Here is a 115,343-nt window from a genome sequence, read left to right on the forward strand (position 1 = left end):
GATTCGCCGGCAGGCGCTCTGTACGGTAGCTGTCATAGTAAGCCAATGCGCTGGCAAAACCAGGAACAGGAATACCTTGAGTTACGGCAGCGGAGATGACTTTACGCCATGCATCCTGGTACGAGCCCATAATATCCTTAAAGAACGGATCAAGCAGCAGGTTTTTCAGCTCTGGATTGTTCTCGTATGCATCTGTGATGTTTTGAAGGAAGCGGGAACGGATAATGCAGCCGCCGCGCCAGATTTTGGCCAGACTGCCGTATTTCAGATCCCAGCCATATTCATCGGAAGCCACGCGCAGTTGTGCGAAGCCTTGGGCGTAAGATACGATTTTGCTTGCGAAAAGCGCCTTGCGGACATTCTCGATAAATTCCGCCTTATCGCCTTGGAACGGCTCAGTTGCAGGTCCGCTCAACACTTTGCTGGCTTCCACACGCTCTTCCTTCATCGCGGACAGGAAGCGGGAGAATACGGATTCTGTAATCATCGACAATGGAACGCCCAGATCAAGCGAGCTTTGGCTGGTCCATTTGCCTGTACCTTTTTGGCCGGCTGAATCCAAAATAACATCAACCATCGGCTTGCCGGTTTCTTCGTCATACTGTGCGAAGATATCCGTAGTGATCTCGATCAGGTAGCTGTCAAGCTCGCCGCTGTTCCACTCTTTGAAGATGCTGTGCAGCTCTTTGGCATCCAGACCAAGCACGTCCTTCAGCAAGTGATACGCTTCGCAGATTAGCTGCATGTCACCGTATTCGATACCGTTATGCACCATTTTCACATAGTGTCCGGCACCGTCCGGTCCGATATATGTACAGCAAGGCTCTCCGTCCACTTTGGCCGAAATCGCCGTAAGAATCGGTTCTACCAGCTTATACGCGCTTTCTTGACCGCCAGGCATAATGGAAGGCCCTTTAAGAGCTCCTTCTTCGCCGCCGGAAACACCCGTGCCGATGAAACGAAAACCCTGTTCTTCCAGTTCTTTGCTGCGGCGTACCGTATCAGGGAAATAAGCGTTGCCGCCATCGATAATGATATCGCCCTGGTCGAGAAAAGGAATCAGCTGCTCAATTGTAGCGTCGGTTGCTTTACCGGCTTGTACCATGATCAGAATTTTACGCGGCGTTTCCAGCGATTGTACGAATTCCTCGATTGAGAAAGCACCTGTCAGGTTTTTGCCTTGCGCTTCGTTCAGGAGATCATGTGTCTTCTCCGGGGAGCGGTTGAATACCGATACCGAAAATCCTCTGCTCTCGATGTTCAGAGCCAAATTTTTGCCCATTACCGCCAGGCCAATAACGCCGATTTGTTGTTTTGCCATCTGGTCCTCCACCCTTTGCATCCTGTATTTTTGTGTGATCCATCTCTCGCAAGAATACCATCCTTTAAAAGAAACAGCAAAGCTTGTCCTGCTCTAAGAGATCAATTTCATTGACAAAGCCCTCATGTAAGGAAATTGAATCCACAATGTAATCATTTTAACGTTTTTATCGACAGAAGTGAACCCCCGGGTGCAAGTTCACGCAAAAATTAAGACACCCCGATAGCGGGATGCCTTAGCCCGGTCACCTGTTACTATGTCCACCATTCGAGTTTTCTCAGTTCTTTGGCCAAAAATGCAAGCTTCTGCTTGCAATGTTCCGCCTCAAGGACATTCTCCGACTGCAGAGCTTCGTTTAACCGGTCCAGTTGCTCATCAATTTCAATTCTGCGCTGAAGGATACGTTCTTCCCCTTCGGTCGAATAGTAGAGCTTGGAAAGCTCCTGGTCCGAGAGCAGCGGGCCTTTCTGGAACAGCACACGCTGCTGATAGCCGGATATCTCCACAAGCCGGATAACTTCGCCGAACATGATATTCTCAATAATAATCTGACGATCACGAAATCTTTTGACGATGGCGTGTCCGCGCATATCACCAATCAGCTTTTCCATCCACTCCGCCAGACGGGCATCACGGATCATATAATCCCCCACCAGCTTATATCCATCCTTAATCCGTTGAAAACGCAGCTTCACCAGCTTACGGCCCGTGCGTACCGAGATCACAAAAATAGACTCATTCTCGCTCCAGTACAGGGAATAGCCGTCCTGGATCAAATCTTTAATCAAGTCCTGAATATGCTGGCGATCGAACCGGAGCTCCAGATTGCAGTATTCCACCTCATCATTTTTGTTCACGGCACTCCCCCCTCAAAGCTTTGCACCCTGCAAAGCGGCTTGGTAAGCATCTGCTTCATTTTACGGAGTCTTGCGGGCTGCCGGACCTCCACTTGTGCCGACTTGCTTTTTTGCGTTCATTCTACTCTTATTTTATACTTCAGTTTATGTAGCGGTAACTTGGTTTATTGACTATTTTTACCCGCAGCGGTTCTTCTCCAAACGTTTTCTTAAAAATTACCCATAGTTTGGTAAAAATGAAGAGTACCGATCAAACGATAAGGTGGCGCCCCATGACATTTACCGGTTTTACGAAAGATGACTTTGAACTATTCCACATTCCCGGCCTGGAGCCGCGTATGGATGCCCTTATTTCACGGGTACGTCCTAAGCTGACTGAGCTCGGCTCTGAGCTTGCTCCGATGCTTTCCGCAATTTGCGGGGAGGAGATGTTCCCTCATGTTGCCAAGCATGCAAGGCGCACCGTCCATCCACCGAATGATACCTGGGTGGCCTGGGGTCCGAACAAACGCGGCTATAAGGCTCTGCCCCATTTTCAGGTAGGCATGTTCCATAGTCATTTATTTATCGTTTTTGCCATTATTTACGAGAGCGCGAACAAAGTTGTTTTTGCAGAGGCTCTATCCGGCCACATCCCGGATATCCGCAAACAGCTTCCCGGCAGCTTTTTCTGGTCAACAGACCATCTGGACCCCCGGGGCATTCAACAAGCAGACATAACCGACGGGCAGTTCGCCGAGTTGTCCCGCAAGCTGAAGGAAGTTAAAAAAGCAGAGGTTACCTGCGGTTTGCGCATAGACAAGGATGATCCGCTTCTTCAGAACGGAGAGGCTTTATTAAACGTTATTCAAGAGACCTTCGAAACACTGCTTCCTCTGTACCGGATGTCCTTTTAAGAGTTCAGCATGAGGGTTCTAGTACCTTGACCGCATCAAATTTCAGGGTATAAATGTTTCAATTTGCCTCTGGCCTGCTGAGTGGTAAAGTGCCACTCCACGGACTTTTGTGCCTGGTTGCGATCGACTTCCCATGCCGTGATTTCGCGTTGCAATTGTTCGATAGAGCCGATGCGCCGATCCAGACATTGGATCGTCATAGAACTCAGTTCAATTTCGGCCATGTTTAGCCAGCTTCCATGCTTGGGAGTGTAGTGGATTTCCAATCGTTTCGCTAAAGATAAGGCCTGTTCTGGCGGAAAGGTTTCATATAACGAAGAGATTGTGTGCGTGTTCAAATTGTCCATGACGAGCCGAACCCGTTTCGCATCGGGATAGTGAACGTCCAGTAATTCCTGGATTTGAAGTGCCCAATCTGCTTTGGTTCGTCTTTCGCTTGCCTGTACGTGACGCCATCCAGCTAACGGTTCCGTAAACAAAAACACACTGCAGCTTCCCTTTCGTACGTATTCGTAATCTTCACGCCGCACTTGCCCAGGTTTCATCGGTTCGGATGGACGAGAATCCTCCAGAAGCTGAATCGGCTGTTCGTCCATACAAATTAGTGGGATTTCAGGATCGTAAGGCAGGGCATACGTCTCCAAAACATCCTCCATTCGGGCGACAAATTCGGCGCTGGACTTGGCGGGAATACACCATTGTTTCTTTAAGTGAGGCTTAAGTTTCGTTTTTTTAACGTGGCTCGAATCGTCTCTCGTCCCACCGATTCTATAATATTCAGTTCGATGACCCGGCGCGTCAATAGACGAATGGTCCAGCGAGCATAGCCCACCGGCGGCTCGGAACAGGCCAGTGCAATGATCCGGGCCTCCAGTTCTCCCGTAATCACAGAGGGATGCCCCGGCTCCGACCGTTTTCGATACTGCAATGTGGCCTCTAAGCCGCGGGTACAGTAACTCTTCACGGTATGATGAATCGTGACGTCACTAACACCAACTCGCTGGACAATCTCCATCTGCTTGGGAATGGCTCCTTGACTTTCATCTACCAGCATGAGGATGAGGCAGCGATTTCGAATTCCCCGTGAAGTCTCCTTCGCATGAAGAAGTTGCTGAAGCCGTTCGCGTTCTTCGTCTTTCAGTTCAACCACGTATTTTTTGTTCATTGGTAAGCCCTCCCATTTGACTCTATATGGAGAGCTTAAAGGTAATATTATTCACGGTCAAGGTACTAGTTTGTCCCGGCTTTCAGCTTCGTCCGGTGAACGATCATCAGATGCAGAACAAACAGCATCAGCATGACGACTGCGCTGAGCAGGAAAGGAACACCATGTCCAACCGTATCCCAAAGCTTGCCGGATAAGACAGGTCCCGCTACCATACCGGAGCCCTGCAAAGTCAGGAAAAGCCCCCACACCGTCCCTCTTTCACCCTTGGGAATCTGTTTGGCCAAAAAGGCATTCCAGGACGGTAAAATTAGCGCATAGCTGATCCCTACAAGCGCCACGGCTACAAACACAAGGGGCAGCCACCGCACCAGCGAGAAGAAAGCGAGTGCACCGGCCGCAAGCAGAAAGCCGGCATTCAGGAATGCCGTTGTGCCCATGCGATCCACCAATTTCCCTGCTGGAATCAAAGCCAGGACGGTAATCCCCCCTCCTGCGATTAGCAGCAGGCTGAATTGGTTGGGTGTGACATGCAGCTCGGTCCGCGCGAACAAGGTAACCACCGGGGTCATAAGTCCGATCGCAAACGCCTGCAAAAACAGTGCAGGATATAGAAGCCGGCTCACTTTAAGCGTAGTTTTGACCTGATGCAGCGTTCTTAGAAGACTCTCCCAGGGCTTCAGCAGTTTACGGCCCCCAGTCACCCCGCCCCCTTGTCCGTGGGGAGCAGGATGGGAAGCATGGCCAATTCGTGCAGGAAGCAGCAGCGCTACTGCTACGATGGCTACCGCGCAGCCAAGCAGAATCAGGAAGGCTGTCCGATAACTCTGGCCGCCATGATCCATCATAAAATTAAGCGTAATGGGGCCAATGCCGGTTCCGGCAAGGGAAGCCATTTCCACAGCACCCATCGCCGCACCGCTGCTTCCGCTCTTGGTAGATCCGGCGAGATCTGTCACACCGGTCATTACACACGGCCAAAGCGGCGATGTCCCTATGCCAAGGATAAGGCAGGCAACGGAAAGCCATACTGCATCCGTAGCATAAATAATCATGGTTACTGCCAGCACGATCAGCAGCAAAGCTCCCGTCATCGTAAAGCGATACCCGATTCGTTCCATGATCCATCCCGACGGACTGCGGAACAGATTGTCCCCCAGGTACTGCAGTGCAAAGGCCAAGCCCACCACAGTCACTGACAGCCCAAGAATATTCTCCATATAAACCGGGAGCAGTGCAACGAGCAGTGATCCCTTCACAAACTCAACTAAAAAAATGATTACCCACATTTTGATAATAAACGGTGACGCCAGATTAATATGTGTACGCTGCTCTGTATTGCCCGGCATTTCATCACATCCTAGTATTATGGTGATTGTTTTGTTATACTGATGCTTGCCCTAAAAATTTACTCTTTGCGAAAGGTTGTGACAGCATTAAATGAATCAACACCGTACTCCCCTCTTCACTGCTCTCAGAAAGCATGCCGCCGGTAATCCCGTTCAATTTCATATTCCCGGGCATAAGAAGGGGCTAGGAACCGATGCCGAATTTCGTGAGTTTATCGGCGATAACGCGCTATCCATAGATCTGATCAATATCTCGCCACTTGACGATCTTCATCAGCCTACCGGAGTTATTCAGGAAGCACAGAAACTGGCAGCAAAGGCTTTTGGCGCTGACTATACGTACTTCAGCGTACAGGGTACGAGCAATGCCATCATGACCATGATTCTTTCTGTGTGTTCGCCTGGAGACAAAATTATCGTACCGCGCAACATTCACAAGTCAGTCATGTCAGCGATCATTTTCTCTGGAGCCAAGCCTGTTTTTGTCTCTCCTGTACAGGATGTGAATCTTGGGATAGATCACGGTATAACCACAAGCTCGCTGGAACGCGCAATCAAGCGCCATCCGGATGCCAAAGGCGTCCTCGTAATTAACCCTACTTACTTTGGCGTATGTGCCGACCTTCGTTCCATTGTGGATCTGGCCCATAGCTACGGTATTCCCGTATTGGTGGACGAGGCACACGGAGTACTGATTCATTTTCATGAGGATTTACCGGTATCGGCCATGCAGGCCGGTGCGGATTTGGCTGCAACCAGTGTGCATAAGCTGGGCGGCTCCATGACGCAGAGCTCGGTATTGAATCTGAACGCCAAGACCGGTCTTGTGAACCCGCAGCGGGTGCAGACCATTCTCAGCATGCTGACCACAACCTCAACCTCTTATATTTTGCTGGCATCCCTGGATACATCCAGACGCAATCTTGCCTTGAACGGCCATGAGATGGCGGAAAGAACCATCAAATTGTCCAACTATGCCCGTGAAGCCATTAACAGCATAGAAGGCCTGTACAGCTTTGGTAAAGAAATTCTCGGTACAGAAGCAACCTTTGACCATGATCCAACCAAGCTGAACATTCACGTACGCCATCTCGGCATCACCGGATATGAGACGGAGAACTGGCTGCGTCAGAAATACAACATTGAAGTTGAACTTAGCGACATGTATAACATTCTTTGCCTTATTACCCCTGGTGATACCCAAGAATCAGTAGATAAGTTACTTGCTGCCTTACGGGTATTGTCTGCCATCCATTACAGCAAAGGTGAAATATATGAACTGAAGGTTCAGGTTCCAGAAATTCCGCAGCTTGCCCTTATCCCCAGAGACGCATTTTATGCCGATACTGAGCTGGTTCCGTTCCGGGAATCCGCGGGTTACATCATCGCGGAATTCATCTATGTATATCCGCCGGGAATCCCGATTCTTCTCCCGGGCGAGATCATCACCCAGGATAATATCGACTATATCATCGACCATGTAGAAATCGGGCTTCCCGTTAAAGGCCCCGAGGACCGCAGTATAACAAATATCAAGGTAATTGTGGAGGCTAATCCAATTTCTTAACTCCTTTTACCCTAAAAACTATAGCAGCCATGCAAAAACCCGATACCATACGAGGCATCGGGTTTTTGCATTGTAATATCCGCTGTCGCCGTCAGCAGCAACAGTCTGTTATTGTCACCTAAATCTATTCTTGCTGGGCTAGCAGCTCGTTGTAGGCTTCTTCAACAGCTTTCCATTCAGCTTCGTCTTCGATATTGTACAGCACCATTTCTTCATTCTCTTCTTCCATACGCAGAATGATACCATCCGCCTCAGGGTTTTCGCGTTCCAGCAGCAATGCGTATAACTTCTCAGCTACGTCGAACGTTTCTACCAGTACCATCTCCACGTCTTCGCCCTGCTCGTTCGTCAAGGTCAGCACAAACTCCTCGTGCTCATGGTCGTGATCATGTCCGCAACCGCATGCTTCACCATGTTCATGGCCATGCTCATGTTTGTGATCGCTCATTGAAATACCTCACTTTAAATTGGAATTATCTTACGCACAGTATCGTACCACGTAAGACAAGATCAGGTCAATTTGTGGGGGGAGGGTATATGCTTAATTGAGCGCAGTGATTACCTTTTCCGACACAAGTACGTAATCCCCGTTCTTCTCCCCTTTGATATAGAAGCCGACCCGGTATTTGCCGCTCTCCTTGAAATCATAAGTGAATTCAGAGGTTGGGAACCAGAAATTATCCTTGCGCGATCCTTCCAGCTCCTGGGATTGAATGTCCTTAACGTTCCCCGACGGGTCTGTAATCGCAACCTTGACTGCTGCAATCTCATCCGTCAGACTGTCTACCTGACTGAATACCTTGAATTTAAGCTTGCCTACATTAACGTTGCCAAAAACGGTATCACCCTTGAATAAAAAGATATGCACATTGGGTTTAAGAATCTTCACTTTGCCGGAACCATCCCAGGTTACAACACCACCGGCTTCCCGCACGGGTATATACGTTTTACCGTCAATTAAATAACCGCCGTCTGCCATTTCTTTACCGTTGCTCCACACCCGAATCTTCTGGGTAACGGCATCGGCGAACAACAGCGAGCTTCCCATCAGGGAAAACACCATCACGCACAGCGCAACTTTTCTCCATCTCATAATAAGGAACCCTCCAAACAATTCATGCTGTTAATATATACTTCGATCCCTTGGGCAAGTTGCGCTGGACGAAGGCAAAATTTTCATTTCAGAGTAAAATGTATGAGCCCAGTTTATTCAGAGAAAATTAAATCAGGTTATAATTGCTTCATCACCTAAAATAGGAGGGTTTTTCCGAGATGAGTGTAAGCCTGCAAATGCTTGGGACGGGCAATGCTTTTGCTAAAAATTATTTCAACAATAACGGGCTGCTGCTGGATGAGGACTACACGCTTCTGATTGACTGCGGCCTAACGGCACCGCTGGCTATGCATGAGCTGGGGATATCCATGAAAGATATAAACGCCACTCTGATTACACACATTCACGCTGACCACGTCGGCGGACTGGAAGAGCTCGCACTTACGCTGAAATCCAAATACGGATATAAAATGACACTGCTGGTGCCCGAGCTTCTGCTTGAGCCGCTGTGGGATCACACGCTCCAGGGTGGACTTTACCAGAAGGAGACCGTGACCTCACTTAAGGATCTATTCAATGTTATTGCCCTGAAGCCTGGGGTCGCGTACAAGCTGTCTTCCTCCTTGACGCTGGAGCTGATCCCCACACTGCATATTCCCGGCAAGGACAGCTACTCTCTTCTATTAAACAGTGAAGTGTTTTACAGTGCGGATATGATTTTTCAGCCCGGCCTTCTCCTCTCCCTTGTAAAGGAGCGCGGCGTCCGCAAGATTCTGCATGACTGTCAGCTGACCGGGACGGGGCATGTCCATACTACGCTTGAAGAGCTGTTGTCCCTGCCGGAGGAAGTACGAAGTATGATCCAATTGATGCATTACAGTGATGAAAAGCCGGATTTCGTGGGCCGTACAGGCGAAATGGAGTTTCTGGAGCAGCATGTGATCTATGAGCTGTGACTTTGCGGCTGGAATTCTTTTGCCTATAAAAAACCGGCCGGATCAACGTCTGTTGACGCATGTCCGGCCGGTTATATGTTAAAACATAGGAAGCTGATCCAGATTATTTGTAGGATCGCCATCCGCATCTCCGCGAATATAAATCTCGCCATCCTTACCCTTGAAAACATTGACTCCGCCAATGTTCCCATCCTGTACCTCTTTCAGCGCTTGCTGATACTCCAGTACACGTCCTGAAGAGGTTTGGAAACTCGTCAAGTCTCCATCGCCGTTTTTTTGCACAGCTGCGAAACGTTCCCGTTGATCGCTCATTCGCTATTCCCAACTCCTTACCCTTAGATTTGCCAGCACAGGGCATATCATAGGTTACCCTAGAAGCTAGAGGAGTATGCGATATTAAAGAGCCTTTTGCATCCGAACATGCAGAATGCCCGCGTCATAGAACGGCTCGGTAGAAATCACTTCGTAGCCGAGCTTGGTATAGAATGGTTCAGCCTGACACTGACCATCCAGGATGGCCGATTTCAAGCCAAGCTCCCGCGCCATCTCTTCCAGCGCCAGCAGCAGCACACGACCATATCCCTTGGAACGGTATTCCTTCAATATGGCAATACGCTGCATTTTAGCTGTATCCGCTTTATAATAAATCATTCTCCCCGTCGCTACGGGTACACCTTCATCCATTAAAAGAACGTGGTGTACATTCCCGGAGATCACATCATACTCATCAATTTCCTCTTCAGCCGGTACCTTCTGCTCCTCAACAAATACCTTTGTGCGGATGTCCAGCCCCTTTTGAAGCTGCTCCTCCGTAGTAACACATACAATTTCCGCTGCCATGACTTAAAATGCTCCTCTCTATGTATCAAACGATAGTTGACCCATTATACAGAAAATTCGTTTTTCTGTATAGCTGTATCCCCGACCGGTTCAGAGAGAAGCAGGCTAGCCCAACCTGTATCAAAGCTTCTATTCGGTGGAGTAGACATCCTCGGGAATGGAGCGGTCGTATACATCCTGAATGACCGGGGACAGCGGCTCGTACCGGGCATCCCTTGGCAAAGCTCTGTCCAGTGAAGGCAGCTCTGTTAATCGTGAATAGACCGGAGCCTGTTTCTCTATCGAGCACCCTGCCAGCACTGGCAGCAGTAATGCCAAAGCACCCAGCAACCATCCACATTTTTTCAACATTAAGTCAAACCCCTCTCCTCATCAACTGCCGGTTAGTATCCCTAACAGCTTTGACGATTCCGGGTCATTTTAAAACATTCCGAGCATCCAATCAGATGTTTCCTACCATATGCACCAGATACATCATTACTGACAAAAAGCATGCTAACAGAAAATAACTGATCCCATATTTCCAGCGTGAGCTAACGGGCACATCGTAATACTTATCATTGTTGAAGACAGAGAATTGTACCTCGCAGTGCATTTTGAGATGCAGCCCATTTTCCAAAATCACCCGTTCCAGACGTGTAACTTTCACTTTGTCTATCACACACTGCTGTGGAAGAGGTATTGTGCCTTCAAATTTCAGACCCTCCCACTGGAAAGTAACGTATTGCTGCTGGTTCAAATCGCTGTACGTGCTGAATGGTAAATCTCTTCTATGCTCGGGACCGGGGATCAAATAGCCCTCATCCTGCAATGGCTCCACAGGAATGAGGAACCCCCTCGATATCGAATGTACTACATTCTTTTTACGCCGACGGATGTACTTATCAAACAAATCATAGGCAAAAAGCGCCCATATGATAAAGAACAAAATAGAACGCAAATAGATGATGACGGCCAGACCACCCACCAGTCCAACCAGCCATAACCAGCGGGTAACCGCAGTAGCAATCCGGCCACCGTCCAGCGGGTGGATCGGGAGCAGATTGATTAGATTCAGCAAAAAGCCTACATAAGCAAGAGAGTATAGAAGGGGACTATCCAGGTAATAAGCCGCTGCAAAAACAGCCACCGATCCAATCGTCCCGAGCAGCGGACCGCCGAACGCGATATAAGCCTCCGTCTTAGCGTCGAGCGGCTGCCTTTTCATGGCAATCAGCGCACCCAGAAAGGGAATGAAGAGCGGAGCGCTGACCGGGAGCCCTTTCTGCTTCGCGGCGATCACATGGCCCAGCTCGTGGACAAGCAGCAGCAGTACAAAGCCAATCGAAAACCCCCAGGGATAAATCAGCGCATAAGCCCAAATCGAAATCATCATGGAGATTAGCGGACCGGCAATTTTACTGACTTTAAGTATGGATAAGATCGCCTTCCCTTTAACTAAAAGAAAAGCAGCTCCGCCACCGAGCCATTTCAGAAGCGTGGAGTTATTTTTTTTCTGCTTATTTTGCGGCAAGATCTCAAGCTCCTTCGTTTTTATAATTTATTGATGAAATCTCAGTAAGAATAACATCTTCAGAATCATTCTCCACCATTGGTATTATCCGCTACCACAGCTATCCCTCCCGTTTGAGATACCGTATATTCATCTATTTTAACATAACAGCCTGGGTAGTTCTTCTATGCAGGAGGTGAACAAGCCGTACCAGTAATACGGAAATACTTTTAGAAGGGTTTCAGCGTCAGAGATTGACTATATCCAATAAAAATAGCCGATGGAACGTATATCCAACGTTCACATCGGCTGTTTTTATTAGGGATATGATCAGACATATTCCTTGCGTTATTTGATCGTGTATCCGCCGTCTACAAGGATGCCTGCGCCGGTGATGGCACTGGCTTCGTCGGAGACGAGAAACAAAGCGGTATTCGCAATTTCCACGGGCTGGATCGTTCGGCCGATGGGGTGGATATCATGAATACTTTTCAGAATCTCATCGCGACCCCCGAACAGATCGGCATGACTGTCATTAAAGGTGGTGTCTACCCAGCCTGGACAAATGCAGTTCACACGGATACCGTCTGCTGCGAAGTCAAGCGCCATCGCTTTGGACAGCATCAGAATTGCTCCCTTTGACGATACATACGCAGTCAGGCGGGGCTCGGCAACGTAACTGTTGGCGGAGCCCATATTGACAATCGCGCCTCCCCCGCTGCGCTGCATTATCGGCACCACCGCGCGTGACAGCAGAAACATGGATTTTACATTTACCTGATACGTACGGTCCCAGACCTCTTCCGAAAGCTCAAGTATGGAGCCTGGAATGTTGATTGCTGCATTGTTGACGAGGATATTGACGTCACCGAATAATTGCACGGCTGTCTCTACAAGATTCAGCACAGAATCATTTGATGATACGTCCGTCCGGCAGAAGGATACATCAAGCCCGGTGCTGCGAAGCTTCTGCGCAGATTCCGCACCATTGTCGTCGATATCAGCCATAATAACTGCGGCTCCTTCTTCAGCGAACCGCCGTGCGACCTCAAAGCCGATACCGCGTGCCGCGCCGGTGACAATTGCTTTCTTATCTTTTAGCCTCATACGTTTATCGCCTCCCTGATTTATTGATTAAATTCTTATTGTTGATTTTAAAGTAATGAAAATAGCCGCTGTAAACCAGCGGCCGATTATATTTATTAGACTTAAAACAACTTTGGTTCTGCGAATACTAAGTCTATATGATTATTATAATCCTCAGCTGCTTCAAAATACACTTGAAGCTTTAGAACCCCTGTTATATCTACGCTAATTTCTGTAGCCACATCCCCTCCACGTATACCATCTTTTCTAAATAGTTCCTGTCCATCACCCTTAATTACTATAGTACCGGTGTTATCAGAATCTTTAGTATAGTCATCGACTCCAATATACCCTGTAAGTTTTTTATATTTCCCATTTAAGTTATAATCCACTGAGTTAATATTATCGCCTGAAGAATAGGACTGACTTAAAATTGATCCAATCCCATGAAAATATTGTTGTCCCGCAATCTTAAACTTAAGGCCAGAAGGATTTGTCCAATTTTTGAAATTAATAGTATTTTTTCTGATACCATCTATTCTTGCGTAACTAATATCATCTAAATAAACGAAGGAACCCTCTTTTCTACCTATCCAAGCTGTCTTGGTTTTTCCATCGTATGTAAAATTTTCGCCCAACCCATTGGCTATGTTTTTAACCGGGGCATAAAGCTGGCCGTTGTATACAATAGACTGCGATGTTTGTTTTTGGACTCCATTGAACATATACTTTACATTTTCTAATACAACGCTCAATTTAGTATTCGTACCAGCAAACACTGTAGATCCTGTTAGCATCGTACCTATGACTACTCCTAAAATTAAACCTTTAGATTTATCCTTCATAAGCCCACTCCCCATATATGTGTTAGGAAAATACTCCTATTCCTAGTATTCGACAAATTATCTTCTTTTCCCTTCCCTTGGCCTATATTTTACAATTTACCATTAGATAGACATACTCCTATAACCTAACAAACCCCGCAGGCAGCGTGCCGGCGGGGTCATAATTATGAATTTTATTCACTCTACCAACTAAGCATCACCCACTACGACTCCACCATCTCTCCCCCGCCGACATGAAGAATTTGCCCTGAGACATAGGCAGAATCATCTGACGCCAGGTACACATAGGCCGGAGCCAGCTCAAAAGGCTGCCCTGCCCGTTTCATTGGCACCTGCGTTCCGAAGGTCTTAACTCGATCCGCCGGGAAGGTTGCCGGGATGAGGGGCGTCCAAATGGGTCCGGGAGCGACGCCTGCCTTCATATGGGGCAATACTGCTTTAGTCATATGGAAAAAGGACAGGATATTCGTTCGGAACGTCATCTCCAATTGTGAGCTGGTAATATTGAGAATACTTTGCTGCGGAAACTGGACCGCATGATTATTCACGAGTACATCAATACATCCGAAAGCTCCACCGCTTTCATGACAACGAATTTGCAGTTTTCCTCTTCTTTTAAATCCGTGGCAATCGTAAAGCATCGTCTGCCAAGCTGCTCTATTCGCAGTTTCGTCTCTGCGGCATCCTGGTGCTCATCGTAATACACAATAACTACATCCGCCCCCTCCTTGGCGAAGGCGATAGCGGCAGCCCGCCCGATCCCGCTGTCCCCGCCTGTGATGAGGGCGGTTTTGTTATTGAGTTTTCCGCTTCCTATATAACCGGGATTTTCTGCGATGGGTCGAGGCACCATCAAATATTCAAAACCCGGCTGTCTCCTCTGTTCCTGCGGGGGAAATGTTATCGGAACATTCTTGCATTGAACCTCCGAACTATAATACGGGTAAGACGGATACATAAGCCGCTCTCTCCTTTAAAATCAGTTAGGGATTCATATGCGGCATTGTATGGCCATTATGTAACAATTAAGGACACACCGGGAATAGGCAAAAAATCCGTTTGCGTGACAGCAGCCTGCCGCGCAAACGGATTTAATCCAAAGACTCTATTTTGCCCAGTAATCCGTGACCCAACCCTAATCCTCAGACCCGGTTTTTAAGAACAAGGCTTGATCTATTCCGGCGGGTTGATCGCTAAATCTTTCGAGCTCGTTATAGGCAGGAATGCCATGCATGGCCATGTCCAGACCCTCTTCTTCTTCAGCATCATTGACCCGAAGACCAACGGTTTTTTGGATCAGCTTGGCCGCACCGTAGCTCATCACAAATCCCCACACCATAACTACGATCACCCCAAGCAGCTGAACACCGAGCAGGTGAAACTGTCCTGTAGTAAACAGCCCTTCTTTTTGATCAAAAAGTCCTACAGCCAAGGTTCCGAAAGCGCCGTTAACCCCGTGAACAGCGACAGCTCCTACAGGATCATCCACCTGCAGCTTGTCGATGGCGAGCGTTCCCCAAATCACCAGGATGCCTGCAACCAGACCAATTAGAATAGCGGATGTGGAAGTTACAAACGCACAGCCAGCAGTTATAGCAACGAGGCCGGCCAGCGCTCCGTTCATAGTCATACTCGGATCCGCTTTTCCAAAACGGAACATGGTGTAGATCATAGCGGAAGTCCCTCCCGCAGCTGCTGCCAGCATCGTATTCAGAGCAATAACCGACAGGTTAATATCGGCTGCGTTCAAGGTACTTCCTGCATTAAATCCAAACCAACCGAACCACAATATAAAAGTACCTGCGGATGCCAGCGGAATATTACTTGGAGCAAACACATTCACACTTCCATCGTTGTTGAATCTGCCGCGGCGGGGGCCCAGAACTTTGGCAAAAGCAAATGCGGCCGCTCCCCCCAGAGCATGAATGGCAGCAGAGCCGGCAAAGTCCTTCATTCCCAGCTGTGCAAGCCACCCGTCAGCATTCCACACCCAGTGACCTGAAACCGGATATAAAACCGCTGCTACAAAAATAGCAATCAGGATATACGCTTTAAAAGACATCCGTTCGGCAACAGCACCGGATATGATCGAGATCGCCGCGATGGCAAAACCGATTTGAAACAGCACATATGCGGATAACGGAAGATTCAAATCCATATTTAAAGATTGGGAAGCTCCCCAAAAATCGAAACTAATGATTCCGGCAAAATCTTTTCCGAACATAATTCCAAAACCAATCAAGAAAAAAGCTAAAACTCCGACGGTGAGATCCACAAATATTTTCATCGTTACATTCACTGCATTTTTCGTACGAACAAAACCTGCTTCGAGTAAGCTAAAGCCGCCCTCCATAAAGATAACCATTGCAGCAGCAATTACTACCCAAACCGTATTCAAAGCCACATCCGTTCCGGCGTTCATGATGTTACCCTCCCTGATACTTTTTATAACATAGTAATAATATAAGCAGAGAGGTAAAATTGTCAACATCAAATGTAATGTAAGCTTACATGAAAAAGGAACAAAGTATGTCTTTGTCCCTTTTCGTCCCTGAATGTGATTTATCTCATTTTATTTCAAATCATCTATCGTTTCGTCGGTTTGGCCTGTTCTAATATTGTACATTTCCAGGAGAGGAAGAACGAATATTTTGCCATCTCCCATTTCTCCGGTTTGTGCAGTATTAATGATCGTCTGTATGGTTTCTTGCACTTTATTGTCAGAAACGACAATTTCAAGTTTTATTTTATGGTGCAAATTAACCGTATAAGATTTCCCTCTATAAACTCCCGTTGTATTTTTCTGCTGGCCGCGCCCCTGTGCCTGTGTGACCGTGAAACCGGTTACCTGAATCATTCGGAGTGCTTCAATAACTTCTCTAAGCTTCTCTGGGCGAATAATAGCTTCTACTTTTTTCATATGTATCCTCCAAAATTAGTGTAGCTGCAATTAAATTGTACCATAATAATCGTGCTTCGAGAGGAAAAATAGCGGGATTTCATTGCTCCTCCATCTTAATAGGCAACCCCAATCGGGCTTATCAAGCGAAAAAAAATAATTGCCATTCCACCGCCTCGTATGTTATTATAAATTTCGTTGCAGGACGGTAGCTCAGCGGGAGAGCACTATCTTGACAGGGTAGGGGTCATGGGTTCGAACCCCATCCGTCCTATATGATACACATCTGGAAAGCCTTGCTGAGCAAGGCTTTTTACATTGCTACAGAACGCATGAATTGTATGATACAGTGGGGCAATCCCCCCATTGATGTTAATTTGATGTGAAACTATTGAGAAACCGCGTAGAATAAGGCTTTTTTTGCGTGATTTATGCTGTGTTCCCGGCTATTGTTGCGGTTTAACATCAGTTTTCACATCAGATTCACATCACTGTGCAACGGCCAGTTTTCCAACTGACCGACTTATATTTTTTTCTGGGCCGATTACACGTAGGGCTTGCTGCAACACTAAAGTATTTTTGCACTTATAATTATTTTTACTTTAATAATCATACGTGGTATAGTTGGGGTAGAAAAGACGTACAATGCGAAGAGAGCCGTGCGCTAACACGACTCCCAATGCAATAGCCGCTTTTAAGGGCGGCGACTTTAACAGGTTCTACCCATTGAAATAGGTCGCGATCCTGGACAGAGGGCGGCCTATTTCTTTTTGTGGAAAGAAAGTATTAACACAACCAAAGTCGCAAATGAAATCATTAGCGTCAACGCTTGGTACACTTCCACAGGCATCACCTCCCTTCCGGGAGATTAGCCGAACGCCCTTGCAAGCCTTCTATTGCTCAGTCATTATATCATGGCGGTAAGCCCCCTGGATAGATGTATTATATAGCGCATTTGAGCCCGCTCCGCCCCTTCTCTTTGATGTTAATCTGAAGTGAATCTGATGTGAAAAAAGATGTGAATCCTTAATGAATCGTGGTAATTGAACATACGAGAAATCAATAAACCCTTATTTCACACGATTTATCGGCACTATAACAGAAACCCAGATAAGTGCCCAATGACTTTGACAGGGTAGGGGTCATGGGTTCGAACCCCATCCGTCTATATGTGAAGCCTTGATAATCAAGGCTTTTTTGCTTCGGCAGTTCCAGGAAATGAACCTCAATATCATCAATCTAGGATAATCCCGACCTGTCCTCCCGCAGATGAAATACGTTATGATATTGATCATTCTTCAGAAACGAATAGTTTAGAATGTTGATCGTCACGCATTTCTTCAACTCTGGATATTTGTCACCCTCGCTGAGTTGACTCGCATACCGTTTGCTACAATAAAAGAGCGTTCGTTTCTCAATATCGTACTTATTAAAAAGCTGCATCTCAATATCAATCAGCTTACCTTCGATGTCTTGGCGTAAACATCAAAGATGGACTGTTTGTCGAGCGGATCATCTTTGTCCGTATAGGGATTCATCAGAATGATTTCGGTCAAGCGGCGGCTCGCCAGCTTCTGTAAAAATGCGGTTAAGAAATTCCAGTAGCACATCCTTATTGTTCTCGCTGCCAAATATCCGTTTGAATATAAAATCCACACGCGGGTCTAATAAATCCATCGGCATTAGCTCTATTCGTTATTATTATTATATCATTTTTCCGTTCATCTGAACCTTACAAAGATGCGTAGAACCGCACTGATTAAAGCAGGCGATCATTTTGCTCCTCTCGAATTTGGGCTTATGATACCCTCCGGATACATTTCGATTTCTTTTCTATCAGATCACCCACACCTCTATATAAAATTCGGAATATTTTAAAGTACCAAGGAGGTGGTCCAAGGTGCTTAAAAAACACAAAAAATTGCTCGTTGTTGTACTCAAACCTGGTCAAAAATTATTAGTTGTTGCCAAGCGTCATCATCACCATAAAAAATAGCTTAATTCTATGAATCATTTGAGAAGGTAGGTTTTACGGCCTTCTCTTTTTTTTCGTTTATCTCTCCTTATGGGCTATGCCCGATTGATTAATATCCACAAATGATTGCTTCTTCCGCTGGCTGAACGCCGAGCAACTTCCTAGCCTTGGCCCAAAGGGTCGCCGCAACCCCTCTCAATAGCTCCGGTAGGAAGCAAACGAATTGCTGACCGCTTGGGATGATCCAGTGTCAAAATGATTGATCGCTACGCTCACGTGATGCTGGATATGCAGCAAGATACAGCAGACCTCTTTGGAAGCGTATTTTATTAAACTGGTGCCATTAATGGTGCCGCGAAAGAGGTAAATTGAGGATTCTAGCGGAGGAATTCCCCTATTAATAAATAAAATCAGTTATTCTATTAATCATCTAATACCACCAGCCGAAGCCAGTGGGCAAAAAAAGAGACCCCACCAACATATGGCAAGGTCAAGTGTTCATGAACGTCTAAGTACATAAAATCTGGGGATATATTTAATTTAACACCTGATTGTTAATAGAGTGTGTGGGGCGATGTATATTTTCTTAAACTACTTGTCCCCTGCGTTAGCATTCTTAAATGCCAGCCCATAGCCGCAGCGTCAAAAAGTTCCCTTTGTCTCTCTTCACGCTATGTTTCCTTGCCAGCTATTTGTTTTATGTCAAGTAAAAGAGCAGATGGAACACCTTTTTGAATAGTATAAATATCTATAAATAAATGGGTGCTCCATTAACAGGGTAGGGGTCATGCCAAGCTGTTAGGCTGTTTCTTTCTGCATACTGGGTACCATCCCAATAGTATCCGCTTTGTCGGCATTACTCCGATTACGAGGCATTCGCTGCCTTCCCCCTGTCCTGTCTCTGTATACATAAGAGTGCGGCATAGTTTTAACGTCCCTATGCCGCACTCCATCAAGCCACGTTCAATTAATTTACAGTAATATGGAAGTCCGTACCTTCCCAACGGTCGATGCTGGTCTCACGCACACCATTATTGTTATCGTCCCACAGGTAAGTGAAATCTACGGTTGTTCCCGCCGCGAAGGGCCCTGCGGATATTTCGTAGTCATGATCCTGGTCTCCGGTGCCATTGGGCATCATTTGAGGGTCCTGGACATTTTGCCAGTTGTTCGTTCCCACATGCAGCCAACCCGAGGCTCCGGTACGGAATGTAATCCGTTTGCCGGCGGGAACCGAAGTGATTTTCCGGTCAAACTGCCAGACATAGGTTTTATCCAAATCCAGATGATCCAGATTGATAGCGCCAGTATTGCTGATGCGGTCCCATAAGGTCACGGTATGAATTCCTTGTCTCATCGACACAGTAAGTTCGCCTGTCCCCCATGTATCCCAGCTGCCAGTAGCCTTGAAAGTTATGGTCCCTGCAAACACACCATCCACAAAAACATCCCGCGATGCATCGGTGCCTCCATTGGCGTAACGGAATCGGAGCGCATAATCCTCGCTGCTGGTCGCATTAACAGGGAACGTAACGCCGTCGTTAACGTCGGCAAACGAATCCACAAAGCCTGTGCCGGTGTATCCGGCATGATTCGTACCCACTCCGACATTTACCTTGATCGCATTTTCTGCTTCATAAATATCATTGGCCGGTGTAGCAAATCCTCGCTTCATATAGATCATATCCCAGTACTGCAGGGATGGCAGAGTGAAAGAGATATATTTACCCTTGCTGTCTGTTCCGGTCGTATAGGCAAGCGACTGTGTCTCCCCCATATTAATATCCGGCGAGGCCAGATATACACCCGAAATGTTCTCGTCGTTACCCACATATACCTTTGTGGACAGATTGGTCAAGGTGCTCGGAGTACTCGCGGAATTTCTCCAGTTTGTATCGTTATTTTTTAGATTGATGAGGTGAACAATATCGTAATTGTTGCTGCGTTTGACCATCTGCCAGATTTTGTCCGCCTCACCCTGGCCGCTGACGCTTTGACCGGCGATCTCAACAAATTGGTTGCCGGAATCACTATTGAATACATCCGCATCGTACAGCAGATTCTCATAACCGGTAATGAAGTTATAGTAATCCTTTGTCGCTTCCTTTAAGCCGCTGCGCATTTGCTTGCTGCGGTTAGGGAAATAGGGATGTCCCAGCATCTGATCACCTTCGCCCATTTCGATATGGAATGCACCGCTGGCTGCGAGGGCCGCTTCAGTAAGACGCACAGACGGTTCATCCAGCGTTCCCAAAGTCAAGCTGTCCAGATTAAGGAATCCGGTATCGCTTGAATCCATTTGCAGTTTGACGGTATGCGTGCCCGGCTGCAAATCCACTTCGGCGTACTCATCGAATTTCCAGGTATCCCAGTTTTCTTGATCCAGGAAATACTTCAGCTGCTTCACGAAGCTGCCGTCCACATACAAGCTTCTGGAATTGTTGGTTCCCGTATCGTTGGCATAATTGAAGACCAAAGCATAATGTCCCGACTCGGGAACGTTGATCGTAAATTGCACATAATCGCCTGCATCCCCAAACCCTTCCACAAATCCACTGCCCGTATAACCCGGGTGATTGGTGTTGACTGTAACGCCGTTCAGAGCGGCCGATTCGGCTTCATACCGTGTTCCTGTATTTTCTTCGTAATTCATGTAAGCTGCCAGAACCATTGCCTTTTGGCCATTGTTCTTCTTCGCCGTATTCACAAGGTCCTTCAGATCAATATAATTCGGCGCGGCTCCCCAAATTTCAGCGTAACTGAAATCGGTATTCGCATTTTTGGTTACATCATTAAAAGCCCAGCCATTCGAAGCTCCGTCCACATTATTGAAAGTGACTGCCTTATTGGATAATCCGTTGCTGTTCAGATTGGTCCGCAAATTGTTGACGAATCCGGAGAAGCTGTTATCCAAATCAATCTTGTTTCCGTTATAGTCATAAGGGTCCGGGCGCTCTCCCATTTGATCCAGATGAATCCCGTCAAATTGTGCGGTATTTATCATGTCCCGATACTGCCCGAAGATATGATTCTGCCAATCCGTGTTGGCCGGATTGAACAGCCACATGTCAGTATTCGGATTGTTATCGACAAAATCGAATCCCAGCTGCGACTGATGGTTGGAATCGTTATACATTCCCCAGGTCGGGCTTACGCCGGAAATATTCTGATAATCCTGAAGCGCCGCATACGTCATCGTGTAAGGCATCGCCGCTCCATTGTAATTATGAATGGAAGAAATCATATTCTGGATGGTAGCCCAGGACATGGTGAGTTTCCCGCTCCAATCATTCCATGTACTGTCCACAACCCCATTCGTCCGTTTCAGGTAGTTCTCATGCCGCCACATCCAGTCATAAAGCTGGAACGCATTCGTATGATAATCCTGGACGGTCTGTTTCACCCGGGCATCCGTAGCAGCGGCGGATTCGCCTGGAGTATATTCCGTCATAAATCCATAGCGCGGATATTTAGTCCAGGTGCTGGATACATCAATGGCAGTCATTCCCGTAGAACCGCCGGCGGTAACCTTCACCATGTAGCCCTTAAAATCCTCGCCTGGCACCGTCCAGTTGAATGTGACGGTTGTGGAAGCGTTTACCGCCAAGTTCACAGCTTTGCTTGTTGAATACGTCTGTGTTTCCAGCTGGGTTATGTTCAAATTTACATTCCCGCTAAACGCGGAGCCGGTATCATTCTTCATTTCTACCGAAATCGTTGCGGTACTGCCTGCCGTATACCGCGCTTTATCGGTGTAGACTCGCTTGATCATTCCGTTGGAAGCGGCAAGAGCGGTGTTATGCGGGAAATAGGATAAAATCAGCATTAACGCCAGCATCATCGCTAAACCAGATTTCATTTTTACACGAGACATGCCATTACTCCTTTCAATTTGGGAGTGTTCTTTGATACGTTTAATGCTCTATAACCAGCATGCTCCATTGATACACGGTTGGTACCGTGACGGAAAGCGTATATCCCCGCTCCCCTTCTTCCAGGGAATATTCCAAATCCCGGGGTCTGCCCATGTCGATATCGGGGCTTGCCGTAAATACGGAACGGATCTTCTCATTGACCTGTATATGCACAGTCAAGTTCTCCACCACCGTCGGCCGGTTCTTGCCTTCATTCCAGTAATCTTCGGCATTATTCGAAAGATTGACAAAGTTAATCAGCTTATACTTTTCGTTCTCCCTGACAATGGTCCATACCTTGTCCGGTTCCCCATACGTGGAATAAGACGCACCGCTGAATACATATTCCAGATTATCTCCCTCAACATGAGTCATGGAGACGTCGCGCAAGGACGGATCATGAAGCACGTGAACGTAACGGACCATAAAGTCGTAATAATTCCGGATTTCACGCATAAAGGCCTCGCTTGCCACAGAATAATCCACGTAATACCCCTGGGTAAGCACCCCGTTGTTCTCCCCTAGCAGAAGATGATAGGCACCATGCGAGAAAATCACCGCTGACAGCAGCAGCGCAGCGGCATTTGCCTTGTCAATGTTTTCCGGGGATTCCAGCCGGAAGGGCTTCAAGTAGGCAGCAAGAATAACGGGCTTGCCATGACCGAATTGTTTAGCCCAGGCAATAATTTGCTGAATGTGGTGATATCTTTCGTAAGGATTCCATACCTCGATGTACACAGCATCCTGAGCTGCCGCTCCCACCGTATTTACAGGCCAGTTGCCTACATTATTGAAGATCAGGCCAACATCCTCTTTGCTCCGGCTCAGCTCCTTGCGGGTATTCTCGATCAGAACCGGGAATTGCTCCTCCAGACGCTCTACCTTTTCCACGCCGCCGAGTCTTGAAATTCCAGTCTTCGGATAGCCATAGGTATCCATATGGATACCGTCGAAATCGACCAGCTCGATCGTCTTTTTGTATTCTCCAATAATGTGCTGATGCCAGGGCGATTCCTCGCTAATGTTCATGATGGAAAAAATATTAATGAAATCAATAACTTTTCCGTTGCTGTAATACAGCGCCCACTCCGGATGCTGCTCATAAAACGCCTTGCTTGAGGCATAAATCGCACCATAAGCCATGGTCTTCATTCCGTAGGTGTGGCACAGAGCGATTTTCTCCTTAACCACCTTCAGGCTGAGTTCTCTGCCCATCAGATCCGTAAACACATCTTCGGGAGGGACCAGATCATCATGCCGGTACATCCAGTCGTAGAACTGAACCAGATTGATATGCAGTTTATTGAGGTTCGCCACGTCCTTGGCGTCCCCCTCCTCACGTGAATGAAAATCACTTAAAAAACCGTATCTGGGGGATTGCCTCCAGTTCGAAACTACATCAAAAGCCGTTGAGAAGTGTTCGGGCTCCGCTCCAGCCTGCGTAGTAAGAAGCAAATCCACACCGTATCCCTGAAAAGCTTCATGAAGCGGGCCAAACTCCATCCTGTGAATCAAAGTGGCATTACGATCGATCACCACTTCCTGGGACTGTTTTTCCAGCACGCGATTCATATTCATAAGCTCAGTTGTCAGGAGAACCCGAACTTCATGCTGCAGCGGATTGTTCAGTTCAACCTCAATGCGTACCGGTTCACCGGTAACATACTGAGCCTTATTCGGATAAGCATCCTTAATCTTCGGAACCATTCTGTTCACCCTTTAACTGCGCCGGCAGTTATTCCTTTAACGAAATATTTTTGAAAAACCAGAAATGCAATGACAGCAGGTCCAAGACCTATGACAGCGGCAGCCGCCATCAGATTCCACTGCGCACCGTATTGTTGAAAGAACATGGAGACGGCAAGCGGAATCGTTCTCATGGATTGATTTTGCAGGAAAAACACAGCTTGGCCGTAATTGTTCCATATCGCCAGCCCTTGCAGAATAACGACCGCAGCCGTTACCGGACGGAGAAAATGAAACGTAACTCTCCAAAAAGCCGTAAACGGCGTACATCCGTCTATTATTGCGGATTCTTCAATTTCCCGGGGAAGCACTTTAATGAAGCCGGCATACAGGAATATGGAAAACGGAATGCCGTTGGATGCCATCAATAAAACCATGGCCCAATGGGTATTGATACCGCCGATTGATTTCATAAGCGTATAAAGAGGTACTGTAATAATGATCGCCGGAATCATCATGCAGATCAGCAGCACATTAAAGACGGACTGATGAAATTTGTTGCTGTACCTTACGATGGCATAACCCGCGGAGCTTGCCACGAGAATAATGAGAACTGCGCCTCCCATGGTAATAATCAGAGAGTTAAGTGTAGCGAGCCCCATCTTTGACGTTTCCCACGCTTCCGAGAAATTGGAAAAGTCAAAATCGGGCAGCAGTGACAATCCATTAAACAAGGTGCGGGAGGGCTTATTCAGCGCCAGGTACAGCAAGATATAAAAGGGAATTAAGGACAGCAGCGACATGCCTGTTACCAGCGCATATTTACCTATTCTTCTAGTATTATTCATATCGGCGGCCCTCACATTTCGAACTCTTTCTTATTGATATATCTCATAAAAATGAACACAGGAATAATAATCATTGCAAACAGAACCATCGCTACTGCCGTCGAATACCCGGTAAAGCTTCCATACAGCATGCGGAGAATATAAATACTAAGTGATTCCGTGCTGTAGCCCGGCCCGCCGTCAGTCAGTGCAATAATGACTTCAAAGACGGACAGTGACCCGATGATATTGGTGACCACATTGATTTTGATCGACTGCACGACCATCGGAATCGTAATGTACCAGAGCGATTTCGCATACCCAGCCCCGTCGATTTCAGAGGCTTCATACAGCTCTTTTGGGATGGATTGCAAGCCTGCCAAATAAATAATCATCGTCATTCCTACAAACTGCCAGACATTGATGAATACCAATACCATCAGCGCCGAATTCGCATTGCCCAGCCAATCGCCGCTTGACCCAAGGTGCAGGCTGGCCAGCAAATGGTCGAGAAATCCTCGATCGGGCTGAAGAATGAAATACCAGATATACCCCATAATTAACGGGCTAATGACCGCCGGCAAATACACGACTGCCCGCACAAAGCCTTTTCCCTTAAAGGGGCGATCCAGAATCAGCGCGTATAAGAAGCCGAATATATTAAGAAGGGGGGCGCTTCCGATTGCAAAGAAAACCGTATTATAGACATCTCTTTTCGCCCGGGCATCATGGAAAAAGTCGACAAAATTCTGCAGGCCGATAAAACTCGGAGCCGATATGCCATTGGAATCCGTCAGGCTGATCCCGATCCCCTGCATTAGCGGATAGATAAAAAACAGTCCGAACAACAGAATAGCCGGCAATGCCATAAAATAATGCAGGTTATTCCATAACTTACGAATTACAACCATGTCATCTCTCTCCAATCCAGTACCGTGACCCGGCTGTGTCCTCCGTCTTCACTTCGGCCGGGTCCCGGCATTCAAGTCTCTTTATTTGTGGGTTGCTTTCCAGGCCTTATCCCAAGCGTCTTTATAGGCTTTGGCAAAATCCAGAGAATTGGAGTATTGGCCTGCGAGCAGTTCCTGCACCATTCTGCCGGCGTCATCACCGGAGAAGCCCGATGGTGTATCCGTGAATGGAATGTTTACCCCTGTTTGAAGCGCCTGATTGGCCTGGTCTTTAAGCGGTCCCCAGTCTGCTGTCACATCTGTAAATGCTGGAGGCGACTTCAGGAACTCGCTGTAGGTTTTAAGATTTTCCGGCTGCAATAAGAAATCAAGGAATTTCTTGGCTTCCTCCGGATACTTGGACTCGGAAGTAATCGCATATCTGGAATCGTCAGCAGAAAGGACGACAGGCTTCGTTCCATCCTGGATGGACGGGTACGGGCTGAACCCGATATCATTCTGGAAGTCAGGGTTGATCTTGAGCAGATCTCCCAGTACCCACATGCCTTGGCTGATCATCCCTGCTTTCCCTGTAGCAAAAGCTTCCTTCTGGTTGTCATACGTCGCCGTCAAAGCATCTTTGTTGATCAGACCGCCGTCATTCAGCTCCAGCAGCCGCTTGGCGAAAGTATCAATAGGGCCGTTTTCCTGGTCGAACTTCAATTTATCGGATTCATTGTTAATGAAGGCTTCACGGGAGCCGTTCACTCCAAGAGTTTGCTTAATGATTCCGTGAGGAAGGAATTCGATCAAGTGTCCAAGCGTCCATGACTCTCTTCCGGCAATAAACATCGGAGTGACGTCCGGCTTCTTGTCCTTGATGACCTGCAAATTACTTTTAAATTCATCCCAGGTTAAGGCTTCTTTCAAACCCAGCTCAGTAAATAGTTTTTTGTTGTAAAATATACCCGCCATTGTGACGTTCGTCGCTACCCGGTACTGCTTGCCTGTCTTCACATCAGTCGAGAGCTCTTTGATGGCCGGAAGCACTCTGGACCAGAACGCTTCACCCGAAAGATCCAGGTATTTGCCCTGATCGATGTAATCCTGCTCAACCACTGTCGTAATGTCGGGAATATCGCCGGAAGCGAACTTTACTTTAATGACATTGCTTGCGTCCTTTTGATACTCCTGTTCAACCTCGATCCCCGGGTTCTCCGAATTGAACTTTTGAATCAAGGTGTTCATTAAATCAACCGTTTCCACTTTTCCGGTGAAAAACTTCAGCTTCACCGTTTCTTTTGGAGCCTGGCTGGCTTCCTGCGTCGTACCGGAATTGTTCGTCTTCGTGTTCGTGTTCGATGATTCTGCGTTATTGCCACCGCATCCGGCCAGCAAGCCGAACATCATTACGCTGCTGAGCAGCAAACCGAGTTTCTTTCTTTTCATAAGTGAATCCTCCCTTTTTGGCCCCTCGTAGTGTTCTTCGTTACAATCTCATCATAAGACCGAATGCCCGGATGCAAAACACCGTATTTTTACACAAGGGTACGATTTTTGCAGATTAACGAAAAACAAATTGTAGACGCTTCCCGAAACCTATACACTGGATTTGGGGGGAATAGATATGTATAAATGGAAAAGCTACCGCTACTGGAGCATCAAGAAAAAGCTTCTCTTCTTTTCAGTTCTGTTTATTCTGGGATCGGTCTATCTGAATTCCATTCTATCTTATTCGAAATATACCATGGATTTTGAAAAGCAGTCTTCTGACCAGGTGCAGCAAATTATCGCCCAGGTTTCCTATAATCTCGACACGTACCTGGACGACCTGTTTCGTCTCACTCTATCGCCCTATATGAATGACGGTGTCATGCAGACTCTGGAAGAGGATACACAAAGCTCCCCATTGGCCCAGCTCAAAAAACGCCGCTATATCGACAGTTATCTGGAAGAGATGATGATCTATCCGCGGAAGGATATCAATCGGGTGTTTATTTTGACGGATGAAATTTATACGGTCGGACGCATGCCTATAGGTGTCGATTACGACAGCCGTTTCCAGGAATTCGATTGGTATAAGAAGGCGATGACTACGCAGGATTCCATCTTCGTGCCTACACATACGCAGCAAATGGTCAAAAATGAAGGCCCCAAAGTCTTCTCCATCGTGAAACAGCTTCGGAGCACGCGGGATACGCAGCAAAAATTAGGGGTCATTAAGGTGGATGCCAACTATAACGGAATTGCTGACATTTGCAGTAAAGTGGACATGGGACCGGACGGAGGATTATTTATTGTAGATGAAAATCACAATGTAATTTACAGAAGCACCAGCCGGTTAAACGCCGAGTTTTTCTTCGATAAAGTAAAAGCAAGCGGTAAACAAACCGTAACGATTAAAGAAGACGGAACCTCTTATCAGCTCAATTCGACCGTTCTCCCGCGTTCCAATTGGACGATTGTGGCCGTCAGTTCTATTAAAGTATTGAATCAAAAGGCTGCGGAAACGAGAAACTTCGGTTATATTATTGCGCTGGCCTGTTCTCTGCTCGCTTTTATCCTGATGTATTTCTTTATCCGCCGTTTTCTGTCTCCTCTGCTGAATATCGTGAAATTAATGAAAGAGTTCGAGCAAGGGAATCTGTCGGTCTCTTTTCCGGCACACAGAAACGATGAGATGGGATATCTCGGCACCTCCTTTAATGGTCTTGTCTCGAGAGTTAACGAAATGCTGGATGAAAATACACAGCTGGTCAAGCAAGTATACGAAACGGAGCTGCTGCAGAAAGAAGCCCAGGTACAGGCCCTGTACAATCAGATCCGGCCCCATTTTCTGTTCAATACGCTGAATATGATCTCCATGCAGATGCAGACAGGCAAGCAGGATAAAGCCATCGACCATCTGCACAAATTGAGCAGTATGCTGAGAAGCATGACCCTCATGGACAAAGACATCCCGCTCCAGAAGGAAATCGAGCTTCTTAAAGCTTACTTGAGCATTCAAAGCAGCCGCTACGAAGGCAGACTGGAGTTCGACCTGAACATCGATCCTGCCTTGCAGAGGATGTCCATACCCGCGCTGCTGATTCAGCCAATCGTCGAGAACGCGGTCATTCACGGCTGCGAAGCCAAGCGGGAAAAAACAAACATTCTTATTTCTGCAGAGAATACAGCCCGCAATGAGGTTCTGATTACCATCCGGGATAGCGGCCTGGGGATGAATATGGAAACCTTGCAGAAGCTCCGGGATAAGCTGGAACAGAACGATTTGGAGAACCAGATCAGCAGAGAGCAGGAGTCGGGCAACAATCTCACAGGAACCGGCATCGGTCTGCTTAACGTGAATAAACGGATTAAATTAAAATATGGCCCGGAGTTTGGGATTAAGGTAGACAGTATTCAAGGGCAAGGAACCACCGTATATATTCATTTACCCGGAACCGGACTTTGAGAGGAGCGAGAAGGATGTATAAAGTACTGATCGTTGATGACGAACCGCTGGTCCGCGAATATTTGAAATTGCATATCACTTCAAATCATCCGGATTGGGAGGTTGCGGGGGAGGCTATGGACGGGCAGGAGGCCTGGGAAATGCTTCAGGAAATACGGGTTCATCTAGTCATTACCGATATTAAAATGCCTGTCGTTGACGGTCTGGAACTGTGCAGACGCCTGTCCCAAGCGAAGAATCCTCCCATTATCCTGATCTTGTCCGGCTTTGATGAATTCTCTCTTGCCCAGGAAGCCATTCGCTTTGGGGTGCAAAGCTATTTGCTGAAGCCAGTGATCTTCGATGAATTGGTCGAGGCCTTGACACAGGTGACCGCCCAATTGGACCGCAAATTTCATGAGGAGCTCGCTTTTCTGGCGATGGGTAAGGTCTCTAAAGAAAGCCAGGCCCAGGTGGTCAAACAATTCCTGAAGTCCCTGGTTAGCGAGAACAGCGTAGAAATCAAGGCGCTTTATCCGCTGGTCTTTCGTCTGAAAGTGCAGCTGATCGAAACCGAGGGCCTCATTATGGTGCTTGATCTGGATGAAGACAAGCTTGCCAGGAAAGGAATACCTTACAGCGACATCCCTATCTTCCGTTTTATCCTGAATCAGATGGTGGATGAGCTGTCCCAGGAGAACGAATCGGAATTTGTATTCCTGGATGAAGACCAGAACACCTGCGTCCTGGTCACGGGCGAAGACAAAAACCATATTGAGCTTAAATGCCGTTCACTCTATGACAAAGTCTCCTCGGCCATGCTTTCGAGTACAGGGATTACCGTCTCCGGTGCTCTGGGAACCTTTGAATCCGAGCTGTTTCATCTGCAAGGCTCTCATGCCAAAGCAACCCGGAATCTTAACCATCGCCTTTTCTCGGAGGAGCCCGCCCTCTTCCGGCACTGTAATGAGGAGATCCAGCTTCAGCGCCTTGCCATTCTCGATCAGACGTTCACCTCCATCCAATTTGCCATTCTGGATCAGAATGAGGTTGCCTTTTTGATGGCGGTTAAGCACTATTTTGAAAATATTCGGGATCTCAGCGCCCTTCATGTTATGAAGTTCGGCTTCTATCTGGTCCGTAAGCTTTCGAATGGATCGTTGGAACGCAAGAGTGAATTTCTGAATAACGCCTATCATCATCTCCAGCTGGCATACCGGAATCCCCCCGAGTCTTCCACCGAGGCCATAATGGCCCTGTTTCGGGAACTGTTCGATTGCTTGACCAAAGGCGGCCGGGAGGAACCTGTACCGGAAAATGAGCAGGACATCGTCAGCAGAGTCAAGGCTTATATCTATTCCCATTACGCGGAGCCGTTAAGCTTGGCCCTGCTCGCCGAAAAGATGGGGATTACCCCGGGCTATTTGAGCAATATTTTTCACAAAAGTATGCAGGAATCATATATTAAATTTTTGACCCGTGTACGGATGGAGCAGGCCGCAAAGCTGCTGAAGGTGCATCCTCCCGTTAAAGTGTACGATGTCTCGGAAAGAGTCGGTTATGTCAGCGTAAAGCATTTTTCACATGTGTTTAAGCAATTTTATAATACCCCTCCGGGCGAGTATCAGGAAAAGCACCTTGCTTACGACAGCAAACAAGTGTAGGCATCAGCATGTAAAAAGGGCGGCCATGGGCCGCCCCTCAATCATAGATTCACCGGCCGGTCACGCCCTGCTGCTCCTGCTCAAGACGGAGATTTCCATAGCTGAAATCGCAGAACGAAACGGTTTTGAAAGTACCCCCTACTTCTCCCGGCGTTTTGCCCATAAAATCGGAATTTCTCCGCTGCGCTTCCGCAAACGGTCTCCAGAAGTTTTGGTAAAGGGCAATTTTTTCCGAGGGTCCGCATAATTATAAGACATGCCTTAATGTGGAGATGTTGAATATGCGAGCATGGCCTAAATACGCTGTTATTTTTGTGGGGAGTTTACTGATTGCGGCAGGGACCAATTTTTATCTTGTCCCTTACAAGATTCTGGATGGGGGGATCATCGGGATTGCCCTTATCATCAATTATTTGTCCGGTGCCAAAATCGGTCTGATGATCCTTCTCTGCAGCATTCCGGTGTTCCTGTTAGCCTGGTTGAAGGACCGGGATATCATGTACAACAGCGTGCTGGGTTTGTTATGTTCGTCGTTTTTAATCGAACTTCTGGGGCCGTTGCAGTACTATTTTTTGTATTATTTCGAGCTCGGTTCCATCTCCAGCGCCATTATTGGCGGCTTTCTGCTGGGAAGCGGTCTGGGGATCATGCTGCGCTTCAAAGCCAGTACAGGAGGAACAGATCTTCTCGCTCAATTTATAAAGAGGTACATTCCTGTCAATGTCGGGGTTCTCATTTTTTTGACGGACGCCATCATTATTAGCGCCGGGGGTTTACTGATTTCAAAGGAAACTTTCCTGCATTCGATCCTCACCATTGCCTCCGGCGGAGTGGCAACAGGCCTGTGCACCCTCGAAACCTGAGATGAAATTACCCGGATAAAAAACATCAAATCCTACTGTTAATGTAGGGTTTGATGTTTTTTCTGTTGCCTGGCTATTTTGATTCTTAAAAACCCTTATATTGGGGTTCTTCATTCTCTAACTGCTGTACGCGACTCTCCACTTGCTGAAGGATTTGTTGGGTTTGCTGGGCTGCATTCGTAAAGAGTGTTTTAGCTTCTTGATTTTGTGTTTCCAAAGCAAATTGTTCCATACTTGCTTGGGCGCTTTTCAAAGAAGCTACGCAGGTTTTGACTTGAGAAGCTACTGTCACAGGGTGCACCTCCTTTAAAAGGGGATAGGTTTGCTTACTCTCAATACCGAAATATAATGTTTCCGTATACCGCCTAAAACATGCACTTAAGCCTTCAATAACATAAAACTAAAACTTATACACAGGAAATTCCCGCTTGGCGATGCATGAATATTATGGAAACAGGGCATCTTTATATTTGTCGATTAATGGAACTCAGAAAGAAGGAAGGAAGCAGTCATGCCGGAATGGATAGAAGTTGCCTTACGCACGTTGTTAGCTGTTGCGGTTCTTTTTGTGATGACGAAGCTTTTGGGAAAAAGGCAGGTATCCCAGCTTTCTATGTTTGAGTACATCACTGGCATCACAATTGGCAGTCTTACCGCCTATGTATCGTTAGATTTGCAATCCACATGGTATCTAGGCCTCGTTTCGATGATAGTTTGGGTAGGTGTTTCCCTGGGGATGGAATTCTTGCAGCTCAAAAGCAAAACCGCAAGGAACATCCTGGACAGTAATGCAACAGTGCTCATTAAGGATGGCAAGATATTGGAGGATAATTTAAAGAAGGAAAGGCTGACCACGGACGAGCTGATGGAGCAGCTGCGGACAAAAGATGTGTTTAGAGTGGCCGACGTCGAATTTGCCCTCATAGAGCCAAGCGGCAACGTCAATGTTCTGTTAACCAAAGAGAACCAGCCGTTAACCCCCAAGCATCTGGGTATTAAAGTCGCTCCAGAGCAAGAGCCTCAAACTGTAATCATGGATGGAGAAATTATGGATGAGCCGCTAGCCACTATAGGTTTAAGCCGGCAATGGCTGAATACGGAACTGGAGAAATTGGGCGTTGCCATTGAGAACGTATTTCTGGGTCAGGTCGATTCTTATGGCCAGTTATATGTTGATTTATTTGACGATCAGATCAAAGTGCCTCAGCCCCAAAAGAAAGCCGCGCTGCTGGCGACATTGAAAAAATGTGAAGCCGATCTTGAAATGTTTGGCCTGTCGACGAAAGAACAAAAAACGAAGCAGATGTACAAACAATGCTCGGTAGCCTTAGAAAAGGTTATTAATGAAGTCAAGCCGTTACTGATACGTTAAAGGAGGATGTTCATGGCCAATAGTAAAAAGAAAAAGTTAACGCCGGTGCAGCAGGAATATAAAGAGCTAGCCGATAGTGTGGAACCCCCGAGACCGCTTTTGAAAAACTTCTTTCGTGCGTTTATAGCCGGGGGATCTATTTGTTTGGTCGGACAAGCAATTCAGGAAATGTTCGTTCATTGGGTCGGCTTTGATGAGAAAAAAGCAGGAGATCCTACGGTGGCGGTTTTGATTCTTATTTCCGTCATCCTGACCTGTCTAGGGGTGTACGATAAATTTGCCCAGTGGGCCGGTGCGGGTTCAGCAGTACCTGTGACCGGATTTGCGAATTCCATGGCCTCAGCGGCGATAGAACATCAAAGTGAGGGCATGGTGTTAGGCGTTGGCGGCAAGATGTTTAAACTGGCTGGACCGGTCATTGTATTCGGAACCGTTGCTGCTTTTATCGTTGGGATCGTGCATCTACTGATTAAAGGCGGAGGGGGATCCTGATATGTTGAAAGGTCACCAGAGCTGGATATTTGAAAATAAACCGGTCATTCGCTCAACGGCAACGGTTGTAGGTCCCTTTGAAGGCCGGGGACCACTTGCCAATGATTTTGACATTATCCACGGAGACTCCATGCTGCAAGAAGAAAGCTGGGAGAAAGCGGAGAATGTATTGATCGAAGAAGCTGCAAAGCTGGCTATTGAAAATGCGGGATTAACGAAAGAACAAGTCCAGTTTTATATCGGCGGCGATTTAATGAATCAGATTATTAGCAGCAGCTTTGCCGCGCGAACCTTAACAATCCCTTACATAGGTGTATTTGGTGCCTGCTCAACATCGATGGAAAGTCTGGCGTTAGCGGCTAATCTTGTGAATTCCGGTTCGGCCAAATTTGTGTTGGCAGGGACATGCAGCCACGATTCCAGTGTGGAGAAACAGTTCCGCTATCCGACCGAGTATGGCTCGCAAAAACCGCCAACCGCCCAATTTACGGTAACCGGAGCCGGAGCTGCCGTAGTTTCCACGGACGGTGATGGGCCCGTCGTCACTTCAGCAACAATTGGCCGTGTAATCGACATGGGTATTAAAGATCCGTTTAATATGGGGGCGGCGATGGCTCCCGCAGCGGTGGATACGATCCAGGCCCATTTTCGCGACCTGGAAATTGAACCTGGATATTACGATTTGATCGTAACCGGTGACCTCGCTAAAATCGGTTATGAGATCGCTTGTAAACTGTTTAAGAAGCATAACTTCCCCATTGATCAAACCGAATATTCCGATTGCGGAATGATGATTTACGATTATGAAACTCAAAAGGTTCAGGCTGGTGCAAGCGGCTGTGGGTGTTCGGCAGTTGTTACCTATGGACATTTGCTGAAACGTATCCGAAAGGGCGAATTGAAACGAATCCTCGTTGTTGCCACGGGTGCGCTTCTCTCCCCGATCTCCTTCCAGCAAGGGGAAAGCATCCCCTGTATTGCTCATGCCGTATCGATAGAAGCCGGGAGGAGTTTGTGATGATATTTTTATGGGCATTTCTGGTTGGCGGTGCAATCTGTGTCTTCGGCCAAATTTGTTTCGATGTATTTAAACTCACACCGGCCCACACGATGACCTTGCTCGTTGTGCTCGGGGCGATTGTCGACGGACTTGGATGGTACGAGCCATTAATTGAATTTGCCGGCGCAGGAGCTTCAGTGCCGATTACGAGCTTTGGCAACGCGCTCGTTCATGGTGCGCTTCAGGAACTAGAGAGCAACGGTTGGATCGGGATTATTACCGGAATTTTCGAGGTAACCAGTGCCGGGATTTCTGCGGCGATTATTTTTTCATTTTTAGCTGCATTGTTTGTGAAGCCTAAAGGATAATAACACCATAAATTCGACCGTACGATTATCCTGCGAAAGCAGGATTTTTTATTTGGATGGATTGGAAATAAGTATGCATATACACGATCATATGTTCGTATTATAATCATACATATGCTTTCAAAAAGCCCACTGTGCTGCTGGGAGGCTGATTGTATGACACAAGCGCCCTTGGAGACTGAGGGAGACCTCCAATTGGTCAAGGAATACATCTTACTCCCTATTCTTCTTGATGTTTTGGAAAGAGATATTAAAACATTGGGGACAGTGAAGTTAAAGATGGACGTTATTTATGTAAAAGTCTTAAGGTCCGCACAAGACCTCATTACTTCTGACGTTACAATGATTCGAAAAAAAATGCGTAGCAGAGGAATAAAAGTGTATGAGCAGCAGCGTACCGAGTTATGCATTGAGGCCCATTATTTGTGCAGGGGCTATCATCACAGGTTCTCTATGCTTTGGGGGCTGGTGAAAGCGGAGCTTCATAAGTATTTAAGTAAATATCTAAATACCGATTTAAGGAGCAGCCTATGAAAGGGGATAACAAAAGTCGAATTGTGATGTTAGCTGATTGTCAGTCGTTTTACGCGAGCGTTGAGAAAGTAGCCCACCCTGAATATGCTGATAAACCTGTTGTTGTTGCAGGGGACCCAGCACGCAGATCCGGAATTATTCTTGCTGCGTGTCCCCTTGCTAAAAAATTCGGTGTTACTACTGCAGAACGGCTTGGAGAAGCACTTGCAAAGTGCCCTGATCTAGTGGTCATTCGTCCACGCATGGAACAATACATCCAAGTATCCTTGCAAATTACCGAAATTTATCAATCCTACACTGACTTGGTAGAACCGTACAGCATCGATGAACAGCATTTGGACGTCACAGGGAGTTTGCGACTTTTGGGTGAGCCCAATCAAATTGCCAAAAGTATTCAGGATAAAGTCATGAAGGAAACGGGAGTTCGTATACGAATTGGGATCAGCGAAAATAAAGTGCTATCCAAAATGGCTTGTGATAATTTTGCAAAACGCAATCCTTCGGGTATTTTCCACTTACCTGCGGAAGAACTGCAAGAGGTGCTTTGGCCGCTACCGATTGATCAAATGTTCATGGTGGGGTCACGGATGCACCGGCATTTAACGAACATGGGGATTTATACAATTGGTCAGTTAGCCCAAACTCCCTTGGCAAAATTAAGATCCAAGTGGGGAGTTAATGGTGAAGTACTATGGCTTATTGCCAACGGTAAGGACAACTCTCCGGTAACCCCAGCTACACATGATCTGCAAAAAGCAATCGGCCATCAGATGACCCTGCCGTTTGATTATCGGGAGTTTGACGACATTACAGTTCCCCTGTTAGAACTCTCCGAGTTAATTGGTCAGCGAACCCGAACGAAAAGCTATATGGGCTCGGTGGTCTCGGTAGGCTGTCAGGGAGCCGATTTTGATCACCCTTCGGGCTTTCACAGACAAATGAAATTGCCTGATCCAACGAATCTCACCGATGATATTTTCAATGCTGCGAAACAACTATTTAAACGGCACTGGGATGGGTTGCCCATCCGGAAAATTGGGGTCACACTAAGTCAACTTGTAAGCGATCAGGAATATCAACTAACTTTATTTAATGACCGCGAGGCAAAGTTAGCATTAGAAAGAACCACTGATCGAATCAAAGAGAAATATGGAAATACCGCGATTATGAGGGCCTCTTCTTTAAAAGTCTCAGGCCAAGCGCGGGATCGAGCGCAAAAAATTGGAGGGCATTATAAATGAGGCCAAGTCATTGGTAATTGTGGCAGCCAAAGCGCATGTGGAAGCACAAATTCATTTATCTAGGCATATACTCATAATGGAGGTAAGCCGACTTCGGGGTACTTCCATTCAAGAGGCACAGACCACATTAAATATTTTTAAGCCAAACTTGGGTATATAGAAAGGAATTGTTTATATGGGTTTTGCTTACAAAAAGAATTTTTTTAATAGTAAAACGGCAATATTACTTGCGGCTATGAGCTATCAGACATATCCATTTTTCTTAGAGGGAAAGCTTATCTTGCCAAGAGGATTTAAGCTTCGATATACCATTCATGCATTTGCTGACGTAGAGGATCCTACGGAATTAGTATTCGGTTTTATTGCCGAGTCACAAGATCAAATCATTATAGCGTTTAGAGGATACGCTGCATATCCTAAGGATCTTTTAGCATCCTATGACATATTTCAGGTACGGTATCCTTTTGTTAGAAATGGGGGGAAAACCTCGCGTGGTTTTACATGTCTTTATCGATCAACAAGAAACCAATTCATCAGAGAATTAAATAAGCTGCCTGCAACAAAAAGGCTGTTTATTACCGGTCACAACTACGGCGGAGCTTTGGCCACGTTAGCGGCTTTAGATATTGCAGTAAACACCAAGTTTAAGAATCCCTTCGTTTATACTTACGGCAGTCCGCGTGTTGGAGACCCAGACTTTGCTTTCCGATTCAACAAAGAGGTCAACAATAGTGTTCGAATTGTTAATATTCATGACTCTTTTCCTACTTTCCCGGCTCAAAAGTATCCACCTCCGTTTACAAAGAAAGGATTAACCTATCAGCATGTAAGATCAAAGGTTCCGATCTCTTTTCAACTGAATAATACGCCGCGTAATGATGGGATTGCCTGCTACTTTAAAACCCTCAGCAAAAAGAATCTTCTTTTTGCCAAAGCGTTATGCGATGAAAATCCAGGTTTTTGTCCCAATACCGAAATGTGCGTTCCTTTTCAAGGATGTCTGCCTTGAATGCAAGAATTACTATACGAGGAGCTGCATCTATGAAAATCTCAAGCGTTTTTAACACTGAAGATGCAATATTGCTTGCGGCCATGATCTTTCAGTCATATCAACTTTTTGAACAGAGACCGCTGATCTTGCCAAAAGGCTTTAACCTTCGATTTACCATTCATGCTCTTGCCGGTGTTGAGGAGCCGGAAGAGGAAGTATTTGGTTTTATTGCAGAGTCACAAGATAAAATCATTGTAGTTTTTAGAGGAACCCGAACATTTAAGGACAATGAGTCAGACCAAGACTTATATCAGGTTACTTATCCATATGTCAGAAATGCAGGAATGACCCATCGCGGATTTACATGTATTTATCAATCGGCAAGAAATGAATTGATCAGAGAATTAAACGAGCTTTCTACAACAAAAAGACTATTGGTTGCAGGCCACAGTTTAGGAGGGGCTTTAGCCGTATTAGCTGCATTGGATGTTGCAGTTAACACCCCGTTTAAGAATCCTGTCGTGTATACATATGGCAGTCCACGTGTCGCAGACCCTGTCTTTGCTTCCCGGTTCAACCAAGCAGTAAAGAACAGTTTTCGTATTTCCAATGTCCATGACATTATTCCGACTTTACCGGCTCAAGCGTATCCGCCTCCGTTTACAAAGAAAGGATTATTCTATCGGCATGTAGACACGAAAGTTCCGCTCTCTTTCCAGCTGAATAGTTTACCTGTTCGCAATCATGAGATTGTCTGCTATTTTAAATACCTCAGCCAACAGAATCCTGATTTCACCAAAGCATTATGTGATGAAAACCCAGGATTTTGTCCCGATACGGGATTATGTGTTCCGTTTATAGGAATATGCAGAGCGGAGGAAGAAGACGAAGAATAAGCTACCATCAGATGGATGATCCTAACGTTGACCGGGTGGGTTACTCTGAAACGATGGAGGTATAACTGACGATTCAACATTGACATATGCTAGGCATGGTGAATGAAGAAGGTCTAGAGAGAACCCTTCTAGGCCTTCTAACAGGTTGAACGATGTATCATTCAAACAGCTCGGGATACATGTTGACAATATCGGCATTTAGGGCACGATCCCGTGCTTTTGACAGCCACCTCCAGATACTGTTTCATAAGAGACTCCATTTCGTGTTCGAGCTTTTTTATTTATTAATTAACGGGATAAGGGTTGATATTTTCAGGCAATGAGGCGACAATCGAAAGATATAACATTCCAGGGGAGGATCGAAAGAAGTTGGACAGCACCGGCTACAACAGCAATACTTCTACACTTGAAATTATCGACCTATGCCTGCTGGCCGGCAAAATCATGCTGCAAAGCGGCGCGGAAACCTATCGTGTGGAGGATACGATGACGCGGATGGCTGCCTCTCTCGGATTCCCGGGAGCGCATAGCTACGTAACACCAACCGTCATTATGTTCACCACCAGCAGAACCGAACCGGCCAAGCTGTTCCGGATCGCCGAGCGGACGACGGATTTGCAGAAGGTATCGGAGGTCAACGATATCTCCCGCCGCCTCAGTGAACGCCAAATAACGGCGGCTGAAGCCCGCGAGCGTCTGGGCGTGGTGGATGATGCTGCGCATGCCTATCCGGAGTGGATGCAAATTGTCGCGGCTGCCCTGACAGGTGCCTGCTTCACGGTAATGTTTAAAGGAAGCTTGTGGGATTCCCTCCCGGCGCTGCTTATTTCCGGGCTCGGGTATGCAGCTGTGATCTATCTGCATCGTCTCGTCCAAATCCGGTTCTTCGCGGAATTCACCGCCTCCTTCCTGATTGGACTTCTCGCCTTTTTTTCCGTTAAGTATGGCATAGGACAGGAAATGGATAAAATCATTATCGGCTCTGTAATGCCGCTGGTGCCGGGACTGCTGATCACCAATGCGGTCCGTGATTTAATGGCCGGCCATCTGGTCTCCGGCCTATCCAAGGGGGCTGACGCTTTTCTGACTGCGTTTGCGATTGGAACAGGCATCGGGCTTGTACTGTCACTTTTTTAATCACCTATGTGAAAGAGGTTAGTAGTTCATGATTTTGCAACTTGTAACCAGTTTTATCGCCGCTGCCACGTTCTGTATCCTGTTCAATGCGCCCAAGCGTGTATTGCTGCAATGTGGAATTGCCGGCATGGTGGGCTGGATGGTATATCTGCAGCTTGATCGGGAATGGGAGACTGTGATCGCTACCTTCGGGGCCACGGTAGTAGTGGGTGTCATCAGCCAGATTTTTGCCCGTTCCTTCAAGATGCCTGTTATTATTTTCAGTGTTGGCGGTATTATTCCGCTTGTCCCGGGTGGTCTGGCTTATGATGCCATGCGGAAGTTCGTAGAGAATGACTATATTGAGGCTGTACAGATCGGCACACAGGCTTTATTGCTCTCCGGCGCTATCGCTACAGGACTTGTGCTGAGTGAAGTGCTGGGTCAAATGTTTCGCCGGAAAAACAAATAAAGACTTCCCCAAGAGAAGTCTTGTACAAAAAATGTCCGCCGTCTAAGGATTTACAGATCCTTGACGGGCGGACATTTTTAACTAGGCGAGTATGCTGTTTATAGGGTTGTTCTTGATCCAGGCCAACGCCAACGTGCCTTCCCCCGCATGGATACCTGCTACAGGTACGAAGGTCATAATCTCAGTCCGTAAGGCAGGAGCCATGTCTTTGATTTCCCCTTCCAGCTTCAGGGCTTCTTCCATATTGTTGGCATGCATAATGCACACTTCTTTGATCAGCTCCAGATCCTTCTTCAGAATATCCAGCAGCTTCTGCTTGGTCTTCTTAAAGGTACGGATTTTCTCATCCACAATGACCTTGCCTTCGTCAAAACGCAGCAGCAGATGTATACGCAGCAGTTGGCTCAGAACCAGCTGAGAGCCGGATAACCGTCCACCGCGGTGAAGATGTGCCAGGCTGCCAGGAATTAAGTAAAAGGACATATTCTGAATGATATTCTCAATCTTCTCTTTGATCTCACGTACAGAAAAGCCCATATTCTGCCAATGAATTCCCCGCATAATCATTTCCCGAATCGGATACGCGCCGACCTTGGAGTCAATTCCAACGACATTGGCCTCGGCGATATCAGCAGCCTGCAAGGAGGTGCTGAACGTACCGCTAAGCTCTGACGAGCAGTGCACGGCGATAATTTCCTCGTATTGCCCCTTCAGCTGTTCGTACAATTCGATAAACTCGCCAATGGGCGGCTGTGAGCTGCTCACATTCTCATGCTGACGCATTTTATCATAGAATTGCTCCGGCGTAATTTCTATATTTTCTTTATAGCTCTCGTCGTTGACAATGAGTCGGAGAGGCACAATGTACACATGGTTATTTTTAGCAAATTCGGGATCTAGTGTACTGGTGCTGTCCGTTACCCAAGCGATTGGTTTCATAAAGGTCACTTCTCTCTTTCGTGAGGAAAAATAGTTGAATGAGTGGAGAGACCAACCGTCTTCATTAGGCTTCCACATTCTCATAAAGTATACCTGAAAAACAGCGCCAATACACGGAAAACGGGGCTTTCTTGCGAATTTTTTCCGACATTTCAACGCATTCTATATGACAAATATACCTATGAAACAGGGGCCGTTTTATGTTATGACAGTCCAGTATTCCCAATGATTTTTTGATAGCTGGCGATGTCCAGCCTTCTGCCGAACTTGCTGCCAATTTCCTTGAAATAGGCACTCTGTTCATATCCGTTCCTCTGAAAAAGCTGACGGCTGCGCTCATTCTCCGAGCATACGGTAGCCACAAGCACATGAAACTCCAGCTCAGCAGCCCTCTTTTCAATAAAACTCAGCGCTCTCTCCCCTATTCCTTTACCCGTGCAGCCCGGTTTCAAATACACTGTGATCTCTCCGGAGGTATCGTAGGCCTGCTTGTTCTTATGTCTGGCAATCAGCACATAGCCCTGCATCTCACCGCCTTGCAGTATAACATAAGATTTAAACCTTTCATCCCCGTTCAGAACGGATTGTCGCATGTCCGAAAGGGATAAGGGCTCCGTATGAAAGGAAACCGTAGTATTCAGCACGTAGTAATTATATATGTCCAGCACTTCCACCAAATGTTCTTCCCCGACTTCGGTAAATAACAAACCGCTTGCAATTACATTGCTCATCCTTAATTCCTCCACTATAATTATGTATTGACAAAAATATTTATTTGTGTTATAATATAATATTTTAGAGTTGCGCAATCCTATCAATTTAAGTATGATATGCATTAGTCTCACGGAATCGCTCTTATTACACAATAACGGAGGGATACAATGCATATTGCCAAAGGAATAGAAATGCTGGAGATTTCCGTACAGGTTATGGGCGGAAGCGAAACCATTTACCCTACCCTGCTATGGGATGAGGAAACGGCTGTATTGGTAGATACCGGATATCCCGGCCTGCTGCCTACATTTAAGGATGCTCTGCAGGAAGCCGCCGTTCCCTGGTCCAAGCTGCACACTATTATTATAACCCATCAGGACCTGGATCACATCGGGAGCCTGCCCTCCTTCCTGACAGAAGGGGATTCAAAGCTTACCGTTCTGGCCCATGAAATCGAGAAGCCTTATATTCAAGGGGAAAAAATGCTGCTTAAGCATACACCGGACGCATTAGCTGCAGCCGAAGCTATGATCCCGGCCCATGTGCCGGAGGAATGGCGGCGGGCTTTTCTGCATGTGCTGGCCCATCCTCCAAAAGGAAGAGTCGATCATACGATTGCAGACGGGGACATGCTTCCTTTTGCCGGGGGAATTACGGTTATTCACACGCCCGGTCATAGCCCGGGACATCTAAGTCTGTATCATCATGAGAGCCGGACCCTCATAGCCGCGGATGCGCTAACCGTCCTGAATGGTGAACTGCAAGGACCCGACAGTACGGCAACGCCCGATATGAACACAGCACTCCGCTCACTCACCAAGTTCATTGATTATAAAATCGATAATGTCATTTGCTATCACGGGGGGCTGTACCGCGGAGACGCCAACCGCCGTATTATTGAATTGGCTAACGGCTAGTTTCGTCAATTGCTTTCTACCCTAACTATGTTAGGTTATATAACACAAAATCGCATAAAAACGCTTTATAATTAATAATAATCATTTATTTTAAATTTTTACGTTATGTTTATTGACACAAATTCAAAAGCTATTTATAGTAACAGATAAGATTCATTGGCTCAACGACACAATGATGTGTCCTCACTGAGCAATATGCATCTTTATGCACAACTAGGCTTAATGATTTTTAATACCAAACTTAAAAAAGTCAGTCACGAGGGCGTGGCTGCAAATGGCAATGGGGCCGATTTACTTAATCCGTATGAAAATGCGGGTTCTGTTAGTCGGCCTTTTTTATCCAAATTTAGAGAAGAAATGGAGGGTTTACGGAGAAATCGGAATGCAATTGCGAAAAAAAATCATGCGGTTCAACTATTAAAGGGGGATTTTTAAAATGGAAGCAAAAGGATTTCGTAAATCAGGTCACTTTCCAAGTTTGTTGTCAGCTTTTCTGTATTTTGATGTGAGCTTTATGATTTGGGTGTTTTGCGGAGCTTTATCCCTCTACATTACCAAAGATTTCGGTTTGTCCGATACTCAGAAAGCTACTATGGTAGCAATCCCCATTCTGGGCGGTTCCTTTTTCCGTATACCCATGGGGATATTGGCGGACCGTATAGGCTGTAAAAAAGCAGGCCTTATCGGGATGTCGCTTAGCGTTATTCCTCTTCTCTGGGGTTGGCTCGGCGGGACCAGCTTGCTTCAAGTTCAATCGATCGGATTCTTGCTCGGTTTTGCTGGCGCGAGCTTTGCTGTATCGCTTTCCTTGGCCAGCCGCTGGTATCCTCCAGAATATCAAGGTCTGGCGATGGGAATTGCCGGAGCAGGGAACAGCGGTACTGCGCTAGCTACATTTTTCGGACCTCAGTTAGCGCAAGCTTATGGATGGCACAATGTGTTTGGAATCGCGATTATACCTTTGGTCATTGTCATTATTATTTATGCGATTTTAGTCAAGGATGCCCCGAATGCGCCTGCTCCTAAAACCATGAAGGATTATCTCAGTGTATTCAAATTTGCTGATACATGGTGGTTCTCCATTTTCTACGCGATTACATTTGGCGGTTTTGTCGGATTTGCCAGCTACTTCAGCATTTTCTTCTATGATGTGTATGGCGATGCTGCCAACCCAGGCGGTATTACCAAAGTACAAGTAGGATACCTGGTTACTATTACAGTCATCGCTGGCAGTTTCTTTAGACCTGTCGGAGGGTGGATTGCTGATAAGATTGGCGGAATGCGATTCCTGGGTATTTTGTACAGTGTGATTACAATATGTGCGTTTGCAATAGCTACAATGCCCGGCTCCTTCCTGGTTATGCTTCTGTATACAAGTGTTATGATGGCCTGCCTGGGTATGGGAAATGGCTCGGTATTCCAAATCGTACCTCAACGTTTCTCAAAGGAAATCGGTGTAATTACTGGCATTGTCGGTGCTGCAGGCGGTTTGGGAGGATATTTACTACCTAAATATATACTGGGTCCTTTAAAAGAATCGACAGGCTCTCATGTTACCGGATTTCTTGTGGTGGGTTCCATCGTTTTAGTAACGACACTCATTTTCTACGCGGTAACACGCTCCTGGAGAAAGTCTTGGGCTAAAGCGGAATCCGGAGTTAATTTCTAGAAAAAAACTTAATCTGTGCTTAAGCACTTCCAAGGCGGTGAACAACATGACAACAAAAAAAGTGAAAAGTGTCTGCCCTTATTGTGGTGTTGGCTGCGGAATTGTGCTTGAAGTGTCCGGTAACCGCGTGGTCAAAGTCACAGGGGATAAAGAGCACCCTGCCAATTTCGGCAGATTGTGCACCAAAGGAAACACTTGCGCTGAAGCCATCACAGAATCCGGGCGAATGGAATATGCGTACAGCCGTCCCTCTCGAAGGGACCAACCGGTTAGAATGGGCATGGATGAAACCATCTCCGAGACCGCCAAAAGACTGCGCGCCATCCTTGATAAGCATGGCCCAGATGCCCTGTCCTTTTACGTGTCGGGTCAAATGTCATTGGAGGCGCAGTACCTAATCAACAAGCTAGCTAAAGGCTTTATCCGTACGAACAATATTGAATCCAATTCACGCTTGTGTATGGCGAGTGCCGGCAGCGGCTACAAGCTTTCGCTTGGATCCGATGGCCCCCCTGGTTCTTATCAGGATATAGATCAGACGAATCTATTTTTTGTCATCGGCGCCAATATGGCTGATTGTCATCCGATTCTGTTCCTGCGGGTTATGGATCGGGTCAAAGCGGGAGCCAAGCTGATTGTCGTGGACCCGCGCCGCAACACTACCGCAGATAAAGCCACACTCTATTTGCAAATCAAGCCCGGTACCGATCTCGCCCTGCTGAATGGAATTTTACATTTATTAGTCAAAAACGGCTGCACAGACCCGGACTTTATCGCTGAATTCACTTCCGGTTGGGAGCACATGGCTGCCTTTCTGGAGGATTATCCTCCAGATAAGGTGGCCGAAATCACAGGGATCGCCGAAGCAGATATTCGCCAAGCCGCACTTTGGATCGGCGAATCGCCAGAGTGGATGTCCTGCTGGACCATGGGTCTCAATCAAAGCACGCACGGCACTTGGCATACCAATGCCCTCTGCAATCTGCATTTAGCCACTGGCACCATATGCCGCCCCGGCAGCGGCCCCTTCTCGCTCACCGGTCAACCCAATGCCATGGGCGGACGGGAAATGGGTTATATGGGGCCCGGCTTACCCGGACAGCGTTCCGTATTCGTCGAAGCCGATCGCATGTTTATCGAGGACCTATGGAACCTGCCTCCAGGCACGCTGCGGACTGACGTAGGAACTGGCACAATATCCATGTTCGAGAGTATGCAAAGCGGAGATATTAAAGCATGCTGGATCATTTGCACCAACCCGGTTGCTTCCGTTCCCAATCGTAAAAATGTTATCACAGGCTTACAAAAAGCCGAATTGATCATTACACAGGATGCATTTTTCGATACGGAGACGAACCGATATGCGGATATCATGTTACCCGGAGCTCTATGGTCAGAAAGCGAAGGGATTATGATTAACTCCGAACGCAACCTGACATTGATGCAGAAAGCCGTTGATGCCCCTGGAGAAGCGCTGCCCGATTGGCAGATCATCGCCCGAGTTGCTTGCGAGATGGGCTTCTCCGCTGCTTTTTCCTACGGAACCTCGTCGGAAGTCTACCGGGAAATCCAGCAGGCCTGGAATCCTAAAAGCGGTTATGACATTCGTGGGGCTTCCTACGAGCGCTTGCGCGAAACGCCTATTCAATGGCCCTGCGCTCCAGGGAGTGAGGTGCGCAATCCCATCCGCTATTTGAATAATGGTATTAGCCAGACGCTTATAGTGGATGCAGAGGGCAGCAGCCCGCGGATTGTATTCCCGACAGAAAGCGGAAAGGCCATGTTCCTGGCACGTCCGTATCTGCCCCCTGAAGAAATGCCCGACAGCGAATATCCTTTGGTACTGAACACCGGCCGTTTACAGCATCAATGGCATACGATGACCAAGACAGGGAAAATTTCAAAGCTAAATAAGCTAAATCCAGGTCCTTTCATCGAAATTCATGCCGAAGATGCCGCCAGGCTTGGCCTACAAGACCAAGATCCGGTTGAGGTGCGATCGCGGCGAGGCCTGGCTATTCTGCCAGCGCTGGTCACCGACAGGGTGCGTCCCGGCAATTGCTTCACCCCCTTTCACTGGAATGATGTTTTTGGTGAAAATCTTGCGATTAACGACGTCACGAGCGATGCGGTCGATCCAATATCATTTCAACCCGAAATTAAGTTCTGCTCGATCTCGCTTGCCCGGGCAGAAGTTCAAGTCCCTATTCATACAGTCGAAGTTGCTAGTATACAGAAGGAGGACGTGTACATGGCGCAAATGGATACGCTCGCCAACATACTTGGAATTGAATCATCTCCGCCATTGACGCTGAACGATCACGAAAAAATATATGTTTCCGGACTCCTAACCAGTTTGCGCACCAAGGAATCACAGCAATCTCCCGGCATTCCGGTCCTGCCTCCTACCGCACCTCTTGAACCGGCCAAACGTATTTGGCTGGATGGCCTGCTGGCCGGGCTGTTCTCCCGCACTTATCTGCCCGGAACAGCCACCGCAGAAATCACTGCATCTTCGCCGCAAATGGAGAGAGAAACCAAAGCCCCGATCACCCTTATTTGGGCCTCGCAAACCGGAAATGCGGAAGATGCGGCCTACGACTGTGCCAAAAAGCTGCAAGCCTTGGGTCATGATGCCCGACTCGTCAATATGAATGAATATCCAATAGAGGACCTCTCCCGGGAACGGCTTGTTTTATTCGTGACGAGTACATTCGGGGCTGGCGACCCTCCCGATAACGGGGAATACTTTTGGCAGGGACTGAAAACTGACAATACACTTTCTCTCTCCGGCCTTCACTATGCCGTCCTTGCCTTCGGGGATTCCAATTTCGATTCATTTTGCGGCTTTGGACGCAGCCTGGATGCCCGGCTGGAACAGCTCGGCGCACAGCGCCTCCTTGATTGTTATGATTGCGATACCGACTTTGAGGAGCAGGTCGAAGCGTGGATGAATGCCATTGAAGGGTCATTGAACGAGTACATGGGCACCTCAAAAAAAAACAGGTATGACCGGGAAAACCCGCTTCATACACGTATCCTTACCAACCGTCTGCTGAATAAAGAGAGCTCCGAGAAGGAAACACGCCATTATGTGTTCAATCTCAAAAATAGCGGTCTGCAATATGAATCCGGTGACGCCCTTGGCGTTTGGCCGATCAATTGCCCGGAGCTTGTTACAGAGATTTTAGATGCGATTCAACTGGATCCTTCCATTCCAGTAACGGTAAAAGATCATGGACAAATACCCCTAAGAGAGGCATTGCTGCGGCATTTTGAGATTACCCGTATAACTCCGGGGATGCTGCAGCTCGTTTATGAGCGATCGAACAGCGTCATGTTAGGTGAGCTGCTAACGAAGCATAATAAAAACAAACTGCAGAACTGGCTGTGGGGACGTCAGCTTGTGGATTTACTTCAGGAGTTCTCCATCACTGCAGACGCCGATGAATTTATCCGGGTCCTAAAAGCCCTGCAGCCCCGGTTCTATTCCATTTCATCCAGCCCGAAAACCTATCCGGATGAAGTCCATGTAACAGTATCAACCGTGCGTTATGAATACAAGGGGAAAACCCGAAAAGGGGTGTGCTCCACATTCCTTGCAGATCAGGCCATGCATCATTCGGACATTCCAATCTTCATTCAAAAGTCTGCCCATTTTCGTCCACCGGCCAATCCGGATATGCCAATGATCATGGTTGGACCAGGAACCGGGGTGGGTCCTTTCCGCGGTTTTCTTCAGGAACGTCAAGCCACCAATGCCAAAGGCAGGAATTGGTTGATATTCGGAGAACAGCGGGCAGATAGCGATTTCTATTTCAGGGAAGAGCTGGAGGACATGCAGAAAGAAGGCTTTTTGCATCGTTTGGATACCGCCTTTTCACGCGATCAGCACGAAAAAATCTATGTCCAGCACCGAATGCTCGAACAGGGAGCTGAAATGTGGTCATGGATCGAGGAAGGCGCTCACTTTTATGTTTGTGGAGATGCCAATAGGATGGCCAAAGAAGTCGACACTGCGCTTAAGCAAATCATTCAACAGCACAGCGGAATGAGTACGATAGAAGTAGAGGAGTATGTAAAAGAAATGTCAAAAGCTAAGCGATATGTACGCGATGTGTATTAGGAACCGTGAAACTATAATAAAAAAAGGCAAAGCCGGTCAAGTCCGGCTCTGCCTGACCAGCGATCAGGATTCGGAAGCCACGGTAAACCGCTCGCGGATATGCAGCGGATTCTCGACCTCGTCAATAATGGCAATAGCATAGTCTGCGTAGGTGACATAGCTACTGCGACTTTCATAATAAATCCTCCCCTATTATTGTGGTTTTGTCACAATCAGCCTGATTCCGATGTTCCATGGATCTTTGAACGCAGGTACACCGTCCGTTTCATCAACTGTATATCCCGCCTGGCGTACACGCTCTACCACGGCAGTACGTTCCTCTTCACTTGGCAGCAAAAGGGTAAAATAATCAATACCCGCCGCATCAGCAGGGGCCGCCGGAGCGCCTTGCCCCGCCCAAATATTAAGACCGATGTGATGATGGTACCCACCAGCCGAAATGAACATAGCCGCATCTCCATAGTAAGCCGTGAGCTCAAAGCCCAGCACATCCATATAAAACTCTCTGGCCTTGCCCAGATCCCCTACGTGAAAATGAACATGCCCGATAACGGTACCCGCAGGCAGTCCTTTCCACGGCAAATCTTCCGAAGCAGCCAGCAGCCCATCCACATCAACCGGGTCGGTAGTCATGATATAGTTGCCTTCGGCATCCTTTTTCCACGTGTCCTTTGGACGGTCGCGGTACAGCTCAATCCCGTTATTATCCGGGTCCTGAATGTACAGCGCTTCACTCACCAGATGATCGCCCTGCCCGACATGAATCCCGGAGGAAATCAGGTTGCGAAGCACCAGCCCCAGGCTCGGACGGTCCGGAACAAGGATGGCAAAATGATAGAGACCGGCAGCCGAATTACGGCGCAGCACCTTGGCATTCTCAATTTCCCGCAGAATCAGCAGGACATTCTGACCGTCCGCAGTCATCTCCGCCTCACGTCCAGCCTGCCGCAGAATACTCAGCCCCACGACATTCTGGTAAAAATCAAGTGAACGCTCCAGATTGCTTACTCTAAGCTGCACAAGGCCAATCTCGACATCTTGATGCAGTGCTGCTGTTGCAGTCATACAATCTCCTCCTTTTATGCAAACCAGATATATCTACATAATGTTAGTCTTTACACCTTGCATCTTGGGCATTCTCGTTGTAACAATGTCGGTTACATATTAACTATACTTATTATAGTAACCATCCATAAGTTTGTCAATTACCGGCATAAAAAAAGCCTGGCCAAGTTGCAGCCGGGCATGATAAATGATGATGATGTAAACTAAGATCGTCGGTTAAAATTTTCAGGATGACTAACTTTACTATGCAGTACACTTCCGCATTCCGTACATATTTCATGTACAATCTTGCTTCCTCTAAATCCTGACTTGTCTATGAGCATGGATGCTCCACCTATTTGGTACCCAACCCCAATGTTCTCACTCCCACAATAAGTACATTTTTGTATGAAGGTTTTATCTCCCATCTTTAGGTTCTCCTTTCTTTATACGTTGTTATCAGAACACACAGGCAGCTATGTTTGTTTATTCCCACTGAGTTATTGTGCTTTTGTCAGCTTGGACATCACATAAATCTCTTCCTTATCTGCATCATAGGCTCCGATCATCTTTTTACATCCGGTTAAATAATAACCCACACTAATAAAATCACCCTTCCCTGCGACTTCTCTTTTCTCAATTTTGCTGCATTCCGTCTTAGACTTTCCTTTATGATTTCCACCATAGCTTATCCCTTGAGTTATCATAGGTGTATTGGATAATTTCGCCCTTATAATAAGGCTCAACACCAAAATCAGTACTTGAAATGTTCTGCGAGCAAAAACAAAGGGAAAAAGTCCCTCTATTTTTGCTCACAGCAGGAGATTTCAGTAATTATAGGGCATTACTCCCTCAAATTTCCCCGGTTAGGACCTCCTGGGGTGCTTTAGAGGGAGGAATTCCCTCTATTTTCAAAATAACAAGGAATCGAACAAAATTAGAGGGAGATTTTCCCTTTCATTCTGTCATATCTCCATCTCACAGGCTCTTTCCCTTGCACGGCGAGGTGTTGTACCGGAAACCAGACGCATGTTAAAGCGGGCATAGGAAGGGAGGTAACCGTGCGCGGTTTTCGGCTGGAAAGCAAGAACTGATTTTGAGATAGAGCCTATAATAAAGATCATTTAATATTGGCTCTCCTTCAATGGTGTAGCTGGTAATTCTTATTTTATTTTTTTGACCGTTTTCTACATCCTTCATAAATCCATCTATTTTGTCAGGGTTTATTTCACCCGGAGGTCCTGTAATAATATCCCCATTCTTTTTGGCATCTTCCAAAGAATAGGAATTGCACCCTGTAACAGCTAGAGCACAAAGTAACAGTATAAATGGCTTTATCAAAGCGGACCCCCCCTTCTCTAATTATCTTCCATTTAAAACAAGCCTTGTAAAAAAGAACCCAATCACAGCACCCAAAGTATTTAATATAATGTCATCCACATCAAAACTACCTACCCGTGTCAACAGTTGAACAAGTTCTACTAAAAATAAGATTGCCGCTGCTGCTCCAATAAAGATAAAGATCTTCCCTAATCTTTGGTTAAGTACGGGCATGAATAATCCCATAGGAATAAACAATACAATATTTCCAAATAAGTTCTTTACCCAGGTGTCAAAATTAAAATGTTCTCGGTGTATTATGTATTGCTTAATGGTTTTCATCGGTACCAGATTGTAAGAATACCCAAAATGAGGTCTTAAAAAGAGTAATTTGATCATGAATAAAACATAGACTATGCCCATCATCAAAAATAGGATATTCAAGTTCCGGTTATTGAAATATGCCTTATCAAACATCTAGGTTAACTCCTTTAATATTCACTTCATAACTTTTTTCGCTTCTCTATCCATTCAATATTAATCCACTAATTCCTGCTGTTCCAGCATATGCAAAAAAAGATCAGAACTATATCTGATCTTTCAGAAGTCCAGTATATTCACCAGAATCGTGATGACCGGTCGCAGAGGCTTAGAAGAAGTGTCGTTTACTTCTGCTGCCCCCGAAGAAGCAAGTTCAGCAGGGACTTGGAACAACACATATTTCCGGGTCCACATTTGGCTCTCCACGATGGCAGTTCTGTTGTTTCTATCCTCAAAAATATAACCGGAACCCAGTTGCTCCTTAAACCTCCACTGGCGCTGTTCCATCGCAAGGATCAGCTTCCGGCTTCCTTCCCCTTGGTTCCCCCGATACACGTACCACTCTGCCCCTTTGTGCGCAGAGCAGCTTATGCGCTCGTAAGAATAATCGGCTTTCCTTTTGTGACGATAATGGTATGCTCATACTGGGCTACCCTGCTGTTGTCCGTTACACTAAGTGTCCATCCATCACTCTGCTGCTCCACATAATCCGCCCCGGTGGACAGGAATGGCTCTACCGTTATCACCTGGCCTTCCTTCAATACGGTAGTTACCCGCGGATTATAAAATGGCAGGATTTCATACGGCTTCTCATGAAGTGACTTGCCGATTCCATGGCTGCACAGGTTGCGTATGACTTTATAGCCGCGTTTCCGGGCTTCCATTTCCATCACTCTGCCAATCTCATTGACCTTCATGCCTGCCCGGAGGTGATTAATCACGCTCATCATGGTTTCCTCAGTGCTGCGGCATAAGTGCAGAATGTCGTCATTATAAGGGGGCAGTTGAAAAGAAACTCCCGCGTCCCCGTAATAACCGTTCAGCTCAGCGGAAACATCAATATTGATCAGGTCACCCGCATTAATGACTCTGGAACCCGGAATACCATGAGCTGCCTCTTCATTAACACTGATACAGGTGGCACCCGGGAAATTGTACGTTACTTTCGGAGCTGAATTAGCGCCAAAATGCTCCAGTATTTTTGCCCCCACCCTATCGAGCTCTGCTGTAGTCATGCCGGGGGTTACCGCTTTTTTCATCTCGGCAATAGTGTGGCCTACCACTTTCCCGGCGGCTTTTAACCCCTCTAAATCCTTCGGTGTATCGCTAGTCATCTGCTCACGTTCCTCTCGCTTCTAGTGCATTATCCCATAACCAGTATATGCTCAAGTTTCCAGACGTCCTCATTTGTCTCTTATGTATAATTTGCTCTCGCTATAATTTCACTTATTCACCTTCTGAAAAACAGCGCCGTCCCACCGATAAACATCTTCTGCCTGCTTGCCCACTGCGTTATCGTAATAACGGATTCTGAAGCCGTGCTCATTGGCCTTCTCGAGATTTACGGAATATCTGTCAGGACTGCTGATAAAGAGCTCAGGTCCAGGCTTGATGCTTAATTCCTCAATATCATAATCCTTTCGAATCGTAAAAAGCCTATAAAAGTTACCGTTGCTTGATCCATACTGCCCAATGGTAAAGTCGAGGCTGCCGTCCCCGTTATAATCATCGAACCGGATCTGAAAAAAATCATTGAAGCTCAGCTCATCCGTAAAATGGCCGCTCAATGAAAAAGCGTTTAAAGTTTTACCTAGCTCATCTGTTACAACGAGCTGAAAATGCCCCCTCCAGCTTCTTCCCCCTAACGGGCCTGGGGTAGCCCATTCCTCGCTGTACTGTCCCTCAAGCAGTTGCAGATTTAAGAAAACCACTTTGTTTGTTAAGGGATACAGCTCATTGCGGGAGATTGTTACCGGACCGGAGACCTTGACAGAAGCTTCCGCTGGCTCTCTCTCGTCAGTGCTGGAAGAAACGGGTACTCCGTATACGAACTCCCTTAGCTTGTCGGCGTTTTTTGCGGGTATTGTATAGCCACGGCCGGTATTTTCAAATGAAACAAGCATCCCTGGATTGCCCCATTCCTCCCCTAAAGCCAAATCATAATCTTCTGTGTAACCATCACCATAAATCAGCTTCATATCAAAATCTGCCCCGTAATCAAGCTCACCCATTATTCTTTTACTTTTGTTCATGGCTTCTGATAGGTCAAAGTAACCTCATTGATCCACTTCGCGTTAATATAGCCAAAGGAGTTCTGACATCCGCTTAGCACAATGGTCAAAAGTATAGATACGATTAGAATAAATTTCCTAATAGTAACCGCCTCCCACTACATCCTCTTCATCAATTATAACAGCCTCAGGAAGCATAGAGAAATGTCATAAGAAACACGCATAAAAAAAGACTAAAACCCGCGGTAGAGAACGGTTTCAGTCTTTTGTAAGCTTAGCTTATTGCGCCTACAGTTCTCAGCCAGGCATCGGCAATAAGAGCATGACCTGCCGGGGAGGGATGCACACCGTCCGGTGCCCAATAAGCCGGTTCAGCCTTTACGGACGCCGCTGCGAACAGACCATCAAGAGGAACAAGCAGCGCACCATATTCACGCGCCATCTCGCGAACGATATGTATTTTTGGATCAAGATCCCGGCGCCAGCCCTTGCGGTCTTCCGGTACAGGCAGAACGAACGGCTCCACAAGTACCAGCTTGGCATCGAGCGATTTCCGGGTGCGCTCAATCAAATCGCGGTAGGAGGCTTCGAACTGATCCGGCGTGATTTCCTCACCGGAATCAAAGCGGCGCCACGTATCGTTAATACCGATGTAAATGGATACCCAGGTCGGCTTCAGATCAAGACAGTCCTGATCCCAGCGTCCCTGCAAATCCACTGCACGGTTGCCGCTGATGCCCCGGTTAATAAACGTAAGATTCTTCTCCGGAAAGAGCTGCCCAAGGCGTCCGGCAATCATTAAGGCATAGCCCTCGCCAAGTGATGAAGGGTCGCCGTAATTACGTCCGCAATCCGTGATACTGTCGCCTTGAAACAGCACGACGTCATTTGGATTAAAACCCATTGGTGAAATCCTCCCCAAAAATCAAGTTAGTAAAAACATGTCCGTATTATACCAAAATTAAGCTCCTCGCAACACTTTCTTGGCCACATACACAGGTTTCCTTAGCGTGTATTACATCATTGACGACAAAAATAAACTATGTTATATTGAGCAAGTAACTAATAGTAAGTTTATTTATTAATATCACTTATTTATGATCAACCATTAAAATAAAACGTGGAGGCTAAAAACATGAGTACTTTTACAGAATTGGTTCAATCCCGCAGATCGGCAATGAATTTTGTGGAGGGTATCCGAATCCCTCAAAATGAACTGGAGGAAATGTTCTCGTATGCCCGCCTGGCACCCTCCGCCTATAACCTGCAACATGCACAATACAAGGTTATTGCCGACGGGAATTTAAAAGAAGAGATTCGGAACGGAGCCTACGGACAATATAAGATTCACTCGGCCTCCGCAGTTATCGTAGTGCTTGGAGATATGCATGCGTATCTGCAGGCTCCTGAAATCTATAGTGGACTTAGAATGCTGGGGGCCATGACACAGGAGCAGTATGACGCACAGATTGAATCAATAAACAGCGCCTACATAGGAAATGAAACTTTTCAGCGTGAAGATGCCATACGTAACGCCTCCCTGTCTGCCATGCAGTTTATGCTGATTGCCAAGGACAAGGGCTGGGATACATGCCCGATGATCGGCTTTGATCCGGAAGCCATTAAAGCGACCTTGCAGCTGCCCGAGAACTTAGTCCCCGTCATGCTGATTACGATCGGCAAAGATAACAAGCACAATATCAGACCACGCGGTTACCGTAAGCCGGTTAACGAATTCGTTGAATTTATCGGTGTATAAGACCAAAAAAGCTGTCTACCCGGCATTACATGTCGGATGGACAGCTTTTATAATTATTTATTGGGCCTCATTTGCTTTAGCTGCCTAATACCGGGTTGACTATTTGGCATATTGCAAAATAGCGATTGCCGCACGTTCCCGCCGCTCTGTATCACCGCTTCGCAAAGCCTCTTTCAAGACCTGAAGCGCTTCTTCTATTGTTATATCATCCACATGAACTGACCTTTCTGTAATCGGTGCACTCTTCAGGAGATTCGAACTCCAGGAGTCCAGCCGGGCTCTGTCTATCGGATACTTGAACCGGGTAATCATCTGCGGCTGGGACAACAGCTCCTGAACCTCGGAATTCATTTCGGCCCGGGGTATGCGGGTCAACCAGGTTACCCCTCTGCGATGGCACATCCCGTTGTCTGGCATATCGGATGGATCATGATAGAAATAGTCGCCGAGATCTCCAAGATGAACGAAATCCTGATCGGCAACCAGCACATAATCCCCGTCCTGCATCATATGTACGAAGAGATGAACAGCCTTCAGCTGTTCCATAAGCTCCTGCTCGTTAGACTTGTAGACCTGCTCCAGTCTCGCTCTCACTTGTGCCTCTCCGATAACCTCCAAATCCCCGATCCCAGGCAGCCCTATACTTACAAAGTTATCCTCCAGAAACTCCGCGATACGCTCTATCCCCAGCGGGTTTGATTTCATTTGGAACAAATTCATTGTCATTCCTCCATCTCCCAATATGCAAAGCCCTGCTCTCCACAAAGCCGCTTGATTAAAATAATCTCTTTTGCACATGTTATCCCCCTTCGTCTTCCTTTAAATACGCGAGAAAATGTTTATAATATCCCCTGGACCGTTCAGTCACAAAGTGACCATCATTGTCGGTGTCCTCCATTAGTTTTAGTAGGTGATGACCTCCAGTATAAGGCTCCACTACGCAGGAGCGCAGCCGTGTTGCTTGTATCGCCTTCTGCGGGCAAGAGTACACACAGCGCATGCACCATATGCATTCCTGGCCGAAGGTGATTCGTTCCCCGTTTTTGTTAATATTGGATGTAGGACAGCTTCCGACACATTTCAGGCATAGCGTACAGGAGGATGCAGTCGTCAGGCCTTTTGCAAAAGACTTACCTCCATGTTTGTCTTCCATGTAATATACCGTTCTCAGAACTTTCTCCAGTACAGGATTAATCCGTAAAACCCGCGGTGTCCGGTTCAGGATTTCCTCTGTAAAGATTTCCACCTTCTCCAAAGCCGCCATATACAGTTGTTTATTCAATCGATCGTCATATTTCACAAAAAAGTTGCATGGCATCGCCAGGATGGAATTATGAAAGGCTTCGTAGCCTTTATCACGCAAGTGACGAAGAATCGTGTTCGAAGCGCCGTAATTTACGTAGTGAGGGGAGGATGCAGTTTTGAATACAAAAGCAGGCGTCCCGCAGCTCTCTGGCAGTTGCTCTACAAAACGTTCCACAATGCCGGAGGCACCAAATCCAAGGACAGGGTGACCAATGCCAATAAGACCATAGGTACCATACTCTACTGACCGTTTGCCTTTGAGTATGTCCTCAATTCTAAACAGCTCCACACCTTGATTTCTCCGCTTGAACGCATCCTTGAACCGTTTGGCAATAATCTCTGTGTTGCCTGTACCGGAGAAATAGAACATAGCCGTCTTCCGATCCTGCATCCTGCTCCCTCCTTAAAGCTTTCCTGAATGAATAACTAAATTTTACATTCCCGCTACCATTGAGTGCTGTGATAAAAAACAAAGGATAAAGCAGTTATTAAGCGCTTTCATGAGAAATAGGCGAATAAGCCCTCCAAATTTAAGCAATTTGCGTTTTTACTATTCGGAGGAATCGGAGTATAGTGTACTTATCAACACAAGGATAATTACTCTACTAGAAGGAAAGCTTAACCGGCAGGTAAAATCTATTCGGGAAGCAATCTTTAGTAGAAGAAGTCCTGGTGATTGAGACTATATCTTTTATCCTGACGGTAAAAATTTCAAATCATCTTTCTAACGAAATGGTAAGAGCTTCTTAAAGCTCAAATGATGAACTTATCAACCCTATCGTAAATAGAGGATGAGACGGGAAAATTTATCGGATAGGATAGGCAGCAGTTAGGCCACCTCGGACGATTTCTATCGAAAGAGTGCTAAGGATAGGAAAAGGAGTCTGAGAAGAACATGGGTATAGTGAGAACAACGTAAACCCCTACTATTGATGAAATTATCAATAATAGGGGTTTTACGTGTGTCCGGACGTATTCCTATAAAAGCTACAGATTCACTCTTTGAACCCTCAACATTTGATTGGCTCCCTTTTGAAATTCATAGGGAACCTTTATTTCTTCGGCGCTCCAGCCTTGACTGACAATGAAATCAAGCAGGCGATCCAAGTGTTCATATCTTTTGCAGGATAGATCCACCAAAGGAAAAATACGAATTTCTTCCCTCGTCACACGCATCAGCTCCAGCAGGGTCCCTTCATGAAACTCATAATCCAGACGATCGCCGTACGTCAATGACTCCCGACTAAAGTCGCGAGCTTGTAACGACCCAATAGTCCAAGCGGCGGTAGACGCCTCCTATCTTTTTTCGCTTGGTACACGCGTGGTGTTACATCTGTAAGCTAAGGCTTACGCGGGAAGATTGACAGCTCCCCAGCGGCGAAAGCGCTGCTTACGCCGTTTCTTCAGCGATGTACTGGATTCCAAGGCGCTGAAGATTCATGCCGCCAATGCGGTCATCGTTCGATTGATAACGGCAATTTTGGCAGCAAAACAGATGTTTCTTTTTATTGCGGTTTTCTTTGGCCGTGTGCCCGCACATCGGACACGTTTGCGAGGTGTATTTGGGATCGACGGCGATCACTTTGGCCCCCCTCAACTGGGCTTTGTACGTGATCATCTGGCGAAGCTGATAAAAGGCCCACGATACCGTTTGATAGCGCTGGTGGATATGCACACGCTCAGTCGCCTGGCGGACGCCTGTTAACTCTTCAAGTACAAACAGCGTGTTTTTGCCGTAAGAATCGACGAGTGCCTTTGATACCGAATGATTAACATCCGACATCCAACGGTTTTCTCGTTGACCGATTTGTTTGAGGCGTCGGCGCGCAGAAGGCGTTTGTTTTTGCTGAAGCTGTTTACGCAGCGCTTTAAAATGAGCACGTTTGTGCTTGGCTTTGCGGCCGTTAAAAAATAATGTTTTTCTTTTCGAATCAAACGTTGTGGCTAAAAAATTCACTCCTAAATCGACACCGACGACTTCGCGAATGGCGGAAAGTTCCGCTTCCTGAGCCTCTTTAGTCATTGGAATATGCAAAAAGAATTTGCCGTGTTTGTAAACGAGCTTCGCGGTGCCAAATGACCATTTCCCGCGAAAGTAGTGTTCCATACCCTTCGTTTCAAACGGCACTTTGATCCGTCCTTCCAACGTATTGACGGAAAATAACCCTTTCACCAGCGAATAATCGCGGTTCCAAACCAGGTCATACTCAGGACGTTTAAACTTGACACGTGTCCAAGGATGCCCGTTGCTTTGATTGGTTTTGTAGCGGGCGATGACGGTTTTCATCACCGATTGGGCCATTTGCGATTTAAGTCCCCAATCTTCACGCAGCACTTCGTAGGTCAGGCGGTGCAGCACAGGCTGCTGAAGCAGATGCGTCAAAAAGACCGTTTCTGACACCGCATTACATCCTGCGCGGTATGCCGAAAAGGTTCGCAACAATTTCTGTTGTTGCTCTTCGGTGGGAATGATTTTAAGTTTTGCAGTTACTGTGAGCTGCATGATTTTCCTCCTTTCTCTTTAATAATAACAGTATACTCTTATTTTTCAGTAAAAAATAAGAGCCTAAGAACAAAAATAGCGATCTCCTCCCATGACTAAAGTCACGGGTCTCCGATCGCTTAAGATGATGAACAGAAAGTGAGCCGACAGGGTCAGGTCAAAGGCTTGATCAGGAAACGGCAGCTTAGGCAGGACTACTGGAACATAACGCTCGGGTGTTGCCAACCTATCCTTTGTGCTATCTGTAAGTGCCTCTGTTCTTACCTTTTTCAGACCCTCAATCGATTTGAAGTAATCCCACAGAAAGTTATCCTGTACCTTGTCCAGCTGAAGCATGGCATGCTCAATATCCTGAGCGCCCTTTTCGGCAAGTTTGTCAGCAGAGTGGTAATAGGCAATATCAGCCGCAGTTACTTCACCGCCGAGATGATTCGCTATAGCTGTAAAAGAACAGGCGCCCGATGGGCAATCGAGAATCCTCCGGCCTGCCAATTCCCCCGGCTCCAGGTTAAACATCATCATATATTCATCAAAAGTCCTGCCAATAAAAACAATCCGGTCCAAATCCAGCTTCGCCTCTGCACCGCTCATCTCATTCACACTCCTTTTGTCAATGTCTCTGCACAAACTCTTCCAGCTTACCCCATGCACCTAATACGTTCTGTTAAGTCGAGTTGTCCCAAATAATTGTATTACAGCAAAAATTTGTATCCCTTTCCCTCTTCTCCGCTGCAAGCACTATAAGTATACATCGTTCCCGACATCGGTAAAACCTTCAACTCGAAGTCTTAGTTTTATAGAGGAGCTTTAGGCTGAGATCCGTTTATAAAAAAACAGTCCAGTACGCAAAAATAGCGTTCTGGACATTTATTAGTCACTAATCAAGTTTCTTTATAACAACAGAGGCGTTTACGTTTGCTTGCGTACCACCGGCCAAAGTCTGAAGGGTGACCGCAGCAGCTGAACTATGGTTCCGCAGAGTCAGAACATCACCGGATGCCAGGGAAATTATAGCCTGCCCATTGTTTTGCTGAGTCCCGGCACCTGAACCGTAGACGGTTCCTGGGACAAGGGCACCATTCCGAAAGAGTGCAAATTGATTAGGTTCTGCACCTGACACTGAAAAAGTAACCTCATAGACACCAGCATCGGTAACTGCAATCGGAGCGGTTCCTGGGGCGTGCGTGATTCCAGGTGTCAAGAATCCATTGGTATCAAAAGTAACATCTGCCTCGATCGGAACTACCTGCGCTCCTAAGTTGTAAATGTACGCAAACTGGGATAATCCATTCGGGGCACCTGTCGCTCCTGTCGCTCCTGTCGCACCAGTTGGCCCAGTAGCTCCTGTGGCTCCTGTGGCTCCTGTAGGTCCTGCGGGTCCTGTAGGTCCTGCGGGTCCTGCGGGTCCTGTGGCACCTGTGGCTCCTACTGGTCCTGCTGGCCCTGCTGGTCCTATTGGTCCCGCTGGCCCCGTTGCTCCTGCTGGTCCTACTGGTCCTATTGCTCCTGGAGCTCCTACTGGTCCTGCGGCTCCTATTGGTCCCGCTGGCCCTGTAGCTCCTGCGGGTCCCACTGGTCCTGTAGCTCCTGCGGGTCCCACTGGTCCTGTGAGACCTATTGGTCCTGCTGGCCCAGTGAGTCCTGCTGCACCAATACCGCCTATTGCACCGGCAGCACCTGCTGCACCTAATGCTCCTGTGGCACCTAAAGCTCCAGTAGCACCTAATGCTCCAGTAGCGCCCAATGCTCCAGTAGCACCTAAAGCACCAGCAGCACCGGCTGCACCTAGTGCTCCCGCAGCACCGGCTGCACCTAATGCTCCCGCAGCACCGGCTGCACCTAATGCTCCCGTAGCACCGGCTGCACCTAGTGCTCCCGCAGCACCGGCTGCACCTAATGCTCCCGCAGCACCTGCTGCACCTGCTGCACCTAAAGCTCCGGCTGCACCCGCTGCTAGAGCCTCCTGTGGAATTGTAACACGCACAATTTGCTTTTTGACGATTATTTCCTTACAACAACATTTGTTCTCTGTAGGGCATTTTCTCTTCAAATGCTTTTTTTTCTTCAAAGGATGAACAAGTTTTTTGCGGCACTTTTTTCGCTTCTGTTCAAGACAACCCATATCAAACACCTCCATCTGGACCTTTTGTATACTACTCCATTTACCTATTGGAGGCATGGACATTTGTCTTGTAGATGTTTAACTATTTTTTCCATAATAGAACTATTACGGATTTGACCACAAATAAAAAAGACTGTTCACCACGGAAAATTCTCCGCACGGTGAACAGCCTTTTATTTGAATCAAGAAGTGAGGGCTTCCAGCCTACTGCGGAGAGGTATAGCGGCTATACTGAATATCCATTTCTTCGAACGAGTCCCCTTCTTGCTTCAGAAAAAATGTATTGACTCCCTCCGCTCCCCGCCAATTCAACCCAAGAAGCAGACCTTTAGAAGTTTCAGCTGCGAAAAGAATGGAGAACATCTCCGGTGTTACTACACCGCCGTCGTCTACCCGCCATACCGAATTTTCATCATCCTGTATCACAGCGGGATAATCCTTAAAGGTAAACCCGTTCCCTTTTTTAAGAACAAGGCTGAATAACATGTCTTTGCCCTGTCTCACGAATTGTACGAGATACAGCTGCCGGTCCGCAGACAGTTCAGCAAGCTTCCATATTTGCTTGATTTCACGCTTTTTACCAGCTTTAATATCACTGCGCACACTTTCCTCTATTGCTGACGGTTCTTGATTAACAGCTGCTGGCTCTATAAGCAAAAGCGACTGGAGATTGAATTCCGCACGATCCGTCAGATAGTAGGTCTCATCCGGAACAGCACTGCCTTCCTCCAGCGTGAAAAGAAAACCTGGCAGGTTAGCGAAATTGCTGGATAACTCTCTGCCGTTGTTGTTCTCATTCCCGCCTTGCCACTTCTCAAATTTGACAGAGAGAACGTTGCCGCTATCACCTATGGCCGTGTTAAGCAGCGCCATTTCATTCCGTTCCCCTTGATCATCTCTGGTAATGAGAATGTGCTTGCCTTCCCCGTCCGCAAACCCAAAAGTCGACTGCAGCTTCCCTGTCTCCAGATAAGCTGACACCGGCGCAGCAGTTGCTGGCAGAGAGGGTACCGGACTGGGGTCTGCCGGAGCAGTCTGTGAGGACTCCAAACTCTGCTGTGGCAATGCGTCAGGATTATTGTTCTGATCATTCGGTGTGTACTGATCCGAGCATCCCGCCAGTATAAGGACAATTAGAAAAATCCCCATGAGTTTACTCATTCTCATTCCTCCTGGATAAATTTAAAATATCCCCATGCTAAGGTATCGTTCCCCAGTATCCGGAGCCACACAAAGCACACGTTTACCGGGTCCGAGACGACGAGCCTCCTGTAATGCAGTCCATACCGCAGCTCCCCCCGACGGGCCGATCAGGATGCCTTCCCGGGCCGCCATCGCTCTGGCGGTTTCCAGCGCAGCTTCATCAGATACCTGAACAATCTCATCATATACCTTCGTGTTAAGTATGGCAGGCACAAAGCCCGGACTCGTCCCCACAAGCTTATGCGGACCGGGCACACCGCCTGACAGTACCGGTGATCCCTGCGGCTCCACCACCAGAATACGAATCCCCGGCAACCGCTCACGCAGTACCTCCCCTGTACCTGTAATCGTGCCCCCCGTACCCGATGTGGCTATGAATACGTCCAGCTTTCCTTCCATCTGCTCCAATATCTCAACAGCTGTCGTCGTCCGGTCGATATCAGGATTTGCCTTGTTCTCGAACTGCTGCGGAATAAAGCTGTTCTTTATCTCCTGCCCGAGCTCCACAGCCTTGGCAATGGCACCAGGCATACGCTCTGCTGCAGGGGTCAGCACGACTTCAGCCCCGTACGCTTTTAGAATATTAATTCGTTCCTTTGTCATATTATCAGGCATCACAAGAATGGCTCGATAGCCCTTGGCAGCCGCATTCATGGCCAGCCCTATTCCCGTATTACCGCTGGTCGGTTCGATAATGGTTCCGCCCGGTTTCAATAATCCGTCCTCTTCAGCTTTAAGTATCAGATTATACGCAGCACGGTCCTTAACACTGCCACTGGGGTTGAAGTACTCCAGCTTAACATATAGTTCAGCATCGCCGGGTCCGGTTAACCGGTTCAGACGTACAACCGGCGTATCCCCGATCAGCTCTGTGATATTATTGACTACTTTGTGCGGCATGAAGAGCCTCCTTCTCCAGTTAACTTAAGAACCATTGTACCTTGGCCAAGGTCTCCTGTCGTTATGTAACACTATTTCCCTTTAAAAATCAAAATCCCCGCAATAATAACGCCCACACCGGCGAGCTTGTTCCATTGAAGCGGCGTCTTCTCAGCACCGAACAAGCCAAAGCTGTCGATAATCAACGCAAAAATCAGCTGTGCCACAAGAACAAATGCGACCGAATAAGCTGTCCCAAGACGGCCCATCCCCTGCATGACAGAGAACACAATGAGCACCCCAAGGGCGCCTCCGATCATGTAGCCTTTATTAACCGTCTGAAACTGTCCAAGATTCCCGTCACGGATAAATAAATAGATAATAAATGAAACAATAAATCCAGAGCCGTGAACAAAGGAATTCGTTACCCAAAAGCCCACCTTGTCACCCAATCTTGTGTTTATCGCCCCTTGAATTGCAATGACCATCCCTGCTAACAGGGAATACAAAATACCAACCATTTCGTCCTCCAGTCTCTCCGGCACACAGGGTCAGGCTATTCATACAGATTACCATTGGCCAGCTCTGCCAGTTTGCCTTCTTGCAGCACAATCAGGCGTCCGCGCTTTCTTTCTATAATGCCTTCCTCTATAAATCTCCGTACAATCCGGTTAAGATGCCTGTAGCTCGTTCCCAGCAGCTCTGCCGTCTCGGTTAAGGTGGAGGTGCGAATCTCCTCTAAATGCCTCCCATCACCCGGGTCTGATAATAAAGAAAGCAAATAACTGGCGAACCGGTTCTCTACCGGATAAAGCAGATTAAGCGCGGAGGATTGACCCAGTGTATAGAGCTTATGGCTCAGTTCCCCCACCAGAAAGCGCAGAAAGCTCACATTCTCCTGGAGCTCCTTGAACAGCAGTTTCCTTCCCGCTACCAGCAGCAAGCTTGGGCCGACGGACTCCACCTGATTTTTGACCGGATACTGGCGAAGCAGCTCGACATCCCCAATAATCGACGCTGGCTTTGCGAACCTTACCAGCATGGATTTCCCGTTCGGGAGCAGCGTATGGATTTTCAGCTTTCCTTCCACCAGCACGAATAATCCATCCAGCACATCCCCCACCAAACATACAGCCTCTCCATCCTCGTAACGCCGCAGTTCCATCTCCTGGATAACATCCGTACTAAAAATCCCGCCCAGGCCGTTCCTCTCCGCTAAATTACTGGCGCATTCACGGTCGTATATGATCTGCATATCCGGTGTCCTCCCATGCTTGCTACAGTGTAAAATAGAATGCCCCGATAAAAAAGGACATATGTCCCGAATCTCCAAATCCCCTGCTTTCCATAGACCGCTTATTGCTGAAAATAATCCGTCAGCGCTTTCTGCGCCCGGAACTCGGATACGTTAAAGGACGGCCAGCTTCTTTCCACCTGTGCCGTGTCCCACCATTGATTACGCAGGAATTCATCCAGTATCCCGTTCTCCTTCCGGCTGAACTTTATGAGCAGGGGTGTAGCATCTGAGGATAAACTGCCCAAGTATCCGGCATCGACGTTCCCGCTGGCCTCATATCGCTCAATGTTCTTGCCGGCGATCATTACGTCCATATTGACATAGTTCATGATGACATACGATGCCAATCCCAGAACGATATAATAACGGCCCAGGGGAAGCTTCTGAAAATGAATGCGAAGACCGGCAATCATAAGCAGCACGGCCAGAAAAATCATAAAGGCATGAACCAGAAACCGGATATAAGTATATCCGTAAGCTTCTTCATATAGATTTAGACGAGTGAAAGCGGAATAAAGCATCACCATTGAGCAGCCAACCATAACATAAAGCAGGACGTTAATAATCCTGTGCAGCAGTCCTGTACCCTTTTGCCCAAGCAGCAAAGTACTCATCAGAAGGACAAAATTAATGCCCGTAACCATAATCAACTCAAAAAATCCGCTCCGCGCATAATCCGCATAAGAGCTTCCTTCCGGCAGAATGCCTTCCCACGCGCCAAACAAATACGAGAACTGCACCATCACAAAGAGCACGTATACCGCGTTAACTGCAAATAAAATCGTTGCTGCAATGATCGGGTCCAGCTTAAAAGTGGCGGTTGGCTCCAGAGGATTCACGCCTTGCTTGCGAGTCATTTCCTCAGGTTGATGAGGATTCACAAAGCCCCATACATATCCGAAAAAGCCTATCCCGAATAATATTGTCCACAGGATGCGGATAAACCCCTCGCCGAACGAAATCCGGTTCAACCAGCCGCGCCGTCGGAGTCAGGTTCCCCCTTTCACGTCGTTCAGAATCCCTCCCCCACGGAAAATTCAGCTTGGAGCCGTATTCATTCGGAGTCGAGGACCGCCTGAAAAATACTTATAAAAAAGAACTGCTGAAAAGGCAGTATTGAGCCAAAAATGCAAAAAGGGCTAAGCAGATCTAACCCCTGCTTAACCCTTTTGCATGTTCCGTTTTAAAACTCCAAAGTAATGCGCTCTCCCTTAGGCTCTCGAAATAACAAATTCATATTCTATAATTCCGTCAGACGGGATACGATATTCCTCGTGAACCGATGCACCCCAGCTATCATCTCCGCCTACTCCCATTTGCTTACCGGCCACCGTCACCACTGTATAATGTACAGGAGGCAGCTCATAGAGATGATAAGCATTTTCCAACTCAAAAGCAGTATATGGGGAGATCCGGCACTCTATCGGCTTCGCTGCCGGAGCTATAATACTGATTCCCTTACCCTCATCATTCGTAACTGTTACCCGACGGACACCCGTGCGATTGCCGGATTCCTGCGGTACGACATATCCGGATAGACTATCTGTCGCCTCGTTGATGAATGGGCCTAATCTTGCTCCATGATTACGATCACTATAATTCTCTTCCGGCCCTAACGCCAGCCAATTTAGATGGCTGTATTCCGCCGGAATTTTGAAGGTGAGTGCAAAGATGGGAAGGTCAGGAAGACCGTTTACTCCCTCATAACGGGATCTCACAGCAATGCTTCCGTCCGAAAGGACGGTATAGGCAACGGTAACCTTTACATCCGGGCTAATATTCAAGCGGTAGCTGAAACTTACTGTCACTTCCCCTTCCTCTTGAGCCACCGTAACATCTGCACATTTTGGCATCAGACTTGCCGCGTACCAGGCCCCCGCGTGGAAACCCAGTGAGGTCCCTTTATCGTTGTCCGTGGTCGCCCGCCAGAATAGCGGTGCTGGCGGATAGGCGATCAGCTCATTACCGGCGTAATTCAGAGATACCAGACTGCCAACCCCTTTGGAAAACAGGATGCTGAAATCTATGCCGTGTACACCAATATTCACATCCCCCTCAACAACTTTCATAGCCTGGCACTCTATACTTGCTTCCGCTGCTGCACCGCGCTTCTCGTCCGCTTCAATAGAGAACACGGCCTGGCCAAAAGAAACCTCATGTCCGGCTTCCGCCCACAGGTTGCGCTCCTTAAGCCGCAAAGACGTGTTAATCCAATACTCGCCTGTTGAAGCAGCCTTTCCGCCAAGATCCAGCGGAACGAACTGCTCGGTTTGCGCTGCTGCCTGTACCTCCAGGATGCCGCCGTCCAGTTTACCCTGCTCATTGTGCAGGCTGTAGTGCAGATAACAGTGCCCTGTCCCTTGAAATAACCCCTCATTCCTGATCGTAACGCCCGTGCGGTCCGGTACCAGCTTAATATCCTGATAGAGGAACTTTACCTCCTGCATCTTGGGCGACAGCTTCCGGTCCGCATATACGATTCCATCCGTACAGAAATTGTAGTCTGTAGCCCGGTCCCCGTAATCACCACCAAAGGCTAGATACTCCTTACCGTAGCGGTCTTTTTTCATTATCGCCTGATCGATATAGTCCCAGATAAAGCCGCCTTGATATAGGGGATATTTCTGCTCCAGCTCACTGTATTTACTCATTCCACCCAGAGAATTACCCATGGCATGCATATATTCGCAGCTGATAAAAGGCTTCTGCGGATCATTACGCAGGTATTCCTCAATGCTGTCCACCTTCGCATACATCCGGCTCTCCATATCACTTGTAGCATCAAACCGGCGGTCGTGGAAAACTCCCTCATAATGAACCAATCGGCCCGGGTCAGCCTCCTTGAAGTACTGCGAAACCTTATAGATCACCTCACCCCCAAACGACTCATTGCCGCAGGACCAGATGAGAATAGAAGGATGATTCTTGTCCCGTTCAAGCATGGACACTGCTCGATCCATTACAATGTTGAGCCACTCCGGACGGTCGCCCGGAATGACCCAAGAGGGCTCAATGGCGCCCAGCTTTTGCCATGATCCGTGGGTTTCGAGATTCATTTCATCAATGACATAGATACCGTATTCATCACAAAGTGCATACCATTCACTCTGGTTCGGATAATGTGACGTTCTCACCGCGTTAATATTGTTCTGCTTCAAGGTCTTAATATCCCAGAGCATATCTTCTTTCGTGACTGCCCGTCCTCTTCTGCAGTTGAATTCATGCCGGTTGACACCTTTGAAAAGTATCCGCTTGCCGTTAATACTCATCACCTTGTCCAGCATCTCAAATTTACGGAAGCCTACTTTTTGCGGAATTACTTCAATTAATGTTCCTTTATCGTCATACACACTAATGTATAGAATATACAGGTTCGGAACTTCCGCGCTCCACAGTTCAGCATTCTGCACATTTAGGGATAGGGCAAGCCGTTCTCCCGTCAAATTAGCTTCAACTGTACCTGCAGACTGACCCGATGGGTCCAGCAAGCTCAGCTTCACACGTCCGGCAAGTTTCCCTTCCAGCGCCAGATTTACAGATAGTACTCCATCCCGGTATGCGGTATCCAGCTCCGTGCGCAGGAACAGATCCCTCACATGAATTTGCGGTACCGTGTACAGGTATACCTCTCTGAAAATACCCGAGAACCGCCAAAAATCCTGATCCTCCAACCAGCCGCCTGTACTCCGTTGGTACACCTCTACAGCCAGCTTGTTCTCACCCTCTTGCCGTACATAGGGAGACAGATTGAATTCCGACGGCGTGAAGCTATCCTCACTGTAGCCTACAAACTCGCCGTTAAGCCACACGTAGAAAGCCGATTCTACCCCTTGAAAAGATAAATACACCGGTTTGTCCTTCATTTGCTCCGGAATAGTAAACGTCTTTACATAGCTTCCCACCGGATTGTGAGTTTTGGAGACTTCCGGCGGCCGGAGATACTCATGACCATCCCATGGATACATGGTATTCACATATTGAGGATTGCCGAAGCCTTGCAGTTGGATGTGTCCCGGAACCGTGATATCCGACCAACCCTCAGCAGAGAACTGCTCCTTGTAGAAATCAGCGACCCTACTGGCCGGATTGACGGCGTAGCTGAACTTCCAGCTTCCGTTCAAGCTATGACGCAGCGCCATAGCCCCACCCTTCTCCGCTTCTTTCATACTTTGATAATATTTATGATCCGAATGCGCTTTCAGCCTATTCACTGCAAATACATTCAAATCCTCCAGCCAGTCTATGCTGGGTATTGTATCTTTCACTTCATTCCCTCCCTGCTACTATTTGTGAAATCAGGTATTCCGTCTTTAGAGTGCTGCTAATTTAACTTAATGTGTTTCTATGATTTGTGAGAAAATATGAAACTCACAAATATTATATCTTTGAATAGGTCAAAAAGGAACGAAGTGGAAATTTGGAACTGGAGAAACGTAGTGGTCGCCTTTATCTTCGGATTTCACCGTTGATAACGGTCCAATTCAAGAAATCCGAAGATAACAGCGATCGTAAGTCCAAAGTTTCCCGCAGTGACGAGTTGTTGACCTATGTTTTTAGATATAATCTTTTATTTTGCTTTTTTTGAACTTATCTTGGTTTTTCACTGAGTTAAATTCAAACTCTAACAACGAATCCCTTATTTCACCGACCCGATCATCCCCGCCACAAACTGCTTCTGCATCAGGAAGAACACTAGAGCTGTCGGAAGTGTGCCGATGACAATCGCAATCAAGATCATCCCATAGTCCGGTGCATAGCCTGAGCCCAGAATAGAGATGAGCAGCGGCATGGTCTTCGTTTCCGGTGATTGCAGAACAATCAGCGGCCACAGATAGTTATTCCAGCTCGACATAAACGTAATAATGGCCGCTGCCGCATAGGTTGTTTTCATCGTGGGGATATAGATGCGAAGGAAGATACTGATCTCGCTTAATCCATCCATTCGCCCGGCCTCCAGCAGTTCCTTCGGGAACATCTTCGTACTCTGCCGGAAGAAGAAAATCAGGAACGCTGTAGTCACTGTCGGCAGGATAACCGAAGTCATAGTGTCGATGCCCATCCAAGGAGCCCCATTGGAAATATTCGCAAACAAACGGTACAGCGGCACCATCATAGCGGCAAAAGGAATCATCATAGACACCAATAAAATGTTAAATACAATATCTTTGGAGCGGCTTCTAAAGACTTCAAAGCCATAACCGGCAAGAGAAGCGATAAGCAAAGCCAATACCGTTGTCGTAATCGAAATCTTGGCCGAATTAACAAGCGACAATTGAAGATCCGTCGTCTCCAGCAGCTTGCGGAAATTATCCAGCAGGTGAGCGCCGGGCAGCAATCTGCCACGGGTTACATCTACAGATTTGTTCGTTGAGCTAATGACCATCCACAGAAACGGAAAAATGGAAACAAAAGCAATGAGGCTGAGAAAAAGGTATGTGAAAATCCGTTTGCTCTTAGCCATTTTTATCACCTGCCACTTTGAACTGGAGGAACGAAAGGAATACGATCATGATCACAATGGAATAGGACACAGTAGCCGCATACCCGAAGTCTGCGGAGTACTTAAAGGACAGGTTATAAATATATTGCGATATGGTGAGCGTGGCATTCCCCGGACCGCCCTTTGTAATATTCATGACCTCGTCGAACAACTGCAGAGTACCAATCGTCGAGGTAATGGAGGTAAACAGGATGATCGGCTTGAGCAGCGGAACGGTGATTCCGAAAAACTGCCGGGTTGCCGAAGCCCCATCAATTCTGGCTGCCTCGTAGATGGAATTGTCGATATTTTGCAGAGCGGACAAATAGAAAATCATATTATATCCGGTCCAGCGCCAGGTTATGGCGATCACAATTGTGATCTTTGCCCAAAAAGGATCGGTAATCCACCCGATCGGTGCGTCAATCAAGTGCAAGTTCAGTAGGGACGTGTTCACAAGGCCTTTTCCCGCGAACAAATATTTGAATACAACGGAATAGGCCACCAGTGAGGTCACACAGGGCAGGAAGATGGCAGTCCGGAAAAAGCCCTTGAACTTCAGCTTGCTGTCATTCAGCAGAACGGAGATAAACAAGGCCAGAATAATCATAATAGGCACTTGTACCAATAGATAAATAAATGTGTTTTTTACAGCTGTAAGAAACATTGCGTCGGCGAACAAACGCTTATAATTATCAAAACCGGTGAATTCCAGATTGCTTCCTGTCCCGGTCTGAAAGGACATAATTAACGCCTGGAGCATCGGATAGAAATAAAAAACAAAGATTAATATTACAGATAACAGGACGAAGGACCATCCGGTTAGTACATTTTTACGACGGATGCTCATGTTTGAGTTTGTATTTTTCACATCGGCCCAACCCCTTTTGGATTTAGATCTTTTTAATAAACCTTGGACGCTCTCACACTCCTGACCGCTGGAGTAGCAGATTGCGCCCAAGGTTTGCTGGTGAAGAACTCTTACTTATTTGATCTGTGACTCCGCCTGTGCCTGTGCATCACTGAGCACCTTGTCGATATCTTTACCGTTCAGGTAGTTCTGCATTTCCACAATCAGGATGTCTTCGATTGCATAGGTGTGAATTCCGTAGTTAACGCTAGGGATTTGCTCGGTCCATTTTGCAAAATCACTAACTACCTTTTGACCTGCGAAGAAGTCATTAGCTTGACTGTACGCTTCGCCGTTAGCAGCAGCTTTAAAGGTACCGATAACTCCGATATCCGTAAGCAGCTTTTGATACATTTCTACATCGGATCCAAACGTTTTAGTCATAAAATCTGCTGCTGTTTCTTTGCCGTCCACATTCATGACATACCATGAGCTACCCCCAAGATTGGACGCATGAACGGATTTATCGTTACCCGGAAGCGTAGGAATCGGTGCGATTCCCCATTTGCCGGATTGGGTTGCCTCTGCTTTAATCGAAGGCGTAATCCAGTTTCCCGTAGGAACCGAAGCAACATTGCCACTGTTAAGTGCGGCTACGAACTGGCTCCAGTCGGCATGAACATTCGCTACATTGGATTCCATAAGCTCTTTGTAAATCTTGAACGCTTCTTTTAAAGCTGCATTATTAGCGATGTTAGGTGTCTTACCATCTTCCGTTAAATACCAGGAGCCTGCGGATTGAATCATCATGCGGATAATTCCTAGGTCATTCGGATCAAGCGTAATCAGAGCCTTGCCTGTTTTCTCTTTTACTTTTTTACCGATTTCAATGTATTGCTTCCAATCGATATTCTGTAAATCAGCAAGCTTGTAGCCGGCCTGCTCCAGATAGTCGGTTCTGACATACAACCCGGTTACACCGGAGTCAAATGGAATTCCATATTGTTTGCCATCAAGACTCGTTGGGCCACTCTTGTAGTCTGCAAAATCGGAGCCCTTGATAGAGCTGCTCAGATCATAGAATGAATCCTTGTAGGATTGAAGGAAGTTTTGTGCACGATAATCCTCGATCAGGACAATGTTCGGCAAGCCTTTCGTTGTACCGGAGTTGAGGCCAGTGTTAAGCTTTTGGATAATATCATTCTGGGCATACTCGATAATGTTAATTTTGACATCAGGATTAATTGCAGCGTAAGCCTCTTTAGCCACTTCAAGCGCAGCGATATTAAAAGCCGGATCCCATGCCCATATCGTAATTTCTTTTGCCTGACTGCTTTCAGCACCCTTATTCCCGGAGTCTGCTGTGTTTTTAGTACCCGAGTTTGAACCGCAGGCAGTAAGTATCAGCATACAAATCATCAATAACGCTAAGCTCTTTTTCAAAGTCTTCATCCCCTTTTGTATGTTTTCTTTTTTAAAGAATCTTACTGAAAGCGCTTCCTGATTACATATTTATCTTATCATCGTCCCCGAATGCATCGTTAGAAATAACTTTATGCTCATTAGTCATTATTTCGCCTCATTGAAAGCGCTGCCTTTACTCTATTTGTTCTTTCTTTTGATAATTGTATTATTTTCACGTATTGATTAATGGCAGGCGGATTTTGATCGTAGTTCCTTCATCCAGGCGGCTCATGATTGTAACTCCGTAATCCTCCCCATATAAAAGAACGATCCGGTCATGAACATTTTTAATGCCAATGCCTGTAAACAGCTGACGCTTGCTCTCCGGATTCGAAAGAGAAAGCTCTGTACCCCCGCTTTCCAACCCGTCCCCGTTATCGATGACCTCGCACAGAAGTGACCCGGATTCCTGCGAAATGAGCACATGGATGTATCCTTCGCTTTTCTTATTAAACGCATGAAAGAAGGCATTCTCAATAAACGGCTGGATGATCAGCTTGGGCACGTGATAATGGATACTATCCGGAGCTACAAAAAAGTTCACTTTAATACGCTCCCCGTAACGGACATGGTTGATAAAGACGTAGGACTTCAGATTCTCCAGTTCCTGGGATATGGTAATCGTGTCGCTAACATTGCTAAGGGCATTTTGAAGCAGGGAGATCAGGGCATGAATCGTATGTACCGCTTTATCCTTGCTGCCCTGTTGGACCAGAAATTTGACCGAGGTCAGCGTATTGTACAAAAAGTGCGGGTTAATCTGCTGCTGGAGAGCGGCCAGTTCGGCGTTGCGCTGCTCCTTTTGGGTCTGGACGAGTCTTTCCACATAATCATTTAATTCATCCAGCATATAATTATAGGCATGTCCAAGCTCCTGAAATTCGAAGCTTCCGGTTACGGTGATGTAATTATGGAAATTACGCTCTGTAATTTTGGACATTTGCCGGGTAAGCAGGGTCAGGGAACGCGTAAGCCTTCTGGAGATGAGGAACACCACAATCAGTGCAACGAGCACGATTGCCGAACAGATCAAAGTTACCATTTTTGTATTCACCATTTGTCCGAGAGCCGTTTTCTTGTCAATCATATTTACGATATAGAAATCGTAAGAGGACAGATAATCCGCCAGAACAATTACATCCTTGCTCCGGAAATCCACGTTGATATAATCCAGTCCGCTCTCTTGAATTTCCTTGGCATAATGCAGCAAATCCTCTGCCTGTTGTCCCAGCAGATTCGTCCGGTTGCTCGATACAATAAGGCCATCCTTGTTCAAAATGGCTACATCATTCCCGCCGCTTACAATGCTTGAGTAGAAGGATTGAAAAGCCTTTTCTTGAATCGTAATATACAGCGTTCCGTAAATATCGCCTGTTGTCCGTTCCATAAGCGGCTTGCTGGCTACAATAACAGCCTCTTGAGTCGATGAAGCTGTGCTGCTTTCCTGATAAAACTGATACATTAGTCTTTTCGGCTCGGCGAGTGTATTTAACGTTAATTTATGATTCTTCAACTCGTTATCTGTCATCAATAAATTGTTTGTATTGGTGGAGTAGCTGCGACCGTTTTGCCCCATAATCTTGATGCCGACCTGATAAGCGTACACATTTGACTGAATCTTTTTCATCTGGGTAGTCATATTGTAGTAGGTTCTCAGTACCCGAAGAGAATTAGAATCCTCCTCTGTCAAAAAGCTCTTAATCGTGCCGCTGAGCTGCGTATTATTGGTTGCTGTCACAATCGAATAATGAAAAGATTCAAAATTCGCTTTTATTTGATTAATCACTTTGGAGTTCGTAATGCTGAACGTTTCCATGAACAATTTCTCCGACATGCGGACGGTTGTCCACGAGGCAGAGATGGCGACAGCAATAATGCTGATCACCATAACAATAAATATTTTGATAAACAGACTGTGAAATTTGTAGCGCTCCATAAAAGCTCTCATAGCAGTCCTTACTCCTGACTGTAATATTGCCTTCTGTAGTGGCTAGGCGATAGACCCGTATATTTTTTGAACACTTTGCAGAAATAACTATGATCCCCGTACCCGACCTTGCAGCTGATCTCAGAAATGGGGGCACCGTCCTCCCGCAGCAGCTCGGCGGCTTTGTCCGTACGGATTTTATTCAAGTGCTCCTTAAAGCCTTCTTTGTTATGCGCGGTAAAAAGACTTGATAAATACGAGGGGTTAAAGTGAAAATGTTTGGCAAGATCAGTCAGGCTCAGCGGTTCGGCATAGTGCTCTTCTATATACTCAAGCAATCGCTTCATATTGGCATTACTGGCCTGGAGACCGCTGGAAGTGAAAGTATGCTGAATAACCTTATTCATAAAAGACTCCAGAATAAGTACCGCCTCATCGACATCCTGTGCCTCATCAATGGCCCGGAACAAAGCGTATTTAGACTCCTCCAGAGCTTTGATATGGCTGAATTGATTCGTTACATTGAAAATGATATTTCCCAAAAAAGATTTAAACTGAAAGACATCGCTTTCATAATGCAGTGATAAGGATGTCACATGCTGCCTTAAGTCTGTAAATGCTTCCTCCAGCTGCAGTCTCTTAATTTGCTCTGTAAAATGAGATAAATTGAACTTGTCAGAATCACCCTCTGGCTTAGGCAGCTCATCGTGGATCAGAAGCACTTTCTCGGGGAAAAAGAACCGGTACTGTAGCAGCTTCAGATAACTGTCCTGATATACGGCAGAAGCTTTACTTAATTCATGGAAAAGCTCACTAAAAAACCAGCGGGGCTCTGTCTCACTCTCAGCCATAGATTGGGACAAAAGCTTCACAGCATCAATGGCTTCATTCCACTGCCTTTCCTTCAGATTAATCAAGAACAAGATCATGCTCTGATCTCCCTGGACAGTGCAATGCACAATGCCGGGAATTTTGTGCTCTAATTCACCTATGATAATCCCTTTAAGCCGGTCCAGTGATTGTCCGTCTATTGTCGAAATAGACCGCATATCACAGCCCAGATAGAAGAACAGCTCATAGGGGAAGTAACTGCTTAACAAGCCAAAATCATAGTTTATTTCGTAACCGGAAATAAGCCTGCTGAGTACAAAATCTACGGAGAGGGTATCGTCGTCCGCCCCGCCCGTAACCACCAGGCCAGGGATTTTGTCCCACGTATTTTTTAGTACATGAAGCAAACCCTCAGCCTCCAGCTTCGGTTTCAATATATAATCAGCCACCCCGTTTTGGAAGGTGGAACGCACATAATGGAACTCACTGAAGCTGCTTAGCACAATTACCTCAATATCCGGATGGTCCCGCTTGACGATCCGCGTTAATTCCTCACCGTCCATAACAGGCATAACGATGTCGGTAATTACAATATGGGGCTGGAGCGTACGGATCAGCTCCAGAGCTTCCTGCCCGTTTGACGCTTCCCCTACAATCTGAAAGCCTTCCCGCTCCCAATCCAGTACATATTTAATTCCCTGTCGAACCAGTATTTCATCATCCACAATGATCACCTTGCATAGCTGGTTCACAGTTAACCCCCGCCTTTATTTGTTAAGACTTATGCGCTTTCAACCCATGATGGGATTATAAAGCGCTATTGCGAAGAAGGTCAATTCATTTCTGACTACTTCTTGAACTTCAAATGGCTTTCATTCTCATCATGATCAAAAAAGCAGACCAAGAATTTCTTCTGGCCTGCCATAATCTCAATATAAGACTTTACACCAGCATGGCGCTGAGCCATAAGTATCGCCGCTTGGCTGTTCTCAGTGATTTTCGTATAAATATGAGAACATACAGATTGTTGCGGTGAATCCGCTGTGCCTTTAACGTCTTTACGGAAAGGATAATGCCGGTAATGACATATTGCCGCGTCCACTTTCGCGGCCCCCGATTAGTCAGGGCTCCAGCAGCAGTCCGGTTTTTTGCTTGGTTAGGCTTATCCTAAACTCCGAAGCTGAAAACAACTTGAAGATCCGCTGAAAGTTCACTGAAAATCCGTATTTTTTAGATTCAACACGATTTCAAAAACAGCTCCGCCCGCCGGCAAGGAGGAGGCAGCTATAGAGCCGCCATGTCCCACGATGATTGCCTTTGTGATCGCAAGCCCAATACCCGTTCCGCCCTGTTCACCTTTATAAAACCGGTCAAACACAAGCTTCTCCTCTCCCGGCTTGAATCCCTTCCCGTCATCGATACAGGTGATGGATAGCTTGTCGCCCACATGTTTGACCCGCAGATCCACCGAAGTTTTCGCATATCGGATACTATTTCCGACAATGTTCACGAAGGCACGCTTCAGTTTCTCACGGTCTGCCGAACATATCGCGGAGACGTCTCCTTTTGCAGTCAATTTAATATTGTGCTGCGCTGCCAACCCGTGTAAACCCGCTAACACTTCGCCAATAACATCTCCGATCTCAACCGGCTCGAAATGGAAAGCATCCTTTACCTGATCCAGACGGGTCAGAAAAATCATTTCATCCACGAGCCCCTTCAGCTGCTGGCATTCGTTAATAATAACCTCCAAGCTATCAGCGACTTCTTCGCCCTGTACGATTCCATCTTTTATGGCCTCGGCATTGCCCTGAATAGCCATAAGCGGAGTTTTCAGCTCATGCGAGGCATTCTGCAGGAAGTCCGTTTGCAGTCTGTCGTTGAGGCGCAGCTTGTCGGCCATATCCGTAAAAGATTCCGCCAGTTCCCCGATTTCATCCCGGCTGCGCCTGTCGACAGGAATGGCGGGCTGTTCTCTTTTGGGGGAGAAATTCCTCATACCGTCAGCCAAATCAGCAAGCGGGCGTGTCAGGCTGCGTCCAAGCCAGTAACCGATGAACAAGGCCAAAAAACCGCCAATGATCACACTTAACAGCTGGGCTCGACGGAACAACCGGTTCAGTCCGGTAATATCCGTTATTTTAATTCCAAGTACGATTTCACCTTTATTACCTCCGCCAGTCCCTTTGATTACTCTTCGTTCGATCAGATATTCATCCGGGGTCTTTCCTGCCAGCATCGACAGCACATCCGTATCCTTTAAGCTTGTATTTTTATAAACAATTCTTCCTGCTTTATTTAATACAATAATCTTCGTATCTACCAGCCTTCCGGCCACCCGAAGCTCTTTCCTCAGGTTGACACGCTCCGCTACAGTATCCGCTGACAACGAACTGCCCACGGCCAGCATCTGGAGCAGCTGAGCGGCATCATGCTTCATTTGCTGACGGGCATCCTGAATCAGATAACGGGTAGACAACACGCGAAAGGAGAACGCAGTTACAATCAATATCGTTAAAATCAGAATGAGGTTGCTTAGCTGCAATTTGGTGCCAATTCTCAGATTACGCGTCAAGGCGGTAGCCGAACCCCCAAACCGTCGTAATTTGAACAGCGGAATAACTGGCAGCCAGTTTTTTGCGAATCCGCTTCACCAGATCGTCTACAAGCCGGTCTTCAACGATGGAATCATAGCCCCAGATCTTCAGCAGCAGCTGCTCCCGGGTAAACGGCAAATTGCGGTGCACACCCATGAATTCGAACAGCTCATATTCTTTGGCGGTGAGGCGTATTTCCACACCATCCTTTTCCAGTATCCGGCGATCCTGATGCAGCTTCAAATCCAATAATTGAATTTGAGTTGAAGGAGATGTTTTTTCCATGCGTCTGAAAATATTCTTAATACGCGCTACCAGCTCACGGGGACTGAAGGGCTTGGTCAAATAATCATCCGCACCGAGCTCTAGCCCCAGAATACGGTCGAGTTCCTCGCCTTTTGCAGTAACAAAGATAATAGGAATTTCACTGGTTCTCCGAATCTCCTTGCATAACTCGATACCGTCCATACCCGGCATTCGAATGTCCAGAACAAGCAAATCCGGCCGGAGCCGCCCTAATTCTGGCAGCACAGATTCTCCATTTACAAACACCGTCACCTTATACCCTTCATTCTCGATATATTTGCACAGGATATCCCTGATACTCTTCTCATCATCGACTACAAATACATGCTTCACCCTTGCATTCCCCCATTTCACAACCATTATAGCATCATCCAATATTTACTCTGCTGTGATTTTATCCAGGCAAAAATATAAAAGGAAGCTAAGACAGGGTTCCCGGATAGCTTCCTTTCACTCTAATTATGTTCGCTGGGCTGTGGCTGTGATTATCAATCCTCTATTGCAAAATGGAGATAATCTCGTCAAGCAGCTCTGCTTTTTCCTTCAAATTGCCGTTTACTTCCGCCAGTACCCCGCTGGCTTCACTCAGTTTACTATGGGCCAGCACTGTATCCTTCGCTTTGTCTGCTTCACGGAAAGCAGCCAAATCACTGGCGAACGCCTTCATCAGCTCCCCATTCTCTTTGTTAAGCACACGGATATCAGCATGTACCTGCTTGGCAGCCTGAAGCGCTTCATAGTTGCCGTTGTCATCAGCAGCGACGGTCAAATCAAGAATTTCATCCTGCTTCCCGACAATTTGAGCTTTCCAGGAGAGACGTTCCGCCCGCAGGCTGTTAATCACATGGAGGTCATCCTTATATTCCCGTGCCCTGTTGATGGAGGCTCCCTTGTTTTCTTTGACCTTCTCCACCAGCTTGGATTTTGGTGTTTGGTTCGTCACGGCCTCTGCAGCAAATGCGCTGCCCATACCGCCGATCACCATAAATCCAACCATCATTGCCGCAATTTTTTTCTTCATTGTCCTTCTCTCCTTCGTAAATTTTATTTTGTTTACGAGTTTAGTATAGAAAGAGGATGTAGAAAAACAGGGACAATATTGTGGAAAAAGTGTGTGAAACGCAAGAATGCGCATGGCATGCACAATACATCAAATTCCCCTCGGTTAATGCGAGCTAAGATGCTTTCTGTAGCCCTCCACCTTTTCTTCCCTATAGCCTAAGGACTCATAAAAAATATGCGCTTCCTTCCGCTGCTCGCCGGAGACCAGGATAATATACCAGCAGCCCCTTTCATGCGCCATTTCTTCCATGGCCGTCATGAGCTTATTGCCCACTCCCTGGCGCCGGGCGCGGGAAGATACCACCACATTTTCAATGACCATAAACGGCTTGCATTCCCCTACCAGATCGTGGCAAATAATGCCCATCACGGAACCCAGAAGCTCCTCGCCCCTGTAAGCGCCCAATAATATGTAATGGCTGTCAGCTTTTATAATCTTGAATACTTCTTCCAGTTTGTTAATATCCGTAGATTTGTTAATTAATTCAGCATATAGTTCGCTTAACGCAACAAGAGAATCGGACTCCAATTCTTTAATGGTTACCATGTGGGGGCATCCTGCTTTCTGTTAAATTAGTTATGTCCTATAAATTAGCCTCAAAACCAAAATCAGCGGTTGACCGTTCGTGGATCAAGCCACTACGGGTTCGGAGGATTCTTAAAGGTCGCTGTTAAAGCCCGATTTCTTGATTGTAAGGTGATTATAGGTTGAAATCGGGCTTTAAAGGCGAACACTATCGTTTCTCCAGAATCCCGTAGGGCCCTTCGCTGTGTTCGCGCGTAAAGTCAACCTCTGATTTTTAGTTAGTGTTATATTTATGGATCAACACCAGAATCAGTACTTGACATAATGTTGCAGGCAGGGATACGCGGATCGAGCCGTTGGGCGGACTGTATAGCCCTTATTATCGTGCTGATGTACTAAAAGAGAACAGAACCGGACTGAGGTGACGCTAATTGTGGATTCAACGCCTACTTTAGCCCGCCTTCAGCTAAATAAGTACATCTCTGTCCGCCAAACCGAAATCGGGGGTATTTCAAGTAGATCAGCGTCTCCTGGGTCCGTTAACAACCCGATAATTTGAACTTAAGAATTCCCTTTACAGGTGTTGGTCATAACTACGATTTGGTTTGGACTTCCGGCCGCCGACCAACTCAGTTCTTTTTTTGGTAAATCAACACGCCTATATTTCTTACCACCTCCCGTTGCTGTAAGTAGTTAGGACCAGCTTCTCAAAAGTCCGAGTAATTCCTTTGCACAGTATCCCTCTCCGTCAAGAACTGATATTGGTGTTGAGCCATAATTAAAGTTCTCTAATTTCCTTTTACTTATGAACCCGCAGATCAAATTGTTCCTTCTGACCGTCCCATTCGACTTCAACCTGGATGACTGAATCCTCCCACTCAAAAGCCCCAGTGTTCCCAGTGCTCTTAATCCTTACCAATGGCTGCCCTCGCCTGTGAACGTGTAGTGATGCTTGATTGTCTCTGCATTGCAGCCTGTGAGTAGGAAAATCATAATAACAAAAAGCATTGAGGTACGCAGTATATTAAACAGTTAAAGCCCTCCCGTCCTCCTGTTTATCCTATTGTGCTTTTTTGCTGGTCTCCATGCCGCAGAAGTCCCTGCTGTCTCCACAAATACCCTATGGCGATTCAGCTTAGGATAGCACCTTCATAATCGTTGCAAAACAGGACTGTTTAAACACGGCATGAAGTTCATCCCGGTCAGTCATCAGCCACTGGATCAGGCAGCCATCGATGATGCCGCGGATGATCGGCGCTGTTGCTTCGGGTGACAAAGCCTTGGAGAAGATTCCCTCTTGCTGCCCGAGTTCTAAAACCTCCGTACTGATGCTTGTGCAATTGTCATAGAAACGCTGGTTGATTTCCCGGTACACCGGATTGCGGCTCGCTTTTGCCAGAAAGTCGAGATACACACGGTAAAAGGAACGGTTCTTCTCAGGCGACACAAACGCAGAGTCAATATAGGCTTGCAGCTTTCCCGTTGCATGATCCTGCTTGTTCACAGCCGCTTGTTCCTTTTCGAATATTTTAGCAGTCAGCCATTCCAGCAGTTCAACCAGAACGGCTTCTTTGTTCTCAAAATAATAATGCACGACTCCCTTACTGACCTTCGCGTGATCGGCTATAACCTGCAGTGTTACAGAATCATATCCGAGCTCGGAGAGCGCCTGAAAGGCGGCGAACAGGATTTGCTTGCGTTTTTCTTCGGATTTCTTGTAACGTACCATAATACCTCCACTTTTTAGGGAATAATGCCTATTATATCACAGACAGAAAAAAGTTGACCGGTCAGAATAAATAATATATAAATGACTTACAACATTATCATTAAAGGAGAGTACGCTTATGTCGGAATCATTTCAAGCGTTAGTGGTAGACAAAACAGAATCAGCATTTTCGGTCACTGTAAAGCCGATTACATTGGAGGATCTCCCCGCAGGAGAGGTTGTTATCAGAGTATCATATTCCAGTGTGAACTATAAAGACGGATTAGCCAGCATCCCGAACGGCAACATTCTGAGATCTTATCCTTTTATTCCTGGTATTGATTTGTCGGGCCATGTGGTCTCGTCCACAGATGACCGGTTCCATGAAGGACAGCCTGTTTTTGCCAGCGGGTATGGCATTGGCGTGTCCCACTTTGGGGGCTACAGCGAATATGCGCGCATTCCCGCGGATTGGGTGATGCCTTTGCCGGAGGGATTAACGTTAAGAGAAGCCATGATCTATGGTACGGCCGGCTTCACCGCCGCTCTATCGATTCAAGCGTTGGAAGAACACGGTATAGCGCCGGATAAAGGTAAAATATTGGTGACTGGCGCCACAGGCGGTGTCGGTGGTGCAGCAGTTGCTATGCTGGGCAAACAAGGCTATCACGTTGTTGCCAGTACAGGCAAGACCGCCGAGAGTGACTACTTGAAAGCTCTGGGGGCAGAAGAGGTTATCTCCCGTGAGGACGTTATGGGACCCTCCATCAAACCGTTAGATAAACAATTGTGGCAGGCAGCTGTCGATTCCGTGGGCGGAAACTCGCTTGCAGCCATTTTAAGCAAAATCTCGATCAATGGGTCCGTTGCCGCAAGCGGCTTAACGGGCGGCACAGCCGTACCGACCACCGTAATGCCGTTTATTTTGCGCGGTGTAAATTTGCTGGGTATTGACTCCGTATCCTGTCCTACGGAGAAACGGCTCAAGGTATGGCAGCGGATGGCAACCGATCTAAAGCCTGCCAACCTCGATAGTCTTGTCTACCGTGAAGTCAGCTTGAACGAATTACCGCAAGCGCTGGAAGATATTCTCAAGGGGGACACCCGGGGCAGGACGCTTGTCCACTTGTCCTAATAAGGTTGAAGCCTCCCGGGATCACATCAATGATCCCGGGAGGCTTTTTATTTTACTCCTGAATGCCCGGGTACTGCCTGTATGGGGACTGCTGAACATAAGGCTGCTGCAGGTACTGCGCAGTATACCCCTGATTGTAATACCCTTGGGCAGGGTACGGCTGATAACCGGAAGCCTGCTGTGACTGCGTCATTTTTCCCGGAACATTACCCTGATCACAGCAGCCAGGAGGCGGGCCAAGAACCGTTGTTGTTTTAATTGGAGACAATGTATCCTCTACCTGCGCCTTATCAAGGCAGTAGGTGTAAGATATTATATTCGCCGGCGTTAGTCTTAAGAGGTCAGATCCATAGATCGTTTCCGGAATGGGCGCATCAAAGATCGCCAAAAGATGTGTGTCGTCCATAGCAGCAACTATATAATGCAGCCAGCCCTGCGGCAAATTCGCCACTTGGCCCGGACAAATCGGAAAATCAAGCAGCTCTTTCGTTATCGGGTTGATCAGGGAGACCACCGCTGCACCGCAGATACAGTAGATAAGCTCTGCCGCATTGGAATGATAGTGGGGCTCAATAACGGTTGATTTGCTGTTATTACAAATTTTGGCCCTTCTTCAGAATAAGATATGTATTTGCCTATGCCCGGGTGAGGATAGCCAACAAAAAAAAAGCGACCGCCTTAAAGGGGATCGCTCGCTTCTAACACTTCACCATCATTGTTCATTTTCTATTGGGGGGCTATAACCGTCCTGTTTCTTCCTGTTTCCTTCGCCTGGTACAGTGCCAGATCTGCCTTATGAAATAACTGATCCGAGGAATCTGCTTGCGACGGAAAATGGGCAATGCCTTGTGAAACGGTAATCGGGAGCGAAGAGGAAACACCCCTTATTTCTACAGCCAGGCGGACTCTTTCCGCTATCATATAAGCATCATCCACTGTTGTATGAGCGAGGAGAATGACGAATTCCTCCCCCCCATATCTGCAGCAAATATCACCCGGCCGAACAGAGGATGAAATGACTTTGGAAACCTGCTTCAGTACATCGTCACCTGCCTGGTGGCCGTAGTTATCATTCACGTATTTGAATTTGTCGACATCCAAAACAATAAGTGCGAAGGACATCCCCTCGGCGATCCAATGATCCATGGTATTCTCAAAGTTTCTGCGATTGGTTAATCCGGTCAAAGAATCGGTCATTGCTTCCTGTGTCAATTGGTCGTTTTGTTTTTGGATATCTGCGAAGGCAAGAAGGATGGTTTTGGTTAACAAATCGGCCTCCCGGTTCCAATGCGGCTTACTTTCAGGAAGCTCTACTTTTTCTTTTCCGATTTTGCTAACAAGATCGGCAAGAAAGACGAAAGGTCTGGCTAATTTCCGTGCGATCAGAATGACTGCAAGCAGTAGAAGCAAGAAAGGCAGCAGTACATACCACAAGATGGATTGAATATGATTTTTCAATTGGTTCTGCATCACACGATTAGGCGAAACCACAACCACGCCCCAGCCATTTGCCGGAACACTCGAATACCCCGCAAGCATGGTTTCACCTCTTGTATTTACGACCTGCTCCTGTCCGCTCTCTCCTTTAATAAGCTTCTGCACGACTTTATTGGTATTTACATCCTCACCAATGCGTGTGCTGTCGGGGTGAAAGATCAGTCTGCCGTCGGAGCTGACAATATAATAATACGATCCTGAATCGTCAATTGCATTGCTCCCGAATATCATAGTCAGAATATTATGATCCTCAAGATAAATGGTTCCTGTGACTACCCCTAGATATGCACCTTGTTTGTCAAAAATAGGCTGTGTCATAAGCACGATGAGCCGTCCGGTAGATGTAGCCCTATAGGGCTCAGAAAGAAAGGGAGCTTCTGCTGCGGTTGCATCTAATGCAGCTTGTGTAGTGACATATTTCCCGGTCATACCCAAGCTCGAAGGGGCTACACTTTGAATAAGCCCATTTGGATTGATAATGGACATGGAGTTGAAGTAATTGCTGCTGTTGCGCACGAATTGAAGATATTCGGTCATCTCGGCCGGACTCATGTCATCCTTGCCGGAAAGGGTTTTGGCCGAATATTGCAGGCTTATCCGCATCGACCTGAATAAGGAGTCTATCGTTTGGCTCATTTTGCCCGCATGTGTATGATTCAGGTGAAGTGTTGTATCGATTAAGGATTGCTTTTGGGACTCATAGGAAGCAATAAGAAGCATCGATGAGGTTAGCAGAACTGCCATAGACACCAATCCAATAAGCAGTGTAGTAAGACTTAATTTATTCCTTGGGCCCCTCTCTCTCCGGCTAGACATTAATGACCCCCCCTTATCCTCTAGAACAATCCATGAATATTATCTCTAATAATTCGACAAAAATCGTCAAACTCTTCTTTGTATTATAAACTAAATTAGTGTAGTAACGATATGAAAAAAACCGCCCTCTATGCCCGCTGGCATAAAGAACGGTTTGCTTGGTTTTTGAATGTTCACATGAAAACTTCATCTACAGTAATATTGCGTTCCCTCGCCAAATCTCTGAACTGGTTATCCACCTGAACAAGAGGCCTGAAAATGTCTGTGGGATTATTCATGACAATGATACCTGTTTCTCCATTGCTGAGTTGGACATTTTTGCCGATAAAATTAGGAAGCATGTGCCAAATAAGAACTTGCACTGTTTTCGCATGAAGCTTCCCGAACCCTAGATCATTTACTTTCCGGAGTACGGTAATAAGGCTTTGTTTCAGCTGATAATTTCTGGATGTGATCATGCCAATATACAGATTAGCAACGGCAACAATTCGGGTATATGGATGAATATCTCTCTGGTGAATACCTTTCGGATAACCCGAGCCATCTTCAAACTCATGATGCTGAAGGGCAACCAAAGGCGCAGTGGCGTCCGCCATAGAATTGCTAATGACCTCATAACCATACTTGGTATGACGCTTCAGTTCCTCCTGCTCGGCGTTTGTTAATACCTTTTTATTTAATATCTGCGGCGGGACTTTGCTTTTGCCGATATCATGCAAGTACCCGGCCCGGCTGATCACATATCTCTCCGACCTGGTATGTCCAAGCCATTTCGCTAAGTAATAGCTTAATAATCCAACCTGTAAAGAATGATTGTAAGTATTCGTATGATCTAGCTCCAGCATAAGCAAAAGGGCTATGACATCCCCTTGATGATCCAGATTCTTCAGGAGCGGGCGCAGCGTTTCATCGACCATAGTCTGAGTAAATTTCCCGGTTGTTAATGATTCCAGAAAGACCGATTCATAAGTATCGATGGCATCGTCTATACTTCCCTTTAATAAACTCTGACGGAAGGCTGCATTTTCCCGGATTGCCGACACATTCCGATAATCAATATCTACATAATCAATGCTATGCTGAAGCAGGACTGCGATTTCCTCATTTTTTATCGTAGTTCCCTGAGGAAGCACATGCAGACCTATACCATTAAAAGTATCTGCTTTTAGACGATCACCAGGTTTAAGATCCATAACGTGGACTTTCAAGACTCAGCACCTTCTTTATGTATAGGAATTTAAGAAATGATAACAACCATGGCTCCGCCGGAATTTCCCCTATGATTCTATGATCATAACCAAATCCCTCTACCGTTACAATAAGGTGAAAGTCACACTAATCCAGGCGATATGGTTCCAAAGAAGCAAGTTCGTGTTACTAGCGTTTCTTATCCAGGGCAAAACCTATTCAAACATCGTTGTATGTATCGTGTTCGGGTCTGATGTGAAGATTTCTTTTGGATAAGGGAGAGCAAGCTCGGGAAGTTCTTTCTCATTAAAAAACCTCAGTTCCTCCGTTTCCCCATCCAGCCCGCTAAGAGTTCCTTTTACGATAGAGCATTCGAAAACAATCGCCAAGTATTCCACCTGATGTCCGTTACTGTACTCATATTTATATTTCTCCCCGCCAAAAACACCTAACATCCGGGCTGGATTAACCATCAAGCCTGTCTCTTCATACACTTCTCTCCGCAAAGCTCTCGAAGGAGCCTCTCCCGGTTCAATCGCCCCGGCGGGCAAGCCCCACTGTGTCTCTCCGTGCTTTCGAATAAAGAGGATCTGATCCTGATCGTTTCTAATGACTGCAGCTATGGATGGCATCATCAACAACCCTGAGCCAACCTTTTCTCTTAACTCCCGGTAATATTCAGATATTGGCATGTGGGATCATCCTTAATGGTTATTTTTGTTCATAGTTCATCCGGCTAAAGAGAATCTCAGGGAGTAGCTTCGGGTTAATTGTATTCCATACAATTATAAACCCTCAAATGAGTCATATGAGATGTTTAATTGTACGCGGTACAGCTATTTTCCGCCATCTCTACCTTATATGCTCGAATCAATGTTTTTAGCTGCACAAACTACAATTAAAAGCATATTACGAGTATTGGCCCTTTAGATAGCTGTACGAAATACAACTATTTGTATTTTGTATTTGTCAGCTGGCCTAAGATTCCAGATCTAGCTTCCACATAACAAAAAAGGGCTGCCCCCAGCCCGTATGGCTTAGAGACACCCTTCCAGCACTCATCAATCAAATGACAACTCAGCCTTCGCCAAGCTCCAGCTTTTTCTCCCCACGGCGCCGAATCCAGCAGGTCCATAACAAATCGGCCATGAAAAAGAGTGCGAACGCGGGAAGTGTCAGCTGCCATAACGATTCGACTCGCCGGTATAAAAGCTCCATTAGCGGCTGGATGCCGTAAATGCAGGCCACCGACAACACCCACCAGTATAGAGAGAAGCGCAAGCAGATGTGCCCCTGTAGCTGATAGGACATGCCGGAGTAATCCCACCATTGCTTATGAAATACCGTCACCAGCAGCCATCCGCTTACAAATTCAACCACTGACGGAACGACCAGCGCAAGCAGCAGAAACAGGGGTAACGGCAGCGACAAATCTTTGGCAACCAGCAGCAGCAGTGGAGCAAATCCATACATCGGCTTAAACGGCCCTTTCAAAAATCCTTCCTTACGAAAGCTACCCTTGCTATATAAGTTGTAGGTCCCTTCCAGCACCCAGCCCAAAAAGGAGTACATAACAAAGTAAAAGAAATATTGCCCTGCCACAGCCACAGGTGTATAGCCATCCAGCGAAAATACCTGTGTCATCGTAATCTGTCCCGCCTCCCGGTTGTCATAATTTACATCAGGAACCAACGGGTCATATTATGCCTTCGCACTGCAGGAGATATGCGCGGAGTCAATCAAAAGCGAGCATATACAAAAAGACATAACCTCAAGGGTCATGTCTCAGAAGTTTAGGGACGGGAGTTAACGGGCTGTCTTTCGCCCTCCATACCCTTATTTTTTATGCTGCTCTTTCAAAATCTGCGTCAGTGACAGATCATCATGCTGCCTTCTTAGCGTCTCCAGCTTCATATCGCTTCGTACGCCAAAGTCTGATCCGTACTTTTTCTCGAGGTTGCCCACCAGGGCATCACCGCGTTTTTGCCGATACCGGCCGTTCTCGTTCCGACTACGCATTTCCATTACCTCCCCGCAATAAATTGCCTGAGACCCGAGAAAGCTGCGATGATCTTGGAGAATAAGACGTAATAAGTTGTACTTCCTTCCAGTATACCGTATTAATTAAAAAGTTCTCAAGACACAAAAAAACAGACCGCCCTGTGATGGACAGTCTGTCTGCGAAATTTATTTATCATTATTTTTGGGAAGCGGGTCCGGATGCGCGGTTTCTGCAGGCTTGGCGATCCACTCGTCGGCTTCCGGTTCAATGTTTACTCCGTTTTCCATTTTCTTTATTTCCGCCAATGAGTCACCGTCTTTATCTACTTCGTTCCGGATTTCCTCTGGGTTCATAGATTGATCTGACATGTTAATTCCTCCTTCATACGGTCTGCATTTTGTTTGTTCCTTAGTTATAGTTACCCGTTGAAGTGATTTACAAACATGGTTTCCGGTGATATCTATTTAGACCTGCGTTCCATTTCATTTGCCCAGCTTTGCCTTAGATGATCATATTGCTTTAGTGCAGAGCCCCTGTCAGTGGCCGCTAGACTGATAACGATATTGCCTTCCGTAGAATCCCCCCGATTTAAAACCGTGTATAAGTCATTCTCCGATTGGCCTGAATTATTCGACTTATCGACTGTGAGACTCCATGCTTTAAAATCTTTATCAGCATAAACCATCCCCAGCAGTTCCAGCGGAACACCCTCGTTCCCATCCACTGTACATTTCATCATCGCGAACTTCGTGTCCAGTCTACAGTTCGTATATTCCTTCCCGTTCACCGTCAACTTTCCGAGATAACTTTCCGACTTCTCATCAAAAACACCTGATAAAGAAAGGGTTACCGGCTGCGAGAAACTCTTGTCCTCCAGTTTATATGCAGTGGCCTCATACTGGCGATCCACAGCAATAACCTTGGGAGCGCTGATAAATCCGTACATAATAGATCCAACTACCAGCAGAATTGCAATACAGCCGTACATTATCTTTTTCAAAAAGCTTCACTTCCTCTGTTAAAATAACAGCACGGGATGAAGACACCCTATCAAACCCACTGAATCACTTGGTCAGCCGATTGCCGCGTTTTCGCGCCAGGTTCATTCAGGCGATACCCGAAGGCCACCATACAGGAAATTCCAAAATGCCCTGCATCCATTATACCTTCCTCGGCTAATACCTGTTCAATATTATTCTTCTCAAAGCCCTCCATCGGACAGGAGTCGATGCCAATCAGGGCAGCGGAGGTCATCATGTTGCCCAGGGCCAGATAAGTCTGTCTGCAACCCCATTCGAACATCGCACGTTCATTCTCCTGCAGTCTGAAGCCCGTTTTCAGGAACTTATCATATGCTTTACCTTTAGCCTCTACAACCTCCGCAGGCAACTTCTGCACATTCACCATCATGTCCATAATATAATCAGAGTCCGCGACCATATCTTTAGGCAGTCTGGATAAAATAAGCACGAAGTGGCTCGCCGTCGATAACTGTTTTTGGGCTCCAGACGCATAGGGACGAAGCTTCTCCCGAATTTCCTGACTTTGCACAACTACAAATCTCCATGGCTCAAAGCCAAATGAGCTCGGTGACAGACGACCCGTCTCCAGAATAAACTGAAAGTCGGAATCGCTGATTTTTTTGCTGGTGTCAAATTCTTTAGTGGCATGCCTGAACTGAAAAGCAGACAGGATTTCATTCTTGGTCGTTGTTATTTTATACATGGTCTCATACTCCCTCTCCATTAAAAAACAGACTGAATCAACCCTTTACCTTACCCTCTCCTCCGGTACACACCCGGCGCTACGCCGTACCTTTCCCGGAAAACCCTGTGGAAATAAGTGTAGCTTCCAAAGCCGGATTCCTCAGCGATACGCTCCAGCGTATAGTTGCTTTTGTCCATTAACTGCAATGCCATGGCCAGGCGAATCTGCCCCGCGTACTGCATGACTGAATAACCGAACTGGGCTTTAAACAAATGGACAGCTCTTGTAACACTAATTCCGGCGTGGCGGGCAACATCCTCCAGCCTGATAACGGACGATGCATGCTCCTCGACAAAGCTTTTCATTTTCAGTGCAAGCAGAAGCGGTGCGGAGGAAGTAGGGGGAGCCTCTTCAATGGCCCGGTCCAGCAGCAAGCATAATGCCTTAAATAAGGCCTCCAGAATTTCAGTGCTGCCGCCGTCCAGCCTTCTTTTCTCCAGAATGAGCTGCTGCCATATGCTCTGAAGCTTGCCGTCATCGGCAATCCTTTGTTTATTCGGTCTCTTTCGCTTATTCCACCACCCGTCGACCCAATCTCCCGTACACATCACATAATAGTCCGCGCTAAATCCCAGGGGGCTGTCTTTCTCTCCGATCCTCAGATCATACACATCACCGGGCCGGAATAACAGCAGATCACCCGGAAGAACGGAAACCATGCGGCCCTCAATCAGAGCTTCACATTCTCCTTCAGCCTGAAGCCGGATTATATAGGTATCAAGCCCGTCGCGGAACAAATGCCGAAAGGGCTGAATATGGCGAGAGAAAGCACTGAGATCAATATGAACACCGTTTGTTTCCATGTACGGCCCTCTTCTCATAATAGTTAAATGACCAGATCGTTGAGGTTGTTAGCCATATTGTTTCTTCAAAGATAGGCGGAAATCCTTCTATAATAAAATTATAAATCTTGCAGGAGGTTATCATCCACTATGAATGAAGGCATTGTTCGCGTCATCCAAACCGCAATAGATACAGGGGACCGGTTATCCGAAAAAGATTCTCTGGCTTTCCAACCCGATTCCAAGGAACAGGAAAATGAGCTGATTAATATTTATGATGATTTGGAGTATCAGGAGATTGAAGGCTTCGGCGGAGCGCTAACCGAGGCGGCTGCCGTAACCCTTGCTAAGCTTAGCGATGCCAAACAGAAAGAAATCATCGACGCTTACTTTCATCCTGAGCACGGAATCGGTTATACGCTTTGCCGTTCGCACATCCAGAGCTGTGATTTCTCGCTGGGCAACTATGCCTATGTTGAGGGTGAAGACCCTGAACTGCACAGCTTCAATATTTCAAGAGATCATGAAACCATATTACCGCTGATCAAACGTGCCGCGTCTGCAGTAGGAGACGACTTCCGACTGTTCTCGTCACCTTGGAGCCCACCGGCATTCATGAAGACAAACGGCGAAATGAACAATGGCGGAGCGCTTAAACCGGAATTCAGGGAAGCTTGGGCTAATCTGTTCGTGAAATATATACAGGCTTATGCTGAAGAAGGCATTGATATCTGGGCGGTTAGTGTGCAAAATGAGGCCAAGGCCAAACAAATATGGGATTCCTGCATTTATTCTGCCGATGAAGAGAAGGATTTTGTGCGAGATTACCTGGGACCCGCCCTGGAACAAGCAAACCTGTCCCATGTGAAGGTGCTGATCTGGGACCATAACAAAGAGCGGGTGTATGACCGGGCGAAGGCTGCGTTTGAAGACGAGGCGGCTGCCAAATATATTTGGGGTATTTGCTTCCATTGGTACTCGGGAGATCATTTTGAGGCACTGTCGGCCGTACACGACCGTTTCCCCGACAAGAAGCTGTTCTTCAGTGAAGGCTGTCAGGAAGGCGGGGTTCACCTCGGTTCCTGGAACACAGGCGAACGTTATGGACATGATATCATGGGCAATCTGAATAACTGGATGTCCTGCTGGACGGACTGGAACATTGTATTGGACGAGCAAGGCGGTCCTAACCATGTAGGCAATTTTTGCGATGCGCCGATTATTGGCGACACCATGAAAGATGAAATCATCTTTGAGAGCTCTTTTTATTACATCGGGCACTTCAGCAAATACATTCGTCCAGGGGCCAAGCGGATCGGCAGCTCCAAATATACCGATAAGCTTGAAACTACGGCATTTCGGAATATCGACGGTACCATCGCCGTTATTGTCATGAACCGTACAGACAGCGAGCTTCCATTCACACTTCGCTGCCGTGGACAGGTGGCTGCCCATTCCATTCCGGCCCATGCCATTCAAACGTTGCTGTTCCAATAGAATGTCATAGATATGTTCAATAATAAAAGGGTATCTCTCAGCTACGAGGCTAAGGGATACCCTTTTTTATGTGGTGCGAGAATGAATCGCTCTTAATGAGGATACAACAGCCAGACGACCAGGGGTGCTGCAAATGAGCCAGCAATCGCACACATGGTCATTGCAACCGAACTCATCGAAACGGACTCCTCCCCATACTCAAGTGCTTTTGCCGTACCCAGCGCATGGGAAGCTGTACCGAGACCAATGCCGATTCCGGCTGCATCTTGGATTCTCAGCAATTTTAAGAGGTAAGGTCCGGCAATCGCTCCTGTAAACCCGGCAACCATCACAAACACAGAGGTTAACGACGACTCCCCGCCCAGGTTCGCCGATATTTGTATCGCTACCGGTGTGGTAATCGATTTAGGCAGCAAGGAAAGAACGTATAATTTCGGAAATCCCAAGAGGACTGCCAGAAAAATCCCGCTGAACATCCCCACCAGAAGTCCCGTAAGTGTGCCTCCAAGAATGGCGGGAAGATTGCGACGCAGCACGTGACGCTGTCTATATAATGGATAAGCCAGAGAGACAACAGCCGGCCCCAGCAGCTGATTAATCCACTGACCGCCGATCATATAGGTATCATAGGGAATCTGAAAATACAGCAGCAGGACAACCACAGTAAAAGTCGCGGTTAACGCCGGCATCAATACGGGCCAACGATAACGTCTGTAAATCATGGACATAAATAGATAAATACAAACAGTAAACAATACGATCGCAGCGGCAGTCAGAACCGTCATATCTCTTCTCCCTTCTCTCTTACATTCCTCATCCTGCCTAAACCGCTGATATCCCTTCGGCTCCTTGCGCCTCTCTTGCTCCATCCTGCCAGCCATTGACTGGAATGGGCCGCGGCCCCCATCGTCAATACCGTACTAATGATAAGCACAACGATTAACAGTAATCCTTTTCCGCTAAAAATCCCCATATGATTCACAATCCCAGCGGTCGCCGGAATAAAAAATAACGGAAGATACGATAACACGGTGGTCGCACCGCTCTCAATCCAACGCACAGGCACCACCTTGCAAAGCAGCAAAATAAACAGCAGCAGCAGCCCTACGATACTCCCCGGAATCGGGAGATGCAGCAGCTTTTGTACATAATCACCAGCCATAAAGAACAAATATAACAACGCAACCTGGGCAACAATTCGTATGATTTTCATTAGGCATGAAGTCCCTTCATGGATTAAACGATCCTGGATGTAAAAGCTTGAACTTTATCAGACTAACAGAGTTTTCATGATTATTTCAATCCATTTTATGGAAATCATATGAAATATAAAAGGCGAACGCATTCAACGTGAATGCAATTCGCCTCTTTTGTGTTTATTTCTCGTCGTCTATAGCCTCTTGATCCTTACGTGCGTCGGAACCCGAAGTGCCGGTTACCGTCTCTTGCACGTTGTCCATAATGCCTCCAACAACTTCGTCCAAGCCGCTGAGTCCTTCGCGTCCGGCCCTGCTTTTATCCGGTTCCGGAATAGGCTCCATACCTGGGCCCCGTTTATCAATGGAATTTTCTTCAACGTCCATAGGTCTCATTCCCTTCAGTCGAATAGATGAGATTAGGTTGTGCATACCATGATCTGCCTATGCAGGACAATATCAATAGATCAAACTACACTCCTTTTGGACAATGCCGCCAAACCCAGCGCCAGAGATCCACACTACCCTGCGATGCCTCCGCATCGATTGATTTTATATATAAATATAACCCGGAAATTGCACCTACTTAACGCATAATACCTTAACGAATGTATTTATTTAAGGCTTCTTCCAGATCGGCCAATACCTTATCTTTGTCACCCGATTCAACGGCTGCTACCACGCAGCCTTCCAGGTGATCTTTTAATATAAGTTTTCCTACATTATCCAGAGCAGACCGTATCGCAGCAATCTGAATCAGTAACTCTCCACATTCTCTATCGCTGGCAGCCATGTCTTTTAATGAACGAACATGTCCTTCTATCCGTGCCAATCGGTTGACGACACTTTGGCGGTGACGATGATGAGTACTCAAATGATGACCTCCCTAGCTAATCTAAACAATAACCATACTTCAAGTTGGAGAGCAATTTAGCGAGAATGGAGACTTCTTCTGAATCGGTAGTACAGAAATATAGCCCGCATAGCGAGGTCGATGGCGATGGATAGCCAGATACCAGCAATACCCCATCCTAATTGAATACCCATGATATAAACTCCGATCACCCGGATAAGCCACATACCAATGGCCGTGCTGTACATGGGGCTTTTGGTATCACCTGCGCCCTGGAGCGCTCCTGTCAACACCAAGCTGACGGCTAGAAAAGGCTGAGCGAACGCATCGATACGCAATGCGGTGGTGACCATACGAATCACTCCGGAATCATCCGTGAACCAGGTTGCGGCTATCGGGGCGAAAATGAACAATAACAACCCACCCATCCCCATAATTACAACAGCTATAGCCGAAGTGTAAATCCCAAAGGAGTAGGCATCCTGCTTTCGGTTTGCCCCTAAATACTGGCCTACCAATGTGGTGGCAGCGATCGCTAACCCATATCCGGGCATATAGGAGAATATTTCAATATTCCCGGCTATCGTATGGGAGGCATAAACTTCTGTACCGATTCTTACAATCAAACCCATATAAAGCACCTGACCCAAGCGCATAATTAGCCGCTCCGCAGCAGCGGGCCCCGAAAGCTTAAGCAAGGGCCAAGTAAATGCTCTCTCTCCCTTCTTAAATAAAGAAAAGGAAAGTGGAGATTTACGAATGTAATGATACAGCGCTGCACAACCAATGATACGGACCATAACTGTTGCTACGGCAGCACCGGCAATTCCAATTCCGGGTATACCCATTAATCCGAAAATAAGAACATAATCTAATCCAATATGAATCAAGTTGATCCATATTCCGACTTTCATTGGTGTTTTTGTATCCCCTGCCGAACGTAAAACACTCCCCAAAACAGTCATCAATGAAATGAAAATAGCTGGTACAGCAACAATCCGGAAATAGATTACACCACTTTTCAGCACCTCTGGTTCGGCGCCCATAATTCGAAGCAAGGGTTCTGCAAAAAACAAAGTGATCAAGCCAAATAAAAGACCCGCCATAACGGATATCCATGTGGATTGTCTGGCGATTTGACGGGCTTCCTCCATTTTTCCCGCACCCACATTTTTAGCAATCATTGAAGAAGCTCCAACGCCAATGGCTAAAAATATAGCAATATAAACGTTCAAAATAGTGTTTGATACCCCTACCGCCGTGACTTCGTTTAAGCCTAGTCTGGATACAAATAAGGTATCCACAAATCCGACGACAGTTTGGAGAAGGTTCTCGATAATGGCCGGAACTGCAAGCGCCAAAATGATCATTATTTTCTCTTTGGGAGTCGTATTCTTAATTTCTATAGCTTTCGCCACTTCTGCCAGTCCCTTCTTCGCTATAACATAGTAAAGAAATCTACAAACAAGAATAACCCCCCGGGGGGGTTACGTCAAGGTATCTATTTCCTTCCAGGTCTATAGCAACGAGGTCTATACTTATCTTAACAATCGAAGTCCGCTCAAGATCACCAGCAATGTGCTGCCTTCGTGACTGACAACACCAGATGGCAGATTAATTCCGCCCAAAAAGTTAGTAACAACCAAGACCAGAATGACAGCAAGTGCAAATGTAATATTCTGCTTAATTACCCGGCCGGTACGTTGACCAAGGGAAATCGCAAAAGGAATTTTGGTAATGTCGTCGGTCATAAGCACCACATTAGCCGTCTCCATCGCCACATCCGTGCCAGCTGCTCCCATAGCAATTCCCACTGCGGATACGGCTAAAGCGGGAGCATCGTTAACTCCGTCGCCAACCATGGCTACTTTTCCATGCTCGGCTGTTAATTTTTTGATCATTTGCAGCTTCTGATCAGGCAATAACTCCGCGTATACTTCATCTACACCGGCAAGCCGGCCGATCACGTGTGCCGTGGTTTTGGAGTCGCCCGTTAGCATCACTAAATTGACCGTTGGCCTCAACGAAAATGACTGTTTTACCTTCAGCTTCCAAACGCTCAGCCTCACCCAGGTATTTAGGATCAATGACGAGGTCCGGGAGTAGTCCTATTTTGCCAATACGGCATTCGACTTCATTCACCTTCCCGCGTACGCCTAGTCCTGTTACAGCCTGCATAGCCGTTGCCGGTTGAAGAAGAAGTTTCCTGGACCCTGCAGCTTCTACAATAGCTTTGGCGATCGGGTGCTCCGATAAATATTCCAGAGATGCCGCCAGTCCGAGCAAGGATTCTTCTGAATAATCATTAGCAGGGAGGATATCGGTAACTTTCGGTTTGCTGATCTGGCCCATCTGCTCCAGATGCACACCGCCCTTGAATAATACGCCTTTCCGCGCCCCATTAGAGATACCTGATAGAATAGCCGGCATAATAGAGGAAACGAGAGCACACGGGGAGGCAACCACCAGAAAAATCATGGCCCGGTAAATGGTGGATTCCCAGGTCCATCCGAGAAGAAACGGCGGCACAATCATTAACAGCAAGGCTACAGCTACAACCAATTTTGCATAGATCCCTTCAAAACGTTCCACAAATAATTGACTGGGCGGAAGCTCATTTTTGGCTTCCTGCACCATATGTATAATACGTGAAAGCAACGTATCTTCTGATCCCTTGGTGACCACAATCCGCAGCGCTCCCTGCCCATTCATGATTCTGGCATATACGGCATCGTTCACCGATTTATCCACCGGAATGGACTCGCCGGTAATCAGTTGGTCCGCCTTTACTCTAGATTCCGTACCATCCTTAATAACCACCGCTTCCTCCGGACGAAATTTCAAAATGGAAGCAATCTCCTGGTTCGTCTTTTCCATCGTGTAATCTTCCAGAGCACCGCTTAAACAAAAAATAAAAAAAGAAACTCCCCGCAGCAAGCTGCGGGGAACTAAACCCGTAGTGATTAAAAATTTCCCGAATATATTATACATATAGTAACATATTCGAAAATTATATCAATAAATTTATATGATTGTGAACTTACAGGATACTATGAAATCTTATACCCGGGTGGGTGTAATAAATAATATATAAATCACTTTAATTGTACATGTAAATCACCATTACCTTTATCATGCTATATTCCCAAAATGTAGGCAAATTCCTTTTATGGTTGCCAATCAACTATGATCTCGCTCGCCGTACTAGCAGGTGTGGTATAAACGTGGTTTGATCCACCTTCCCACGTTACAGTAGAGCCATTCTTTTTAATAAATTTAAATTGTATGGTGGTACCTGCCGGCACACTCACATCATAATACCAATTCGGATAAGCCCAAATCACTTGATTAAACATTGGACCAATGGCTTTAGCCGTATCCCAATTCCCTATTTCATGAACATTTCCTGCAAGATATACCTTTTCCCCTACGACTGTATTTGCATTTTTTACCACAAATCGAACAACAACTTGTTTAGCTGTTAACACTTCAAATTTGTCATAAATATTACTATCCACTGCACCAGATGTTCTTATTTTCACATCATACATTCCAGCCGCTACAGCAGGGATTTTTACTTTAATTTGCGAATCCTCCCAAGCTGTAATTCCGGTGCCTGTTACGGATGTTGCTCCAAAGTAAACAGTACCTTTGGTTGCTCCGAATCCGCGGCCATCTATCGTAATCTCCTTACCTGCGACACCCATCATTGGGCCAACATGTCCAACAACCGGAGCTATGGCAGCAGCCGTATATTGCCATACACCTACTTCTCCTGCGCCTAGATTGAAATTAGTTACAGCACCCGTACTGCTAACCGAAATGCTATTCCCATTCAGTAATCCAGTTACTACATCACTGTATGTCCCTCCAGGAAGAGCTGTAACCAATCCTGAGATGTTGTATTCTGTAGAAGTATTTCGATTGATAGCTACCAATCCCACATTGTTACCAAACTTACGCTCATAGATGTACACATCATTGTTAATCCAACGTTCTTGCGTAGTACCATAGGCAAATGCCGGGTTAGACTTACGCAGAGGCGCTAATTTGCTAATTACATTATATGCTGTTGTAGTTGTTGAAAACGAAGGCATAAACTTCCGATTATCTGGGTCAGTCCCCCCTGTCACATATTGTTCAGTTCCATAATAGATCCCTGGAACTCCACGGGAAGTCAACGTTAATGCTAATGCCTGTTCTACTCGTCTATTATTAGTTCCCGTGGCGAATCGGGACATATCGTGGTTGTCAATAAATGTAACTTGATCGGCAACTTCATGATAATCTGTATTTGTTCCGGAAATCATCGCATCCAGACCATACATCGTGTCCGCATCATCCTTGAACACTTCACGAACTGTTTGATTGAATCGAAAATCCAGTAAGCTCATACCACTTTCATTCGCAAAATCATGATTAGCTGGATCAACTTCGTTTGTACCTAAAAACCATTCACCGAATACAAATACGGGCTTATAGTTATTGATGTAATCAACCCAGTTCTTCTGCCATCCTAAAGGCATATGTTTTACCGCATCTACACGAATTCCATCAATACCTTTGTCTAGCCAAAGTTTAATAGCCGCTTTCATATACGTATCGATCGTACTATGTTGTAAATTTATATCTGCTAAATCAAATAAGTTACGATAAATTCCATCTTCTAAATTGCTAAAAGACGTTCCGCCATTATGATGGAAGTATGCGTTTGTATCGTTTGTATACCCACCCATTAATGTACCATTGTCATATAGTCTTCCGTTTTCCCCAAATGTTGCATCGGTTTCCTTTGCTGGGGAAGTATGGTTAGGCGCAAAATCAATGACAACCTTAATGCCTTTCGCATGAGCTGCTGCAATTAGATTATCAAAATCCGTAAAATTACCGAAATATGGATTCGTTCTCTTAAAATCTCTTGCCCAATATCCATGGTAGGAAGTTGAATCACCAAAGTCATAACTCAATACGGCGTTAATGTTCTCAACTGGTTGAGATATCCACAAGGCTGTAATACCCATCCCCGTAAAATACCCATCATTGATTTTATCCGTAATTCCTTGCCAATCACCACCGCAATATTTCCTCAAGTCCGTACAACCACTGCTAAACAAAGATCCGACTGGATTATTTCCAGTATTGCCATCCTTAAAGCGGTCTGTGAAGATCTGATAAATGACATCGGTTGAGAAGTTTACTTTGTTAAGCACACTTGTGTCCGGTACGGCTTGAACAGCGGGAGCATTAATGAATAAACTTGAGAGCAGCATTACGGCTAACATCATAAACAAGGTCCATCTAGATACTTTTTTCAACATAAATTCCTCCTCAAATTTGTTTTTCCAGCATGTTTAAAGCGGTTTCAAAATTTTTTCCCAATAACAATTCATCCATCAACTTAACAAATATATAAGTAACCCAGTACTAACAACGAAATATCAGACCATTAAAATAACAGAAAACTCCGGTATCTTGTTACGAATAAAGAAGAACGCGAAGTAAATCATTGCGCAAATGTTTGTACAAAACCCTCTGAATTTCACCGACACTTCACTATATAACAGCTAGTTTTGCGTAATAAAGAGGGTTTTTGTACATGAAAGCGCTTTAACTGATGAGTTGATCATACACAATTTTGCGAATTTGAGAAATCGTTTTCACAAACTGTATTCGGTCATTTTCAGCTAGTTTTTGATTATTATCTCTTGTTTTCTCACTAATATGAATGTTTTCTGTATTTTTCAACTGAAAATCCAGCCACATAATCATTTAATTTCCGGCCACGTTGCACAAAAAAAATATGGCTGCACATAGCAGATAAAAGGAATTCCATCCTCTGAGCTTCACTCGCAAGTCGTGGTTCTTGTCTATAGCCAGTTGGAGCGTATCGACCCCACAATTGGCGAAGGTTTCTTCTACGACATCACATCTACTTACATGGAGGGCAGCCAGTGCGTCATCGCTAAATTGGGATACTCACGAGACCACCGCCCAGACCGTGAGCAAATCGTGATCGCTCTTATGGTTACACCACAAGGCTCACCCTTTTACTGGAAGGTACTTCCTGGAAATACACAAGACATCACAACGATACCTGGGGTAGTTCAAGAACTGAAACAGCGGTTTGGCTTAACCCAGTGTCATCTCGTATTTGATCGTGGCATGGTATCCTCCGATCATTTGGATTTGTTGGAGGCGGAAGGACTTACCTATTTGTCTGCGATGGATAAAGACGAAATGGCTTGTCACGCCTTGTTTCAGGAATTCATTCCGAGTCCCGCAGCCAAAGATGACTATGAGCCGATGATCAACAATTCTTTTATACGCGTGAAGGTCGAATTGGCCAGCGGCGATTCATTTTCTCGTTCGATGTGGCTCGTTTTTATGACGATATCGCAGCTCGCGAGAAACAAATCGCTAAGGCGTATGCTTGGACCGCTGAACAAAACGCTCTGCTAGCCGCGGCCAAGAAGTCACGTCGGCTTGAAATCTTAGAACGAGATGTTAAAAGCATGCTCTCCAAGAGGAAACTGAAATCCATGCTGCAAGTGACCATCGAGCCGATTCAGGTTGAGGTGGCCAAGAAAGATGGCCATACACGCATCGTCCAAACCTTTCAATTGTCGGCTGCCATTGATCAAGCAAAAGAATCGGAGATGCGAAAGCTGGATGGCTTGACTTGCTTTATTACCAACGATTCCACCATTTCAGAAGCCCAAGTGATTCAAAAGTACCGCGATAAAAACAAAGTCGAGGAAGCATTTCGGGAAATGAAATCCCAACTCTCGCTTCGCCCCATCCATCTCACTCGTCCTGAGCGAGTGAAAGCCCACGTAAGCGTATGCGTCCTAGCATACTTATTGAGAAATACGATCGAGATGATGCTTCGGAAAGCAGCTTACATGGAATCACCAGAAGATGTGTTGAAGCAACTACAAACCTGTCAATTAAACCTTGTAGGTTTTGAAGGCAAATCGTCGGACTCCATCACGATGACTAAGATGACGGATCAACAAAAACGATGGATCGAGATTCTTCTATGTGATAAATATTTACAGCCTAAAGCCATGCAACACCTTTCGAAAACCTTGAAAAGTGCATTGTAGGACAAAAATGCCCAACTCTGATGCCACAAACCCTTGCTACGCCTGTAACTGGTAAATTTTTACGCCAAACTTGGGTTACTTATGTGAATTCATCTTAAATCCATATATGATTAATGATGTACAGAACACTTTGTGAGGAGGAGTGATGATGATGCAATCGAACATATTACTTGAAAATGTCAAGTTCGGAAACTGGCAGCTTCGTTCTCGCGTAGTAATGGCTCCTATGACCCGCAGCTTTGCAGACAATATTACGGGGGAAGTAGGGCCTGAAGTAGCAGACTACTATCAAAAACGGGCAGCCGATGGTATAGGACTTATTATTACTGAAGGTATCAATCCAAGCTTGAGAGCCAAAGGCACTTATGGTGTTCCAGGTCTTTATACAATGAATCAAATTCAATCTTGGAAAAAGGTAACTGATGCGGTTCACCAAGAAGGCGGAACCATTGCCGCGCAATTGTGGCATGTTGGCAGACTTACCCATCACGAATTAACGGAAGGATATCCTCCCCAGGCACCTTCCAGCATTGCAGCCAAGGGGCTCGTTCATAGATTACGTAAACCATACGAATTACCAGAGGAAATGACAGAGGCCGATATTCTGGAAGTGATTGAACAGCATGCAAAAGCCGCTCGAAATGCCATCATTGCAGGATTTGATGGTGTTGAAATCCATGCAGCGCATGGTTACTTGATCGACCAATTTAGTACAAACCTCACGAACGTACGGACAGATAAATATGGCGGAGGCTTTACACAACGATTAACTTTTATGAAAGAACTGCTAATTGCAGTAGTGAAAGAAATAGGTGCGGAAAGAACAATAGTCCGATTTTCAGAAATTAAGGATGATATTCCGGGGTTTAAGTGGGATGATCCCGAACACGCTGTAGCAGCTTATATCCGTGTGTTTAAAGAAATAGGTCTTTCATTCCTCCATCCTTCGACTAACCAATTCTCGGAAGTTCTCACCAATGGATTGACATTTCATCAAACCGTACGCAAATATTGGGATGGGATGATTATAGGAGTTGGAAATTTAAATTCAGAATCGGCATCAAGTGCAATTATGGATGGAACGATTGATTTAGCTGCATTCGGACGCCCACTGCTTGCCAACCCGGATTTTATCCAACGGATTAAAAGCGGATCGACACTTGCACCATACGATTCTAGAATTCAACTCACCACAAAACCATGATGGCTTATGAAATGAAAGTAAGTTGTTACGACGATTTTGACCGACCAGTAAAAAATGTTACCATAACCGCCGTTAAATTTACCGATTGCACCTCTTGGAAGTTATAATAGCCACTCTATTTCTGAGAGTGGATTTTTTATTCCTATTACTGGCCTCCTGCACACCAAATATGCTTATTTATAATCTTAGCTGGAACATGAATCTTTCGTTTTCCGGCTAGCTTTAACATGTTTAAGCTGAGCAACAATAATGACGCTAATGATGACCAGAAGGAACCACGAACTGATCTTACTGAAACTAACCAGTTGCCAGACTTGGTATTGGTCAGGATATTTCCAGGCATTAAAGAATGTAGCTATATTTTCGGCTAACCAGATGAAAAAACCTACTATGAAAAAAGCCAGTGTCAAGGGCATTCGATAAGTAATGGTCCGTACCCGATATATGATCCATGTTCTCCAAAAGACAATGAGCACAAGCGCCGTCAGCCACCAACGAAAATCTGGAATAAAATGATGTGTGAAAAAGTTCAGATAGATGGCTCCTCCCAGTAACCCCGCAGAAGTAAGCCCCGGCCAGCCGGTCATGTCCATCTTCAGTCTACGCCATACCTGACACATAAAGCTTGCGACACTTGCATACATAAATCCGCTATAGAGCGGTACACCGAGTACCTTCGTAAGCCCGGGCTCAGGGTATGACCATGATCCCATCCTTACCTTATATATTTCCAGCAACAAACCAATAAAGTGAAAGATACAGATAACTTTAATTTCATCGCGTGTCTCGAGTCTACTGCGGTACATGAGGTACTGCACGGTAAGCAGTATAAAAAGAATGGCATCATAACGGTAAACGAAAGGCACCTCTATTACGCTAGAAAGAGCTAAAGTCCCAAAGATCGCAATAGGAAAAATGCAACTCATCGCCTGATGATAGCCAAAATGCAGTAGTTGTATTATTGTTTTCAATAATATTATCTCCTCGCCGGGTCCTCGATACGCAAAACTGCCCAATAGCTTAACGAGGCTACCGATCATCTACGGCAGCCTCGTGGTGTAATTTATTGCGCTCTCTCGTCACTTTTGTATTCTAAAATATCTCCAGGTTGGCATTCTAAGGCTTTGCAAATTGCTTCTAAAGTTGAAAGCCTAATTGCTTTTGCCTTTCCATTTTTCAATATAGAAAGGTTAGCCATTGTTATTCCAACCCTCTCCGAAAGTTCTGTTACGCTCATTTTCCTTTTAGCTAGCATCACGTCAATATTGATAATAATCGCCATTGTTTTCACCTCAGACCGTTAAGTCATTTTCTGATTTTATATCTATGGCATTTTTTAATAGCTTTTGAAGAACAGCAGCAAAGACTGCAATCACAATTGAAGCAAAAGTAATAACCAATCCGAGTGCTGCGAGGCCTGGGGCGTCGTCTTCCTGCGCCATGAAAAATAAGAATGGCATGCATGCCGCAAACAAAATACTGATTGTGAATGCACAGTATTTTATATTCTTTAAAGCTCTTACAGATAATTCTGAGAAAGCTTTGTTCTTGTCAATATAGCTTAGAAGTCTTAAAGCCTGATACAATGCAACGAAATACGGTATCGCTGCTACATACAAACTGATTATAACGGGATATATCCAATAAGCCGGATAATGTTCTGCTGCTTCATTAGCTATCCAAGGCAACCAAAATATACACAAAGCAAGAACCGGAATTCCAATAAGAAAAACAGTTACCTTTAAAAAGAGTGTTGTTCCTCGTTCCATAAAATGCACCCCACTTAGTTATTATCAATTTGAAATTAACACAAAATTTATCGTTTTACAATATATAATTACTGATTATAATTATATTATTGTTGTTATATAAATATACATTTAATTTTAGACAAAGATAAAAAGCATTCCCCATTACCAAGAAATGCTCTGTACCTTTTATTTCAACCCAACTCATTAAGCTAACTGGCAGATTGGTTTAATAAATACCTGGATTCTGCAAACGAAATAGGAGCAGATGGCTTAAGTGCATCTGCTCCTTAATTTAACTTTCGAAATAGCGATTGTTAGATATCAAGTTTACGGGTAGCGATCCATTTCACCATTTCAGGATCGCGATGTGAAAAGAACAGGCTCTGTTTCGTATCTAATGCAGCAATCGACTCCATATCCTCTTGGCTTAATTCAAAATCGAAGATGTTGAAGTTTTCGATAATTCTTTCTTTACGAACTGACTTTGGAATCACAACGACTTCTCTTTGTGTTAACCAACGTAAAACCACCTGAGCAACGGATTTATTATGCTTTTCAGCTATGGATACCAATACCTCATTCTGGAACAAGTTATTTTTTCCTTCAGCAAAAGGCGCCCAGGACTCAATCTGAACATTGTTCTCTTTCATGAATTTTGCACTTTCGATTTGCTGATTGAAAGGGTGCGTTTCAACCTGGTTTACGGCAGGAACTACTTCATTATGAATAATCAAATCGATCAGGCGATCCTCATGGAAGTTACTCACGCCGATAGCACGGACCTTTCCTTCACGATACAATTCCTCCATAGCGCGCCAAGAGCCGTGCACATCGCCAAATGGCTGATGAATTAAATACAAATCCAAATATTCAAGTTGCAATCTTTCCAGTGATTTTTCAAATGCTTTCTTTGTGCGCTCATAACCAGTATCCTGAACCCAAAGCTTCGTAGTGATAAACAATTCCTCTCTTGCCACGCCACTCCGTTTGATTGCTCTGCCAACCGCTTCTTCATTTAGATAAGAGGCAGCGGTATCAATCAGACGATAGCTTGCCATAATGGCATCATAAACGCTTTGTTCGCATTCATTTTGATCAGCAATCTGAAAAACGCCAAAACCGAGTATTGGCATCTGAACCCCATTGTTCAAAATTACTTTTTGCATATAAAATCCTCCAGTTATTTAAAATTATTTGTAAATCGATTTGATCTTATCCATTACATTCATACCAGGCTCACTCCGTCGCCGCGCGTTTCGAGAACGTACGGGTAAGCCCGAAGGAAACGGACGCCACGATGACCGCAGCCGCGACCGCAGCGGCTCCAATCCAGCAGATCGACAATATCGATGATCCACCCACGGCAACTCCTCCGATACCAGCGCCAACTGCAAATCCGAGCTGTACGAAAGTGCTGTTTATGCGGAGAATGATACCGGCTTCCGGAGCGAGTGAAAGAAGATTAAAATTCTGCGTCGGTCCGAACGTCCAAGCAGCGATTGTCCAAAGGATGAGTAACGGGATGGCGAGCGCCAGCAGCAGTTGCTTACGCCGTCCCATTTTCGCAGTCACTGCCATGACTACAGGGGTACCCATTGCAGTGGCAAGCGCGAATACAGTGATAAGCTGTCCCGCCGCCGATAACGATACGCCGACGGAAGCAGCGACCTCATCTAAAATACCTGAGATCACGAATTGTGACGTACCGACCAAAAAGCTGATAAGGGTCAGCATGTAAATTTTCCAGGTGTTGCTCATAGAAATGTATTCTCTCCCCCTTTTCACATCCTTATTATGGACCAAATGACAAAGCGACCGTTATCCCATTCGTATCAAATGTTTGCCTAATCCTCTCACTACCACTTATGTGACAGACGAATATAGATTATAATCGAACTATAATGAATGACGGAATAAGGAGGATCAAATGTCTGAAACAATCACTAAACAGCAGAATGAGCTCGTCAAAATCATTGAGCGTTATTCAGAAAAGGACGGAGTTCACCGAACCGCTATTCCGTCTTTATTTTTCATGCGTCAGTCGAATACGACCAGACCAAACCACGGAGTTTACAAACCTTCCTTATGTATGGTAGTTCAAGGGGCGAAGGAGGTATGGCTGGCACAGGAGCGCTTTAAATACAGTCCTGCCGATTACCTTGTTGCATCCGTTCACTTGCCAGTTACCGCCCAAGTCACTGAAGCCACTCCCGATGTGCCATATTTGGGTTTCAAACTTGAATTTACATCGAGTCAAATCTTAGAGGTTTTACATGATTCTGAACATCGAGTTCATCCGAAAGTAAATCCTAAACGAGCTATGTTTGTTAGCCGGATGGAATCGTCTTTATTGGATGCGGTCATTAGGTTAGCTCGTTTGTTAGATCATCCTAAAGACATTCCTGTGCTTGCTTCACTATTTACTAAGGAAATTCTTTATCGGGTACTGCAAGGTCAGAACGGGATTATTTTGGAGCAAATTATGGAAGGAAGTTCAACCCATCAAATCAAAGATGTTATTGAACAAATCATGAATAACTATGATCGATCTTTTCGGATTGAGGAGCTTGCAGAAATAGCGAATATGAGTGTTTCTTCGTTACATCGGCACTTTAAAGAAGTAACTGCCATGAGTCCTCTTCAGTTCCAAAAACAACTGAGGCTTCAGGAAGCCCGTCGCCTACTATTAACCGAGTCAGCCGATGCCGCTGATGTGGCATTTAGGGTAGGCTATGAAAGTCCCTCGCAATTCAGCCGTGAGTATTCCCGAATGTTTGGCTTTCCGCCTAGACAAGATATAAAGCGCCTAAGAGCATAAACGATATTTTTTGATTTCCGCTACCATGAAAATTTAACTTCGGTCACTTGGTAAAAAGACAATACTGAAGAAGACGCGGCTCATTCATTTTAAAAAAAGATGCAGCGCCTAGAATGGTAATGCGTAGATGTGCGGCTTCAGTTAAGGCGGATTTTAAATATTTGTTCCCTTTCTTCCCTTTAGAAGACTTTCGCTTACCTGCACTTTCATTATGTCCGGGAACAAGTGCTGCCCAAGAACATAATCGAGCTGCACTTTGAAATTGCTTCCCCACATCGGTTCCAATTTCAGCTAAGATTTGTTGGGCCATACGAGTGGCAATCCCAGGTATAGAATCTAATCGTTCGATCTCTTCTTGATTAGAGCCGACTCTCTCGGCAACCTCTTGATCTAGCCTTTCGATTTGTTCCGTTAGAAAGTCAATGTGATTTAGAATGGTCTTGAGCATCATGCGTTGATGGGGATTAACATAGCCTCTAAGAGCAAGCTCAAGATCTTCCTTCTTCTTTTTCATGGATCGCCGAGCGAAGTTTGCTAATTTCTCTGGATCTTCTTCGCCATCTGCGATGGCGTGAAGCATATCCTTAGAGGAGACCCCCATAATATCTGAAACTACAGAGCTAAGCTTGATGTTTGCTCCTTCTAATACCTTTTGAATCCGATTATGTTGTCGAGCCCGTTCTTCAATGATACTCCGGCGATAACGTACGAGTTCTCGTAATTCTCGTTGATTTCGGTTTGGAATGAAACTAGCTTTCAAAAGTCCATGACGAAGAAGTTGGGCAATCCATTCCGCATCTTTGACATCTGTTTTACGACCTGGGAGTGCCTTCATGTGTTGAGCATTCACGACTAAAAATTCAATGTCTTCAGCTTCAAGCAGGTTAACAATAGGTTTCCAAAATACGCCTGTACTTTCCATTGCTACGTGGGTACATCCATGCTGTTTAATCCAGTCAATTAACTGTAAGAGGAAGACCGTTTTAGTGGAAAATGTTTGAATCTCCTTTCCTTCAGGTGTCATGATACACGCAGTAATGGATTTTTTATGAATATCCATCCCACATGCACGCTCAATGAGTATATCCATTGAAAAAGATCCTTTCTATGGCTACAAGTAGTGGAGGCTGGTGCAAAAACCAAAATAGGATTAATCTACCATGAGTGCTTCCCATAAGGGAGCGACTGTCTGTGATGCACCGTGGTCGTTGGAGTCAGACTAACGGATGGGCTCTACTGGCACCATAGCGTATCGACCTTCCTCACCCAGCCATAGTATTCTATACCCGTTCTGCACACATTTCATCCTCTGTGGTGTAGCGCTGGTTTTGCGCTACATGGATGGCTAACGGGCAGTTTAGCATGGAAGCCTTGAGGTCCTTGAATGAATTAGAGTCAATATTGAAGAAATAAATTGATTCACATTTTACTGGAGAGTTATAAGTATGAGTTCCACACTAAGTGTTCAATTAAAGGGGCTAAGTGATAGCGTTATCCCCGACTGGATATCAGAAATGAACAAATTTAACATGAAGGTAGAAGTGCACCCGGATTTTTTCAGTTAATAGTCGCTTTTAGAGGGCGTGAACAGGAGTAAATGCGAAAGCGGCCTGACTTTTCATCAGGTCGCTTCCTCCGTGATTACTCTTTGGGGATGGGGCGATAATCTATGGCTCTTCACAGGTCTACCAGGCCGAAGCGTTCTTGCGGGCAAGTTCATCAATGAGTCCAAGTTTAATCATTTCCTCAACCATGATTTCCTCAAGATCTTCGCTATTAAAGTCCTTAGCATTAAAATCACGGATCAATGCCAGCTTGCCTGCGTATGTGGCGCGTGCCAGGTATTCCTGCAGCTCCTCTGCTTCCAAATCGTCATCAACGAGGAGCGATTCATGTTGGCGGCCGTTTTCATCCGGATGTATATTGGTAACGCCCAGTCCATCATGCGTGGCCACAACTATTCTCTTAGCCCGCTCAGCATTTACACGGCCTAAGTATGCGTATGGCTGCTCTATCATCGGAAGGTTCAGGGTTTCAACCATTCTGTCCTTGATTTGACGGCTGCACACCTTCTCTTCTTCGGTTGGCGCCCACTCACTTTGCTCGTCTTGCTTTTGATGGGCTAGATAAGCTTCCTCGTTATCGAACAAATAGTATAAAAGTGATTCATGTATCGCGATGATGCTTAGGAACTCCCTGATATTGTTGGCGACGACTTCTCCGGCCTGATCCCCACCCATTGGCGAAACCATAACGATTGGTGCTTCGTTCAGTTCGGTCACCGCTCCAAACTCGGTCAGGAATCCATAGTGAACGCCATCTCCACCTGTCCAGCCGAATGCAATCACGTCCCACGGGGTATTCCTGTACTCGCTATGGTAGTTGCCGCCGTAGAAACCAAGCTCGTCCCACAAAGACAGTCCCTCTTTTTGAAGCTGATCGTCCAAGGTATAGAGGGCATCTAAGATAGCGGGAGGAGAATATTTCCCAAAATTGATTTTTTCGCTTTCCTCGGCACTCATAGAATTAGTAGCTTCAATAATCATCTCTTCCGGCTCTGGCTCCGGCTGCTGCCCATGCTGCAGGCGACTTTCGTGCTGAGCAATTATCCCGAGATCGGTAACGACACCGGGCGTTGGAGAAGTCGTGATCGTCATAGTGTCCGTCTTCGAGGAATATTCGATTTCTGCAAATGTCCTCATTTCTAACAGTTTTGAGGTAATATAGATATGACCGTCAATAAGACGAAGTCCATCTTCCCATTCATCATGCAAATAAGTTGTAGACTTTCTTCCTGGTGAACTGAAGGAGAGCGAGATCGAACCGCCATCTTCATGGTTGTATGTCCATCCCATAGCCTTAATAACGGGATCAAGAGGAAGGTACTTTTTCCTCCCATCCTTAAGAGGAAGAATTTCGAGCTGAAGTTGGTTTCCATCCACATTGATGTTCAAGGGGTTCCCTGCTTTCTGTATAGGTTTGACAAATTATTCATCCCAGTTAAATGTAAATAAAGGTCAATTATCAGCGTTTTCACTAGAATATTATAGCATCTATCGGTATTTGGAAAGAGAAATCTAATCTATCTTATTTCAATAATTTTATTAACTGTACTTCCAAAAGTACGAGCCACCTTTACCCCTCCAGATTACGTTAAATAGGATCATGTTTATCCAAATTATAACACAAAATTCCAAATGTTTTACATGGAAATCCTACTTTTTACATAATTCTTTTGAACTATACGTCTGAATTTCGACAACAAAAAGAGTCTGTCTATAGACAGACTCAATAGTCTTAACGTTTCGCCTTATAAAACTCATGATACAGCTTCATGAGCGCCCTTTTCTCAATCCGCGACACATAACTCCGGCTAATCCCCAGTTCCTTGGCAATCTCCCGTTGCGTCCGCTCCTCCCCGCCTGTATCCAGCCCAACATTCTTTAAACAAACCCTTAGAGATGCCAATGATTTTCTGATATTTGTTTATATCTTTTATTTCAGTAAAAAAGAAAGTATAAATTAAGTATAAAGCAACCATAGGAAGTTGATGTTTCCTTGGGCTTGTAAATATTATGCTATCATAAACCTTCATTAATTCAGATATGTCTATGAAATTCGAATCATGTCTGAATAGTCCTTCTACTATCTGTAGAAATCCTTCTAGTTTTTTGTCAGCATACTCATATGTGAAATTACTTGATTGATGAACCCAATATTCTGGGGATAGTTTGAAATATACAATACCAGGAAGGTCATCGCGCCAATTATATTCCTCCCTTTCAACTGAAGGTTGATAATTAATAAAATTAATAATCACATGTCGTACCAATCTTTGAAAGCCGTTAAACGTAAGATAAGGAGTGTTATCCCACGTAAAAACTTCGTCACCAGCTATTTGATCGATCTTTAGTTGTTTTATCATTGTGCCTAATTTGTGAACATATTGAGATCTCATAGTGTATGCATTAATTAAAGCTGCACTTACATCGCTTTTTCTTAATGGATAATGAACTCCTTCTTCTATATTAATAAAATATTCATCATCAATATAACTTTGGATGAAGTCCACAAATCTTTTCTGTAGTTTTAAATGACTTGACTGTGCAAGAATTTGACGGATATTATCAGCTTTTTCATCATCAATTTTAAACAGAATTTTATCCAACTTTGTCCTTACATTTTGATCGTAATCATTCCATGTGGGCTCGTATTGGTCAAAATTCTGGGAAAGAGACTCAAGGCAGTAGACAATTAAGGAATATGAAAGATCAATATTATGATTAAGTGTTAAAAACGAATGATACAAATTGTCAAGACATGCTATAAGTAATTTATAAACAATACGAGGTAAGGAAATAACTTTGGAAACAAATTCAACAAATCGATTTAGATCATCCTGTGAGCAGCTAATCTCCTCATTAAAATAGCGACTTACATACTTATAAGGTTGGAAATAGTCAGTGATATTAGAACGCCCAGATCGACAATTGAGTATTACATCATTTTTTTCAGTGCTAAAAAATGCTTTAAGACCAAAATAACAAAGCAGTTTGAACTGATGTATAATTTCAGGATCCCCTGTTCTAACAAGAGTAGCTCCTCCTGAATACTCTACTTCTAATTGATTTGTATAAGAAAAAACATAGGAAGAAACCACACCATGAGTATCAATAGGAGTAAGTGTACCAATACACGTTTTTAATGGTTGGTGCAATCTTAAATTTGAGTATAGGACTCCCAATCCCTCATGTGCTTCGATACTGTTAGTCTTATAAAATTTCCCTGAAATAATCTGCAACAAATTCATCACCTCCAAAAAAATTATAACATGTTTTCCATAACCCCACTTGGAAAGCCTTTAAAGAAAATATATTAAAGTTTAAACTGTTAATTGTGTTGATTCTTATCATTAGTCTTTATCTATTCGAACAGTAGGAGATGTTTTAAATGCAATGGTTTATGAGGGAATACGTTAAAAAAAGTTTTGAAATTCTTGTGGAAAATTTACAACATTACTCAAAGTACTCTAGATTCAAGAACGAGGAACAAGTTAAGCGTATTGTCGTCAAAGAATTAGAGTTACCTATAGGAGACAAGTTTATTTTTGAATATGCATCAAATCTAGTTATTGTTGTAAACTTAGCTTTGAAACTTTCAGGAGAACTGCGTGAACCATTTAAGACTGACCTTGTTAAAAAAATAAATAAATTACCCGGTAGTGTTATTCGAATCAGAAGGATCCAACCATCAAACTATGTATTCGGATTAAATTTCAAAACAAATAATAGTCTATATACTTTTACAAATGGGATCCCTTATCTTATCACCCGCAATTCAAAAAGAATGATTGATGAAACTGATCTCACTGAACTTTCCTTAGGTAAAATTCTTCGTGAAGAAGTTAAAATGATCTCTTCGCTATCATTTATTATGAGTTATGGTTCTTGTAATTTGCCCATTAACCAATTTTTCTGTGATATTCCTGAAACACTATTCCACAAATCTAAAAAGTTTGATGATGAAACTGTATTTAGAGCTGCAGCAATCCATCATATTTACTCACTCATATGGTCTCGAGATGACAATGAGTTCTTACTTTCAGAAAATAAATATACCTTCAGAACAGAAAAGATAGATTTCAAAAAAATCCGTTTATATAATAAGAGCTTTAAGATACTCGATAATTTATCATTAAGAACTGCATTTTTATTAATCAAGGCTAAGACATTGAGTTCAAGCTCTGGCTATATTTTTCAAGAAGATGCGTGTGCCAATTTATTTTTCGGACTTGAAGGATGTTTGAGGCTGTTAAACAGAAGATTTTTTGGCGGAGAAAATTTCAATTTCAAAAAGACGATTCAGATGGTTGAAACAGTATTTCAATATGCACCAGGATACTCATATTTGTTAGAAGACGCCTATATGAAACGAACTAATATAGTACATCCTGAATCCAAATTTAATGAAAAGTGGTTCCCAATTCTTTATGCTGATGATTACTACGAGAATCTTGAAATGGCTGTGGATCTTCTATATCATGCATTAACTGGTGACTTTCTTAAGGATGTCGAATTCTAAGAAACAAAGAACTTGAATGATAGAAAAGCTTCTTTTCAAGTACCCGCCTGAGATCCGCAAACTCATCTACATCACCAACATGATCGAGAATTACCACCGTCAACTTCGTAAAGTAACGAAGAAGGGGAAGATCATTTTTCCTATGGATGATGCATTGCTGATGATGTACTCTATCTGGCCACTGTAGATGTCACCCAGAAATGGACAGAACGTGTTCAAAATTGGGGCGAAATGCTGCTCCAGCTTTCGGTCTTATTCCCCGATCGGGTCGGTCAACACTTGCGTTCGATCGCCCCCCCTGGGAGAATCTATACTGAAAAGAGTTTACACTTTATTGACAGACCCTGACAGACCCTTAATTACGTTCCATATTGGTGCTATTTTCGAATCAAGCATTCTAATTCGCTGGACATTCGTCTGGTTTCGTCTACCACTCATATGTTAAATCCAAATAGCTTATACTATTGCATAAATAACTGAAAATAAGAGTTTCATAGCTCTGAGAAAAAAGTATTAAGTTTAATTTCCGCTTCATTTTTTAAAGAAATAAGAGGTCCTTTTTTATGATAATCTGGAATTTGCCTAAGAATCCTATTGAAATAGTTTTTTAAAGCCATACCATAAAATTTATCATAATAATCGTCCAAAATTTCTCCAAACGACTTATTCATTGAACTAATAATCTCAGTAAACAACTCAAATTCTTCTAAGCTTAAAGAGAATAACCCTTTTATATTCAGCACGTTATTAGAGGAAACAAATTCATCATGTGAATTTGCTGACATAAAGTTAGAGGTAGGTAGATTATCCATATTAACAGCCATAAAATAGTATTTTTTATCTTTATTTAATTCTTTATGAATTTTATTTTCAACCAGATCATTCATAACTGTTTTTATTTGGGTTAAAGGCTTTTCAATGTTCTTTTGACGAGAATGTTCGACGCCTTCTTTTCTTGCAAAATCTTTGGTAACATCTTTTCTTACCCTATAACCTTTCACTTCAATTACTAATACTGTATCTTTGTACATTAAAAAAACATCTGACGATCTTTTAGAGGAACTATTATACTCAAACTCCTCTAGGGAAAAGTAATTATTATTATGTTTGGGTATTTCTAGTACCTTGACCGCATCAAATTTCAGGGTATAAATGTTTCAATTTGCCTCTGGCCTGCTGAGTGGTAAAGTGCCACTCCACGGACTTTTGTGCCTGGTTGCGATCGACTTCCCATGCCGTGATTTCGCGTTGCAATTGTTCGATAGAGCCGATGCGCCGATCCAGACATTGGATCGTCATAGAACTCAGTTCAATTTCGGCCATGTTTAGCCAGCTTCCATGCTTGGGAGTGTAGTGGATTTCCAATCGTTTCGCTAAAGATAAGGCCTGTTCTGGCGGAAAGGTTTCATATAACGAAGAGATTGTGTGCGTGTTCAAATTGTCCATGACGAGCCGAACCCGTTTCGCATCGGGATAGTGAACGTCCAGTAATTCCTGGATTTGAAGTGCCCAATCTGCTTTGGTTCGTCTTTCGCTTGCCTGTACGTGACGCCATCCAGCTAACGGTTCCGTAAACAAAAACACACTGCAGCTTCCCTTTCGTACGTATTCGTAATCTTCACGCCGCACTTGCCCAGGTTTCATCGGTTCGGATGGACGAGAATCCTCCAGAAGCTGAATCGGCTGTTCGTCCATACAAATTAGTGGGATTTCAGGATCGTAAGGCAGGGCATACGTCTCCAAAACATCCTCCATTCGGGCGACAAATTCGGCGCTGGACTTGGCGGGAATACACCATTGTTTCTTTAAGTGAGGCTTAAGTTTCGTTTTTTTAACGTGGCTCGAATCGTCTCTCGTCCCACCGATTCTATAATATTCAGTTCGATGACCCGGCGCGTCAATAGACGAATGGTCCAGCGAGCATAGCCCACCGGCGGCTCGGAACAGGCCAGTGCAATGATCCGGGCCTCCAGTTCTCCCGTAATCACAGAGGGATGCCCCGGCTCCGACCGTTTTCGATACTGCAATGTGGCCTCTAAGCCGCGGGTACAGTAACTCTTCACGGTATGATGAATCGTGACGTCACTAACACCAACTCGCTGGGCAATCTCCATCTGCTTGGGAATGGCTCCTTGACTTTCATCTACCAGCATGAGGATGAGGCAGCGATTTCGAATTCCCCGTGAAGTCTCCTTCGCATGAAGAAGTTGCTGAAGCCGTTCGCGTTCTTCGTCTTTCAGTTCAACCACGTATTTTTTGTTCATTGGTAAGCCCTCCCATTTGACTCTATATGGAGAGCTTAAAGGTAATATTATTCACGGTCAAGGTACTAGTACCTTGACCGCATCAAATTTCAGGGTATAAATGTTTCAATTTGCCTCTGGCCTGCTGAGTGGTAAAGTGCCACTCCACGGACTTTTGTGCCTGGTTGCGATCGACTTCCCATGCCGTGATTTCGCGTTGCAATTGTTCGATAGAGCCGATGCGCCG

113 protein-coding genes, 1 tRNA gene and 6 pseudogenes (2 of these 120 cut by a window edge) are annotated in these 115,343 nt (G+C 45.8%); 31 read left to right on the top strand and 89 right to left on the bottom strand.

The features are described from left to right. Both gndA and PaeBR_RS16600 read right to left on the bottom strand, forming a co-directional pair. Nucleotides 1-1,321, bottom strand: partial view of an NADP-dependent phosphogluconate dehydrogenase gene (gndA, locus tag PaeBR_RS16595; RefSeq protein ID WP_410511651.1) — the 5' portion only. The gene continues 92 nt to the left of window position 1, outside the view; 1,321 of the gene's 1,413 nt are visible here — the first part of the coding sequence; its start codon is at nucleotides 1,319-1,321; the stop codon falls past the left edge of the window. Nucleotides 1,322-1,575: 254 nt separating this feature from the next. Beyond that, the gene (locus PaeBR_RS16600; protein WP_410511652.1) at nucleotides 1,576-2,178 is read right to left on the bottom strand and encodes a hypothetical protein; all 603 of its coding nucleotides are present in this window, start codon (nucleotides 2,176-2,178) and stop codon (nucleotides 1,576-1,578) included. A 272-nt stretch (nucleotides 2,179-2,450) separates the two neighbouring features. On the opposite strand from PaeBR_RS16600, the gene PaeBR_RS16605 reads away from it, so the two are divergent. Next, on the top strand, nucleotides 2,451-3,074 hold the full coding sequence (locus tag PaeBR_RS16605; RefSeq protein ID WP_410511653.1) for a DUF1054 domain-containing protein: 624 nt from the start codon (nucleotides 2,451-2,453) through the stop codon (nucleotides 3,072-3,074). Nucleotides 3,075-3,109: 35 nt separating this feature from the next. Here the strand turns inward: PaeBR_RS16605 and PaeBR_RS16610 are convergent, their stop codons facing one another. From PaeBR_RS16610 to PaeBR_RS16620, 3 genes are all read right to left on the bottom strand, one after another. Then, nucleotides 3,110-3,892, bottom strand: a complete 783-nt coding sequence (locus PaeBR_RS16610) for an IS630 family transposase (protein WP_410515058.1) — start codon at nucleotides 3,890-3,892, stop codon at nucleotides 3,110-3,112. Next, on the bottom strand, nucleotides 3,781-4,239 hold the full coding sequence (locus tag PaeBR_RS16615; RefSeq protein ID WP_410511654.1) for a helix-turn-helix domain-containing protein: 459 nt from the start codon (nucleotides 4,237-4,239) through the stop codon (nucleotides 3,781-3,783). Before PaeBR_RS16615 ends, PaeBR_RS16610 begins: the two co-directional genes overlap by 112 nt. Nucleotides 4,240-4,304: 65 nt before the next feature. Further along, the gene (locus tag PaeBR_RS16620; protein WP_410511656.1) at nucleotides 4,305-5,588 is read right to left on the bottom strand and encodes an MFS transporter; all 1,284 of its coding nucleotides are present in this window, start codon (nucleotides 5,586-5,588) and stop codon (nucleotides 4,305-4,307) included. A 91-nt stretch (nucleotides 5,589-5,679) separates the two neighbouring features. Here PaeBR_RS16620 and PaeBR_RS16625 point away from each other — a divergent pair, with 91 nt between their 5' ends. Continuing rightward, nucleotides 5,680-7,155 carry an aminotransferase class I/II-fold pyridoxal phosphate-dependent enzyme gene (locus PaeBR_RS16625; protein ID WP_410511657.1) on the top strand — a complete coding sequence of 492 codons (1,476 nt, stop codon included), beginning with the start codon at nucleotides 5,680-5,682 and terminating at the stop codon, nucleotides 7,153-7,155. A gap of 124 nt (nucleotides 7,156-7,279) precedes the next feature. Here the strand turns inward: PaeBR_RS16625 and PaeBR_RS16630 are convergent, their stop codons facing one another. Together PaeBR_RS16630 and PaeBR_RS16635 are read right to left on the bottom strand one after the other, a co-directional pair. Further along, nucleotides 7,280-7,603, bottom strand: coding sequence for a DUF1292 domain-containing protein (locus tag PaeBR_RS16630; protein WP_410511658.1), 324 nt, complete (start codon nucleotides 7,601-7,603; stop codon nucleotides 7,280-7,282). Nucleotides 7,604-7,696: 93 nt separating this feature from the next. Beyond that, complete coding sequence (locus PaeBR_RS16635) at nucleotides 7,697-8,248, bottom strand: copper amine oxidase (RefSeq protein ID WP_410511659.1); 552 nt, start codon at nucleotides 8,246-8,248, stop codon at nucleotides 7,697-7,699. 179 nt (nucleotides 8,249-8,427) lie between these two features. On the opposite strand from PaeBR_RS16635, the gene PaeBR_RS16640 reads away from it, so the two are divergent. Beyond that, entirely contained in the window at nucleotides 8,428-9,165 is a 738-nt protein-coding gene (locus PaeBR_RS16640; RefSeq protein ID WP_410511660.1) for an MBL fold metallo-hydrolase, read from the top strand. Between the two features lie 78 nt (nucleotides 9,166-9,243). Here the strand turns inward: PaeBR_RS16640 and PaeBR_RS16645 are convergent, their stop codons facing one another. The 9 genes and pseudogenes from PaeBR_RS16645 to PaeBR_RS16685 form a co-directional block, all read right to left on the bottom strand. Then, on the bottom strand, nucleotides 9,244-9,477 hold the full coding sequence (locus PaeBR_RS16645; protein WP_410511661.1) for a DUF3892 domain-containing protein: 234 nt from the start codon (nucleotides 9,475-9,477) through the stop codon (nucleotides 9,244-9,246). Between the two features lie 84 nt (nucleotides 9,478-9,561). Next, nucleotides 9,562-10,005, bottom strand: coding sequence for a GNAT family N-acetyltransferase (locus tag PaeBR_RS16650; RefSeq protein ID WP_410511662.1), 444 nt, complete (start codon nucleotides 10,003-10,005; stop codon nucleotides 9,562-9,564). Nucleotides 10,006-10,134: 129 nt separating this feature from the next. After that, nucleotides 10,135-10,356 carry a hypothetical protein gene (locus PaeBR_RS16655; RefSeq protein ID WP_410511663.1) on the bottom strand — a complete coding sequence of 74 codons (222 nt, stop codon included), beginning with the start codon at nucleotides 10,354-10,356 and terminating at the stop codon, nucleotides 10,135-10,137. A 91-nt stretch (nucleotides 10,357-10,447) separates the two neighbouring features. Beyond that, nucleotides 10,448-11,521, bottom strand: coding sequence for a site-2 protease family protein (locus PaeBR_RS16660; RefSeq protein ID WP_410515219.1), 1,074 nt, complete (start codon nucleotides 11,519-11,521; stop codon nucleotides 10,448-10,450). A gap of 324 nt (nucleotides 11,522-11,845) precedes the next feature. Next, entirely contained in the window at nucleotides 11,846-12,604 is a 759-nt protein-coding gene (locus tag PaeBR_RS16665; protein ID WP_410511664.1) for an SDR family NAD(P)-dependent oxidoreductase, read from the bottom strand. Nucleotides 12,605-12,705: 101 nt separating this feature from the next. After that, nucleotides 12,706-13,428 (bottom strand): NPCBM/NEW2 domain-containing protein, encoded by a 723-nt coding sequence (locus tag PaeBR_RS16670; RefSeq protein ID WP_410511665.1) that lies wholly within the window; start codon nucleotides 13,426-13,428, stop codon nucleotides 12,706-12,708. Nucleotides 13,429-13,631: 203 nt separating this feature from the next. Beyond that, a pseudogene (locus PaeBR_RS16675) lies at nucleotides 13,632-14,386 on the bottom strand (SDR family oxidoreductase). Between the two features lie 177 nt (nucleotides 14,387-14,563). Next, nucleotides 14,564-15,850, bottom strand: coding sequence for an ammonium transporter (locus PaeBR_RS16680; RefSeq protein WP_410511666.1), 1,287 nt, complete (start codon nucleotides 15,848-15,850; stop codon nucleotides 14,564-14,566). A gap of 150 nt (nucleotides 15,851-16,000) precedes the next feature. Further along, nucleotides 16,001-16,348, bottom strand: coding sequence for a P-II family nitrogen regulator (locus PaeBR_RS16685; RefSeq protein WP_410511667.1), 348 nt, complete (start codon nucleotides 16,346-16,348; stop codon nucleotides 16,001-16,003). 181 nt (nucleotides 16,349-16,529) lie between these two features. Between PaeBR_RS16685 and PaeBR_RS16690 the strand changes: the two genes are divergently transcribed. Beyond that, nucleotides 16,530-16,601 (top strand) — tRNA-Val (locus PaeBR_RS16690). A 486-nt stretch (nucleotides 16,602-17,087) separates the two neighbouring features. On the opposite strand, the gene PaeBR_RS16695 is transcribed toward PaeBR_RS16690, so the two are convergent. From PaeBR_RS16695 to PaeBR_RS16725, 7 genes and pseudogenes are all read right to left on the bottom strand, one after another. Continuing rightward, complete coding sequence (locus tag PaeBR_RS16695; RefSeq protein WP_222850467.1) at nucleotides 17,088-17,177, bottom strand: putative holin-like toxin; 90 nt, start codon at nucleotides 17,175-17,177, stop codon at nucleotides 17,088-17,090. Nucleotides 17,178-17,566: 389 nt separating this feature from the next. Beyond that, nucleotides 17,567-18,010, bottom strand: a pseudogene (locus PaeBR_RS16700) (Rpn family recombination-promoting nuclease/putative transposase). Between the two features lie 1,259 nt (nucleotides 18,011-19,269). Continuing rightward, nucleotides 19,270-22,176 (bottom strand): glycoside hydrolase family 66 protein, encoded by a 2,907-nt coding sequence (locus tag PaeBR_RS16705; RefSeq protein WP_410511668.1) that lies wholly within the window; start codon nucleotides 22,174-22,176, stop codon nucleotides 19,270-19,272. Between the two features lie 40 nt (nucleotides 22,177-22,216). Next, nucleotides 22,217-23,923, bottom strand: a complete 1,707-nt coding sequence (locus PaeBR_RS16710) for a glycoside hydrolase family 66 protein (protein WP_410511669.1) — start codon at nucleotides 23,921-23,923, stop codon at nucleotides 22,217-22,219. 5 nt (nucleotides 23,924-23,928) lie between these two features. Then, the gene (locus tag PaeBR_RS16715) at nucleotides 23,929-24,750 is read right to left on the bottom strand and encodes a carbohydrate ABC transporter permease (protein ID WP_410511670.1); all 822 of its coding nucleotides are present in this window, start codon (nucleotides 24,748-24,750) and stop codon (nucleotides 23,929-23,931) included. Between the two features lie 11 nt (nucleotides 24,751-24,761). Then, nucleotides 24,762-25,640, bottom strand: coding sequence for a carbohydrate ABC transporter permease (locus PaeBR_RS16720; protein ID WP_410511671.1), 879 nt, complete (start codon nucleotides 25,638-25,640; stop codon nucleotides 24,762-24,764). A gap of 81 nt (nucleotides 25,641-25,721) precedes the next feature. After that, nucleotides 25,722-27,068 (bottom strand): ABC transporter substrate-binding protein, encoded by a 1,347-nt coding sequence (locus PaeBR_RS16725; protein WP_410511672.1) that lies wholly within the window; start codon nucleotides 27,066-27,068, stop codon nucleotides 25,722-25,724. A gap of 178 nt (nucleotides 27,069-27,246) precedes the next feature. Between PaeBR_RS16725 and PaeBR_RS16730 the strand changes: the two genes are divergently transcribed. The 4 genes from PaeBR_RS16730 to PaeBR_RS16745 are packed head-to-tail and all read left to right on the top strand — an operon-like array spanning nucleotide 27,247 to nucleotide 31,579. Beyond that, nucleotides 27,247-29,073: a sensor histidine kinase gene (locus PaeBR_RS16730; RefSeq protein WP_410511673.1), complete on the top strand. Its 1,827-nt coding sequence runs from the start codon at nucleotides 27,247-27,249 to the stop codon at nucleotides 29,071-29,073. A 14-nt stretch (nucleotides 29,074-29,087) separates the two neighbouring features. Beyond that, nucleotides 29,088-30,716 (top strand): response regulator, encoded by a 1,629-nt coding sequence (locus PaeBR_RS16735; RefSeq protein ID WP_410511674.1) that lies wholly within the window; start codon nucleotides 29,088-29,090, stop codon nucleotides 30,714-30,716. Nucleotides 30,717-30,741: 25 nt separating this feature from the next. Continuing rightward, nucleotides 30,742-30,963, top strand: coding sequence for a helix-turn-helix domain-containing protein (locus PaeBR_RS16740; RefSeq protein ID WP_410511675.1), 222 nt, complete (start codon nucleotides 30,742-30,744; stop codon nucleotides 30,961-30,963). 34 nt (nucleotides 30,964-30,997) lie between these two features. Continuing rightward, nucleotides 30,998-31,579 (top strand): YitT family protein, encoded by a 582-nt coding sequence (locus PaeBR_RS16745; RefSeq protein ID WP_410511676.1) that lies wholly within the window; start codon nucleotides 30,998-31,000, stop codon nucleotides 31,577-31,579. A gap of 85 nt (nucleotides 31,580-31,664) precedes the next feature. On the opposite strand, the gene PaeBR_RS16750 is transcribed toward PaeBR_RS16745, so the two are convergent. Continuing rightward, nucleotides 31,665-31,871 (bottom strand): DUF1657 domain-containing protein, encoded by a 207-nt coding sequence (locus PaeBR_RS16750; RefSeq protein ID WP_410511677.1) that lies wholly within the window; start codon nucleotides 31,869-31,871, stop codon nucleotides 31,665-31,667. 219 nt (nucleotides 31,872-32,090) lie between these two features. On the opposite strand from PaeBR_RS16750, the gene PaeBR_RS16755 reads away from it, so the two are divergent. From PaeBR_RS16755 to PaeBR_RS16800, 10 genes are all read left to right on the top strand, one after another. Next, complete coding sequence (locus PaeBR_RS16755) at nucleotides 32,091-32,951, top strand: DUF421 domain-containing protein (protein WP_410511678.1); 861 nt, start codon at nucleotides 32,091-32,093, stop codon at nucleotides 32,949-32,951. 12 nt (nucleotides 32,952-32,963) lie between these two features. Beyond that, complete coding sequence (gene spoVAC, locus PaeBR_RS16760) at nucleotides 32,964-33,443, top strand: stage V sporulation protein AC (protein WP_410511679.1); 480 nt, start codon at nucleotides 32,964-32,966, stop codon at nucleotides 33,441-33,443. Between the two features lies 1 nt (nucleotide 33,444). Then, nucleotides 33,445-34,461: a stage V sporulation protein AD gene (gene spoVAD, locus PaeBR_RS16765; protein ID WP_410511680.1), complete on the top strand. Its 1,017-nt coding sequence runs from the start codon at nucleotides 33,445-33,447 to the stop codon at nucleotides 34,459-34,461. Beyond that, nucleotides 34,461-34,811 (top strand): stage V sporulation protein AE, encoded by a 351-nt coding sequence (spoVAE, locus tag PaeBR_RS16770; protein ID WP_410511681.1) that lies wholly within the window; start codon nucleotides 34,461-34,463, stop codon nucleotides 34,809-34,811. Before spoVAD ends, spoVAE begins: the two co-directional genes overlap by 1 nt. Before the next feature lie 156 nt (nucleotides 34,812-34,967). Next, a complete protein-coding gene (locus tag PaeBR_RS16775; protein ID WP_410511682.1) occupies nucleotides 34,968-35,345 on the top strand; it encodes a hypothetical protein in 378 nt (125 codons plus the stop codon). After that, nucleotides 35,342-36,586, top strand: coding sequence for a DNA polymerase IV (locus PaeBR_RS16780; RefSeq protein ID WP_410511683.1), 1,245 nt, complete (start codon nucleotides 35,342-35,344; stop codon nucleotides 36,584-36,586). Before PaeBR_RS16775 ends, PaeBR_RS16780 begins: the two co-directional genes overlap by 4 nt. Nucleotides 36,587-36,761: 175 nt before the next feature. Then, nucleotides 36,762-37,595, top strand: a complete 834-nt coding sequence (locus PaeBR_RS16785; protein WP_410511684.1) for a lipase family protein — start codon at nucleotides 36,762-36,764, stop codon at nucleotides 37,593-37,595. Between the two features lie 32 nt (nucleotides 37,596-37,627). Beyond that, nucleotides 37,628-38,473, top strand: coding sequence for a lipase family protein (locus PaeBR_RS16790; protein WP_410511685.1), 846 nt, complete (start codon nucleotides 37,628-37,630; stop codon nucleotides 38,471-38,473). Between the two features lie 369 nt (nucleotides 38,474-38,842). Further along, nucleotides 38,843-39,610 carry a threonine/serine exporter family protein gene (locus PaeBR_RS16795; RefSeq protein ID WP_410511686.1) on the top strand — a complete coding sequence of 256 codons (768 nt, stop codon included), beginning with the start codon at nucleotides 38,843-38,845 and terminating at the stop codon, nucleotides 39,608-39,610. Nucleotides 39,611-39,638: 28 nt separating this feature from the next. Then, nucleotides 39,639-40,061, top strand: a complete 423-nt coding sequence (locus PaeBR_RS16800; RefSeq protein ID WP_410511687.1) for a threonine/serine exporter family protein — start codon at nucleotides 39,639-39,641, stop codon at nucleotides 40,059-40,061. Between the two features lie 81 nt (nucleotides 40,062-40,142). Here PaeBR_RS16800 and PaeBR_RS16805 read toward each other — a convergent pair whose 3' ends face one another. Then, nucleotides 40,143-41,000: a DegV family protein gene (locus PaeBR_RS16805; protein ID WP_410511688.1), complete on the bottom strand. Its 858-nt coding sequence runs from the start codon at nucleotides 40,998-41,000 to the stop codon at nucleotides 40,143-40,145. A gap of 203 nt (nucleotides 41,001-41,203) precedes the next feature. Then, complete coding sequence (locus tag PaeBR_RS16810) at nucleotides 41,204-41,731, bottom strand: GNAT family N-acetyltransferase (RefSeq protein ID WP_410511689.1); 528 nt, start codon at nucleotides 41,729-41,731, stop codon at nucleotides 41,204-41,206. Nucleotides 41,732-41,881: 150 nt separating this feature from the next. On the opposite strand from PaeBR_RS16810, the gene PaeBR_RS16815 reads away from it, so the two are divergent. The 4 genes from PaeBR_RS16815 to PaeBR_RS16830 all read left to right on the top strand — a co-directional run bounded on the left by PaeBR_RS16815 (nucleotide 41,882) and on the right by PaeBR_RS16830 (nucleotide 48,426). Beyond that, nucleotides 41,882-42,631 (top strand): MBL fold metallo-hydrolase, encoded by a 750-nt coding sequence (locus PaeBR_RS16815; protein ID WP_410511690.1) that lies wholly within the window; start codon nucleotides 41,882-41,884, stop codon nucleotides 42,629-42,631. A 177-nt stretch (nucleotides 42,632-42,808) separates the two neighbouring features. Further along, the gene (locus PaeBR_RS16820; RefSeq protein ID WP_410511691.1) at nucleotides 42,809-43,066 is read left to right on the top strand and encodes a hypothetical protein; all 258 of its coding nucleotides are present in this window, start codon (nucleotides 42,809-42,811) and stop codon (nucleotides 43,064-43,066) included. A 1-nt stretch (nucleotide 43,067) separates the two neighbouring features. Next, on the top strand, nucleotides 43,068-44,300 hold the full coding sequence (locus PaeBR_RS16825; protein ID WP_410511692.1) for a nitrate/nitrite transporter: 1,233 nt from the start codon (nucleotides 43,068-43,070) through the stop codon (nucleotides 44,298-44,300). A 46-nt stretch (nucleotides 44,301-44,346) separates the two neighbouring features. Further along, nucleotides 44,347-48,426, top strand: a complete 4,080-nt coding sequence (locus PaeBR_RS16830; protein ID WP_410511693.1) for a sulfite reductase subunit alpha — start codon at nucleotides 44,347-44,349, stop codon at nucleotides 48,424-48,426. A 63-nt stretch (nucleotides 48,427-48,489) separates the two neighbouring features. Here PaeBR_RS16830 and PaeBR_RS16835 read toward each other — a convergent pair. The 9 genes and pseudogenes from PaeBR_RS16835 to PaeBR_RS16875 all read right to left on the bottom strand — a co-directional run. Continuing rightward, nucleotides 48,490-48,588: pseudogene (locus PaeBR_RS16835) on the bottom strand (oxidoreductase); the annotation flags it as partial. A 30-nt stretch (nucleotides 48,589-48,618) separates the two neighbouring features. Next, entirely contained in the window at nucleotides 48,619-49,491 is an 873-nt protein-coding gene (locus PaeBR_RS16840) for a VOC family protein (protein WP_410511694.1), read from the bottom strand. Between the two features lie 479 nt (nucleotides 49,492-49,970). Continuing rightward, nucleotides 49,971-50,216 carry a hypothetical protein gene (locus PaeBR_RS16845; protein WP_410511695.1) on the bottom strand — a complete coding sequence of 82 codons (246 nt, stop codon included), beginning with the start codon at nucleotides 50,214-50,216 and terminating at the stop codon, nucleotides 49,971-49,973. A 286-nt stretch (nucleotides 50,217-50,502) separates the two neighbouring features. Next, nucleotides 50,503-50,811 carry a DUF4362 domain-containing protein gene (locus PaeBR_RS16850; RefSeq protein ID WP_410511696.1) on the bottom strand — a complete coding sequence of 103 codons (309 nt, stop codon included), beginning with the start codon at nucleotides 50,809-50,811 and terminating at the stop codon, nucleotides 50,503-50,505. A gap of 21 nt (nucleotides 50,812-50,832) precedes the next feature. Beyond that, complete coding sequence (locus PaeBR_RS16855) at nucleotides 50,833-51,267, bottom strand: VanZ family protein (RefSeq protein WP_410511697.1); 435 nt, start codon at nucleotides 51,265-51,267, stop codon at nucleotides 50,833-50,835. 123 nt (nucleotides 51,268-51,390) lie between these two features. Then, on the bottom strand, nucleotides 51,391-51,666 hold the full coding sequence (locus PaeBR_RS16860) for a hypothetical protein (RefSeq protein ID WP_410511698.1): 276 nt from the start codon (nucleotides 51,664-51,666) through the stop codon (nucleotides 51,391-51,393). A 32-nt stretch (nucleotides 51,667-51,698) separates the two neighbouring features. Beyond that, on the bottom strand, nucleotides 51,699-52,445 hold the full coding sequence (map, locus tag PaeBR_RS16865) for a type I methionyl aminopeptidase (RefSeq protein WP_410511699.1): 747 nt from the start codon (nucleotides 52,443-52,445) through the stop codon (nucleotides 51,699-51,701). Nucleotides 52,446-52,553: 108 nt separating this feature from the next. Next, a complete protein-coding gene (locus PaeBR_RS16870) occupies nucleotides 52,554-53,363 on the bottom strand; it encodes a hypothetical protein (protein WP_410511700.1) in 810 nt (269 codons plus the stop codon). Between the two features lie 253 nt (nucleotides 53,364-53,616). Further along, the gene (locus PaeBR_RS16875) at nucleotides 53,617-54,246 is read right to left on the bottom strand and encodes an SGNH/GDSL hydrolase family protein (RefSeq protein ID WP_410511701.1); all 630 of its coding nucleotides are present in this window, start codon (nucleotides 54,244-54,246) and stop codon (nucleotides 53,617-53,619) included. A gap of 231 nt (nucleotides 54,247-54,477) precedes the next feature. On the opposite strand from PaeBR_RS16875, the gene PaeBR_RS16880 reads away from it, so the two are divergent. Next, the gene (locus PaeBR_RS16880) at nucleotides 54,478-55,101 is read left to right on the top strand and encodes a nitroreductase family protein (RefSeq protein ID WP_410511702.1); all 624 of its coding nucleotides are present in this window, start codon (nucleotides 54,478-54,480) and stop codon (nucleotides 55,099-55,101) included. Between the two features lie 99 nt (nucleotides 55,102-55,200). Here the strand turns inward: PaeBR_RS16880 and PaeBR_RS16885 are convergent, their stop codons facing one another. The 23 genes from PaeBR_RS16885 to PaeBR_RS16995 form a co-directional block, all read right to left on the bottom strand. After that, nucleotides 55,201-55,821: a hypothetical protein gene (locus PaeBR_RS16885; protein ID WP_410511703.1), complete on the bottom strand. Its 621-nt coding sequence runs from the start codon at nucleotides 55,819-55,821 to the stop codon at nucleotides 55,201-55,203. 79 nt (nucleotides 55,822-55,900) lie between these two features. After that, the gene (locus PaeBR_RS16890) at nucleotides 55,901-56,797 is read right to left on the bottom strand and encodes an EFR1 family ferrodoxin (RefSeq protein ID WP_410511704.1); all 897 of its coding nucleotides are present in this window, start codon (nucleotides 56,795-56,797) and stop codon (nucleotides 55,901-55,903) included. A gap of 596 nt (nucleotides 56,798-57,393) precedes the next feature. Beyond that, nucleotides 57,394-57,639 (bottom strand): hypothetical protein, encoded by a 246-nt coding sequence (locus tag PaeBR_RS16895; RefSeq protein WP_410511705.1) that lies wholly within the window; start codon nucleotides 57,637-57,639, stop codon nucleotides 57,394-57,396. A gap of 157 nt (nucleotides 57,640-57,796) precedes the next feature. Next, nucleotides 57,797-58,909: an RNA-guided endonuclease TnpB family protein gene (locus PaeBR_RS16900; protein WP_410511706.1), complete on the bottom strand. Its 1,113-nt coding sequence runs from the start codon at nucleotides 58,907-58,909 to the stop codon at nucleotides 57,797-57,799. Nucleotides 58,910-58,972: 63 nt separating this feature from the next. Next, nucleotides 58,973-59,500 carry a hypothetical protein gene (locus tag PaeBR_RS16905; protein ID WP_410511707.1) on the bottom strand — a complete coding sequence of 176 codons (528 nt, stop codon included), beginning with the start codon at nucleotides 59,498-59,500 and terminating at the stop codon, nucleotides 58,973-58,975. A gap of 286 nt (nucleotides 59,501-59,786) precedes the next feature. Then, complete coding sequence (locus PaeBR_RS16910; protein WP_410511708.1) at nucleotides 59,787-60,893, bottom strand: BclA C-terminal domain-containing protein; 1,107 nt, start codon at nucleotides 60,891-60,893, stop codon at nucleotides 59,787-59,789. Nucleotides 60,894-61,235: 342 nt separating this feature from the next. After that, entirely contained in the window at nucleotides 61,236-62,192 is a 957-nt protein-coding gene (locus PaeBR_RS16915; protein ID WP_410511709.1) for a hypothetical protein, read from the bottom strand. Between the two features lie 21 nt (nucleotides 62,193-62,213). Beyond that, entirely contained in the window at nucleotides 62,214-63,134 is a 921-nt protein-coding gene (cysK, locus tag PaeBR_RS16920) for a cysteine synthase A (RefSeq protein WP_410511710.1), read from the bottom strand. Nucleotides 63,135-63,205: 71 nt separating this feature from the next. Beyond that, on the bottom strand, nucleotides 63,206-63,634 hold the full coding sequence (locus tag PaeBR_RS16925; RefSeq protein ID WP_410511711.1) for a DMT family transporter: 429 nt from the start codon (nucleotides 63,632-63,634) through the stop codon (nucleotides 63,206-63,208). A gap of 35 nt (nucleotides 63,635-63,669) precedes the next feature. Continuing rightward, complete coding sequence (locus PaeBR_RS16930) at nucleotides 63,670-64,368, bottom strand: Crp/Fnr family transcriptional regulator (RefSeq protein ID WP_410511712.1); 699 nt, start codon at nucleotides 64,366-64,368, stop codon at nucleotides 63,670-63,672. Nucleotides 64,369-64,469: 101 nt separating this feature from the next. Next, nucleotides 64,470-65,381, bottom strand: a complete 912-nt coding sequence (locus PaeBR_RS16935; protein ID WP_410511713.1) for a DUF4173 domain-containing protein — start codon at nucleotides 65,379-65,381, stop codon at nucleotides 64,470-64,472. A 240-nt stretch (nucleotides 65,382-65,621) separates the two neighbouring features. Further along, complete coding sequence (locus PaeBR_RS16940) at nucleotides 65,622-68,675, bottom strand: glycoside hydrolase family 2 TIM barrel-domain containing protein (protein ID WP_410511714.1); 3,054 nt, start codon at nucleotides 68,673-68,675, stop codon at nucleotides 65,622-65,624. A 371-nt stretch (nucleotides 68,676-69,046) separates the two neighbouring features. Continuing rightward, on the bottom strand, nucleotides 69,047-69,871 hold the full coding sequence (locus tag PaeBR_RS16945) for a carbohydrate ABC transporter permease (RefSeq protein WP_410511715.1): 825 nt from the start codon (nucleotides 69,869-69,871) through the stop codon (nucleotides 69,047-69,049). Continuing rightward, nucleotides 69,864-70,739, bottom strand: coding sequence for a carbohydrate ABC transporter permease (locus tag PaeBR_RS16950; RefSeq protein ID WP_410511716.1), 876 nt, complete (start codon nucleotides 70,737-70,739; stop codon nucleotides 69,864-69,866). Before PaeBR_RS16950 ends, PaeBR_RS16945 begins: the two co-directional genes overlap by 8 nt. Nucleotides 70,740-70,874: 135 nt before the next feature. Next, complete coding sequence (locus PaeBR_RS16955; protein ID WP_410511717.1) at nucleotides 70,875-72,182, bottom strand: ABC transporter substrate-binding protein; 1,308 nt, start codon at nucleotides 72,180-72,182, stop codon at nucleotides 70,875-70,877. Nucleotides 72,183-72,375: 193 nt separating this feature from the next. Next, entirely contained in the window at nucleotides 72,376-74,151 is a 1,776-nt protein-coding gene (locus PaeBR_RS16960) for a sensor histidine kinase (protein ID WP_410511718.1), read from the bottom strand. An 8-nt stretch (nucleotides 74,152-74,159) separates the two neighbouring features. Continuing rightward, nucleotides 74,160-75,713 carry a response regulator gene (locus PaeBR_RS16965; protein WP_410511719.1) on the bottom strand — a complete coding sequence of 518 codons (1,554 nt, stop codon included), beginning with the start codon at nucleotides 75,711-75,713 and terminating at the stop codon, nucleotides 74,160-74,162. 95 nt (nucleotides 75,714-75,808) lie between these two features. Beyond that, a complete protein-coding gene (locus tag PaeBR_RS16970; protein WP_410511720.1) occupies nucleotides 75,809-76,063 on the bottom strand; it encodes a hypothetical protein in 255 nt (84 codons plus the stop codon). Between the two features lie 108 nt (nucleotides 76,064-76,171). Beyond that, on the bottom strand, nucleotides 76,172-77,536 hold the full coding sequence (locus PaeBR_RS16975; RefSeq protein WP_410511721.1) for a sensor histidine kinase: 1,365 nt from the start codon (nucleotides 77,534-77,536) through the stop codon (nucleotides 76,172-76,174). Then, a complete protein-coding gene (locus tag PaeBR_RS16980) occupies nucleotides 77,526-78,239 on the bottom strand; it encodes a response regulator transcription factor (RefSeq protein ID WP_410511722.1) in 714 nt (237 codons plus the stop codon). Before PaeBR_RS16980 ends, PaeBR_RS16975 begins: the two co-directional genes overlap by 11 nt. Before the next feature lie 121 nt (nucleotides 78,240-78,360). Then, the gene (locus PaeBR_RS16985; protein WP_410511723.1) at nucleotides 78,361-78,885 is read right to left on the bottom strand and encodes a hypothetical protein; all 525 of its coding nucleotides are present in this window, start codon (nucleotides 78,883-78,885) and stop codon (nucleotides 78,361-78,363) included. A 144-nt stretch (nucleotides 78,886-79,029) separates the two neighbouring features. After that, nucleotides 79,030-79,473 (bottom strand): GNAT family N-acetyltransferase, encoded by a 444-nt coding sequence (locus PaeBR_RS16990; RefSeq protein WP_410511724.1) that lies wholly within the window; start codon nucleotides 79,471-79,473, stop codon nucleotides 79,030-79,032. 1,114 nt (nucleotides 79,474-80,587) lie between these two features. Next, the gene (locus tag PaeBR_RS16995) at nucleotides 80,588-81,181 is read right to left on the bottom strand and encodes a TetR/AcrR family transcriptional regulator (RefSeq protein ID WP_410511725.1); all 594 of its coding nucleotides are present in this window, start codon (nucleotides 81,179-81,181) and stop codon (nucleotides 80,588-80,590) included. A gap of 118 nt (nucleotides 81,182-81,299) precedes the next feature. On the opposite strand from PaeBR_RS16995, the gene PaeBR_RS17000 reads away from it, so the two are divergent. Further along, nucleotides 81,300-82,295 carry an acryloyl-CoA reductase gene (locus tag PaeBR_RS17000; RefSeq protein ID WP_410511726.1) on the top strand — a complete coding sequence of 332 codons (996 nt, stop codon included), beginning with the start codon at nucleotides 81,300-81,302 and terminating at the stop codon, nucleotides 82,293-82,295. Between the two features lie 52 nt (nucleotides 82,296-82,347). On the opposite strand, the gene PaeBR_RS17005 is transcribed toward PaeBR_RS17000, so the two are convergent. From PaeBR_RS17005 to PaeBR_RS17050, 10 genes are all read right to left on the bottom strand, one after another. Next, nucleotides 82,348-82,896, bottom strand: coding sequence for a cupin domain-containing protein (locus tag PaeBR_RS17005; RefSeq protein ID WP_410515220.1), 549 nt, complete (start codon nucleotides 82,894-82,896; stop codon nucleotides 82,348-82,350). A 125-nt stretch (nucleotides 82,897-83,021) separates the two neighbouring features. After that, complete coding sequence (locus tag PaeBR_RS17010) at nucleotides 83,022-84,608, bottom strand: diguanylate cyclase (RefSeq protein WP_410511727.1); 1,587 nt, start codon at nucleotides 84,606-84,608, stop codon at nucleotides 83,022-83,024. A 173-nt stretch (nucleotides 84,609-84,781) separates the two neighbouring features. Continuing rightward, nucleotides 84,782-85,816 (bottom strand): HD-GYP domain-containing protein, encoded by a 1,035-nt coding sequence (locus PaeBR_RS17015; RefSeq protein WP_410511728.1) that lies wholly within the window; start codon nucleotides 85,814-85,816, stop codon nucleotides 84,782-84,784. A gap of 195 nt (nucleotides 85,817-86,011) precedes the next feature. Further along, nucleotides 86,012-86,488 carry an NUDIX domain-containing protein gene (locus PaeBR_RS17020; protein WP_410511729.1) on the bottom strand — a complete coding sequence of 159 codons (477 nt, stop codon included), beginning with the start codon at nucleotides 86,486-86,488 and terminating at the stop codon, nucleotides 86,012-86,014. A 385-nt stretch (nucleotides 86,489-86,873) separates the two neighbouring features. After that, complete coding sequence (locus PaeBR_RS17025; RefSeq protein WP_410511730.1) at nucleotides 86,874-87,440, bottom strand: putative ABC transporter permease; 567 nt, start codon at nucleotides 87,438-87,440, stop codon at nucleotides 86,874-86,876. A 192-nt stretch (nucleotides 87,441-87,632) separates the two neighbouring features. Then, a complete protein-coding gene (locus PaeBR_RS17030; protein WP_410511731.1) occupies nucleotides 87,633-87,815 on the bottom strand; it encodes a hypothetical protein in 183 nt (60 codons plus the stop codon). A 168-nt stretch (nucleotides 87,816-87,983) separates the two neighbouring features. Beyond that, nucleotides 87,984-88,166 carry a hypothetical protein gene (locus tag PaeBR_RS17035; RefSeq protein WP_410511732.1) on the bottom strand — a complete coding sequence of 61 codons (183 nt, stop codon included), beginning with the start codon at nucleotides 88,164-88,166 and terminating at the stop codon, nucleotides 87,984-87,986. A 92-nt stretch (nucleotides 88,167-88,258) separates the two neighbouring features. Beyond that, the gene (locus PaeBR_RS17040) at nucleotides 88,259-88,798 is read right to left on the bottom strand and encodes a hypothetical protein (protein ID WP_410511733.1); all 540 of its coding nucleotides are present in this window, start codon (nucleotides 88,796-88,798) and stop codon (nucleotides 88,259-88,261) included. A 50-nt stretch (nucleotides 88,799-88,848) separates the two neighbouring features. Further along, nucleotides 88,849-89,523 carry an NAD(P)H-dependent oxidoreductase gene (locus PaeBR_RS17045; protein ID WP_410511734.1) on the bottom strand — a complete coding sequence of 225 codons (675 nt, stop codon included), beginning with the start codon at nucleotides 89,521-89,523 and terminating at the stop codon, nucleotides 88,849-88,851. A 50-nt stretch (nucleotides 89,524-89,573) separates the two neighbouring features. Next, a complete protein-coding gene (locus tag PaeBR_RS17050; RefSeq protein WP_410511735.1) occupies nucleotides 89,574-90,368 on the bottom strand; it encodes an AraC family transcriptional regulator in 795 nt (264 codons plus the stop codon). Nucleotides 90,369-90,497: 129 nt separating this feature from the next. Between PaeBR_RS17050 and PaeBR_RS17055 the strand changes: the two genes are divergently transcribed. Next, nucleotides 90,498-91,844, top strand: coding sequence for a glycoside hydrolase family 30 protein (locus PaeBR_RS17055; protein ID WP_410511736.1), 1,347 nt, complete (start codon nucleotides 90,498-90,500; stop codon nucleotides 91,842-91,844). Nucleotides 91,845-91,936: 92 nt separating this feature from the next. Here PaeBR_RS17055 and PaeBR_RS17060 read toward each other — a convergent pair whose 3' ends face one another. The 8 genes from PaeBR_RS17060 to PaeBR_RS17095 form a co-directional block, all read right to left on the bottom strand. After that, complete coding sequence (locus PaeBR_RS17060; RefSeq protein WP_410511737.1) at nucleotides 91,937-92,629, bottom strand: LrgB family protein; 693 nt, start codon at nucleotides 92,627-92,629, stop codon at nucleotides 91,937-91,939. After that, nucleotides 92,626-93,057 carry a CidA/LrgA family protein gene (locus PaeBR_RS17065; RefSeq protein ID WP_410511738.1) on the bottom strand — a complete coding sequence of 144 codons (432 nt, stop codon included), beginning with the start codon at nucleotides 93,055-93,057 and terminating at the stop codon, nucleotides 92,626-92,628. The genes PaeBR_RS17060 and PaeBR_RS17065 overlap by 4 nt, the downstream gene beginning before the upstream one ends. Before the next feature lie 163 nt (nucleotides 93,058-93,220). Then, nucleotides 93,221-93,427: a hypothetical protein gene (locus PaeBR_RS17070; protein ID WP_410511739.1), complete on the bottom strand. Its 207-nt coding sequence runs from the start codon at nucleotides 93,425-93,427 to the stop codon at nucleotides 93,221-93,223. A gap of 214 nt (nucleotides 93,428-93,641) precedes the next feature. Next, on the bottom strand, nucleotides 93,642-93,914 hold the full coding sequence (locus tag PaeBR_RS17075; protein WP_410511740.1) for a metal-sensing transcriptional repressor: 273 nt from the start codon (nucleotides 93,912-93,914) through the stop codon (nucleotides 93,642-93,644). Nucleotides 93,915-93,970: 56 nt separating this feature from the next. Further along, complete coding sequence (locus PaeBR_RS17080) at nucleotides 93,971-95,365, bottom strand: MATE family efflux transporter (RefSeq protein WP_410515221.1); 1,395 nt, start codon at nucleotides 95,363-95,365, stop codon at nucleotides 93,971-93,973. A gap of 66 nt (nucleotides 95,366-95,431) precedes the next feature. Next, nucleotides 95,432-95,893 carry an HAD-IC family P-type ATPase gene (locus PaeBR_RS17085; RefSeq protein WP_410511741.1) on the bottom strand — a complete coding sequence of 154 codons (462 nt, stop codon included), beginning with the start codon at nucleotides 95,891-95,893 and terminating at the stop codon, nucleotides 95,432-95,434. Further along, nucleotides 95,832-96,770, bottom strand: coding sequence for a hypothetical protein (locus tag PaeBR_RS17090; protein ID WP_410511742.1), 939 nt, complete (start codon nucleotides 96,768-96,770; stop codon nucleotides 95,832-95,834). Before PaeBR_RS17090 ends, PaeBR_RS17085 begins: the two co-directional genes overlap by 62 nt. A gap of 290 nt (nucleotides 96,771-97,060) precedes the next feature. Then, on the bottom strand, nucleotides 97,061-99,211 hold the full coding sequence (locus PaeBR_RS17095) for an alpha-amylase family glycosyl hydrolase (protein ID WP_410511743.1): 2,151 nt from the start codon (nucleotides 99,209-99,211) through the stop codon (nucleotides 97,061-97,063). 649 nt (nucleotides 99,212-99,860) lie between these two features. Here PaeBR_RS17095 and PaeBR_RS17100 point away from each other — a divergent pair. From PaeBR_RS17100 to PaeBR_RS17110, 3 genes are all read left to right on the top strand, one after another. After that, nucleotides 99,861-100,352 (top strand): transposase, encoded by a 492-nt coding sequence (locus PaeBR_RS17100; RefSeq protein WP_410511744.1) that lies wholly within the window; start codon nucleotides 99,861-99,863, stop codon nucleotides 100,350-100,352. An 80-nt stretch (nucleotides 100,353-100,432) separates the two neighbouring features. Further along, a complete protein-coding gene (locus PaeBR_RS17105; RefSeq protein ID WP_410511745.1) occupies nucleotides 100,433-100,999 on the top strand; it encodes a transposase in 567 nt (188 codons plus the stop codon). Between the two features lie 151 nt (nucleotides 101,000-101,150). After that, a complete protein-coding gene (locus tag PaeBR_RS17110; protein ID WP_410515222.1) occupies nucleotides 101,151-102,203 on the top strand; it encodes an alkene reductase in 1,053 nt (350 codons plus the stop codon). A gap of 185 nt (nucleotides 102,204-102,388) precedes the next feature. On the opposite strand, the gene PaeBR_RS17115 is transcribed toward PaeBR_RS17110, so the two are convergent. From PaeBR_RS17115 to PaeBR_RS17135, 5 genes and pseudogenes are all read right to left on the bottom strand, one after another. Continuing rightward, nucleotides 102,389-103,174, bottom strand: a complete 786-nt coding sequence (locus tag PaeBR_RS17115; RefSeq protein ID WP_410511746.1) for a DUF817 domain-containing protein — start codon at nucleotides 103,172-103,174, stop codon at nucleotides 102,389-102,391. Nucleotides 103,175-103,266: 92 nt separating this feature from the next. Next, the gene (locus tag PaeBR_RS17120) at nucleotides 103,267-103,485 is read right to left on the bottom strand and encodes a helix-turn-helix domain-containing protein (protein ID WP_410511747.1); all 219 of its coding nucleotides are present in this window, start codon (nucleotides 103,483-103,485) and stop codon (nucleotides 103,267-103,269) included. A 10-nt stretch (nucleotides 103,486-103,495) separates the two neighbouring features. Continuing rightward, nucleotides 103,496-103,972: a DUF2975 domain-containing protein gene (locus PaeBR_RS17125; RefSeq protein WP_410511748.1), complete on the bottom strand. Its 477-nt coding sequence runs from the start codon at nucleotides 103,970-103,972 to the stop codon at nucleotides 103,496-103,498. 296 nt (nucleotides 103,973-104,268) lie between these two features. After that, entirely contained in the window at nucleotides 104,269-105,120 is an 852-nt protein-coding gene (locus tag PaeBR_RS17130) for an aldo/keto reductase (protein ID WP_410511749.1), read from the bottom strand. A gap of 369 nt (nucleotides 105,121-105,489) precedes the next feature. Beyond that, nucleotides 105,490-105,712, bottom strand: a pseudogene (locus tag PaeBR_RS17135) (MFS transporter); the annotation flags it as partial. 169 nt (nucleotides 105,713-105,881) lie between these two features. Here PaeBR_RS17135 and PaeBR_RS17140 point away from each other — a divergent pair. After that, the gene (locus PaeBR_RS17140; RefSeq protein ID WP_410511750.1) at nucleotides 105,882-106,772 is read left to right on the top strand and encodes an AraC family transcriptional regulator N-terminal domain-containing protein; all 891 of its coding nucleotides are present in this window, start codon (nucleotides 105,882-105,884) and stop codon (nucleotides 106,770-106,772) included. A gap of 43 nt (nucleotides 106,773-106,815) precedes the next feature. On the opposite strand, the gene PaeBR_RS17145 is transcribed toward PaeBR_RS17140, so the two are convergent. From PaeBR_RS17145 to PaeBR_RS17160, 4 genes and pseudogenes are all read right to left on the bottom strand, one after another. Next, entirely contained in the window at nucleotides 106,816-107,862 is a 1,047-nt protein-coding gene (locus PaeBR_RS17145) for an IS110 family transposase (protein WP_410511751.1), read from the bottom strand. Nucleotides 107,863-108,457: 595 nt separating this feature from the next. Continuing rightward, entirely contained in the window at nucleotides 108,458-109,627 is a 1,170-nt protein-coding gene (locus PaeBR_RS17150; RefSeq protein WP_410511752.1) for a hypothetical protein, read from the bottom strand. Between the two features lie 442 nt (nucleotides 109,628-110,069). Then, nucleotides 110,070-110,207: pseudogene (locus tag PaeBR_RS17155) on the bottom strand (sigma factor-like helix-turn-helix DNA-binding protein); the annotation flags it as partial. After that, the gene (locus tag PaeBR_RS17160; RefSeq protein WP_410511753.1) at nucleotides 110,146-111,576 is read right to left on the bottom strand and encodes a hypothetical protein; all 1,431 of its coding nucleotides are present in this window, start codon (nucleotides 111,574-111,576) and stop codon (nucleotides 110,146-110,148) included. The pseudogene PaeBR_RS17155 and the gene PaeBR_RS17160, both read right to left, overlap by 62 nt. A gap of 146 nt (nucleotides 111,577-111,722) precedes the next feature. Here PaeBR_RS17160 and PaeBR_RS17165 point away from each other — a divergent pair, with 146 nt between their 5' ends. Both PaeBR_RS17165 and PaeBR_RS17170 read left to right on the top strand, forming a co-directional pair. Continuing rightward, a complete protein-coding gene (locus PaeBR_RS17165) occupies nucleotides 111,723-112,853 on the top strand; it encodes a hypothetical protein (protein WP_410511754.1) in 1,131 nt (376 codons plus the stop codon). A gap of 34 nt (nucleotides 112,854-112,887) precedes the next feature. Continuing rightward, nucleotides 112,888-113,138 (top strand): annotated as a pseudogene (locus PaeBR_RS17170) (transposase); the annotation flags it as partial. A gap of 206 nt (nucleotides 113,139-113,344) precedes the next feature. Here PaeBR_RS17170 and PaeBR_RS17175 read toward each other — a convergent pair. The 4 genes from PaeBR_RS17175 to PaeBR_RS17190 all read right to left on the bottom strand — a co-directional run. Further along, on the bottom strand, nucleotides 113,345-113,884 hold the full coding sequence (locus PaeBR_RS17175) for a hypothetical protein (RefSeq protein ID WP_410511755.1): 540 nt from the start codon (nucleotides 113,882-113,884) through the stop codon (nucleotides 113,345-113,347). Nucleotides 113,885-113,987: 103 nt separating this feature from the next. Beyond that, a complete protein-coding gene (locus tag PaeBR_RS17180; RefSeq protein ID WP_410515058.1) occupies nucleotides 113,988-114,770 on the bottom strand; it encodes an IS630 family transposase in 783 nt (260 codons plus the stop codon). Beyond that, nucleotides 114,659-115,117 (bottom strand): helix-turn-helix domain-containing protein, encoded by a 459-nt coding sequence (locus PaeBR_RS17185; protein ID WP_410510947.1) that lies wholly within the window; start codon nucleotides 115,115-115,117, stop codon nucleotides 114,659-114,661. The genes PaeBR_RS17180 and PaeBR_RS17185 overlap by 112 nt, the downstream gene beginning before the upstream one ends. A gap of 82 nt (nucleotides 115,118-115,199) precedes the next feature. Continuing rightward, a protein-coding gene (locus tag PaeBR_RS17190) for an IS630 family transposase (protein WP_410515058.1) crosses the window boundary here: on the bottom strand, nucleotides 115,200-115,343 show its final stretch. 639 nt of this gene lie beyond the right edge of the window; 144 of the gene's 783 nt are visible here — the last part of the coding sequence; the start codon falls outside the window, past its right edge; the stop codon is at nucleotides 115,200-115,202.

This window comes from Paenibacillus sp. BR2-3, assembly GCF_046529485.1.
Classification (GTDB): domain Bacteria; phylum Bacillota; class Bacilli; order Paenibacillales; family Paenibacillaceae; genus Paenibacillus_AQ.

What these genes read in the sequence shown, in the direction of transcription:
- PaeBR_RS17175 (WP_410511755.1), bottom strand. Translation starts at nt 113,884, where the DNA reads ATGTACAAAGATACAGTATTAGTAATTGAAGTGAAAGGTTATAGGGTA.
- PaeBR_RS16925 (WP_410511711.1), bottom strand. Translation starts at nt 63,634, where the DNA reads ATGGTTGGTATTTTGTATTCCCTGTTAGCAGGGATGGTCATTGCAATT.
- PaeBR_RS17010 (WP_410511727.1), bottom strand. Translation starts at nt 84,608, where the DNA reads ATGTCTAGCCGGAGAGAGAGGGGCCCAAGGAATAAATTAAGTCTTACT.
- PaeBR_RS17020 (WP_410511729.1), bottom strand. Translation starts at nt 86,488, where the DNA reads ATGCCAATATCTGAATATTACCGGGAGTTAAGAGAAAAGGTTGGCTCA.
- PaeBR_RS16810 (WP_410511689.1), bottom strand. Translation starts at nt 41,731, where the DNA reads ATGAGCAATGTAATTGCAAGCGGTTTGTTATTTACCGAAGTCGGGGAA.
- PaeBR_RS17150 (WP_410511752.1), bottom strand. Translation starts at nt 109,627, where the DNA reads ATGGGATGGACATACAACCATGAAGATGGCGGTTCGATCTCGCTCTCC.
- PaeBR_RS16805 (WP_410511688.1), bottom strand. Translation starts at nt 41,000, where the DNA reads ATGAAACCAATCGCTTGGGTAACGGACAGCACCAGTACACTAGATCCC.
- PaeBR_RS16885 (WP_410511703.1), bottom strand. Translation starts at nt 55,821, where the DNA reads ATGAATTTGTTCCAAATGAAATCAAACCCGCTGGGGATAGAGCGTATC.
- PaeBR_RS16945 (WP_410511715.1), bottom strand. Translation starts at nt 69,871, where the DNA reads ATGGCTAAGAGCAAACGGATTTTCACATACCTTTTTCTCAGCCTCATT.
- PaeBR_RS16705 (WP_410511668.1), bottom strand. Translation starts at nt 22,176, where the DNA reads ATGTCTCGTGTAAAAATGAAATCTGGTTTAGCGATGATGCTGGCGTTA.
- PaeBR_RS16815 (WP_410511690.1), top strand. Translation starts at nt 41,882, where the DNA reads ATGCATATTGCCAAAGGAATAGAAATGCTGGAGATTTCCGTACAGGTT.
- PaeBR_RS17125 (WP_410511748.1), bottom strand. Translation starts at nt 103,972, where the DNA reads ATGGAACGAGGAACAACACTCTTTTTAAAGGTAACTGTTTTTCTTATT.
- PaeBR_RS16785 (WP_410511684.1), top strand. Translation starts at nt 36,762, where the DNA reads ATGGGTTTTGCTTACAAAAAGAATTTTTTTAATAGTAAAACGGCAATA.
- spoVAE (WP_410511681.1), top strand. Translation starts at nt 34,461, where the DNA reads ATGATATTTTTATGGGCATTTCTGGTTGGCGGTGCAATCTGTGTCTTC.
- PaeBR_RS16780 (WP_410511683.1), top strand. Translation starts at nt 35,342, where the DNA reads ATGAAAGGGGATAACAAAAGTCGAATTGTGATGTTAGCTGATTGTCAG.
- PaeBR_RS17105 (WP_410511745.1), top strand. Translation starts at nt 100,433, where the DNA reads ATGCTGCAAGTGACCATCGAGCCGATTCAGGTTGAGGTGGCCAAGAAA.
- PaeBR_RS16735 (WP_410511674.1), top strand. Translation starts at nt 29,088, where the DNA reads ATGTATAAAGTACTGATCGTTGATGACGAACCGCTGGTCCGCGAATAT.
- PaeBR_RS16650 (WP_410511662.1), bottom strand. Translation starts at nt 10,005, where the DNA reads ATGGCAGCGGAAATTGTATGTGTTACTACGGAGGAGCAGCTTCAAAAG.
- PaeBR_RS17140 (WP_410511750.1), top strand. Translation starts at nt 105,882, where the DNA reads ATGTCTGAAACAATCACTAAACAGCAGAATGAGCTCGTCAAAATCATT.
- PaeBR_RS16670 (WP_410511665.1), bottom strand. Translation starts at nt 13,428, where the DNA reads ATGAAGGATAAATCTAAAGGTTTAATTTTAGGAGTAGTCATAGGTACG.
- PaeBR_RS16985 (WP_410511723.1), bottom strand. Translation starts at nt 78,885, where the DNA reads ATGAAGAAAAAAATTGCGGCAATGATGGTTGGATTTATGGTGATCGGC.
- PaeBR_RS17030 (WP_410511731.1), bottom strand. Translation starts at nt 87,815, where the DNA reads ATGCGTAGTCGGAACGAGAACGGCCGGTATCGGCAAAAACGCGGTGAT.
- PaeBR_RS16685 (WP_410511667.1), bottom strand. Translation starts at nt 16,348, where the DNA reads ATGAAAAAAGTAGAAGCTATTATTCGCCCAGAGAAGCTTAGAGAAGTT.
- PaeBR_RS16655 (WP_410511663.1), bottom strand. Translation starts at nt 10,356, where the DNA reads ATGTTGAAAAAATGTGGATGGTTGCTGGGTGCTTTGGCATTACTGCTG.
- PaeBR_RS16615 (WP_410511654.1), bottom strand. Translation starts at nt 4,239, where the DNA reads ATGAACAAAAAATACGTGGTTGAACTGAAAGACGAAGAACGCGAACGG.
- PaeBR_RS16775 (WP_410511682.1), top strand. Translation starts at nt 34,968, where the DNA reads ATGACACAAGCGCCCTTGGAGACTGAGGGAGACCTCCAATTGGTCAAG.
- PaeBR_RS16635 (WP_410511659.1), bottom strand. Translation starts at nt 8,248, where the DNA reads ATGAGATGGAGAAAAGTTGCGCTGTGCGTGATGGTGTTTTCCCTGATG.
- PaeBR_RS16715 (WP_410511670.1), bottom strand. Translation starts at nt 24,750, where the DNA reads ATGAATAATACTAGAAGAATAGGTAAATATGCGCTGGTAACAGGCATG.
- PaeBR_RS17165 (WP_410511754.1), top strand. Translation starts at nt 111,723, where the DNA reads ATGCAATGGTTTATGAGGGAATACGTTAAAAAAAGTTTTGAAATTCTT.
- PaeBR_RS16960 (WP_410511718.1), bottom strand. Translation starts at nt 74,151, where the DNA reads ATGAGAGCTTTTATGGAGCGCTACAAATTTCACAGTCTGTTTATCAAA.
- PaeBR_RS17065 (WP_410511738.1), bottom strand. Translation starts at nt 93,057, where the DNA reads ATGAAAATCATACGAATTGTTGCCCAGGTTGCGTTGTTATATTTGTTC.
- PaeBR_RS16620 (WP_410511656.1), bottom strand. Translation starts at nt 5,588, where the DNA reads ATGCCGGGCAATACAGAGCAGCGTACACATATTAATCTGGCGTCACCG.
- PaeBR_RS16665 (WP_410511664.1), bottom strand. Translation starts at nt 12,604, where the DNA reads ATGAGGCTAAAAGATAAGAAAGCAATTGTCACCGGCGCGGCACGCGGT.
- PaeBR_RS16625 (WP_410511657.1), top strand. Translation starts at nt 5,680, where the DNA reads ATGAATCAACACCGTACTCCCCTCTTCACTGCTCTCAGAAAGCATGCC.
- PaeBR_RS16605 (WP_410511653.1), top strand. Translation starts at nt 2,451, where the DNA reads ATGACATTTACCGGTTTTACGAAAGATGACTTTGAACTATTCCACATT.
- PaeBR_RS17120 (WP_410511747.1), bottom strand. Translation starts at nt 103,485, where the DNA reads ATGGCGATTATTATCAATATTGACGTGATGCTAGCTAAAAGGAAAATG.
- PaeBR_RS16830 (WP_410511693.1), top strand. Translation starts at nt 44,347, where the DNA reads ATGACAACAAAAAAAGTGAAAAGTGTCTGCCCTTATTGTGGTGTTGGC.
- cysK (WP_410511710.1), bottom strand. Translation starts at nt 63,134, where the DNA reads ATGCCGCACAAAGTAGTCAATAATATCACAGAGCTGATCGGGGATACG.
- PaeBR_RS17070 (WP_410511739.1), bottom strand. Translation starts at nt 93,427, where the DNA reads ATGGACGTTGAAGAAAATTCCATTGATAAACGGGGCCCAGGTATGGAG.
- map (WP_410511699.1), bottom strand. Translation starts at nt 52,445, where the DNA reads ATGACTAGCGATACACCGAAGGATTTAGAGGGGTTAAAAGCCGCCGGG.
- PaeBR_RS17110 (WP_410515222.1), top strand. Translation starts at nt 101,151, where the DNA reads ATGCAATCGAACATATTACTTGAAAATGTCAAGTTCGGAAACTGGCAG.
- PaeBR_RS16840 (WP_410511694.1), bottom strand. Translation starts at nt 49,491, where the DNA reads ATGACTGCAACAGCAGCACTGCATCAAGATGTCGAGATTGGCCTTGTG.
- PaeBR_RS17035 (WP_410511732.1), bottom strand. Translation starts at nt 88,166, where the DNA reads ATGTCAGATCAATCTATGAACCCAGAGGAAATCCGGAACGAAGTAGAT.
- PaeBR_RS16800 (WP_410511687.1), top strand. Translation starts at nt 39,639, where the DNA reads ATGATTTTGCAACTTGTAACCAGTTTTATCGCCGCTGCCACGTTCTGT.
- PaeBR_RS17145 (WP_410511751.1), bottom strand. Translation starts at nt 107,862, where the DNA reads ATGGATATACTCATTGAGCGTGCATGTGGGATGGATATTCATAAAAAA.
- PaeBR_RS16680 (WP_410511666.1), bottom strand. Translation starts at nt 15,850, where the DNA reads ATGAACGCCGGAACGGATGTGGCTTTGAATACGGTTTGGGTAGTAATT.
- PaeBR_RS16740 (WP_410511675.1), top strand. Translation starts at nt 30,742, where the DNA reads ATGGGCCGCCCCTCAATCATAGATTCACCGGCCGGTCACGCCCTGCTG.
- PaeBR_RS16930 (WP_410511712.1), bottom strand. Translation starts at nt 64,368, where the DNA reads ATGCAGATCATATACGACCGTGAATGCGCCAGTAATTTAGCGGAGAGG.
- spoVAD (WP_410511680.1), top strand. Translation starts at nt 33,445, where the DNA reads ATGTTGAAAGGTCACCAGAGCTGGATATTTGAAAATAAACCGGTCATT.
- PaeBR_RS16880 (WP_410511702.1), top strand. Translation starts at nt 54,478, where the DNA reads ATGAGTACTTTTACAGAATTGGTTCAATCCCGCAGATCGGCAATGAAT.
- PaeBR_RS16640 (WP_410511660.1), top strand. Translation starts at nt 8,428, where the DNA reads ATGAGTGTAAGCCTGCAAATGCTTGGGACGGGCAATGCTTTTGCTAAA.
- PaeBR_RS16720 (WP_410511671.1), bottom strand. Translation starts at nt 25,640, where the DNA reads ATGGTTGTAATTCGTAAGTTATGGAATAACCTGCATTATTTTATGGCA.
- PaeBR_RS16890 (WP_410511704.1), bottom strand. Translation starts at nt 56,797, where the DNA reads ATGCAGGATCGGAAGACGGCTATGTTCTATTTCTCCGGTACAGGCAAC.
- PaeBR_RS16995 (WP_410511725.1), bottom strand. Translation starts at nt 81,181, where the DNA reads ATGGTACGTTACAAGAAATCCGAAGAAAAACGCAAGCAAATCCTGTTC.
- PaeBR_RS17050 (WP_410511735.1), bottom strand. Translation starts at nt 90,368, where the DNA reads ATGGAAACAAACGGTGTTCATATTGATCTCAGTGCTTTCTCTCGCCAT.
- PaeBR_RS16695 (WP_222850467.1), bottom strand. Translation starts at nt 17,177, where the DNA reads ATGCCTGTGGAAGTGTACCAAGCGTTGACGCTAATGATTTCATTTGCG.
- PaeBR_RS16645 (WP_410511661.1), bottom strand. Translation starts at nt 9,477, where the DNA reads ATGAGCGATCAACGGGAACGTTTCGCAGCTGTGCAAAAAAACGGCGAT.
- PaeBR_RS16825 (WP_410511692.1), top strand. Translation starts at nt 43,068, where the DNA reads ATGGAAGCAAAAGGATTTCGTAAATCAGGTCACTTTCCAAGTTTGTTG.
- PaeBR_RS17025 (WP_410511730.1), bottom strand. Translation starts at nt 87,440, where the DNA reads ATGACACAGGTATTTTCGCTGGATGGCTATACACCTGTGGCTGTGGCA.
- PaeBR_RS16900 (WP_410511706.1), bottom strand. Translation starts at nt 58,909, where the DNA reads ATGCAGCTCACAGTAACTGCAAAACTTAAAATCATTCCCACCGAAGAG.
- PaeBR_RS16855 (WP_410511697.1), bottom strand. Translation starts at nt 51,267, where the DNA reads ATGTTTGATAAGGCATATTTCAATAACCGGAACTTGAATATCCTATTT.
- PaeBR_RS16950 (WP_410511716.1), bottom strand. Translation starts at nt 70,739, where the DNA reads ATGAGCATCCGTCGTAAAAATGTACTAACCGGATGGTCCTTCGTCCTG.
- PaeBR_RS16875 (WP_410511701.1), bottom strand. Translation starts at nt 54,246, where the DNA reads ATGGGTTTTAATCCAAATGACGTCGTGCTGTTTCAAGGCGACAGTATC.
- PaeBR_RS17130 (WP_410511749.1), bottom strand. Translation starts at nt 105,120, where the DNA reads ATGCAAAAAGTAATTTTGAACAATGGGGTTCAGATGCCAATACTCGGT.
- PaeBR_RS17185 (WP_410510947.1), bottom strand. Translation starts at nt 115,117, where the DNA reads ATGAACAAAAAATACGTGGTTGAACTGAAAGACGAAGAACGCGAACGG.
- PaeBR_RS16990 (WP_410511724.1), bottom strand. Translation starts at nt 79,473, where the DNA reads ATGGTAACCATTAAAGAATTGGAGTCCGATTCTCTTGTTGCGTTAAGC.
- PaeBR_RS16710 (WP_410511669.1), bottom strand. Translation starts at nt 23,923, where the DNA reads ATGGTTCCGAAGATTAAGGATGCTTATCCGAATAAGGCTCAGTATGTT.
- PaeBR_RS16915 (WP_410511709.1), bottom strand. Translation starts at nt 62,192, where the DNA reads ATGAGTAAACTCATGGGGATTTTTCTAATTGTCCTTATACTGGCGGGA.
- PaeBR_RS17045 (WP_410511734.1), bottom strand. Translation starts at nt 89,523, where the DNA reads ATGTATAAAATAACAACGACCAAGAATGAAATCCTGTCTGCTTTTCAG.
- PaeBR_RS16745 (WP_410511676.1), top strand. Translation starts at nt 30,998, where the DNA reads ATGCGAGCATGGCCTAAATACGCTGTTATTTTTGTGGGGAGTTTACTG.
- PaeBR_RS17060 (WP_410511737.1), bottom strand. Translation starts at nt 92,629, where the DNA reads ATGACGGTTCTGACTGCCGCTGCGATCGTATTGTTTACTGTTTGTATT.
- PaeBR_RS16725 (WP_410511672.1), bottom strand. Translation starts at nt 27,068, where the DNA reads ATGAAAAGAAAGAAACTCGGTTTGCTGCTCAGCAGCGTAATGATGTTC.
- PaeBR_RS16905 (WP_410511707.1), bottom strand. Translation starts at nt 59,500, where the DNA reads ATGAGCGGTGCAGAGGCGAAGCTGGATTTGGACCGGATTGTTTTTATT.
- PaeBR_RS17000 (WP_410511726.1), top strand. Translation starts at nt 81,300, where the DNA reads ATGTCGGAATCATTTCAAGCGTTAGTGGTAGACAAAACAGAATCAGCA.
- PaeBR_RS17090 (WP_410511742.1), bottom strand. Translation starts at nt 96,770, where the DNA reads ATGGAAAAGACGAACCAGGAGATTGCTTCCATTTTGAAATTTCGTCCG.
- spoVAC (WP_410511679.1), top strand. Translation starts at nt 32,964, where the DNA reads ATGGCCAATAGTAAAAAGAAAAAGTTAACGCCGGTGCAGCAGGAATAT.
- PaeBR_RS16630 (WP_410511658.1), bottom strand. Translation starts at nt 7,603, where the DNA reads ATGAGCGATCACAAACATGAGCATGGCCATGAACATGGTGAAGCATGC.
- PaeBR_RS16870 (WP_410511700.1), bottom strand. Translation starts at nt 53,363, where the DNA reads ATGAACAAAAGTAAAAGAATAATGGGTGAGCTTGATTACGGGGCAGAT.
- PaeBR_RS17055 (WP_410511736.1), top strand. Translation starts at nt 90,498, where the DNA reads ATGAATGAAGGCATTGTTCGCGTCATCCAAACCGCAATAGATACAGGG.
- PaeBR_RS17085 (WP_410511741.1), bottom strand. Translation starts at nt 95,893, where the DNA reads ATGCTAACGGGCGACTCCAAAACCACGGCACACGTGATCGGCCGGCTT.
- PaeBR_RS16730 (WP_410511673.1), top strand. Translation starts at nt 27,247, where the DNA reads ATGTATAAATGGAAAAGCTACCGCTACTGGAGCATCAAGAAAAAGCTT.
- PaeBR_RS17095 (WP_410511743.1), bottom strand. Translation starts at nt 99,211, where the DNA reads ATGTTGAAAAAAGTATCTAGATGGACCTTGTTTATGATGTTAGCCGTA.
- PaeBR_RS16790 (WP_410511685.1), top strand. Translation starts at nt 37,628, where the DNA reads ATGAAAATCTCAAGCGTTTTTAACACTGAAGATGCAATATTGCTTGCG.
- PaeBR_RS16755 (WP_410511678.1), top strand. Translation starts at nt 32,091, where the DNA reads ATGCCGGAATGGATAGAAGTTGCCTTACGCACGTTGTTAGCTGTTGCG.